Consider the following 115,343-nt stretch of genomic DNA (forward strand, 5'->3'; position numbering starts at 1 on the left):
CGTGCGCGACTTGCTCAAGCGGGCCAACGAGGAGGTCGGCTTCGGCAGCGCCTCCGTGGACCAGGCCGTCGAGCAGTTCTTCTCCGAGGCGGAAGGAGCCTTCGCCTGATGACGACTGCCTCACTCCGGCGTTCGCCGGCGCGAGGAGGCGGCAGGACTGACCCACCCAGGCCCGGTCGGAAGCGCCGCGGCAAGCCACAGCACGTGGCGCGGATGGCGCACGAGGGTCTGTGGGGATATGCCTTCCTCGCGCCCTGGTTCCTCGGGCTGCTCGGGCTCACGCTCGGGCCACTGATCGCCTCGCTGTACTTCTCCTTCACCGACTACAACCTCATCTCCTCGCCCGAGTGGACCGGCGTGGACAACTACGTGCGGATGTTCACCGAGGATCCCCGGTACTGGCAGTCGGCGAAGGTGACGCTCACCTACGTGCTCGTCGGGGTTCCACTGGAGCTCGCGATGGCGCTGCTGGTGGCCGTCGTGCTCAACCGCGGGCTGCGGGCGCTGAACCTGTACCGGGCCGTGTTCTATCTCCCCTCGTTGCTGGGCGGGAGCGTGGCGATCGCGATCCTGTGGCGGCAGTTGTTCGGCGCAGAAGGGCTGGTGAACCAGTTCCTCGGCATCTTCGGGATCGAGACGCAGAGCTGGGTGGCCTCACCGGACACGGCGCTGGGCACGCTGATCATCCTGAACGTGTGGCAGTTCGGTGCCCCGATGGTGATCTTCCTGGCTGGCCTGCGGCAGGTCCCGGGTGAGCTGTACGAGGCGGCCTCGGTGGACGGCGCCTCCGTGGTGCGCAAGTTCCTCGCGATCACCCTGCCGCTGCTGACGCCGATCATCTTCTTCAACCTGATCCTGCGGATCATCAACGCGTTCCAGGCGTTCACCCCGGCCTACATCGTCAGCGGCGGCACGGGTGGCCCGACCGACTCGACCCTGTTCTACACGCTGTACCTCTACCAGCAGGGCTTCGCGAACCTGGACATGGGCTATGCCGCTGCCATGGCGTGGGTGCTGCTGATCGTGATCGGCATCTTCACCGCGGCCAACTTCCTGTTCAGCCGGTTCTGGGTGTTCTACGGGGATGAGGGATGAGCGAGATGACCACTGACACCACAATGACTGCACCCCAGCGCGCCACGAAAGGTCCGCGCCCCCGCATCCTCGCCCACACCGGGCTGATCGCGATCGCCGTGCTGATGATGTACCCGCTGGTGTGGATGATCTCCAGCTCATTGAAGCCGGAGAGTGAGATCTTCAGCTCGCCGGGGCTGATCCCGCAGGAGTGGACGCTGAGCAACTACATCGAGGGGTGGAACGGGATCCAGCGCCCGTTCTCCCACTACATGCTGAACTCGATCCTCATCGCCGTGATCGCGGTGCTCGGGAACGTGATCGCGTGCTCGCTCGCGGCCTATGCCTTCGCACGGCTGCACTTCCCGCTGAAGCGGACCCTGTTCGCGATCATGCTCGGCACGATGATGCTGCCGATCCACGTGCAGATCATCCCGCAGTACATCATCTTCGACTCGCTCGCCTGGCTGGACACGTTCCTGCCGCTGGTGGTGCCGAAGTTCCTCGCCGTGGACGCGTTCTTCATCTTCCTGATCGTGCAGTTCATCCGCGGTATCCCGAAGGAGCTGGACTTCGCTGCCCGGGTGGACGGCTGTGGCCCGGTGAACATCTTCTTCCGGATCATCCTGCCGCTGCTCAAGCCGGCGCTGGTGACCACGGCGATCTTCACGTTCATCTGGTCCTACAACGACTTCTTCGCCCAGGTGATCTTCCTCTCCAGCAACGAGAACTTCACCGCACCGCTGGCGTTGAAGCTGTTCCTGGACCAGTCCACGGTCTCCTCGTGGGGTCCGATGTTCGCGATGAGCGTGGTCTCCCTGGTGCCCCTGTTCGCGTTCTTCCTGTTCTTCCAGCGTGGACTGATCGAAGGGATCGCCACCACGGGGTTCAAAGGATGAGTGGGAGGAGCAAGGGATGAGCGCGAGTACCGTCACCGGCGCCCGCCCCCGCGACGTCACCGCCGGCTCCCTGTACCGGTCGCTCGCGGCGGCCAGCGACATGGTGCTGCTGAACCTGGTCTGGTTGCTCGCCTCCCTTCCGGTGGTCACCTTCGTCCCGGCGACGGCGGCCCTGTTCTCGGTGCTGCGCGATCGACGTCTCGGCTCCGAGGTGACGCCGGTAGTCGCGTTCGCGCGTGCCCTGCGCACCGATCTACGACGGCGCACCCTCCTCGGTCTCGGATGGCTGGCCGTGGCCGGGGTGCTTGCCGTGGATGTCGTGATCGTCCAGCAGATGGGAGCCGGGGCCTCGATGGTGCTCGGCGTGATCACCGGGGCGCTCGCGCTGTTGTTCGCTGGCGCCTCCACCGTGCTGTTCCTCGTCATCGTCTCCTACGACCTGCCGTGGCGCGGGCTGCTGCGCACGACGGCGACCCTCACTCTGGCCATGCCGGTGCACGTGGCGGGCGCCCTGCTGACGCTCGTCACCGCCCTCGCCGTCACGGCGGTCTCGCCACTGGCCGGCGCGCTCGTGGCGGGCAGCGGCGCTGCCTGGGCGATCGACCGGATCGTGGCGAGAGGACTACGGGCTCGAGGGGCGCCGTCGTGATCCCCACGCCTACTGATAACCGAGAAGAAGGGATGTGTTCGTGACGCGGCGACCGAATGTGTTGGTGGTGCTGACTGATCAGTGGAGGGCTCAGGCGACCGGTTACGCCGGCGACCAGAATGTCGCGACGCCGGTGCTGGACGCCTTGGCGGCGGAGTCGGTGAACTTCACTCAGGCGGTCTCCGGGACCCCGGTGTGCTGCCCGGCGCGGGCGAGCATGCTCACCGGCCAGTACCCACTCCAGCACGGGGTCTACATCAACGACGTCGAACTGCGACCGAACGGGTCCACACTCGCGGAGGAACTGGCAGCCGCCGGCTACCGCACGGGGTACATCGGCAAGTGGCACCTGTACGGCAGCCCGGACGGCAACTACGGCCGCCGCAAGCTCCCGGTCCCACGGGCGAAGCGGTTCGGGTTCGAGTACTGGAAAGCGGCCGAGTGCACCCACGACTACAACAGCTCGCTCTACTTCGACGGTGACGACCCCGAGCCGAAGACCTGGCCCGGCTACGACGCCCACGCCCAGACCGAGGATGCGTGCGAGTTCATCACCGGCGCCGCAGCGGGTCAGGACCCGTACTTCCTGATGCTCTCCTACGGGCCGCCGCACTTCCCGCTGCACACCGCGCCCGAGGAGTACCGGCGCCGTTACGCCGACGCGGACGTTTCTCTGCGACCGAATGTACCGGAGGAGATGGCGGAGGAATCGGAGGAGGCGCTGCGCGGCTACTACGCCCACATCGCCGCCCTGGATGACTGCCTGGCCCAGTTGCTGGCAGCGGTGGAGGCCAGCGGTGCGGCCGAGGACACGATCGTGGTGTTCGCCTCCGACCACGGCGACATGATGGGCTCCCACGGCATCCGCCACGACGTCAAAGTCTGCCCCTGGGACGAAGCCGTCCGCGTGCCGATGCTGATCCGCTACCCCCGCCGATTCGGGCGCTCAGGCCGCAGGGATACCTCACCGTTCGACATGCCCGACCTGATGCCCACGTTGCTGGGCCTGTGCGACCTGCCGGTACCCGGCCACGTCACCGGCACCGACGTCTTCGGGCGGCGGCCCGCACACCGCGCCCATTCGTCGTTCCTGTCGTTACCGGTGCCGATCCTGTGGGCACGCTCCTACAACCTGGACGCCTACCGCGGCATCCGCACCACGACCCACACCTATGTCCGCACCCGCACGGGCCCCTGGCTGCTCTACGACAACGTGGCCGATCCGTACCAGCAGCAGAACCTCTGCGACCAGCCCGAGGCCGCGGGCGTGCAAAGGGACCTCGACGCCGAGTTGGACCGCTGGTTGGCCGACCTCGGAGACGACTTCGCACCACCGGAGACGTACCTACGCGCCGACAGCCTCGAGCACTACCTCGAAGTCAACACCCCGGTGGGTACGGTGCCCACGGACGACGGCGTCACACCGGTCGGTCGGTAGGGGCCAGCGGCTGTCGGAATCGTGCACGAGAGCGACATCGGTGCCACCTCGCTGCTTGACCCGGACAACGAGGGACACGTAAGGTCAAAATGAAACGTATAAATTTGTGGAACGGAGCCAGACGGTGACAGACGCCGAGGGACTCGAGGGCGTGTCTCGTCCACGACCAGGTGGCACAGTGCTCAGCGGCGACGCCGACTGGTGGCGCCAGGCCGTCGTCTACCAGATCTACCCCCGCTCCTTTGCCGACTCCAACGGCGACGGCATCGGCGACCTGCCCGGGATCACCAGCCGCGTGCCCTACCTGCGTGACCTCGGAGTTGACGCCGTCTGGTTGAGCCCGTTCTACCCCTCGGCGCTCGCCGACGGCGGCTACGACGTGGACGACTACCGGAACGTTGACCCCCGCTTCGGCACTCTCTACGACTTCGACACCATGCTCGCCGCGCTCACCGAGGCCGGAATCAAGCTCATCATCGACATCGTGCCCAACCACACCTCGAACCGGCACGAGTGGTTCCAGGCAGCTCTGGCGGCCCCGAAGGGGTCGCCAGAGCGCGACAAGTACCTCTTCCGGGACGGCACTGGTCCCGACGGCGAGGAGCCGCCGTCCGATTGGACCAGCGCCTTCGGCGGCTCCGCATGGGAGCGCGTGGAGGACGGTCAGTGGTATCTGCACCGCTTCGCGGTGGAGCAGCCCGATCTGAACTGGGACAACCGTGAGGTCCGGGAGGACTTCCTGCAGACGTTGCGATTCTGGTCCGACCGTGGGGTGGCGGGTTTCCGGGTGGACGTGGCGCACATGACCGCCAAGCGGTTGCCGGACGAGTTGCCCACGATGGAGCAGTTGCGAGCGATGCCCTTCGACGGCAACCACCCCACCCTGGACCGGGACGAGGTGCACGAGATCTACGCCGAGTGGCGTGAGGTATTCAACTCCTACGACCCACCGCGCACCGCCGTGGCCGAAGCCTGGGTGCCGGCACACCGGCGAGCTCGCTATGCCAGTGCTGAGGGTCTGGGCCAGGCATTCAACTTCGATCTGCTGCAGGCCCCGTTCGAGGCCGATGCGTTCCGTGACGTGATCGCCCGCAACCTCGACCTCGCCGTACAGAGCGGTTCCTCCACCACCTGGGTGCTCTCCAACCACGATCTGGTGCGGCATGCCACCCGCTACGGGCTGCCGCACGACCCGGAGGAGTTCAAGCAGGGCCGGACGTGGCTGCTCAGCCGTGGGACCGAGCCGGTGCTGGAGGCCGACCGGGGGCTGCGCCGCGCGCGCGCCGCGACGATGCTCGAGTTGGCCCTGCCCGGATCGGCCTACGTGTATCAGGGTGAGGAGCTCGGGCTGCATGAGGTGGCGGACATTCCCGACGACGCCCGGCAGGATCCAACGTTCGCTCGCAAGCCGGGCCGTGACGTCGGCCGTGACGGCGTCCGGGTGCCGCTGCCGTGGACCGCAACGGGGGAGTCCTATGGGTTTGGTCCCGGTGCTGCGCATCTGCCGCAACCGGAGTGGTTCGCCGAGGTGGCCGCCTCCGGCCAGTCCGACGATCCGACCTCGACCTTGTCCTTGTACCGCGAGGCCATTGCGACGCGGCACCGGTTGCAGTGCGAGGAGCAACTGGAGTGGGTGGACACCGGACACGAGGACGTCCTCGCCTTCTCCCGCCCGAACGGCTGGACCTGCGTGACCAACTTCAGCGCCAAGCCCGTAGATCTGCCTGCCGGGCACGTGCTGCTCGCCAGCGCTGAACTCGACGCCGAGGGACGCCTACCTGCGGAGACGACGGTGTGGTTGCAGCGATGAGTGCGGACCACCCCGACCTCGACCCGACCCGCCGACCGGAGCCCGCACCCGTGACGACACCGAATGTTCTGCTCCTGCACTGCCACGACCTCGGTCGCTACCTCGGTTCCTATGGGATCGACACGGTGCAGACCCCGCACCTGGATGCGTTGGCAGCTGACGGCGTCCGGTTCGATCAGGCCTTCTGCACGGCCCCGCAGTGCAGCCCCTCGAGGGCGTCGCTGTTCACCGGGCGCTACCCGCACGCGGCCGGCGTGAACGGGCTCACCCACGCTCAGTTCGCGTGGGACCTGAACGACGACGAACGCCACCTGGCCCTGGAGCTGCAGGAGGCGGGGTATGCCACCTCGTTGCTGGGCGTGCAGCACGAGTCCCGCGGCAACGGCTCCACCGAGGCGATGGCCGCACGGCTGGGTTTCGACCGGCTGGTGTTGGATCGGGAGATCGGCCACCCCTGCAAGGCCGAGGACGTGGCCACCCATGCGCGGGACGAGATCACGCGGTTCGCTGCGGGGGATCGGCCCTTCTACCTGCAGGTGGGCTTCGTCGAACCGCACCGGCTCCCCGGGTTCAGCCGCTCCGAGCCTGGGTATATGGGCTTCATCAGCGACTACATGGAGCCCGACGACGAGCGCGGCGTCACGATCCCGCCTTACATCGCCGACGAGGGTGAGAGCACCCGGGACGAGCTGGCCGAACTGCAGGGCGCGATCCGTTACCTCGATGCCCAGGTGGGCTGCGTCTTCGCGGCCCTCGAGGAGACGGGGCAGGCCGAGAACACGCTCGTCATCTTCACCACCGACCACGGAGTCGCACTGCCGCGGGCGAAGTGCGCACTCTACGATCCCGGGCTGGAGGTCGCCTGGGTCATGCGCTGCCCGGCCTTGGGCTGGACGGGCGGGATGCGCGTTGATGAGATGGTCTCCAACATCGACCTGTTCCCGACCGTGCTCGAGGTTGCAGGCGTCCGTCCGCGGAACGAGATCCACGGCCGCAGCCTCCGGCCCTTGCTGGACCGGACCGATGCTGCCTCAGGAGCCGATGCTGCTGGACCCGGCGGACGAGGCACGCTGGCGGTAGAGCGCCATCCTGGCCGCTCACACATCTTCGGTGAAATGACCTATCACGACTACTACGATCCCCGCCGGTGCGTGCGCAGCAGGAGCCACAAGCTGATCGCGAACTTCACCGCGGCGCCGGAGTTCATGGACTCCTCCCAGTCGTGGCGGCCACGGACGATGCCGACCACGCCGGTGCGCGCCTACCACCCGCCCATCGAGCTGTACGACCTGCGCACTGATCCGCATGAGACCCAGAACGTGGCCGACGAGGCTGGATACGCCGAGATTCGCGCTGAACTGCTCCGCGAGCTGTATACCTGGATGCGGGAGACTGGCGATCCGCTGCTCGGTGGGGCTGTGACGAGCCCGTTGCATGAGCTATCGGTGTCGCTGCTTGCCGCAGCCGGGGAACCGGTCGCCAGCTCTGGCTGAGAGCCCGGGAGCGGATCCGGTGCCGAACGCCCCATGCTGCGGGGACTGACGGAAGGGTATGAGTGTGCGCGCGATCGTGGTGATGTACGACAGTCTGAACCGGGAGTACCTGACTCCCTATGCGCCATGTGGGATCGAGACTCCCAACTTCGAACGGTTGGCCGCCCGGTCGGTGCGCTTCGACACGTGTTATGTGGGGTCGATGCCGTGCATGCCGGCCCGCCGGGAGATGCACACCGGGCGGTACAACTTCCTGCACCGTGGGTGGGGGCCGTTGGAGCCGTTCGACGATTCGGTGCCGCGGATGCTGGGGCAGGCCGGGGTCACCACACATCTGGCCACCGATCACATGCACTACTGGGAGGACGGTGGGGCCACGTATCACACCCGGTATGGCACGTCCTCGCTGATCCGTGGTCAGCAGGGGGATCCGTGGAAGGGGCGGGTGGCTGACCCGGACGTGGGTGCAGAGCTGCGGATCCACCGCAACGGCACGTGGCGCCAGGATCAGATCAACCGCTCCTACATCAACGGCCTGGCCGAGTATCCGCAGACCTTGACCTTCGACGCCGGGTTGGAGTTCATCTCCGACAACGCCGACGAGCAGGGCTGGTTCGTGCAGATCGAGACCTTCGACCCGCACGAGCCGTTCGACGCGGCGGAGGAGTTCCGCTCCCGGTACGGGGGTCGTTCACCGGAGATGGCGCACTACGACTGGCCCGAGTACCAGGCCGTGCTCGAGGACGATGACGTCGCTGAGCAGGTGCGCGGCCACTACTCGGCCCTGGTCTCCCAGTGCGATGCCTCGTTGGGGCGCGTGCTCGATGCCATGGACGCCCACAACCTGTGGGAGGACACGATGCTGATCGTGTGCACCGACCACGGGTTCCTCCTCGGCGAGCACGACCGGTGGGGCAAGGGGATGCCGTGGTTCGAGGAGACCGCGCACACCCCGTTGTTCGTCTGGGATCCGGTCGCCGGGGCGGCCGGAACCAGCACCGATGCGCTGGTACAGACCATCGATATCGGGCCCACACTGCTCGATCACTTCGGTGTGGCCCCGACGCCGCGGATGCAGGGCCGCTCATTGCGGGAGACCGTCCGCTCCTCGGCTCCCGTGCGCGAGTACGGACTGTTCGGCTCCTTCGGCGGGCACGTCAATATCACCGACGGCCGGTACGTCTATATGCGCGCCAGCACAGAACGTGCGAACGAGCCGCTGGTCGAGCACACGCTGATGCCCACTCGCATGCGCGGCTACTTCGCCGGCGACACCCTCGCCGAGGCCGAGCTCGTCGACCCGCTGCCGTTCACCCAGGGGATGCCCGTGCTGCGCACCCCCGGCGCCAAGGGGCATAACCCGGGGGCGTACGGCACACTCCTGTTCGATCTGGCCTCCGACCCAGCCCAGCGGCACCCGCTCGTGGACGACGAGATCGAGACCCGGATGACCCAGGCCCTGGTCGAAGCAATGACCGCCAACGATGCCCCGTCCAGCCAGTTCCAACGCCTCGGCCTGCCCGAGAACGGCTCGGTGAGTGCTGGGCACCTGCTGTGCCGTAGCCAGCATGCCCAGGCATTGGCCGCCCAGCGGGCCTATGACGACGTCCCCTCGCCAGAGTCCTTCCCCTCCGGTCGCGTCGGGGTCACCTCGACCCTGCGGGAGATCCTCGACCACCCGAAAGCAGCAGTCGTGCTGCGCCGCCACATCGGCGACGTCCCGATCGGCCCCTTCGCACCAGTCGCCGAAGCCACCACCCTCTACCGCGCCGCGCCCGTGCTCTTCGGACCGCTGCCGTGGGAGAAGTTGGGTGCGCTCGCGGGTGAACTGGCGCAGGTCAGCGCGAACGTTTCGACGTGAGTTCGTGGGCCGCCAGGTGCAATGTGCTACGGGTGCTACAATTGGCTGATGGAGTCGACCGTCAGTCATCGTGACCTCCGCAACAACAGCGGTGCAGTGCTGCACGCTGTGGAGACTGGGGAGTCCTACACGGTCACCAATCACGGTAAGCCGGTTGCGCGACTGGTGCCCGTGGAAGAGTCCGCTCCGGATCTTCCCCTGCACCGGCCTGCCGCGATCCGTGGCGGGTTCGGTTCGCTCCCCCGTCGCCGTGTGGCTATGTCCAGCGCGGAGGTGCTGGATGATCTGCGTGGCGACCGTTGAACCGGTACTACCTCGACACGTCCGCTGCCGCGAAGTTCCTGGTCGACGAAGCGGAGAGCGTCCGTCTCGCACAGTGGGCTGACTCTCCGGACGTTGCTCTGGTGGCGACTCATCTACTGGAGACCGAACTGCGCCGTTTCGCTGTTCGATTCGACCTCGCACAGGTCAATGTGACGGCGATCCTCGCACGTGTCGAGATCTACAACCTGGCTCCAAGCGTGTACCGCGAAGCCGGGTTGCTACCCGGAACCACGCTCCGTTCGCTCGATGCCCTTCACCTGGCGGCGTCTATCCGTCTCGACGTGGCTGCGCTCGTCACCTACGACGTGCGACTGAGTGAAGCTGCTGCGGATGTGGGGCTTCGTGTGCACGCTCCGTCAGCCTGACGGTGCCCAGCCCCTGCATCCCAGCAGTTCCTCGATCCGCGCCGCCACCTGCGGGATGTTCCGCACCAGGATGCTCCAGACGATCTCCGAGTCGACGACGTCGTAGCCGTGGGCGACCAGGTTGCGGGCATCCTTGGCGCGGCATAGCTCCAGCTCGGGGTGTGATTCGGCGAGGTCTGATCGGCCGTCACAGGGGGATCGCCTCGGCGAGGATGTCGATGTCACTGGCCGGTGTGGACAGTGCCCGCGCCATCAGAGGCTGAAGGGTGTCCGGAGGTGGTGGGTGCCGGGTCCGAGCGTCGTCGCCTCTGCTCCAGGTAGGTCCACGACGGCGCTCGTGCCCTGGGGGACGGTGGCCTCCAGGATCAGGTGGTCACCCTCGAGGCGCCAGGCGGAGCGCACCAGACCGTGCGGGGTGAGTAGGCTGGCCTCGGCCCAGGTCAGGTTGCCACCCGGCCGCGGGGCGATGCGGACGCGGGAGTAGCCGGGTTCAGCAGGGCTGATGCCGGCGACCACGGTGTGCAGCCAGTGGGCGACGGCCCCGAGGGCGTAATGGTTGAAGCTGGTCATGTTCCCCGGGTTGATGGACCCGTCGGGGAGCATGGAGTTCCAGCGCTCCCATATCGTGGTGGCGCCCATGGTCACCGGGTAGAGCCATGAGGGGCATTCGCGTTCGAGCAGCAGCCGGTAGGCGGCGTCGAGGTGGCCGGTGCTGGACAGTGCCGAGGTCACGTAGGGGGTGCCGGCGAAGCCGGTGGACACCCGGTAGCCGGACTCTGCCACCAGATCGGCGAGTCGTTCACCGGCGTGGTGGCGCTGCTGGTCGTCGAGGAGTCCGAACTCGATCGCGAGGGCGTAGACGGTGGCGCAGTCGCTGACGATCCGGCCGCCGGGGTGCACGTAGTGCGTGTGGAAGGCTGCGCGCAGGCGATCGGCGAGGGCGCGGAACCGGGTCTCGTCGGCGCCGTGGCCCAGGACCGCCGCAGACTGCGCCTGGAGGTCCGCGCTGCGGTAGGCGCACGCGGTGGCCACCACCCCCCGGTCGGCCTTGGCCCGGTCGGGTTGGTTCGGTGGGGCGTCAGGGTCGAGCCAGTCGGCGAACTGCCAGCCGGTGTCCCATAGGCCGGTGGGGGAGAGGCTGCGTTCGATGGCCTCCACATGGGCGGTCATCGAGGAGTACTGGGCCTGCAGGATCGCGGAGTCGCCGTGGGCCTGGTAGAGCGCCCAGGGCACCCAGACGGCGGCGTCGCTCCAGATGGCGGTGATCGCCCCGCCTTTGGACGGTTCCTTGAACTGGTGGTCGGGTCCGATCGCGATCACATCGGGCACCATGAACGGCACCCGCCCGCCCTGCGCCTGCTGCTCAGCGGCAAGATCGGCCAACCAGTCGGCGAGGAAGTCCTGGGTGTCGTAGAGGTAGGCGGCGGTGGGCGCGAAGACGGCGATGTCACCGGTCCAGCCGAGGCGTTCGTCGCGTTGCGGGCAGTCCAGGGGCACGTCGAGGAAGTTGCCGCGCAGGCTCCACAGCAGGTTCTCGTGCAGCCGATTGAGGTCCGGGTCGGAGCAGGAGAAGTGTCCGGTGCGCTTCAGGTCCGAGCCGACGACCACGGCACCGACGGCGTCCGCGATCTCCGCCAGTTCCCCGGGCCATCCGGTGATCTCGGCGTAGCGGAAGCCGTGGAAGGTGAAGGTCGGTTCGAAGACGTCCTGAGCGCCGGAGGTGATGTAGCGGTCGGTGGCTTCGGCGGTGCGCAGCGGGCGGGTGCCGAGCTCACCGTGCTCGAGGACTTCGGCGTGGCGCACGGTGATCTCGGTGCCGGCGGGTGCACTGACCTCGAGCCGGAGCCAGCCGACGAGGTTCTGCCCGAAGTCGAGCAGCGTCTTGCCGGTGGGGGAGGTCCAGATCTGCACTGGGCGGATGGTCTCGTGCCGGACCACGGGTGGTCCGATGGGGGCGGTGAGGGTGGTGGGGTCGAAGGCGACCTCGTGCACGCCTGCCCAGGTGGTGTCGTCGAAGCCGGTGGTGTTCCAGCCGGGTTGGTGGCGGCGGGCGTCGATCGTCTGCCCGTCGTAGAGGTCGTCGGCCAGGGTGGCCGACGGTGCAGCTCGCCAAGTCTCGTCGGTCACGATGGTCTGGACGTTCCCGTCGGCGAAGGTGACGTCGAGGCGGGCCATGAACGCCAGCTCGTCGCCGTAGAGCGCGCGCCCGCCGGCGAAGCCCAGCCGGCCACGGTGCCACCCGTTGCCCAGGGTCGCTCCGATGGCCACGCAAGGGCCGCCGTCGTCGTGGTCGTTGTTGTGCTGGTGGAGCAGGTGCGTGAGATCCCAGGTGCGCCAGCGTAGGCGCCACTGGTAGCTCGACCATCCCGGGGTCAGGACGTCCGGACCCACCGGGTGGCCGTTGACGAACGCCTCGAACACGCCCAGTCCGGTTGCGGTCAGGGTGGCCGAGGTGACCCGGCCATGGCCGGTATCCAGGGCTCGCTCGGTCCGCAGCAGCGGTGCGCCCTCGACATCCCGGGCGGGCCCGATCATCCGGGCGCCCTCGAGCGGCGGGTGAGGCGTCGCTGTCATGTCTGGTCCCTGTCGGTCGAGGCGATTCCGCGGCCCGGGCTGACCGGGTAGTGGCAGGCGGTGTGGTGGCCGGGAGCGAGGAGGTCGAGTACGGGCTGCTCGGTGTCGCAGCGCTGGTCGCGGCGGTGGGGGCAGCGGGTGTGGAAGCGGCAGCCGGCCGGTGGGTTCGTCGGGTCCGGGAGCTCGTCGTTGAGGGCGATCCTGCGCTGGTCGCGCCGGTGGGGGTCGGGCACTGGCACGGCGGAGAGGAGGGCCTCCGTGTAGGGGTGGCGGGGGCTGGTGAACAGTTCGCGTGTGGGGGCGTGCTCGACGACCTTGCCGAGGTACATGACGGCGACGCGGTCGCAGAGGTGCTCGACCACGGACAGGTCGTGGGAGATGAACAGGTAGGTGAGGTTGTACTCGTCCTGGAGGTCGGCGAGCAGGTTCAGGATCTGCGCCCGCACCGACACATCCAGGGCGGAGACGGCTTCGTCGGCCACGACCAGGCGGGGCCGGGTGATCAGGGCGCGGGCGATGTTGACGCGCTGGCGTTCCCCGCCGGAGAAGGCGTGGGGGTAGCGGCTCATGTGGTCCGGGCGTAGTCCGACGCGGCGCAGCATCTCGGCGACTTGGTCGCGGACGCTGTTCTCGGAGTTGTGGCCGAGCCGGGCGAGGGGTTCGCCGATGATCTGCAGCAGTGTTTTGCGGGGGTTGACCGAGGTGAAGGGGTCTTGGAAGATCATCCGGATGTCGCCGCGGTAGGGGCGCAGCGCCTTGTTGTCCAGGCTGGTCAGGTCCACGTCCCGGCTATCGCGGCCGCGGTAGGAGATGGTGCCGCCGGTAGGGTCGAGGGCGCGCACGATGGTGCGCCCGAGGGTGGTCTTGCCGCAGCCGGACTCCCCGACGAGGCCGAGGGTCTGGCCGGGGTGGATGGTCAGGTCGACGCCGTCGACGGCGTGCACGGTGCCGGTGGTGCGGCCGAAGAACCCGGACTTGATGGGGAAGTGCACCTGTAGATCGCGGATCGACATGATCGGCTCGAGGGTGCCGGGTTCGTCGGCGCCTTGCTGGATAGCGCTACGTTCGTCGTCACCGTAGTCTCGGGCGTCCGTCGTGGTGGACACCGATCGTGTCGCCACCCCGGCCACCCCGGCCACCCCGGCCACCCCGGCCACCCCGGCCACCCCGGCCACCCCGGCCACCCCGGCCACCCCGGCCACGCCGGTCGTCGCTGGCGTCTCAGCTGCTGCGTCGGCGATCTCGTCCTGCACCACCTGCGGGGGTAGGTCGTCGATGTCGGGGTCGCGCAGGTGGCAACGCACCAGCTGGCCGGTTTCGAGGGTGAGTGGGCGTGGTGCGGTGACATCGCACAGTCCGGGCATCGCGAACTGGCAGCGGGTGTGGAAGGGGCATCCGGAGGGCCGGTTGCTCGGTTGGGGCACGATGCCAGAGATCGCCGGCAGGCGGGTGTGCCGGTCGGCGGGCTGGTCGCCGATCGCGGGGATGGATTCCAGCAGCGCCTGGGTGTAGGGGTGCTGGGGGCGGTCGAAGATGTCGGTGACTGTGCCGCGTTCGGCGACGGTGCCCAGGTACATCACGGCGACGTCGTCGGCGATCTCGGCCACCACACCCAGGTCGTGGGTGATGAACAGCATCGACATCCCGGTCTCGGCTTGGAGGGAGGCGAGCAGGTCGAGGATGCGGGCCTGGGTGGTCACGTCCAGGGCGGTGGTGGGTTCATCGGCGATCAGCAGGGCCGGGTCGTTGGCCAGGGCGATCGCGATCATCGCCCGCTGGTTCATCCCGCCGGAGAGCTGGAAGGGGTAGGCATCGAACCTCGTGTGTGGGCTGGGGATCCCGACCCGGGCCAGGTGCTCGATCGCCTGCACTTTCGCCTCAGCCTTGCTGATGGGCTGGTGAAGGCGGATCGCGCGGGCGAGCTGGGCGCCGATGGTGTACATCGGGGACAGCGAGGCGCCCGGCTCCTGGAATACGAACCCGATGTCGCCGCCGCGGATCTTCCGGATCTGGGGACCGGTCGGGTCCATGGCTGCCAGGTCGACCGGGTCCCTACCGGGCTCGGGGGCGAACCAGACGTGCCCGCCCTCGATGCGCCCGGGGGGCTGGACCAGTCCGGCGATCGAGCGTGCGGTGATCGACTTGCCACACCCGGACTCCCCGACCACGCAGGTGGTGCGGCCGCGGGGGACGTCGAAGCTGACGCCGTCGGCGGCCTTGATGATCACGTCGTCGGTGTGGAAGTAGGTGCGCAGGTCCTCGACCGTCAGCACGGTGTCGTGCCCGGCCGCGGTCAGGAGAGCGTCGTCGTTGGTGGTGCTCATGGCATGGGAGGTCATGTCTGGTCCCGTCATGATCGGTAGGGGTCGGCGCTGTCGCGTAGGCCGTCGCCGAGGAAGTTCAGAGCGAGCACGGCTGAGATGACCGCTGCGCCGGGCAGGAGGAGCCAGGGTGCGGAGGCGATCACGCGCAGGTTCTGTGCTTCTTGGAGCAGCACTCCCCAGGAGACCGTGGGTGGTTGCAGTCCGAGCCCGAGGAAGGACAGGGCGGTCTCGGCGAGGATCATCGCCGGGATCGACAACGTCAGGGTGGCGATCAGGTGGGAGGTGAACGAGGGCAGCATGTGGGAGAAGATGATGGCTGGCTGCCGGGCGCCGTCGAGCTTGGCGGCGGTGACGAAGTCCTCCTCTCGCAGGGACAGGAAGCGCCCGCGCACCTCGCGGGCCAGACCCGTCCAGCCCACGAACGAGAGCACCACGGTGATCGCGAGGTAGCGGGTGACCGGCCCCCAGTCGCGGGGGATGGCGGCGGCCAGGCCGAGCCACAGAGGCAGCGTGGGGATGGACATGAACAGCTCGATGACGCGTTGGATGATCGTGTCGATGCGGCCGCCGAAGTAGCCGGAGGCACCGCCCAGGGAGATGCCGAGCACAAACGCCAGCGCCACCCCGACCAGGCCCACGCTCATGGAGATCCGGGTGCCGTGGATGATCAGTGAGAGTACGTCGTGCCCGAGCCGGTCCGCGCCCCACAAGTACATCGGGTGCTCAGTGCCCGGGTCAGCCGGGCCGAGCAGGTGGATGTTCGTGGAGAACAGGCCCCAGAACTCATACTCCGACCCCTGCGCGAACAGCTCGACCGGGACTTTCTGGGTCTCGTCCACCGTGTAGGTCAGGGCCAGGGTCTCCGGATCCTGCTCCACGGCGTACCCGTAGTAGTGCAACCCCCAGTCCCAGGAACCGCCACTGGTATCGACCAGGTGCAACGAGGTGGGCGGGGCATAGGTGTGCTCGGCCGAGAGGTCGGTGGTGGTGTACGGGGCGAGGAAGCCGGCGAGGACGGCGATCACGTACAGCAGGCCGGTCACGATCAGGCCGGCCATCGCCAGCTTGTGCTTGCGGAAGCGCCGCCAGATCAGCGACCACTGCGACGCGGTCGCTTGCCTGGGGTTCTTGCGGGCGCGGCCGACCCGTTGCCCGGTGGGTGTCCCGCCGGGCTCGCCCTGGGAATCGATCCCCGGCGTCACAGTCGTGGTGTGTTCACTCATGCGGCACCTCCCACGGTGCGTAGCCGGACTCTCGGGTCCGCCCAGGCCAGGGCCAGGTCCGAGATCAACGTGCCGATCACCGTCAGTACCGCGGTGATGAGAATGATCGAGCCGGCCAAGTACATGTCCTGACTACGCAGGGCGCCCAGCAGCAGTGGTCCGATCGTGTTCAGGTTCGCCACCTGCGCCACGATCACCTCACCACCGATGATCCCCGGCAGCAGCCACCCGATCGTGGAGATGAACGGGTTGAGGGCCACCCGCAGCGGATACCGCAACAGCAGCGGCCCCTCGGACATCCCCTGAGCCCGGGCAGCGATCACATACGGTTTACGTAGCTCGTCCAGCAGATTCGCCCGCAGGATCCGGATCAACCCCGCCGTCCCCGCGGTTCCCAGCACCACGATCGCGATCAAGAAGGTGGGCAGATTGTTCTTACCCACGCTCAACCCGAACGTGGAGAACGCGAACCACATCATGATCAGCGCCAGCAGGAAGTTCGGGGTGGCCAGACCCAGGAACCCGATCGTGGTCACCACATAGTCACCCGGGGAGTACTGCTTCAACGCCGAATACACCCCGATCGGCAACGCCACAGCCCACGTGAACAACAGCGTGGAGATGGACAGGATCGCCGTCAGCGGCAACCGGTCCGCCAGCAGCCCGGAGACGTTGGTCGCGTAGTCGAAGGAATACCCGAAGTCACCGTGGAGCAGGATCCCCGAGATCCATTTCCAGTACTGCACCCAGACCGGATCCCCGAGGCCGAACCGCTCCCGCAACGCCGCCAGTTGAGCGGTGTCCACCGCCTGTCCCTCAGCCTCCAGCCGCGCCACGTACGACGTCGCGTAGTCACCCGGCGGCAGCTGGATGATCACGAAGGACGCCACCGAGATCAACAGCAGCGTCGGCACCATGTACAGCAGCCGGCGCCCCAGAAACCTCAGCATGTTCCGCCCCGCCCCGCCCCGTCCCGTTCGCGCGCACCACACGGCTGCGATGACATCGACATTGATCCTCCCAGAGGGCAGCACCGCCAGATCGGCGGCCGTGATTGAATCGTATCAGTTACATCTTGACATGCCGAACAAGAACGAGCAACGATGGGTCGCGTGACCCAGGGTCCGCAGACCACGAGATCGCCGTGATCGGCTCCAGATCTGCGCAGTTCCTTCATCGAACTCGCCGCTGAGTCTGGTTGCCAGGTATTGAAACGTCTCATAGGCTGGGTGTCTACGGCACCGGACCTGACCGGTCCGGAAGTACCCGAGACGAACGCCGGAGCCGGCGTCGTCCCCGTCGAGAGCAAAGAGGCCAGGAACGATGGAACAGACCACAGTGGGCGGTTTCCCACGGCGCAGCTTTCTCGCGCTGGGAGGCGGTGCGTTGGCCACCACCTTCCTTGTGAGCGGGTGCGACATGCTGGAGGAAGAGGGCGGCACCGGTGGGGAGAGCCCCACCACGGCCAAGGGGCCCGAGGCTCCGGAGCTGGCGGCCAGGGTCGAGGCCGGTGAGCTGCCTCCGGTGGAGGAACGGCTCCCCAGTACGCCGCTGACGATCGAGCCGGTCGACCGCATCGGGAACTACGGTGGCGCCTGGCGCACCGCCTTTATCCGGGACGCGATCCCGACGGCGTGGGCCGAGTTCACGATCGGCTGCGAGTTCCTCGTCCGGTTCTCCCCGAACACCACGGACATGACGGCCGCCGGTGTCGAGGCGAACGTTGCCGAGTCCTTCGAGTTCAACGACGAAGGCACGGAGTTCACCTTCCACCTACGCGAGGGCCTCAAGTGGTCCGACGGTGAACCCTTCACTGCGGACGACATCATGTTCTGGTACGAGGATCTCTTCAGCAACGCCGAGCTCACCCCGGCCCCGTCCGCCTGGCTGACCGCAGGCGGTGAGCCCCTGGTGGTGGAGAAGACCGACGAGCTGACCGTGGTGTTCCGCTTCGTCGAGCCCAACGGACTGTTCCTGCCGAACATGGCACGGATCGGGGACATGATCACCCGCGCCCCCAAACATTACCTGCAGCAGTTCCACGCCGACCATGCCGAGGACATCGACGCTGCGGTCGCCGAGGCCGGTCTGAGCACCTGGGTGGAACTCTTCGAGTCCAAGGGAGGGGTCTTCGGGACCCGTTTCAACAACCCCGAGCTCCCGACGCTGTCGGCCTGGGTGCTCGACGCGGGAGTCAACGAGGACGTCACCGAGATCGTCGCCCATCGCAATCCCTACTATCACAAGGTCGACCCCGAGGGCAGTCAGCTGCCCTACCTGGACACGGTCCACTACGCCGTGGTGGCCGAGGCCGACACGCTCGTGCTGAACGCTATGAACGGCGAGGTCGACTTCCACTACCCGAACATCTCCGACCCGGCGAATAAGCCGGTCTTCGCCGAGAACCGGGAGTCGGGCGGGTACGACTTCATCAACACCACGCGCGCGCAGTCGACCTTCCCGACCATCCAGCTGAACCTCGCGCACAGCGATCCGGTGAAGCGGGAGATCTTCAACAACAAGGACTTCCGCATCGGCCTCTCCTACGCGATCAATCGCCAGGAGATCATCGGCGCGGTGTTCGCCCGCCAGGGGGAGCCGTACCAGGTGGCCCCCCGGCCGTCGTCGGAGTTCTACGACGAGGAGATGGCCACCCAGTACACGGAGTTCGATCTGGACCTTGCTAACCAGCACCTGGACAGCGCCGGGTACACCGAGCGCAACGGTGCCGGGCTGCGCCTCGGACCGGACGGCAACGCGATCTCCTTCGATGTCGAGGTCCCCACCACCAGCAGCCCGATGATCGACAGCCTGCAGTTCGTCAAGGAGAGCTGGGCCGAGGTCGGCATTGAGATGACGATCAAGAGCGAGGACCACTCGCTCTTCATCGAGCGGCAGGGCGGCAATCAGCACGATGCCGCGGTCTTCCAGTCCCAGGGCGGCCTGAACGCGATCATCGACCCGAGCGGGTACTTCCCGTTCAACCAGAACTCCCGCTGGGCGATCCCGTGGATGACCTGGTACAACTCGGGCGGCGCGAACGGCGAGGAGCCCCCGGAGGCGCCGAAGCGGCAGATGGAGCTCTACGACGAGCTGCTCGCCACCGCGGACCCGGAGGCCCAGAAGGACCGGATGCGTGAGATCCTCCAGATCGCCAAGGAGGAGTTCTACACGATCGGCATCAGCCTCTGGGCCGATGGCTACGGGATCGTCAAGAACGACTTCCACAACGTGCCGGACGGCATCGTGGTCGGCGCCTACCCGAACCCGGTCGGCACCAACCCCTGCCAGTACTTCAAGGACTGACACAAGCGTCCTGTTCCGCCCGGGTGACTGCCGTGCCGGCAGCCACCCGGCGGTAGGGCCCACCACCACTGGCCCCCTGACTGCCCTGCCCACCTGACTGCCCTGGGCGACGCCGCCCGAGGGTGCGCTCCGTCATGCCCACGCGGCGAGCCGCGGAGCGATGCACGGCCGCGTTCACGTGGCGAAGCACGGACCCGCGGGTCCGCCAACTGAGGAGAGAGATCAATGGAGATGGACTCGACCATGCTTGGACGCCGGAAGATGTTCGGCGTCGCCAGTGCGGCCGCCCTGGCGACGGCGGCGACCGTGGCGACGGCATCCGGAGCCTCGGCCAACCCGGGCAATCCCGTCGCAACCGGTGGCCATGTCGTCGACACCGCCGTGGACGACCGGGCCGGGATCAAGGCCCTCGACCACGGCACCACCACCGTGGTCTACCTGACCGAGCCCGGCAGGGAGGGCACCTTCGTATGGCGGGACGGCGACTACTCCGCTCACGTCGCCGCCGACCCGCGGGAGGGTGTCTACATCGCCTCCAGCTCGACCCCGTCCAGCACCGGCGCCTGGGTGCGCGTGCACGGTGACCGGTTGAACATCCGCTGGTTCGGGGCCGCGGGGGATGGGGTCGCCGATGATTCCCCAGCCGTCCAGGGCGCGTTCGACCTCGTGAAGCTCCTGGTGGGAGAGGGGGTCTTCACCGGTCTCGTGGTGTACGTCCCCACCGGGCTCTACCGGATGATGAGCCGGGCCGTGCTGGACTTCGACAACCGGCCGGTGGACGGTGTGCCCGGTATCAACCTCGTCGGTGACGGTCCGGTGGCCTCGTACCTGGTGGCCGACGAGTCCAACGCCGACGGCCTGATCCAGCTGTCGTCCAACTTCAACGCCGAGGTCTGGCAGGTCTCCAGCCTCAGCCTGCTCTCGGCTCTGCCTGCCGATGCCGCGACGAACAACGGCATCGCCCTCGAGGTCAGCTCCGCCCTGAGCCCGGGCGAACCGGGCTTCGGGTCCCACCGGCGTCGTTCGGTTCGCATCGAGAACCTCTACATCGGCGGCTACGCCGAGGGCCTGCGCGACCTCGCCTTCGACGGCAACTTCGAGAAGGGTATCTACCTCGCGAACAAGTGGTGGCCCTACGTCACAGACGTTTACATCAATGGCGACGGTACGAGGAACGTCTTCAACAACCTCTTCGGTGCCCAGCAGCCCGATCCCGGCGACATCCCGGAGAACCCGCTCAACTACGAGCTCACCGGCCGGTCCCATGCGATCCACTTCAAGGACTGCTATAGCCCCATCGTCACCGAGTCCTACATCAACGGTTTCTACCGGTTCGGGATCAAGATCGAGGGACATGACGAGAGCGTCGCCCCCAACGACTTCGAGGACTTCCGGGTGGCCGACTGCTTCATCGTCGGCGTGGACGTCGGTTGCGAAGTCTGGCACAGCGACGAGCAGGAGGTGCGCGGCCTCTACGAGCCCGGCGGTGCGATCACCACCTGCCACATCAACGCCCACACCTACGGTGTCCGGCTGCGCTTCCATCGTGAGGTGATCGTCAGCAACGTCTACTTCTACACCCCGCGCGGGCGTGGCCTGGCGAACTACAGCGGCAACCCCTCCGCGCTGTTCCTGGACGGGGCCGACGACATCACCGTCGTCGGGTGCCAGTTCCTCGAACCGGGCTTCTACTTCGACGACGACAACGCGACGTGCGGGATCCGGACGGCTGGGCGCGTCACGGCCAACGTGGTGGCGTGCACGTTCACTCATGGCGGTATCGGCATCCGCACCGACGGTGTCCCGGAGGGCTGCGTGACAGTCAGTTCCTCCCAGTTCGTCGGCGCCAACCCGGAAGAGGTGTGGGCACCGTTCACGCCGAGCGTGGACAACGCCGGGATCCTCGCCGAGGCCTACGTCGAGCGCAAGGGCGGCATCGTGGCCGGTGCCCAGCACGTGGTGCGCTCCTCCGCGACCGGGGCAGGGAGCCCGGTCCGCTCCATCCTGCGCAGCACCCGGCCCGACTTCGCCGAGACCACCAACGCCGTGCTGGGCGACTGGCAGGTGCAGGGCCCGAACTCCACCGGCAGCGAGGTGACGGCGTCGGTGATCCGCACCCGGATGCTCGACAACGCCGCGGGTGCCGAACGCAGTGGCGTGGACGTCTTCGCCCTCGTCGGCGGCGATCAGCCGGAGCGGGTCGGCGCCTTCACAGCGACGGCGGAGGATGCCCAGACGAGTCTCCTGCTCGGGATCCAGGTTGACGGCTCGCTGCGGGTGCAGCGGGTGCAGGTGGGGGAGCCCGACACCGCCGGCACCGGATACCGCTCGCTTCGCGTGCCGAACTGATCCGCCCGGATCAGTCCAGGCCCGGTCCGGGTGGGTGCAGCACACCCGCCCGGACCGCCGGCATCAGCCGTCGACCACCTCGACGGCGAACGCCGTGCTCGGGCTGGCATCGACCTCGAGCGGCCCACCGCTGGTGTGCCGCACGCTGACGGTGAGGACGTCACCCCCGGTCACCGGGATCACCGGGGTGGCCAGGCAGGTGACGTTCTGGACATCCACCGGTACTCCCGCGACGCCGTTGTACTCGCTGATCAGGCCGCCGATCACCGGGTCGCCGTTCTTGAACAGCTGCACCTGCCGCCAGCCCACACCACTCTTGGCCCACGCGATGCTCGCGTTGAGGCGCACGAACCGCACGCCGGCACCGGTCGGCACCACGAACTCGCCGGGCTCGGCGCCCTCGCGGAAGCCGCCGGTGTCGTATTCGGCAGAGTCCCAGGAGACGGAGGTCCACGTGGAGTTCTCGATCGTCTGCGCCGCCGACTTGCTCGCGAGAGCGCCGCGATGATGGTCCGAGGCGAAGGCCACCGAGCCGCTGTGATCGTCTATCATCGGCGAGATCAGATCGATCCCGGTGAACGGATCGCTACCGGTGTCGAACGAGTTGCCCTCGACCGCCACTCCGGTCACCCCCTCGGCCACCGAGATCCCCGTGCCTGGGAACGTGAAGAAGTTGTTCTTCACGAGCATGTTCGCCGTCGCTCCCGTGGCAGGGTTGTCACCCGCTTCGAAAACGATCGCCGTACGGTTCTTGTTGAACGGCTGATGGAACATATTGTGGGAGATCAGCCCCACCCAGCCATTCTCGATCAGAATATCGACATACTCCGGGGCGGTGTCTGGATTGTACGTATCGCCCGGATGCGAATTGTAGAAGAGGGAGTTCGTCACGCTGAACTGCATCCGGCGAATTCGAGCACCCACGTCGCGGGCATTGATGTGGCAGCGGTCGATGGCGAGGGCGGGTTCGAGGCCGGGCGCGGTGCGGACGTCGATACCGACCCGGACGCCGACGGCGAAGCAGTTGTAGAACGTGCCGTCCTCGGGCTTCATCCCCTCCCCCTCGGGGACGATCTGGAAGCCCGTTGCCGCGGACCAGGCGTAGCAGTTCTGCAGCATCGGCGAGTACGAGCCATCCATGTGAAAGGCGCATGTGGCCGCATATCGTGGCGAGTTGTCCGCGGTGCTGCGGTTCCCGATGCCGCGGAAGATCACGTCCGAGAAGAACGGGTAGCCCTGGTTGATCGACTGGATCCCGTAGTCGAAGTAGTCCTCGCGGCCTGTTCCCCGCATCTCGAAGTTGAGCGCGGTCAGCGTGCGCGTGGACAGGCCACCGCGCGGGCGTTCGACGTAGATGGCCGTGCCCGCACCGGGCAGGTCCGCCCAGAACGAGATGTTGGCGATGGTGATGTGGGAGGCCCGGCCGGTGATGAGTTGCAGGACGCCGTCGGTGTTGTCGGCGTGGAGGTTCGAGACCCCCTGCCCGTCACCCAGGATGGAGATCTGGATGTTCTTCTGCTCATTCGTGTTCCAGTCGTAGGTGACGCGGCTGGCGAGGCGGTAGTCGCCGGCCGGCACGTAGAGCGTGCCCGCCCCTGCCGCCACGATCTCGTCGAGAACCTGCTGGAAGGCGGCGCTGTCGTCTTCCAGGCCATCTCCAACTGCACCGTAGTTCCGCACATCGAAACGAGTGGTGCTTGCGGACGTCGTGGCCGTGTCCGCGTGCGCAGGTGTTGCCGCAGCGACAGTCATGGCCGCGACGGCTGCACTCCCCAGACCCAGTGTGGACAGGAATCGACCCCGGCTGACGTGCACGGTGTCATCGGCTGTTTCGCGGGTGGACGTCATCGTCTCCTCATCTCGATGTCGTTCCTTGGACACTGCGATCGTCCATCTTCAGTGAGCTATCGGTCCAACACGGAGTTCGGATGTTCCCCATCCACGATTGAGATAGATCACCGCCCCTTCATGGCTACTGTCGGGGCCCAACCATGAGGGTTGTGATGTCACGTGTCTGCCCATGAACAACTACAGCTCAGTTGGCTTCGAGCATTTCTGGCCGTACACAACAAGGGATCGTTCACGGCCGCTGCTGCCCACGTTCACCGGGCACAGTCACGGGTCAGCGGCCAGATCGCTCAGTTGGAACGCCACCTCGGTGCCCAGTTGTTCATCCGTGACACCCGCCCACCGGTTCGCCTGACAGAGGCAGGGCAGGACTTCCTCCCCTATGCCCAGGCGGTCCTGCAAGAGGTCGAAGCAGGCGTTTCGGCGGTCGCCTCCCGCGACGGCGTGGTTCGAGGGCGGGTCCGGGTGGCAAGCTTCCCTGGCGCCGCCCTCGTTCTCGCACCACTGATCAAACAATTCACTGCCCGCCACCCGAACGCGCGGGTCGAGCTGATCGACGCTCTTGGCCATAGCGCGGAGCACTTCGTCCTCCACAACGACGTTGACCTCGCCGTTCGTGCGACCGAACCGGTCCGGATTGCTCAGACCAACCTGCTAGGGATCGCGCCGCTCTTCCGGGAACCCATCACGTGCCTACTGCCGAACGACCACCCGTGTGCAAATGCTCCGCGCGTGCCACCATCGGTCTTCACAGGCGAGAGCGTCATCATGACCGGGCAGCCGGACCATGAGACGGGCCACTTCTCCGCACTGCTTACCGGGTGCGGCGTACGACCCGCGGAAGAGATAGTGGTCGGCCAGCCCACGACAGTTGCCGCCATGGCATGCGCCGGACTCGGGCTCGGCATCTTGCCCGCCCTCGCCGCCCGCCTTCTCGACACCCAGGGGCGAGTCAGGCTCGCATCGATTGACGGCTCCGAATGGGTACGCAGTATCGTCGTCGTTACTCACCGCGCTCGCCAGTATCCTCACGTGGTCGCTGCCTTCGTCGATGCACTGAAGGCCTGCCAACCGCATCCGGACCTACTGCAACCCGACGACGCAGGAATCTCCGATCGACCGGAACCATATGAAGGCAGCCTGCAACAGAGAGTCGGCTTAGAACAGTTGCCCGATCTCTAGGAGAGGCGCGTGGCGTAGAGCGTGATCGGAACTCATCCGCTGAATGGATGGCAGGTATCTAATGTGCGCATTGGACTGACCGTGGAGAGCATCCTAGGATCAAGAGAATATGGTTCGTCGAGGGGGCTCCTCCGCGAGACATGGTTGGGCAATAAAGCTGTCGACGAACGACAGTGAAGGCGCTTGACCCTAGGCAATGTCCGCCCGCTCGTGTGTTCTCGATGAACCGTCGACGGAAAGGATGCTTCATGACCAGTTCGATATCTCGACGCATGCTCCTCAGTGGTGCCGCAGCCGCGACAGCGACGGCTGTGGCAGGATCGTCGTCGTCCGCTTCGTCCCACCCGTCCGGCCGGCGCGGTCGATCCGTCGATGATGAGCGCCCGAACGTCGTTTTTATAGTCACAGACGACCAGCGCTATAGCGCCCCTCTTGACATGATGCCAAAGGCGGAACGCTGGTTCAGTGACCACACGACGTCCTTCTCTAACGCGTACATCACTACGCCTCTGTGCTGCCCGGCACGTGCTTCGTTGTTTACGGGTCAGTACGCCCATAATAATGGCGTCTACCGACTCGATGACTCAGGTCGGATGGATCAGAATTCAACCCTACAGCGCACACTAAAAGACGAGGGGTACACGACAGCCATCTTCGGAAAATACTTCAGCAGGTGGGATATAGCGAGTAACCCGCCCTACTTCGACGAATGGGCAATTACCAGCAACGGGCACACCGGCGTCACTGCCAACGTCCAGGGCGATCTTGTCGAGATCGACCAGTATCAGACCGACTTCGTTGCAAGTAGCGCCGTGCGCTTCATCCACCAGCAGAAGTCTTCCGATGATCCCTTCCTGCTCTATCTCGAACCCTTTGGTCCGCACGGACCGTTCGAGCCGCCAGCTCGCTACCGCAACACCAACGTCCCAGAGTTCGAGGGTAACCTGGCCACAGAAGAAGAAGACTTGTCCGATAAGCCATACTGGGTCCAAGGCCGCGCAGAGAACATTGACCAAGAGAAGATCTCGGAATGGATCCCTCGCCAACAGCGCCGCATGCTCATGGCAGTTGACGACATGGTCGAGAAGGTTGCCCACGCGCTCGAGACCTCAGGACTAGCAGAGAACACCGTCGTATTCTTCCTCTCGGATAACGGGTTCATGTGGGGCGAGCATGGCGTCACTCGCAAGTCCTACCCATACACGCCTTCGGTGCAGATCCCCTTCTACATGCGTTGGCCCGCCGGAGGTATGGGAGGGCAGGTCGACGATCGTCTCGTGGCAGCGAACATCGACGCGACAGCGACAGTGATGGACATTCTCGGGCTTTCCGATCACACCGAACTGGATGGTCGATCACTCCTCTCGTCAGGAGAGCGCGAGCGCCTCCTCCTCGAGTACTATGGCTTGAACAGGAGCCGGAACGAGGTGAAGACATGGGCCTCGACGCGAACTCGCGAGTTCCAATACACCGAATACTTTGCCGACGACGACCGTACAGAGCTGATACTCAATGAGTATTACGATCTCGTGGACGATCCATGGCAACTCAACAACCTGCTTGCAGAAACGGGGCAGAGCGATCACCTCGATGTCGCAGCCTTGAGTGAGCAGTTGCGGAACGACATGGACTGCGCGGGCCGAGCCTGCCCCTAGCATGGTTCGTTCACCGGTTGCTGGCTCGGCGCGTACCACCCTGACTCGGATCCGTCGAGCCCCGCACGATCAGCTCCGGCTGGAACATCACCTGCTGGTGGGAGTGCCCCACACCCGGATCGATCTCCTCCAGTAGCAGTTCGGCCGCCCGGCGGCCGAACTCGTGCTTGGGACGGCGGACCGAGGTGAGGGCTGGAGCCAGGACGGAGGCGAACTCCACGTCGTCGTACCCGATCAGCGCCACGTCCTCGGGAACGCGTAGGCCGCGGGCGTGCAAACCGCGCAGCGCACCCAGGGCGACCAGATCGTTCACGCACATGATTGCCGTCGGGGGCTGTTGCTCGCTCATCAGCAGGCCCACGGCATGCTCGCCCTCGCTGGCGACCAGCGCCGGGACGACCACCTCTTCCACGAGATCGCCGACGTCCAACCCTGCCCGAGCCACGGCCTGGTGCAGGCCGCGCCGCCGATCGGCTGCCTGTTGGATGTGCTCGGGGCCGTTGATGAGGGCGATGCGGCGGTGGCCCTGCTCCAACAGGTGGTGCGCCGCCATCGCCGCCCCTTTGACATCGTCCACCGCCACCGAGCAGCGACCCGCATCGGGGCTGGGCTGGTCCAGCAGGACGACGGGCGTACCGCGCGAGCGGACGCCGTCAACCTGAGCGAGATTTGTCGTCGACGGGGCGATCAGGATCCCGCTCACACCGTGCTCCTCCAGCTGGGCCAGCTGGCGTTCCTCCGTCTGCGGATCCCGGTCAGAACTGCACAGCATCAGCACGAACCCCGCCTCGGCCATCCGCTGCTCGACACCTTTGGCGACCGCAGTGAAGTACGGCCCGACGATGTCCAGCACCAGCAGCCCCACGGTCTGTGACCGTCCCATCCGGAGCTGCCGTGCGGAAGCGTTCCGCACGAAGCCCATCTCCCGCATCACAGCCTCGACCTTCTCGCGCGTGGCCGGTGCGACGAGGTCAGGGCGATTCAGGACGTTTGATACGGTGCCGACGGATACGCCTGCGCGGGCCGCGACGTGGCGGCTGTTCGGGCGTGCGTTGCCGTCCGGCCCGCGTGATCCCTGTCGTGGCATCGGTGGGTATCCCGTTCGTGGTCGTGGGGGATCCATCTTTGCACGTTTCAGATGGCGAGATCATCTGCATGCTACCTACCCGGCCAACAAGTGCCGTTCAGCGCTCGGCAACCACGGCAGACCCGTGAGCGGGCACGTGCAACTCGCCGTCTACCTTCGTGTCCGTGGTCAGCTCGGTGCCAGACGCCGGGACGGTCACGACGCTGTCGGTGTGGTTGAGGACGAACAGGAAGCTGGAGTTGCCGCCGGTACGTCGCACCACCTCGACACCCCGTGGCACCGCAGCGACGGGTTCCACCCCCGCCTCGGCGAGCACCTGCTCCACCAGTGCGGCAGTCCCTGCCTCGTCCTGCCGCGTCGCGACATACCAGGCCGCACCCTCGCCGACCACGTTGCGGGTCACGGCAGGGCCGCCGGGCAGTGGGCCGTCGGTGAAACGCCGGAGCACCTCCGCGGTGGTGACCTCCACCCGCTCGGCCCACACGTCCGCCGTCGTGCCATCGTCCAGGGTGAGGCGCTCGCCCTCGAGCAACGGGAAGAACTCATCCGAGCTCGCCCCGAGCAACTCTCGGAACGCGCCCGGGTAGCCGCCGAGGCGCACATGGTCGCGCTCGTCGACGATGCCGGAGAAGTAGGTGATCACCACGCTCGCGCCGCGTTCGGCGGCCGCCGCGATCGCCGCGGCGTGCTCGTCGGTCACCAGGTACAGCGAGGGGACCAGCACCACGTCGTGGCCGTCCAGGTCCGCACCCGGGTGCACCACGTCCACCGTCACGTTGCGGTACCAGAACTCGCGGTAGAGCGCCCGGATCCTGTCCCCGTAGGTGACGTCCACACTGGGGTGGGAGTCCAGCTCGATCGCCCACCATGCGTGGTAGTCGAAGAGCAACGCCACCCGTGCAGGTACACGAGTCCCGACGACGTCTCCCAGCGTCCCGAGCGCCTCACCCAGGCGCACGCTCTCCCGCCAGCCTGTCGACTCCCGGCCGGCGTGCGGGACGAGCGCGGAGTGGAACTTCTCCGCTCCGGCTTTGGACTGGCGGAACTGGAAGAACATCACCGAATCCGCTCCCCGCGCCACATGTGCCAGCGAGTTGCGGATCATCTCCCCGGGCCCCTTGGCGCGGTTGCGCGGCTGCCAGTTCACGGCGCCGGTGGAGTGTTCCATCAAGATCCACGGCTTGCCGGCGGCCACTCCGCGGGTCATGTCGGCGGCCAGGGCCAGATCGATCTCCCGCTCCGGGTCGTCGGCGATCGTGTAATGGTCGGTGGCCACCACGTCCACCTCGCGTGCCCACCGGTAGTAGTCCATCCACTTCGTGCTCAGGTTCACCATGAAGTTCGTGGTGGACGGCACGAGCGGGGTGATCGGGCGGACGGCGTCACGCAACTTCTTGTAGTACTCCAGCAGGGTGTCCGAGGAGAACCGCGCGAAGTCGAGCTGCTGGGTCGGGTTCGCGTAGGTCGGCGCTGCCAGCGGAGGCAGCACATCCTTGAACGCGCTGTAGCGCTGGGACCAGAACGCCGTGCCCCATGCCTCGTTGAGCCGGTCGATCGTGCGGTAGCGCCGCCGCAGCCAGGTACGGAAAGCCCGCTCAGCCGACTCGGAGAAGTCGTGCGGCACGTGGCAGCCGATCTCATTGTCGATGTGCCACAGGGCCAGGGCGGGATGCTCGGCATAGCGCTCCGCGATCGCCGTGGCCATCTTGACCGCGTAGTCCCGGTAGACGGGGGAGGAAGGGGCGTAGGACTGCCGGCCACCCTGATGCAGCACAACGCCCTCAGCGGTGCGCGGCAGGATCTCCGGGTGGTTCGCCGTCAACCACGGCGGCGGAGAGGCGGTGGCCGTCGCCAGTGCTACCTTCACCCCCGCCGCCTGCAGCCGATCCATGATGTTGTCCAGCCAGGTCCAGTCGTAGCGGCCCTCGCGCGGCTCGATCGTGGCCCACGAGAAGATCGCCAGGCTGACGATGTTGACCCCGGCCTCGCGCATCAGCTCGATGTCCTCGAGCCGCACCTCCATCGGCCACTGCTCGGGGTTGTAGTCGCCACCGAAACCGAGCGCGCGCAGCCCGATGGGCCAGTCGGGGGTCGTGGGGGCCGGTGGTGTGGCCGGCTTCGGTTCAGGTTCAGGCGCGGGTTGAGACTCGGGTTGAGTCTCCGGGGCGGTGACGTCGTCGGCCATGCCTCAGAGCGTATTGACCCCCCTGTAGGTCGGTCCAATCGCCGAGTTCGAGGAGCGACCGTGACCCAATCGTTGCCGGGTTGTGATCGCGATGCGATCTACCAGCGCCCCTGAAGGGCCACGATGGGCAGCAGGTCCGGGCGCCCGCCGCTCAGACCGGCGCAATGGGGCGTCACTGGGGTCGAGGTCGGCCTATCCCCTGTCGGACCTCGACCCCGCCTCGATTCTGAGGCAGCGGCGGGCGTACCTGGCCGGACCACGCGGCCTGAGCCTGCGATCCGGCCTCAGAGCCTGGCCTCACCCCATGCCGTGAATCCCGGCCGCGACCGCAGCGCCAGGTTCTCCTGCACCTCGACCGCGGTCTGCATCCCGAGCACCACCGAGGCCACGCACTCCTGCCGCAGCGGGTACTCGACCGCCAGCTGCGGCAGTGTTGCCCCGTACTGCGCAGCAACCGCCGCGAGCTCACGCGCCCGGTCGAGCAGGGCAGCCGGGGCCGGCTCGTAGTCGAAGGTGGCGGACTCCGGAACCTGCGGGCGCGCGAGGATCCCGGAGTTGAAGACCCCCGCGAGCACCACCCGGCGCTCACCCGCGGCGTCCCGCACCCGGTCGAAGCCGTCGTTGCGCAGCAGTGTGTACCGGCCGGCGAGCATCACGGTGTCGATGTCGTACCGCTCCAGCGCTACTGCCGCGGTCTCAGAGTCATTGGTACCGACGCCCACCGCCTTCACCACGCCCTGCTCACGCAGCTCCAGCAACGCCCGTACGCCCTGGTCGAGCGCATCCGGATCGCCGCTGACTTCCGGGTCGTGCACCAGCGCGATGTCGATGTACCCCAACCCGGTGCGCTCCAGGCTCGAATCCAGCGAGCGCCGCACCGCGTCACGATCGAACCCCCACTCACGGGTCAGATCTCCCGGGACCTCGAACATCTCATCGTCCTGCGGCAACGGCGGAACCCGGGGGACGAGCAATCGCCCGACCTTGGTCGAGACGACGAACTCCTCCCGGGGACGCCCCGCCAGCCCGGCCCCGAGGCGACGTTCGGACAGCCCCAGCCCGTAGTGCGGTGCGGTGTCGAAGTAGCGGATCCCCAGTTCCCACGCGGCGTCCACGCACCGCTGTGAGGTCTCGTCGTCGATCGCCTGGTACAGATTGCCGAGGCCGGCGGCACCGAAGCCGATCTCCGTGAGCGCGAGACCTCCGCCGAGCTCACGTGTGCGCATCACTGAGCCTGCCGTCGGGCCGGTCACTGGGGCCGCAGCCGCAACTCGTGCATGCCGCCGTCCACGGCCAGGCTCACCCCGACTGTTGAATGACTGTGCGGATTCGCCAGATACGCGACGGCGTCCGCCACCTCCACCGGGTCCACCAGCCGGCCGTGGGGTTGCCGCGCCCGCAGCGCCGCTCGCTCGGCCTCAGGATCATCGGCGGCGTCGAGCAGCCTGCCGATCCACGGGGTGTCCGCGGTGCCCGGACTCACGCAGTTGACACGGATGCCCTCACGCACATGATCGGCGGCCATCGCTCGCGTCAGGGCCAGCACCGCGCCCTTGGATGCGCTGTACAACGCTCGCTGCGGCAACCCGGCGGTGGCGGCGATGGAACTGGTGTTCACGATCGCGGCATGCTCGGAGGCGCGCAGGTGCGGCAGGCAGGCGCGGCTCACCCGCGCGATTCCGATCACGTTCACGTCCAGCACCCGTGCCCACTCGGCGTCGTCGTTGCCGGCCACGTCGCCCTGGGCACCGATTCCGGCGTTGTTGACGAGGATGTCGATCCCGCCGCAGGTGGCCACCACCTGCTCGACGGCGGAGCTCACCCCCGCACTGTCCGTCACGTCCGCGCGCACGCCCAGGACGCCGTCGGGCAGCCCCATGACGGGAGCCGGGGCGCCCTCGGGGAGATCCCGGTCCAGGACGACCACGCGGGCGCCATCGGAGTGCAAACGGGAGGCGACGGCGGCGCCGATGCCGGAGGCACCGCCGGTGACGACGGCCACCAAGCCGTCGAACGCGCCCATCAGGAAGCTCCCAACGGGGCTGACATGACGGTGCGCTGACGTCCCAGGCCCTCGATCTCCACCTCGACCACGTCCCCGGCGCCCAGGTACGGGAAGCGGCCCGAGAGCGCGACGCCCTGGGGGGTGCCGGTGAGGATGACGTCGCCCGGGTCGAGCGCCAGGTACTGGCTCAGGTGCCACACGATGTGGTCGACATCGAAGATCATGTCCGCCGTGGACGAATCCTGGCGTGGCTCACCGTTCACCCAGCTGCGCAGTGCCAGGTTCTTCGGGTCCACCTCGTCAGCGGTCACGAGCCACGGGCCGAGCGGGGAGAAGTCCGGCGCGCACTTGCCCTTGCTCCACTGGCCACCGGACTCGGCGAGCTGGAAGTCGCGCTCGGAGAGGTCGTCGGCGGTGACGAAGCCGGCGATGTGCTCACGCGCCTGTTCCGGGGAGTCGAGGTAGAGCGCGCGGGTGCCGATCACGATGCCCAGCTCCACCTCCCAGTCGGTCTTGGTGGCCCGCCGCGGGATCGCCACAGGATCGTTGGGACCGGTCAGTGTGTTCGCCGCCTTGAAGAACAGGATCGGCACCTCCGGCGGCTCCGCCCCGGACTCGGCCGCGTGCGCGGCGTAGTTCTGGCCGATGCACAGGATCGAACCCGCGCGAGCGATCGAGGAACCCACCCGCAGGTCAGCGGAACCCTCAAGCACGGGAAGGGTGCTGCCGCCTGCCGCCTGCCGGATCTTTGCCAGCGAGTCCGGCCCCAGGTGCTCTCCGGTGATGTCGGGCACGACTGAACGCAGGTCGAACGCGGTGCCGGACTCGTCGATCAGCACCGGGATTTCCTCGCCGGGTGCTCCGAGGCGTGCGAGCTTCATGGGTCCTCCACTAGTGACTGGCGCATTGACCAGGCAAACATCCGATGTCTAGGCTCACCACCGTATCCACGGGAGGCAGCCATGAGCAAGATCGTCGCCATCGACGTCACCGACATCCGATTCCCCACGTCCACCCAGCTGGACGGATCCGACGCGATGAACCCTGACCCTGACTACTCGGCCGCCTACCTGCGTGTCGACACGAGCGACACCGGCGACACCGGCGACACTGGCGAGTCCGGCTACGGCTTCGTGTTCACCATCGGGCGCGGCAACGACGTGCAGGCGGGTGCGGTGCGGGCGCTCGCCGATCGGCTGATCGGCCGTGACGTCGACGAGCTTCTCGCCGATCTCGGCGGCGTGTGGCGCGAGCTCGTCTACGACTCCCAGTGGCGCTGGCTCGGCCCGGAGAAGGGTGTCGCGCACATGGCGGTCGGGGCGGTCGTCAATGCCCTGTGGGACCTGCGCGCCAAGCGCGCCGGGATGCCGCTGTGGCAGCTCCTGGCGAGCCTGAGCCCGGAAGAGATCGTCGATCTTGTCGACTTCCGGTATCTCACCGACGCACTGACCCGTGCGGAGGCGCTGGAGATCCTCACTGTCGCCCAGGCAGGGCGCGCCGAGCGGGAGGCGACACTTCTCGCCGAGGGTTACCCCGCCTACACCACCACCCCCGGCTGGCTCGGCTACTCCGACGAGAAGCTCGAGCGGCTCAGCAAGGAGGCCGTGGCGGACGGGTTCGCCCAGATCAAGCTGAAGGTCGGAGGCGACCTCGCGGACGACCGGCGCCGCCTACGGATCGCACGGGACGCCGTCGGGCCGGACATCCGGATCGCCATCGACGCGAACCAGCGGTGGGATGTGGCCGAGGCGATCGACTGGGTGAACGCGCTCGCCGAGTTCGACATCGCCTGGATCGAGGAGCCCACCAGCCCCGACGATGTGCTCGCCCACGCGGCCATCTCGCGCGGGGTGGCGCCGATCCCGGTGGCGACCGGGGAGCACGCCGCGAACCGGGTGATGTTCAAGCAGCTGCTCCAAGCCGGGGGTGCGCAGGTGGTGCAGATCGACGCCACCCGCGTGGCCGGGGTGAACGAGAACATCGCGATTCTGCTGCTCGCTGCGAAGTTCGGGGTGCGGGTCTGCCCCCACGCCGGCGGGGTGGGGCTGTGCGAGGCTGTCCAGCACCTGTCGATGTTCGACTACGTGGCGGTCTCCGGCACACGCGAGGACCGGATGATCGAGTTCGTCGACCATCTCCACGAACACTTCGTCGATCCGGTGCGTGTGACAGGTGGGGCGTTCCAGGCGCCGCGGCTGCCGGGTGCGGGGATGCAGATGCACGAGGCGTCGGTGCGGGAGTACACCTGGGGCGGGTGAGGCCGATGGTCCACTCCGGTGCGAAAAGATAGGATGACTCGTGGCTGTCACCGATACTGCGATCGAGACCATCAAGGCGATGATCGTGTCCGGCGAACTCAAGCCGGGGCAGCGATTGCCCCCGGAGAAGGAGCTCAGTGAGAGGCTCGGCCTCTCCCGGAACTCGCTGCGCGAGGCAGTCAAGTCCTTGGAGTTGATCCGGGTACTGGATGTGCGCCGCGGTGACGGGACGTACGTGACGTCGCTCGAACCGGGGTTGCTGCTGGAAGCGATGAGCTTCGTGGTGGACCTGCACCAGGACGACTCGGTGCTGGAGATCTTCGAGGTGCGGCGGCTGCTGGAACCGCATGCCGCTGCGCTCGCAGCCGCAAGGATCGGGGCGGCGGAGCTGGACGCGCTCGCGGCGGAGCTGGACGCACTACCGGCCGAGCCCACGGTCGAGGAACTGGTGGACCATGATGTGCGCTTTCACGCCGCCATCACCGCAGCCGGTGGCAACACCTACCTCGCGAGCCTGCTCGACTCCCTCACCAGCGCCACGGTGCGGGCGCGGGTATGGCGCGGGATCACTCAGGACGGCGTGACTGACCGCACCCTCGCCGAGCACCGGGCGATCCTGGATGCGTTGCGGCGGCGGGATGCGGAGATGGTGCGGGCCGCCCTCACCGTGCACATCGGGGGAGTGGAGGCGTGGCTGCGGAGGGCGACCGAACCAGACCTGCCCTGAGAAAGGTGTCACTCGCATTCCGATGTGATCGCCCGCCCCTCCCGCCTGGGGTCGATGCGCTGAACGCCCCGGTTCACGAGGGCGCGCTCAGTGTCGCAGACCGGCAAGATTTCGACACTCAAGCCACCCTCGTCGGGCGCTTGGAGGGTGGAGAGCCTGCGGCGACCGACCGCAGGGTCATACCCGGCCACTCACGCTCCGAGGACCCGGTGCCCCGCGACGTCGACAGCGAGCACCCGGCTCCCCCCGCCGCTGATCTCGAGTTCCACCCGATCCCCTTCCGGTCCGGTGCGGTCCGCCAGCCCGAGGAGAGCCGCCGGGCGATCCGTGGCCGCTGCCACCAGGTCTTCCTCCTCGAACGGCAAGTGCTCGCGCGCCCAGTCGAGGCACGCACGCAGCGAGCGCCCGGACCCGGCGAGCAGGTCCGTTCCGGCGAGGGTGAGCCGGCCATCGCCGGAGACGGTCACCGACCCGCCGACCGGCGTGCGGTACTCACCCGGTTCGGCGCCGGCGAGAGCGACGGAGTCGGAGGTGAAGATGCACCGATCCGGTGCGGTCGCACGCAGGAACACGGTGAGCACATCGGCGGGCAGATGGTGTCCGTCCGGGATGACCATCGCCGTCAGCCGGTCCTCGGCGAGCTGCGCCCACAGGTGGTTCGGGTGCCGCGGCAATTGGGGGTAGGTGCCATTGCCGAGGTGGGTGGCGAGGCTGGCGCCCGCTGCCGCTGCCTCGTGCACCTGGTCCGGTGTTGGCGCGCAGTGCCCGATGGAGACCCGCACGCCCTGTGCCGTTGCCCCGCGGATGTACTCCAGTGCGCCGTCTCGCTCGGGCGCCAGGGTGACGATGCGGACGAGGCCATCGCTGGCCTCCTGCCATCGCTCGAGCTCAGCCAGGTCGGGGTCCCGTAGGTGGCGTGCGTCATGCGCACCGCGAGGGCCGTCGTCGGCATTCAGTGAAGGCCCCTCGACGTGCACGCCCGGGATCGAATGCGCCACGAGCGGATCCCGACGGCGTGCCTCGGCGATCGCACGCAGCGTCGCCAGGAGCTGGGGTTCCGGGGCGGTGACGAGGGTAGGCAGGTAGGTGGTGGTGCCTTCTGTCCACAGGGCCCTGGTCAGCGCGATGACGAGGTCGGTGTCCGCGTCGGGAGCGTTCAGGTCCAGACCGCCGTAGCCGTTCACCTGCAGATCAACCAAGCCGGGGTAGGTCATCTGCCGGATGCCTGACGTGGAGGAGGTCATGACGACGATGATGCCGTGACTGCTACTCCTTCGAGCTCGCTCGCGGCCTCCTGGTCCAGGAACCAACGGGCGCCTGGATGCTCCTGCAACCGGCTCGCCGGGCACGCAGTCTCCACCGGGCCTGTCAGCGCCCGTGCCACGGCGTGTGCCTTCTGCCGGCCCAGCACGGTGCACACCATCGTGGCAGCCGACGTGAGGGCCGGGACGGTCAGGGTGAGCGCGCGGGTGGGGACCTCGTCGACGGAGGCGAACAGTCCGTCGTCCACCTGCTGCTGGCGCGAGACTACATCCAGCGTGACCTCCCGCACCCAGGCGGGGTCCGCGAAGTCTGCGATCGCCGGCTCGTTGAATGCGATGTGCCCGTTGACGCCCACACCGAGGCACGTCACATCGATCGGTGCTTGCGTGACCAGGGTGCTGTAGCGGGCGATCTCCTCCTCGGCCTCGGCGTCTGCCCGGATGCGCGCGAAACCGGGCAGTGCCGCCGCTGGAAGGCGGTCGGCGAGCCACTGGCCGAAGGCCTGCGGCCGGTCCATGGCCAGGTCGAGGTACTCGTCCATGTGGAAGGAGGAGACCTTCGACCAGTCGATGCGTTCGTCTCTCGAGAGCTCGGCCAGCATCGCCTCCTGGGACGGGGCGCTGGCGAAGACCACGCGGGCCGATCCGCGATCCCGGATGGCCCCGAGCAGCGCTTCGGCGGCGTGCTGAGCCGCCGCGTGAGCGGTGTCCGCCTCGGTGGCCCCCAAGGTGACCCGTGGCTCCAGCTCGTCGGTGACGGGCATGTCGTTCCTTTCGGTGCAAGCGGTTGCATCAGTCTAGTGTGGCGGACTTGTGTGGTCAATTGGTGCCGGTGGCGCGCGAGTCCTACGCCAACCAGCGGTCGAGGTTCTCCGCGATGAACTTGTCGTCGCGCAGATCGGGGTAGGCCGTCCAGATGCGATCGATCTCCTCGGCCTGTCCGGGGGAGAGGCCTTCGCGCTCGTCGAGGAAGACCAGATTCTCCAGCAGGCCCTGCCGGCGCAGGATTTCGTGGATACCCGGGATGCAGCCGGCGAACCCGTTCGCGGCATCGAAGATCACCCCATTGGCATCGGTGAGTGCGGGGTTGATCCGCAGCAGGGCCTCGAGTGCCTCGCCGTCGCCCTGCTTGGCGCGGCGGGCGAGAGCCAGCGTCTCGACCGCGCCACCCACCCAGACCGCCCACTGCCCGAGGAGCCCACCGACGATCTCCATCTGCCTGGTCTCGCCGCCAGCGGTCTGAGCCGGGAACGAGGTGAGCAGATCCATCACGATGTGATCGTCGTTCCCCGTGTACAGGGCCACCTCGTCGGCGCGGTCGGAACGGGCTACTCCCTGGATCACATCGAGTGTGGCGTACCTGTCGAACGGGGCGATCTTGATGCCGACGACATTCGGCAGCGCGGCCAGCCGTTCCCAGAAGGAGCGCGAGAGCCGGGTTCCCCCGACGGCCGGCTGGAGGTAGAAGCCGATCACCGGCAGCACGGCGGCAACCGCTGCGGCGCGCTCGATCAGATCGTCCTCGCTCGCCTCACCGACGCCGTAGGGCGAGAGCAGCACCAGGTCGTATCCGAGGGACGCGGCGAGCTCAGCCTCACGCACCGCCTGCCGGATCGGGCCGGTGATACCGGCCACGAGCAGGGGATTCTCGGCCGGGTACTCCCGGGCGACGTCGGCCGTGAGCGTGAGGACGGGCTCGAGTAGGTACTGATGCGAATCGTGGATGGCGAACTGTGTCGAGTGCACGGCCACCGCCAGCCCGAGCGCACCGGACTCGACCTGGTAACGACCCAGTGCTCGCTGTCGGCGCTCATCGAGCCGGCGATCACTCGTCAGCGCGAGCGGGTGGGCGGGGATGACACCTCCGGCCCGGAATCGGGCGACGGCGGGGGAAGCGTCGAGAGCTGTTGCGGTGGTCATCAGAACTTCCCGTCTCGTTGCTGGAACTTGGTGGGCTTGCCGAGCGTCTCGCCACCGGAGGCAACCCAGTCGGCAGTGGCTGTGATGAGTTGATCGAGTGTGAGCGCGGGGTAGCCGAACAGGCCGTGGCACCGGGCGGCGTTGGCAAGCAGCGCAGTGGCTTGCTCGTCGCCCGTGAACTGGACGTCGCGTCCCATCCGCTCGGCGAGCTGACTCGCCACCTGGCGGATCGAAATCGTCTCCGGTCCGGTCAGGTTGAGCACGAACGGGGGCACATCGGCGTGCAGCAGCGAGCGCAGCACCACCTCGTTGGCGTAGCCCTGCCACACCACGTTGGCGAATCCGGTGGTCACGTCGATTGGCCGGCCGGCCATGATCTCGCGGGCGATATCCACCAGCACCCCGTACCGCATCTCGACGGCGTAGTTCAGCCTGATCAGGGAGGCGGGTGTCTGCGTCGTGCCGGCCAGGTGCGTGAGCACGCGCTCCCGGCCCAGACAGGACATCGCGTAATCTCCGACTGGACCCAGCTGGTCGCCTTCGCGGGAGCCGCCGCCGGCCACCGGCACGAGTGGATAGACGTTCCCGGTCGACAAGGCCGCGATCCGGGAACCGGCGTAGCGCTGCGCGACCCGTCCGGGCAGGTAGGCGTTGGTGGCCCAGGTGGCCGCCTCCGCTCCGGTGCTGCCGAACTTCGCGCCGACGAGGAAGACGACGTTCGCCGCATCGGGAAGATCATCGAGCGCGCTGTCGTCGCTGAGGTCAGCGGAGACGATCTGCGCGCCCGTCCGCTCGATCGTCTCTCGAGACGACGCGCTGCCGTAGCGCGAGACGGCGTAGACCGTCGCTCCGGTGCCGGCTCGCTCGATCGCGCGCACGGCCAGCGAGACCAGGCTGGGGCCGAGCTTGCCTCCTGCGCCGAGGACGACTAAGTCGCCATCGAGGGTGCGCATGTCACGAATGAGCCCGTCGCTTGGTGCCGCGAGGGCCTCCTCGAGCTCGTGCAGAGTCTTCATCACAGGGTCCAGTTCCTTGGGAGCGAGTGCCGCGCTGTGCCGCAGCCGTGGTCGCGGCTGCGCCCCGGCGTCGTGGGCGCTCGCGACCGCTGTGCAGCCATAGCGGATACGGTACGGATCTGCGCCACAAAATGCAACCGATTGCAGGAACGGTGTGAGAACCTGGGTGGAACCAGACGAATGGAGGACGTTGTGGGCGAGTCCCTGCGCGTAGGTGTCGTCGGAGCGGGAGCGAACACCCGGCGCCATCACCTACCCAAGCTGCAGGCCATCGACGGTGTCGAGGTGGTCGCCGTCGCCAACCGGAGCCAGGAATCGGGAAGCCGGGTGGCTGAGGAGTTCGGGATTCCCGTGGTCCATGAGCACTGGCAGGACCTCGTCGGCCATGCTGACGTGGACGCCGTCGTGATCGGGACCTGGCCGAACATGCACGAGCCGGTCACCGTGGCCGCCCTGCAGGCGGGGCACCATGTGCTGTGTGAAGCACGAATGGCGCGCGACCTGGCCGAGGCTCGCCGGATGCTCGCCACGGCTCGCACGCACCCGAAGCAGACGGCGCAGCTGGTGCCGGCGCCGTTCACGCTGCCGTATGACGACGCCGTCTCTTGTCTCATCGGCGAGGGGGCGATCGGGGAACTGGTCGGCGTGGACGTGACGATGCGGACCGGGTACGCGGACCGCCAGTCGCCGCGTAGCTGGCGCCAGGACATCGAGCTCAGTGGCCTCAACGTGATGACCCTGGGGATCTGGTACGAGCAGGTGATGCGCTGGGTCGGGGAAGCGACGCGGGTCTCAGCCCTGGCGCGCACGGTGGTGCCAGTGCGGTCGGACGGCGCCGGAGGGACCGTCGCCGTCGACGTGCCGGACCACATGGATCTGATCGCAGCGCTGGCCGGGGGTGGCCAACTGCGGATGACGATCAGTCAGGTAAGTCAGTCGAGTGCGAATGGGGTGCAGATTCTCGGGACCGACGGCACGCTGACCTTCGCCGACGGGGAGCTGACGATTCAGCGGCGGGACGCCGAACCGGAGACCGTTCCGCCTGACGCCGCGGGCGGATGGCGGGTCGAAGAGGAGTTCGTGGCAGCGATCCGCGGCACCGAGCAGGTGCGCCGGACGACCTTCGAGGACGGCGAACGCTACATGCGCTTCACCGAAGCCGTGCACCGGAGTGCACATGAGCACCGGCAGGTCTCATTGAGTGAGTTGTGACGCGGCAGGCTGTCGCCGTCACACCTTCCCCGTCGTCCCCCGCGGCGCGTACACCCCGGACAACTTCTGATTCCCGGGCGCACCACCGGCGCTGACCTCGCTGAGCATGGTGACCGCGCGGGCGCCCAGTTCTTCGAACGGAGCTGTCACGGTGCTCAGCTGCGGTGTCAGGGTGCGCGCGAGGAGCACATCGTCGCAGCCGATGATGCTGCGATCGTTCGGGACGGACAGGCCTTGCTCGTCGAGCCCGCCGACCACACCACAGGCCAGGTAGTCGTCGAAGGCCATGATTGCCGTCGCCCCGGTGGCGGCGATCGCCTCCGCGGCGTGCCAGCCGGCCTCGTACGTGGCTTCGACAGGGCCCAGCTCGACGAGCTCGACATCGGCGGAGGTGTGCTGCGCCCAGGAGCGGACGGCATTCGTGCGCTGGCTTGCGGCCCATGATCCTGCGGGTCCGCGCAGCAGCAGGATCTTGCGGTGGCCGAGCTCGACCAGGTGGTCGCCCGCCTCCCGCAGCGCCTCGGAGTTGTCACAGGTCACCGATGGGATGCCGCGGACCGCCCGGTTGACCAGCACCGTTGGCGTCGACCCGACGGCTGCCTGCAGGTCTTTGGTAGCCAAGCGCGGTGAAGCGACGATGAGGCCGTCGACCTGGGCGCTGAGCCGCTTGAGTTGCTCGGCCGCCTTCTGGCCGCCGGACTCGGCGTCGAGCAGCATCACCGACGTATCCGACGCACTCGCTGCGCGCTCGACCGCGCGGACCAGGGGCGGGAAGAAGGGGTTCGTGATGTCCAGTACCACCAGGCCGATCAGCCCGGTGCGCCCGGTGGCGAGCCCGCGGGCGGCCCGGTTGAGCTCGTATCCCTGAGCTTGCGCAGTCGCGAGGATGCGTTCGCGGACCTTCGCGTTCACCATGTCCGGCCGGGAGAAAGCACGCGAAACGGTCGATGCTGAGATGTCGAGCTCTCGCGCGATCGAGTAGATGGTCGCCTTCACGCGTGCGCCCCCTGTCCGTCGTCGGTTCATCGGCACGATACTCCCGCAAGGTTAGTTCAGGTGGTTGGTGAGCCAGGAAGCGCAGGCGGCGAAGACGTGGTCGGGAAGAGGGTGGCCCGTGTTGTGCATCAGCACATCGAAGCCCGAGTCGGGCCAGTTTTGCCGCGCACGCTGGGCGATCTCGGCGTTGTGCGAACCGTCCGCAGCCCCACCGCCGGCATACAGGACGGGGCGAGGGGCTATGAGTCCGGTGAGTTCGTCCAAGTCGCGCTCTCGTGGCACCTGATCGCCCAGATACCACGGGTCCTGCCAGTTCGAGTGCGCGAAGCCCACACCTGGTTCGTGCACCACGGCAGCGCGAATCCGTGGATCGAGGGCGGCGAGGAACAGCGCGTGCTTGCCGCCGAGGGAGTGGCCGAAGGTGCCGATTCGACCGGCGTCGAGCCCCGGGATCTCGGTGAGTGCATCGACGGCGAGCAGCAGATCGGCGACGCTGCGGCCCAGGCCGGTGACCCCGGGGTGGTGCGCGGCATGCGCCGCGGCCGGTGGGCCATATCGTGCGGACAGGCCGGTGGGGCCCTCGCGCTCGGCGAGCATCTCCGCCCACCACGGCACGGCAAGCACACCGAGGCCGCGCGCGGCCAGGCGCAGCGCATAGTCCCGACCCGGCCCCGGGCGGCCCACTGGGTAGAGGGGGCTGGGCCGTCCCAGCAGTGTGTCCGTGTCGTAGAACGGCACCACCACGACGGCGGAGGGCGGGTTGGCATCGGGCGTGAGCAGTACCGCCGTCAGGTCCGTTCCGTAACTGCGCAGGTGCAGCGGGTGCTGCATGCTGCCGTGAGGGCCTGGTTCCGCATCGCCGAGTCGCCAGGATGCGTCGACGGCGCGGTGGGCCCCGATCAGGTCGATCCAGTGGGTCCGGTCGATCCGGTCAGTGGGACCGGTGGCGTGAGCGGGCCCGTGGCCGGCGGTGCTCACCGGACGCGTTCCAGATCGAAGTCGACGGTGAACAGGTAGTTCCAGGGCCAGCGCACATTGCGCACCCGCCATCCGCTGAGCGCGTCGATGCCGGATGCCCACTCGTTGAGGTCGTCCTCGACGCGCCGCCCAAGATCGGCGATCTCCTCCAGTGGCGGATCTGTCAGCCCCCGCTGCTTGAACTCCTGCTGCAGTCGTGGGCGCAGCACCGGCAGGTAGTGGCCGTCCTTGATGATCTTGTTCGCCAGGAACTGCTCACGTTCACCGCACGCGTCGTCGGAATCGTCGATGATCGCGCTGACTGCGGCCGCGAGCGTGGTCCCCAGGGTGTTCCCTGCCGTGTTCCAGCCGCCGTAGGCGACCACGCGGTGCAGCAGACCCGCGTCGTCGAGGGCGTCGAGCAGCAGCGGGTCCGAACCGTTGGCGTAGCGCACGTCGGCGAGTGCGACGCGGCGACCCTCGGCGAGCTGAGCCTCGAGCTCGGCGACAAGCCGATCGCGCTGGGCTGCCGTGCTTGGTTCTGGCACGTCTCCTGTCCAGTCGCCAGGGGTCGTTGAGGGTGGATGAACGATGAGCACGACGTCCGCATCGGCTGGATCGTCCACGCGGACTGCTCCGAGTGCGCGAATCTGGTTGCCGATGCCGTCGTCGAGCGGGCGGTCCTCGTACGGTGCCGTACGGTCGAGGCCACCCGGTTCCGGGCACCGTACGCAGATTCGTGACGTCACGCCCTTTGCCTCGGCCGCCACCCGGGCCGTGAGCACGCTCGGCACCTCGTCGGCCCCGGGGTAGAACAGGGCGTGCGTGCCGAGGTGGCTGTTCCACCGGTCCAGGGCGCGGCGGTCCGATGCGGGAAGTCCCCGGGGTGCGGTGTCATCGGAGGTGATCGCGAGCGTGGCCACCGTGCCGTCGGCCAGCAGGGACAGGGCCGTGAGGTTGATCGTGTGGTTGCGCAGCCTGCGCCCGACCAGATCCTCCACCGCCTCGGCCGGCACGGCCTCCCGGGCAGCGCTCACCTGGTCGGCGTCGGCTTCGCCGTGTTCGATCTTGTCCCAGGCCTGCGATAGCTCGAACAGTCGACGCCCATGGGTCGCCCAGTACTCGGGCTCTTGCCGGCTGCGCGTGTTGTTGTCGTAGTGGGGCAGCCGGGTGACCACCTGGTAGGCCGTGACCGGGGAGGTGAGCGCCCGGAGCACCTCCAACCGCGGGAGTGCGTCGAGGATCCCGTCCGGCGTGTTCCGGGACGGGATGAGTCCGCCGTGCACCAAGAGGTCGAGTGAGAGGACGAAAGCATCGACCTCTTGGTCGACCTCACGGAGCCACACGGCAAGCCCGGCCGTATGGGCGCCCTCGCGGAAGCGCGGCATCAGGTGGCGCGGAGGTAGGAGAACGTCGACGCCGCAGCACCGGCCGATCCACTCGGCGTAGCCGGCCGTGTTCGGACGCTCGTCCGGCGGGAGGAGGGCGATGCGCATGGATCTCCTTGTCGTCTCGTCAGCCCCGCGACCGCGGCGTGGGCAGCAAACCAGGTCGGTTCACCCCTCAGATCTGGTACCGGCTGCTACTTCGCGCTGGGGGTTGTGCCCGACTGATGAACCACGGTAGCGTCACACCGCAATGCAATGCAACCGATTGCACCTGCCATGCGCGGCAACTCCGCGTCGTCCAATCTGCAGTGAAGGAGATTGAGATGGGACTACCCACGAATCCACGTCGCGCCGTGAGCACGGCTGCGCTGGTCGGGCTGGCAGCAACGATGCTGATGCCTGTGGCTGCTGTAGCCGCGCCGCTCACGAACGAATCCGGGATCGCACAGGAGACCAGCCGTGTCGAGGAAGACCTCGGCCCCACGATGACGGGCTATGGCTCCGCTTCGGTCGGCTACACGACCGATCCCGACGGCCGCAACATCGGACTGTTCGTCTCCACGGGGTCACCATCGGCGTTCAGCGCTGTCGATATCGAGACAGGCGAGCGCCTGCTGGAGTACGAGATCGACGGCTTCGGCGTGCAGATATGGGAGTTCGTCACGGCACCGGACGGCGACGTCTACTTCGGCGCCACCAAAACCGGTGAGGTCTTTCAGTACGACGTCGAGAACAACGAGCTGAACGTGATCGCCGTCGAGCCCTTCGGGCAAACCCACTTCTTCGGCGCTGCGGCAGGAAGCGATGGGCGCATCTACTTCGGCACCTACCGCGACGGGAAGGTGATCTCCTACGACCCGTCGACGGATGAGTGGCATGACTACGGCTCCGTGCTCGACGGGGCGATGTACGTGCGAAGCATCGACGTCGACGATGACTACATCTACGCAGGCACGGGCACGACCGTCGGCGTGGTGCAGATCGACATCGAGACCGGCGCGATGAGCGAGATCGAGTTGCCCACCGCGGCCCAGGATGAGCAGTTCGTCCAGGACCTCAGCGTGCGTGGGGACTATGTGTTCGCCCGGATGAGCGATGCGGTGCTGCACGTGTATTCGCTCGCACAGGAGGCATGGATCGAGGAGATCCCGCGGGCCGCTGGTCAGGACCTCTCACCCGTGGTGACGACGATCGACTCGGGTGTGGAGCGCCGCGAAGCGCTGATCCCGATGCAGCTCTCCGACGGCCTCGCCTTTGATATCGACACAGGTGAGACGCGTGAGATCTCGTTCGGCCACCGGGGGCAGAAGCGCAGCTTCGGTCTGCTGGAACTCTCGGCGGAGGGATTCCCCGGTGAGACCCTCGTCACCGCCACCGATGAGGGGACGTTCTACGCCTGGAACCCCGAGACAGGGGCGACGACAACCTTTGAACCGGACGTGGCGCCGTCGCGATACCTGATCCGTTCGCTCGGTGTGGGCCCGCAAGGTGACATCTGGACCGGCGGCTATGCGAGCCCTCCAGGTCTCGCGCGCACAGATGCTGACACGGGGGAGAGCATCGTGTACCCGACGCGCACTGGGCAGCCGGAGGAGATCGTCGCGCACGGCGACTATCTCGTCGCCGGGATGTACACGCAGGCGCGGCTTCACGCCTACGACACGACCCAGAGTTGGTCGTGGGGCTCGAACCCGAGAACCGATATCCGGCTCGGGGAGGAACAGGACCGGCCACTCGCGCTCGCATCGGCCGGAGACGTTGTCGCGGTCGGCACGATGCCCACGTACGGCACGTTGGGGGGTGCGCTGTCGCTCTTCGACCCCGAAACCGGTGACGTCGACGTCTTCCGAAACGTGGTGAACGACCAGACCGTGCTCTCGCTGGCCTACCGGGGCGGGCTGATCTACGGCGGCACCGGCATCTGGGGTGGCATCGGCGTCGAGCCGAGCACCACCGAAGGGCACCTCTTCGTCTTCGACCCGGCGACGTCAGAGGTCGTGTATTCCGGTGTCCCCGTCCCCGGTGCCGAGAATGTCTCGGCGCTCACCTTCGACGAGGACGGCAACCTCTGGGGCTTCACGGCCAACGAACTGTTCAAGTTCGACCCGGCCTCCCGCGAGGTGGTGTTGACCGAGCGCTACTTCGACGTCGATGACAGCTCGATCTATGCGACGGGTCGCGAACTGTTCTGGCACGAGGGAAAGCTCGTCGGTTCGTCCAACAACCGGTTGTTCGAGATCGACCCCGAGACGCTGGAGATGACTGTTCTGTTTACCGATGCCTACGGCCTGGCGATCGACCGCAACGGCTCCTACTACTACGCCCGCCAGGCGAACCTCTATCGCTGGGTGGAGCCCGAGCTGGTGTGCACCGAGACACTCACGGACACGGTCAATGGCGGACTCACGGTTGAGGCAGGTGAGGTGGCGTGCCTGGAGGGTGCGCGTGTGAACGGCGGGATCACGGTGGGGGCAGGCGGAGCGCTGCTGGCCGAATCATCGTCGATCCGCGGGGGAGTGGGAGCCACCGAAGCGCGGAGTGTGCAGATTCGGGACTCGGAGATTCGCGGTGCCGTCACGGTGACCGGCACTCGGGACGAGGCCGTTCTCGCTGGTAACACGGTGCGTGGATCGCTTGAGTGCTCCGAGAACTCCTCCCAGCCCCACCACGAGGGGAGCCTGAACACCGTCACCGGGTCGGCCGGCGGCCAGTGCGCAGTCCTGGTACCTGTCGAGGACGATTCGCCGAACCTCCTGGTCAATGCCGGCTTCGAGGAGGGCGGGGACGTGACTGATATCCGCGGCTGGTCGCTGCGTTGGCCCGCATCAGCTCACTACGTCTCGTTGACGGACGAACGCTCCAGCGGTGGCATTCGGAGCCTGCACGTCCGTGACACCTCGACCTCAGGCGGCGGAGGCCTGGTATCCGACTCGGTTCCGGTGGAGGTGGGTGCCTCCTATGAGTTCAGCTTCGACCAGTACCGGATCGACGGCCGGCTGGCTCCGACGATCTTCTTCGACGACGCGGACGGCAACGTGGTTGATCAGTCGTACGAGCTCGTCGAGTCCACTCTCGACACCTGGGAACGGATCGCCCTTCGGTTTGAAGCACCGGAAGGCGCGGTCGCGGCGCGAGTGATGATCTACAGCGCCAGCGGGATCGTCGGCGAATCCTTCGTCGACAACGTCTACTTCGGCGTCCCCGGCGGGTTGGGAGATGGGTGAGGTGATTCAGAGTTCACACGTCAGTTGGGAGATGCTCCGGACTTTCACTGGGTGGATCTATGCGCCGGGACAGGGCCGCACCCGTTCACCTGAGCAGATCGACCGATGAAACGCACGACGCTGACATCGTGCACAAGGGAGAGATGACCATGAGACAGTCCAGAACGCTGCTGACGCGAGCAGCTGGCGTCCTGCTGGCGGGAGTGATGCTCGCCGCAGCGGGGGTCAGTGCACATGCGGAGGGCGATCCGCCGTCTGAGGAGCCCAATCGGCTCACGAACACGAGCTTTGAAGAAGGCGAGGACGCGACCACTGCCCCGGGGTGGTCACCGCTGTGGGGGAGGAACGAGCTTGTCTCGTTCTCCGATGAGCGCGCCAGCGATGGTGTGCGGAGTTTGCACATCCTCCGCGAGGACGGGATGCGCACCGGTGGATTCGTTTCGGAACGCGTGCCTGCAGACGCCGGTGAGACGCATGAGCTGAGCTTCGACCAGTATCGGGTGGGCGGCGCGCTCAGCGTCACGTTCTACTTCGACGATGCTGACGGGAACGTGATCACGCAGCCGTACGAGATGGTCCGCTCGACGACTGATACGTGGGAGCGGACATCGGTTCGTTTCGAAGCTCCTGAGGGCACCGTCTCGGCTCGACTGCTCTTCTATGCCGTCTCCGGGGCGACGCTGAACACGTTCATCGATGATGTGTGGTTCGGGCTGGCGAGTGAGGAGCCTGAGGAGCCCGAACTGTCTCCCGTCGAGACGATTCTCGCCCAGGACGAGAATCTCGAGTACCTCGGTACTCCCGTGACTACTCAGATCCCGAGCCAAGCAGCGCATGGCATCGAGGATGGCAGGCATGTGTCGTACCAGGCGTTCAAGGGATCGCCGGACGCTGGGTACCCCGCGACCTTCGCGGTGACCGACGTGGCGACCGGCGAGCAGGTCCGCACCTGCGTCATCGACGGCGCCGAACACTCACGGAATCTGAACATCGCTGACGACGGCCGCGTCTACTGGGGGACGTACCACGACTCCAAGCTGTGGCGCTATGACCCCGCCACCGGTGAGTGTGAGGACCTGGGCCGGATGAGCGACCAGAAGGACTCGACCTTCGGCATGTCTCCCGGTCCTGACGCTTCGATGTACATCGGGGCCTATCCCGATGGTCGACTCCTGCATGTGGACCCGGTGACAGACGAGGTGGAACTGCTGCGCGAGATCGATCCGAATGCGGACTACATCCATTCGATCGCCTATCACGAGGAGACCGACACGGTCTATGTCGGCTCGGGCGGGCAGGTTCCTCAAATCTGGAAGATCACCGATGCCGGACGTGGTGAACAGACACTGATCGCCGACAACTCCACGGCGCCAGGCCTGAACGATGGCGCGACCTTCGTGGGCCGTATGGACATCGTCGGTGACCGGATCTTCGCTCAGGTCGGGCTGCGGATGCTGGTCCTGGACCTGGACGGGAACGTCATCCACTGGGACGCAGACCAGACGCGCTACTTCTTCGGGCACCACCTCATCGCTGGTGCTGACCCCGGTACCGCAATCTTCTCGACCGCTGGCGGGACGCTGGTGGAGTACGACATCGCCACCAACACCTTCGAGCCGACGAATATCAGCATCGGCGGGTACCTCTCGAACGGCGTCGTCGACGACTCGAGCGGCACGCCTCTGCTTTATGGAACGTCCGCATCCGGTGTGTTCGTCGCCGATCTCGAGAGCGAATCGCTGGTCTCGGAGAACGCGATCGACTTCGCGCAGCCCACGCTGATCCAGAAGCTCCATGCGGGTCCCGGCAACTCCGTGTGGGCCTCGGGTTACATGGTGGGTCTGGCGCAGGTCGACAAGAGTGGCGCCGATCACGGCCCCACCATGCAGCGCGGTCAGTATGAGTCGGCTGCGGTGCGCGATGGGAAGCTCTACCTCGGCGCGTACGGGCACGCCAAGCTCGAAGTCCTCGACCCCGCGACATACGACCCCACCGATGGGAGCACGGTACCGAGGCTTTTCGATGGCCTCGCCGAGGGGCAGGATCGACCGTTCGGCATGGCGTACAACCCCGATCGAGACGAGATCTACATGGGCGCAGTTGCCATCTACGGCCAGACCCAGGGAGGACTCGCGATCTGGGACGGAGCCACTGGCGAACACGAATGGCTGACTTCCGAGATCGGCCAGGACGAGAACATCGTCTCCGTCGCGTACAACCCGGTCGACGGTCTGGTGTACCTCGGCAGCACTGTTGATGGCGGGCTTGGATCGGACCCGAGCGGCAACACGGCGGGCAAGTTGATCGTCTTCGATCCTGAGACTCGTACCGTCGTCACGACGATTGACCCCGCTGGGGAAGAGCGTGAGGGCATCACCGGATTGATGGTCGACCCCGACGGCGTGGTGTGGGGCGTCGCTGAGGAGGCGCTGTTCGCCTACGACCCCGCCACCGGTGAGTCGGAGGTCAAGGGCACCGTGGGCGGTCGCTACGGCGCTGGCACCACGTACTGGGCCTACGGGACCGTCACGATGTCGGACGCTGATGGAAGGATCTACGTCACCGCCGGCTATCGCTTCAGCGTTCATGATCCAGCCACCGGAGAAACGACGCGGATCGCGAACGGCCTCCAATGGAGCGCTGCTGATGAGGACGGCGACATCTACCTCAGCGCCGGTGCTCACCTGTTCCGGTACAACGTAGCCGGATCCGCTGATGAGTGGACCTGTACCGAGACACACACGGACCGGGTGGATGGTGGACTCACTGTTCCGGAAGATGCCGTGGTGTGCCTTGACGGCGCCCGCGTCAACGGTGGTGTGTCGGTAGAGGCAGGGGGAGCGTTGCTCATCGAGAACTCGTCATCGATTCGGGGCGGTCTGATGTCGGCGGATGCGGCGACCCTGCGGGTGCGTGACAGTGAGATCCGCGGTGCGGTGTCGGTGACGGGCACGACGGGTGAGTTTGTGTTCATGGGGAACGAGGTGCGCGGTTCGCTGCACTGTTCTGGGAACCTTTCGGAGCCTGATGACGAGGGGTCAGCTAACGCAATCACCGGTGCGGTCGCAGGCCAGTGCACTGCTCTCGCACCCGTTGAGGGTGACTCACCGAACCTGTCCTAGGCGCGGCCGCGTCGGGCGGCGCCTAACCGGTGTCCGGCGCGGTTCCTATCCACCTGCCTGTGCCACCAGTCCTGCACTGAGTTTCGGGGGACTAGTGGCGCAGGCGGCCGAACCGAAACGAAGGTGAGCGAGCCACTATGGCCGAAACTGACATTCGAGTACTGAGCGTCGCGGTTGCCTTTCGCGACGTGAAGCTTCAAACACCGCTGACGATCAGCGGCGGCGCGATCACGCACTTCACGGTGGCCGAAGTCGATGTAGAGGTGGTGAATCGTTCGGGCGTTCGCGGAACGGGGCACGGTGAGAGTGTGCTGTCGGTGCCGTGGGCCTGGCCAGGAAGCGCCCTCTCCGTCGAGGAACGGGACGCGGTACTGCGCGAGCTGGTGCGTGGCTATGCGCAGCGGGCCACAGCGCTCGGCCACGCCGATCCGATCGCAATGTGGCATCACCTGGTCGCCGACATCGAGGACGTTCTCCGGGCCGCACTGCCTGCCTCGACGCGGGAACGCGTCCCGAAACTCGGCGGATACCTCGCACTGGGTGCCGTCGACAACGCGCTGCACGATGCGTGGGGCAGGGTGGCCGATCGGAACGTATTCGAGATGTACACGGCTGACCACCTTGCGGATGATCTGAGCGCGTTCGGCCTGCCCGGCCGTTACCCCGACGATGGCGTCGAGCCCTCGCCGCGGCAGTCGTTGCCTGTGCAGCACCTCGTCGGGATCTCCGATCAACTGACTCCGGCAGGTGATGGAGCGATCACGCTTGGCGACTGGATCGCGCGGGAGGGGATCAGCCGTCTCAAGGTCAAGGTGGCAGGAGCCGACCCTGCTGTCGATGCTCAGCGGATCTCTGAGGTCTATCGCGCAGCGAGGTCACAGGGTGTCCGTCCGCACCTCGCCGTCGATCCGAACGAAGGATACCCGGACGCGACCCACGCGGAGACCATGCTCGACGAGCTTTCGGCTTCCGATCCGGAAGCCGCCGCCGCAGTGCAGTACCTGGAGCAGCCGATCCCGCGCTCAGCGGTCGCCGACCCAGGCACGTTTCGCCGCCTCTCCGAACGGGTGCCCACCATCATGGACGAGGGCTTCACTGCTCTAGCCCACATGCCACAGCTGCGAACTGAGGGATGGTCGGGTGTGGTCATCAAAGCCGGAAAGGGGCAGACTCCCGCGGTGATCGCAGCCGCTGTTGCGCGACACCTCGGGCTGTTCGTTGCCGTGCAGGACCTCACCGCTACTGGACTTGCATTCGTGCACTCCGCACGGATTGCGAGTTCGTTGCGGGTAAGTGTTTCGCAGCTTGAGTACAACAGCCGACAGTACGCCCCGGCAGGCAACGATGCAATCCGGCGGACTGCGCCGCGGCTTTGCACCGTCGTAGCCGGCGAGGTCTGGCTTGACGGTCTCAATGGGCCAGGTTTGTACGGCCGATCGGTCGCCGCGCGCCTAGAGGAGGTGACTGATGGCAATTGACTACCAGCGCGGCGTAGAGGCTGTAAATAGATCGTAAGTTCGGGCTGTGCTGGTGATCGTCGGGGTCGACATGACGACTCCAGAAGAAGCTACCTGAGGAGGAAATGCGAGATGCAACGAAGCATGAAGTTCCTTGCCTGGCTGGCGTGTGCGCTAGTTGGCTTGGTGGCCATTCCGGTTGCTGCGCAACCTGGGCACGCGGCACCTGAAGCCGACAACCAGACGGTGTGGGAGGAGCAAGATCTCGGACGTCCAATTAGTGGTGTTGCCACGGGATCGTCTGGCTATACGACCGACGGTTCTGGTCGGGAGATTGCGGTCGTGACCGCCGGTGGCCAACCGTCGGTGTTCAGCGCGGTCGACGTGGAGACGGGTGAGCAGCTGATGCGGGCGGAGATCCCTGCCAACGGAGCTCAAGTGTGGCAGTACGTGACCATGCCCGATCGCAGCATCTACTTCGGGACGACGAAGATCGGAGGCGTATTTCGATTCGACCCGGACAGTATGGAATTGACGCAGATCGATGAGACGCCGTTCGGTCAGCCCACAATCTTCGCCGCGGCCGCTGATGATGACGGTACGATCTTTTTCGGGACCTACCCCGACAGCAAGGTCCTCTCGTACAATACGGTGACGGGCGAGTGGCGGGACTACGGTCCAGTTCTCGCTGGCGAGGATTATGTGCGTAGCATGGACGTCGACGGTGACTACGTCTACGTCGGCACAGGAACCAGTTCGCGCCTGGCGCGAATCGAGATAGTGACTGGTGACGTCACCGAAATCCCACTGCCGAGCGAGTATGCGAATGGAACTTTCGTGTACGGGGTGAGTGTACGTGAAGGGCTACTGTTCGCGGTAACCAGGCCAGCTAATGTCATGTTGGTCTACTCCTTGGACGACGAAGAATGGGTCGACGAAATTCCTAACTCAGTTAGCCACGGTGTCTCACCCGCCTTCTCGTCCCAAGAATCAGCCGGCCCGCTGGAAGGTGTCGATACGGCGTCTTCTGGCTACACTGAGAATGCGTCTGGCGATTCGATGGCAATCATCGCCGATCGCGGGGATCCGACAGTTGTTCGCGTTGTCGACGTCGAGTCGGGTACGCAGCTCATTTCTGAAACGATTCCTCGGCGAGGTTCGCAAGTGTGGGGGTATGCGACGGCCCCGGACCGCAGGGTGTACTTCGGGGCGACAGGATCAGGCGAAGTGTATCGATTCGACCCAGATTCTCTGGAACTCGAAACGATTGCCGAGATGCCTTTTGAGCAAACCCATTTCTTTGCTGCGGCTGCCGACTCTGATGGTCGCATTACTTTCGGCACCTATCCCGATGGGAAGGTCATATCTTATGACCCGTCGAATGATCAGTGGCGCGACTATGGCACGGTTGTCGCTGGTGCCGACTATGTGCGCAGTCTGGACGTGGCTGACGGTTACGTATATGCAGGCACGATGGGTGACGCGCGACTGATGAAACTCGATCTTTCGAGTGGCGACAAGGTCGAGATTCCCTTGCCGGTTGAGTATAAGGACGGCACGAGCGTGAATGCCGTCAGCGTTCGCGGGGAGTACGTGTTTGTCCGCTCCAGCCCTGCGAATGTGGTTCTGGTGTACTCGCTAACCGAGGAACGATGGGTTGACGAAGTTCCCAATATGATTGGATATGACATCTCGCCAATCGTCACGACTGTGGACACTGGCGAGGAGCGTGAGGAAGTGGTGCTTTCGTCGGAAGGAGGGGAATTCGTCGCATACGACCTGCAGTCGCAGGATCGGCGGGTGATCTCGTTGTCTGCTCCGGGTGCCGCACGCGGATGGGGAACCTACGACCTGTCCCTCGCGGGCTTTCCTGGTTCGTCCATCGTCACGGCTGATGGAGATGGGACCTTTCGTGCCTGGAGCCCGCAGACAGGCGCCACCGAGACCTTTGAGGTGAGGTCCGGGTCTGGGCAGGTGCGGACTGAAGTGCTGCTGTCACTTCTCGGGCCGGAAGTAGTTGCCTACGATCTGAATACTCGCGAGCGGCGCGTGATATCTATGTCGGTGTCTGGCGCCGCACGGGGTTGGGGCTTGCAGGAGTTCTCCCGTGAGGACCTCCCTGGCGAGTCGCTTGTGATGGCGCGTGTGAACGGTACGTTCCTAGTGTGGAACCCGCAGACTGATGTAAGTGAGACGTTCCGGCCCGATGTCGCTCGTGGCGAGTACTTCATCCGGTCCATGGCTGCAGGACCTGACGGAAACGCTTGGGTCGGTGGGTACATTCAAGGCATCGGTCTCGCCGATGCCGACACTGGCGATACCCGGATGTTCACGGCTTCAGGACAGCCGGAGTCGATGACTGCGCACGGTGACTACATGGTGTACGGGACATACGGCGGTGGGCAATTGTGGTCCTATGACTCAACTCAGAGTTGGGCTTACGGGACCAATCCAGGCTCGGGAGTCACGATCGGTCACGAACAGGACCGCCCGGTGACGATGACCTCCGCGGGTGACGTCGTCGCCGTCGGCAGCGTGCCCTACTACGGTGAGCTCGGTGGTGCGCTGTCCTTGTACGACCCGACGACGGGCGATCTGGAGGTCTTCCGCAACGTCGTTCAGGACCAGTCAGTCCTCTCATTGGCTTATAGGGATGGCCTGATCTACGGCGGCACCGGCATCTGGGGAGGCTTAGGAGTAGAGCCGACGACCGATGATGGACATCTCTTCATCTTCGACCCCGAGACGGATGAGGTCATCTATTCAGGTGTACCCGTACCCGGTGCAGGTAATGTGTCGGCACTGACTTTCGACGATGACGGCAATCTCTGGGGTCTCACTTACGGGGAGTTGTTCAAGTTCGATCCGGACTCCCGCGAAGTCGTCCATATCGAGACATACATGGAGGGCGATTCCGACAACCCCTACTGGACTGGTCGCGAGCTCTTTTGGAATGACGGCAAGCTGGTCGGGTCCACGATGTTGGGCTGGGGATCGGGCGAGCGAATCTTTGAGATTGAGCCGGAGTCGCTGGAGATGACAGTCCTGGTCTCTGACGCGATCAACTTGGCGATCGACCGAAACGGTTCCTACTATTACAGCAGGGGCGCGAATCTGTACCGGCTCGTCGAGTCAGATGTCGACCCGGTGGACGGCCCGCAGGTGAGCGTGACGCCAGCGGAGTTGAGCGAGTCCAGGGTCGCAGATGCCGGGGTGACGATTGTTGGGACCGGGTTTGGCCCAGACTCGCCGGTGGACCTGTCAGTAGACGGTGAAGATCTGGGTTCGGCCGTCGCGGATGGTGATGGTGCGGTCGAGTTCACGTACGCGGCGGAGCTAACAGCGGGTGAGTATGTGGTGGCGTTGACAGCCGGAGTGGGCGGCGCACAGACGGTCCTCACCGTGACGGCCGATGCCGATCCCGATCCGGATCTTCAGATCCCGGCCGAGGCACCGGAAGAGGATGCACTGACGCCAAGTTCTGAGGGCGGGATCTCTGTTCCTCCGATCGTCGATCAGGGCGCGACCATCCCCGTACAGATCGGTTCTGAGCGCGCCGGGGAGCGCGTGGGTGTCTGGATCTTCTCCGACTCGGTCTATCTGGGCGCGCAGACTGTCGGTACTGACGGTTCGGTGGTGGTGACACTGCCAGAGACCTTCGTCGGCGATCATCGGATCGCCGTCTTTGCCGAGGATGAGACTGTCATCGGTTGGGCCGAGATCGAGATCCTCGCCACCGGCGGCGGCGATCCCAGCAGTTCGGAGGCCGACGGCGGAGGTACTGAGGAGCCGCTGCCGGAGACTGGGCTCGATGCTGGTTGGCCGGTGCTGATGGCACTCACAGCGTGCGCCCTCGGTGGGGTGCTGCTGCTGTTGCGGCGCCGGGCTCTCGTCCATCGGACGAGCCGGACGCCGAACTAGTCGCTAGTGACCTGGCTGTCCTCGACTGATGAGTCGGTGGGACAAAGGGACGTGCGAAGCAGGGGTCGGCGACGTCAGTAGATGCGACGCGGACCTGCACGCTGGTGCGACTGATGAGACGCGTGTTTGTTGCGCGGCGGCGTGAGGCCCGTCGTGTCGATGGAGATCTTCGCACTTCGTCGACATGACGGGCCTCACGCCCGCCATGTCATCTTGCCCGACGACTGCTTGGCACACCCACCACTGGTCGAGGTGATCGCGCACATGCCGGATTCGTGCGATCCTCGCGGGCCCCCCTTGTCCATTGTCTTGATGCTGGTTCAGGCCGACGTTGTCGCTGGAGCCAAGAGCATTGGCGATCGGCTAGTGGCCACCGACGTCGACCAAGAGGCTCTGGCTCACAGGGAGTGCGCACAGATGACCTGCTGCCCACGCTGACCCACGACACCGGTGTGGTCACTGTTCGACTGGTCGCCGACGCTACGACCAACGAGATCCCTGTCCCTATGTCCGGTTGTGCTGGATCAGTTCGATCCGGCCAATCTCCCCATCGCCGCCGACGCTTGCAGTGTCAGCGCGCGACCGCCGGGGACATCACCAGCCACGGCTACCACTTCGCCCTGACTGTCAGGGAAACGAGCCGCTCCTGAACAAGCAGCTCAAGGCGCTGCCATGCTCGAACTTGCCCGCCGCCGCCAGCATGGACGCAGCCAATTCCCTGCACTGGGTCTGCGACGTCACTTTCGATGAGGACTTGGCCCAACTACCCACCAGGCACGGGCCCAGGTCGTAGCTGCTGTCCGAACACGACGGTGCAGCCTGCTGCGCCGCTCAGGCTGTGGAGAAATATCGCTGCCGGCCTTGAGGACATCACGCCAGAGAACGCAACCGACCCATCGACCTCGTCTTGAGCGCATGAAATCGACTGTGAGTGTGGTGTTCGCAGCCTGGTGGTGATGGGCTGTGGGTGGTGGCTTGGAGTGTGACTCGCTAATCGACTGGCCGTGTGTGCCTTTCGCACGACTTGTCCGCTCCGGGTCGCCGCCTCCGGCCCGGTCGGAGCGACTGGCCTGATCAGGAGCTTGACCGGCGGGCGTAGTAGCGCCCGTCGTGTCCCATCTACAGTCCTGCCGATTCTCCTACCGGACCGGAAAGCAACAACGTCCCGTCCCGTTCCGAAGTGGAGGAAACGTCATGACTAGTCTGAGTGATCTCGTCGAGGTTGTCATCGGGGTCGACACCCATGTCGATACCCATACCGCGGCGATCATCGATGCTGGCACCGGTGGGGTGCTCGGCCAGGTACAGGTCGCGGCCACCCCGGCGGGGTATGCCGAGCTGGTCGAGTTCGTCGATACCCACCTACGCGGTGAGGATGAGGCTGATATCGAGACCGATCCGTGCGCCGCCACTGGTGGACGGGCGTGGGCGATCGAGGGCACCCGCTCCCACGGGGCGGGTCTGACCCGACATCTACAGGCTCGTGGTGAGCTGGTCATCGAGATCGACCGCCCGCAACGGGCCAAGCGCCGCCGTGGAGCCAAGTCCGACCCGATCGACGCAGTCCGCGCCGCACGGGAAGCGTTAACCCGCGAGCACCTAGCCACCCCACGCTCAGGCGGGAACCGGCACGCCCTCGCGATCCTGCTGAGCACCCGAGACTCCCTCGTGACCGAAGCAGGCCGCGCCGCACGGCAAGTGTTCCACCTCATCATCACCGCCCCCGAACCCCTGCGAGCGAAGTTCGCCGGCAAGAAACTGCCCGCGATGATCACCACCGCCGCCCGGCTACGCACCCGGCCCGGTCAAGACATCGAGACCACCACCACGATCACCATCCTGCGCGACCTGGCCCGCCGCGCCCAAGACCTGACCACACAAGCGGCCCAGTACAAGAAACAGATCCACCACATCGTGACCAGCATGCGCGCCGACCTGCTCGATCAGCCCGGCATCGGCCCCATCGTGGCCGCACGAATCCTGTGCGCCTGGTCCCACCCCGGACGCATCCACTCCGAAGCCGCATTCGCCATGCTCGCCGGCGTCGCCCCCATCCCAGCCACCAGCGGCAGAACCACCAACCGACACCGCCTCAACCGCCACGGCGACCGCCAACTCAACCGAGCACTCCACGTCATCGTCCTGACCCGACTACGCCACGACCCACACACCCGCGCCTACGCCCAACGCCGCACCACCCAAGGCCGCACCCACCGCGAAATCACCCGCTGCCTCAAACGCTACATAGCCCGCGACATCTACCGACAACTCGAACACCACAACCCCACAAACACCCCTTGACAGAACATAGGAGCGTCGTTGCCGCCTACCTCAATAATCACCGCAGGTCACAGGACCGCGCCCTCGAGAGCGCCCTCGTGAGCCAACTCAGGCCGTGATCTCCGCGGACCAGTACTGAATGTCGCTCTCGACTGTGGGCGCGCAACCCGAGAGCGACGGTCGCTCAGCGGAAGTGCTCAAGGGGCGGTCTCCGAAAGAGGCAGCGGTGCGATCGGGCGCCCGTAGTCATCGATGTCGGCAGGGAATCGTGCAGCCGGAGTGGCATTCCACGCGTTGATGGCGGTGCCCGTCAGCCGGTCGAGCAGCAGTTGGGCATGGCGTCGCACCAGGTGGTCGTTCGCAGGATCGCCGGCCAGGTTGACCAACTCGCCAGGGTCCTCCTGGAGGTCGTAGAGCTCCGGAGCGCGACCGCCGTCGTGAAAGATGTACTTGTACCGCTGCGTGCGCACGCATTTGCTGCGGTGTCGACGGTCGTTGGTGGTGAACTCGCACAGCGCCGACGAGCGTGGTTCAGGATCGTCGAGGCGTTCGTGGCAGTAGCCGCGCAGGCTCTGGCCCGGAAGCTCCGGAGGTGGCGCGATCCCGGCCAGGTCCAGCACCGTGGACGCCACATCGACGTGCTCGACGAGGTCGCCGACCTCGCGACCAGGTGTGCCGTGGGCACCAGAGAGCGAGGTGACCGTCAGCGGTACGCGGATGACGGACTCGATGAAGTTCGCTTTGCCGAGGGTTCCGTAGTCGCCCAGCATCTCACCGTGGTCGGTGGTCATGATGATGACAGTGTCGCGGCCGTCGTTGCGTTGCTCGGCCGCTGCGACGATGGTGGCCACCATGTCATCGATCAGAGTCATCATCCCCCAGTAGTAGGCAACGATCCGGCGAATGTTCTCGTCGCGCTCGGGTCCATCGAACTGCGGACGACGGTCTCCCACCAAGGCCGACCCGCTGACAGCATCGAACAGATCAGGCACCGGCATGGATCTGGGGTCGTACATACTCGCGTAGGGCTCGGGTGGGTCGAACGGCGTGTGTGGACCGCAGAAGCCCACGGCGGCGAAGAACGGCCCGTCGCGCTCTCTGCTGACGTAGTCGGCCGCGTTGGCCCCGATCCAGGAGTCGATGTACTCCTCGGCCGGGATCGGGACCGGGACGGCCGTGTCGAAGTCCGTGTACTCGGACGTGCGACGCGATTCGTAGATGCGCTCGTAGGCGCCCGGGTTGCGCTCCTCGAGCCAGTTCTCATAGACCGGGCCGAGCTGCGCCGGACCCAGTGGAGACCCCGAGGAGACCGTCCAGCGCGCTCCCTTGCCCTGCGTGAGTCGTAGCTCGTCGAATCCGCGGGGTGGGAGCAGATGGATCTTCCCGAAGGCCGCCGTGTGATAGCCATGCTGCTGGAGCCGCTCAGCGAGTGTCGTCTCGTCGGGTGGCAGACCAGGCGTGGCCTCGATGTCGCTGCGCATGTACTCCACGCCGTGCTGATGCACGTACCGCCCAGTGTTCAAGCAGGCCCGGCTCGGCATGCACACCGGGTTCTGGATATAGGTATGGGTGAACAGCGTCCCGCGCGCGGCGAGCGCGTCGATGGCGGGCGTGCGCACATGCTCGTTGCCGGTCACGCCGAGAGTGTCGTAGCGCTGCTGGTCCGTGGTGATCAGAATCATGTTGGGTGCGTTCTCGGCGGAACGGCTGGAGTTCTGAGGTTGCTGGTCCGCTGGCATCGGTAGCCCTTCCGTCGCTGAGCTCACAGTGGCGCCTACTTGAGGCCCGACATCATGACCCCGCGCACGAAGTAGCGCTGCAGCAATATGAACACGAGGAACGTGGGAATGAAGCTAATCACCGCTGCCGCCATGACCGTCGCCAGCGGCGATTGCTCCTCTTGCAGCGTGTTGAGTCCCACGGTGAGCACGTAGTTCTCGGACGACTGCTGAGAGATCATTGGCCAGAGGAAGTCGTTCCAGTGCCAGAGGAAGACGAATGTCGCCAGGGTGGCCATGATCGGTTTCGTCTGGGGAAGGATGATGGAGGCGTAGATCCGGAACTCGCCGGCGCCGTCGATCTTGGCGGCATCGAGGATTTCGTCCGGAATCCCGTGGATGAACTGCCGCATCAGGAACATCGCCTGAGCGTTGGCGAGGGTCGGTATGAGCATTCCCCACATGGTGTCGAGGCCACCAAGATCCCCGACGAGGATGTATTGCGGGATTATCGTCAGGTGGTAAGGGATCATCAACATCGCGATGAAGACCCAGAAAATCAGTTCGCGCCCGGCAAATTTCTTCTTGGCGAACGCGTAACCCGCCATCGAGGCGAATAGCAGGACGAGTACGGTCGACACCACAGAATAGATGGTGGAGTTGAATGCCCAGCGTGGGATGTCGCGACTGCCCAATGCCTCATAGAAGGCATCGAGGGAGAATGCGTCCGGGAATAGCGATTCCGGCATCACGATGGCTTGGCCGGGCTGGAGGGAGATGATCACCATTGAGTAGAACGGGAATGCTGTGATCAATGCGGTGACGATGAGCACCACATGCCGAGGGGCGAGTGTTCGTGCCTGGCGGACGAAGCGGGAACGCCGATGTTGCGAAGTGTGCGATCTGGTGGGCGTCCCACTGGTCATGGTCTCGGTCATCAGTCGTTCTTTCCCACGAGTTTGCGCTGGATCAGCGAGAGGACGAGTGTGATCAGGAGGAGGACGACGCCAGCGGCGCTGGCATAGCCGAAGTCGAAGTAGCCAAAGCCCTGATCAAAGATCATAAACGTGAGGGTGTAGCTGCCACGCGCGGGACCACCGCCGGTCATGACGAAGATCGTGTCGAAGGTCTGTAGTGACTTGATTGTCTCGATCACCAGGACGAAGAATATTGCGGGCTTCAGATTGGGGAGCGTGATCTGTGTGAAACGCTGCCAGGAGTTCGCGCCGTCGATCTGGGCGGCCTCGTAGTACTCCTGCGGGATCGCCAGCATCCCGGCCAGCAGGATCAGCATGTTGTACCCGAAGCTACTCCAGACGCTCAAGATGGCGAGCGTCGGCAGCACCCAGAATCTCTCCGTAAGCCATCCGACAGGTTCGACGCCGACAACGTCCAGCAGCGCGTTCACCGGGCCCGCCCCGGAGAAGATCCACATGAAAACCAGTGCGATCAGCACGCTGGACGTGACCGTGGGAAGGAAGAAGATCGAGCGGTAGACAGCCATCCCCCGCATCACGCGATTGCAGAGTTGGGCCATCGCGAGCGAGACGATCATCGCGAGCGGCATCTGAATCGCGGCGAAGGTGAACGTCACTCGCAGGGAGTCCCAGAAGATCGGATCCTGGAAGAGACGGACATAGTGATCGACGCCGACGAACGAGAAGGTGCGACGCAGCGTGTAGTCGCCGAAGCTCAGCACGATGCCGTAGACGGCGGGCCAGACGCGGAACAGCCCGAACAACACCACCATCGGACCGATGAAGATGTAGGCCGCGATGGCTTCCGACGATCGCCACCAGGGCTTGCGACGGTTTGGTTCGCGTGGGGGAGGGGCCGTCGATCGTTCCTGATCCGAACGGGTGAGCGTTGTCATGAGCGCCTCACGGAGTCTGCGCCCCGGGACCGGACCGGTGCTCCGATCCGGTCCCCAGAGACGACTAGGAGTCTGGTCAGAGGATGCGGTTCACTTCTTCGGCTGCCGCGTCAAGCGCTTCTTGGGGGTCAGTACCCTCCAAGAGCACGCTCTGGATATGCGGCATGACGATGTCGATGATCTCCCGAGCCGCAGGATGCTGGACAGCGGCGCGCATGTCCGGAACGTACTCGGCGCCGACCGCTAGGGCCGGGTTATCGGTGTAGAGCTGGGCGGTGTCCATGCGTGGGGAGTAGAAGCGGTTGCTTGCGGGCAGGAACTCGTCGAGGAACTCCACGTCTGTCAGGTAGCGCACCCAGGCCTGGCTGGCCTCCGGTGCGTCGGTGGTGTTGAAGATCGACCAGCCACCCACGGTGCCCCCGATCACAGACTCGACATCCTGCATGGGTGGTGCGGTCTCAATGGCATCCTCGCCGAGGATGTCCTGAACGCTGCTCACGCTCCCGCCGCCGTTGTACGCGACGTTGCCCTGTCCGCCCTCGGACTGCTCGAATGGCGGAATCGTGGCGAGCTCCTCGTTCGGGATCCACCCGTTGTCGGCCATCTCCTTGATGAACTCCAGAGCTCTGAGGCCTTCGGGACTGTTGAAGGTCGCCTCGGTCATGTCCTCGTTGAGAACTTCGCCACCGGCCTGCCACAAGTACTGGTAGAAGCTGGCATTCAGGTTCACCGTGCCGTAGTAGTTGGTGACGTAGTACCCGGCGTCCTGTACGGCGGGTGCGATCTCGCGCAGTTCGTCCCAGGTTGTCGGGCATTCGACGCCGACTTCGTCCATGATGGCAACGTTGCAGAAGTTCGTGGAGACGCTGACCAGTTGTGGCGCACCGTAGAGAGTCCCGTCGTAGCTCATCGCGTTCAATGCCGAGTCGTGGAACTGGTCCCAGTCGTCGCGCGTATCGTCGAGGGGCAACAACAGGTCCTCGACCGCGTACTTGGGGATGAAATCCGGATTGAAGTAGACGACGTCCGGCTCGGTGCCGCCGGAGAGGGAGGTCACAAGCGACTCCTCCCGTCCGCTGTAGGCCTGCATCTGCAGGTCGATCTCAACGTCTGGGTACTCCTCGTTGAACGCTTCGATGTGGGGCTCCCACCAGCTGGCCTCGTTGACCCCGCCGAATGGGTACGGCCAGAAGGTGACGGTGCCTGAGACCTCTTCCGGGTCGGTGGCGCCTCCGCCTGCTGGTTCGTCGCTTCCGCCGCCGCATGCGGCGACCAGTAGCAGTGCGCTTGTCGCAAGGGTGCCGGTGGCAACCGTGGCTGTGTGCCTCATGGTCCCTCCATTGGGTTCGATCGTGCTAGTCGGAACTGCAATCGGTTGCAAGCAACGTAACGAGTGACGACGAGACGTGTCAAGACGCCCGAGGGACGTATCTCAATCGTGACCTTTGCCAGCCTGGTCGGCGGGAAGGGTCTGTGGTGTGGTCACGACATCTCCGGCGCGCGTCCACACGTGCAGATCCCGCACCCGCATCCGCGTCTGGTACATGAGCCGCAAGGCGATCCGCCCTGTACGCAGGATCGGGCCATAGTTCTGGTAGGAATCGTCGTGGCCTTCCACGACCCACTCGCCGTCGATGGCGCCACGCAGTCGAGCGCCCTCCTGAACGAACAGCAGGCGATGCCACTGCCCGACTTCGACCACGGGAGACGCGCTCAGCGCAAGGTTCCGCGTCCACGGATTCTTGACCAGGGTGTGAGAAGCGACGTGCTTGGGCGTCGTCGGAGTGCGCCGGAAGAAGCCCCAGTAGTAGTTGCGGAGCCGGTTCCTGTTGATCACCTGCATGGCGCCGCGTGCCAGGTCACCCGGATCGGCGAGCACATCCTCGCCCTGCATCCCGCTCGCGTGCGTCACGAGCATCCCGAACCCGCTGTCCTGCTCCATCCGGAAGTCGAACTGGACCGCCAGATCGCCCTCGAACATCTGCGGGCTCCACAGGTACATGCGCGATTCGTCCGCGACCTCGTCCGGTGTGTGCAGCAAGAGCCCCTCGCTGGTGGTGCGCAGCTCCCTCATCTGATGCGGAGGTTGCTGGCAGCCGTGCAAGGTCCACCCGTCGATGTCGCTCGGATGGTTGAAGGAGGTCTGTAGGTCCAGACTCCAGTCGGAGTCGGGCTCCCAGTCCACACGAGGGCGAGGCTGGGGTTCGAACAATGGCCGGATCCGCTCGGCTGCCGCACGACTACGGGATGAGGCAGACGAGGCGAACTCCTCCCGTATGTCGGCTGCGGTGAGCTCACGATCGACTGCCTCGATCGAGGCGAACACCATGGCGGGATTGCCGAGGTGGAGCCGGGTGCCCGGGACGTCTGCGGTGAAGTCGAACTCGCTGATCCCGGCCAGCACCCCGTTCACCCACAGGCACATCCGCTTCTCCCGGTCGGAGAACGTCAACACCAGGTGGTACCAGGTGGCCGCAGTCAACGGCAGACTCTCCACCTGGGTGGAGGCCGGTAGCCGCCCAGGCTCCGGTGTGCCGTGGACCAGCTTGGCCCGCATAGCCGGCCTGATCTGTGATGTCCACAGCCAGCTGAAGACCCCGCCGGCCTCGCCCGCGGGAGTGTCGCTGACCAGTCGGTATCGCAGTGCCTCGGGGTCGTGCTCGAGGATCCAGGACAGCGGCGCCGCCACGTCCAGATCCTCCAGCGGGCACACCCACAACGAGAGCGACCACTCGGCTCCGCGCAGCAGGTCGGTCTCGAACGCGAGTTCGCTCCTGCGAGTCGTGCCGTGGAAGCCGCTACGCCCATCGATGGTGACGAAGCGGTGCGTGCCGTAGGGGCGGACATCCTCTGTGAGGTTCGCGGGACTGCTCAGGTCCACCATGGGAAGGGTTCCTTTCTCACCAGTGGCGAGGGTCGCCGTCGTGATCGGCACTGTCCTGAGCCAGCAGGGCCACCCGCGTGGCCAGCAGGCTCTGCGCCGTCGTGATCTCCGGCTCGTGGCCGGCTGCCACCGCATCGAAGAAGTAGGCCGCCGGGCGCCTGCCCGGCGGGAGGTCCACCTGACGGCGGGGCTCGTCGTGCGTGGTGACCGTCACGGAGTCGTAGGCCCAGTCCAGCTCGGCGGTGCCGTTCGTTCCGGCCAGGCGCATCCGGTAGTGGCCGTGCACATCGGCTGCCTGCGGAGCGAGCCAGTTGGCCTCGATGGTGGCCGTGAGATCACCGGCGCGCAGCAGGACCGCGACATGGTCATCGAATCGCGGATGGTCGTCCGCCCCGGCGTTGCCCGTGATGGCCGAGACTGTCCCCGAGGTCGCACCACTGAGCTTCAGGGCGAGGTCGATGTCATGCACCGGAAGGTCCCCGGCGATCCCGCCATAGGTGCTGCGGTCCAGGAACCAGGCTGGGCGGCTGGGGAGGTTGAGTTTGTGCGGACCGGTGCTGGCCATCAGGGCCGGTCGCCCGAGCGTTCCATCCTCGAGCAGGTCTTGCAGGGCAAGCGTGGCCGGGTAGAACCGCTTCTCGAACACCACTGAGACGTGCCGGCGATGGGTAGCCGCGAGCTGCTCGATCTCGTCCAGCTCGTCCAGGGAGGTGCACAGCGGCTTGTCTGCCACCACATGTGCCCCCGCCTCCAGGGCCGCGATCACCGCCGCGCCGCGGCGGGAATAGACGCCCGCAACCAGTGCGACGTCGACCTGGTGGGCTGCCAGTAGCTCAGCGGGGGAGTCGTAGCGCGGTGTGTCGCCGACATCGGACAGGTGTGCCGCCTGCATCTCGGGGTCAGGTTCAGCGACGGCGACCAGTGTGTAGTTCTCCCGCGCAGCCACCTCCTCGAGCGCGTACGAGACGTGCGGATGTGCCGCTCCCAGGATGGCGACCCGGATCATGACGACACCTCCACCTGGGTACCGGTTTCGGCAGCCTGGTAGATCGCATCCAGCAGGTGGACAGTGCGGGCTGCCTCCGGTGCATCGATGGCGCATGGGCGCCCCTCGCGGAGTGCGGCCATCACCTCCTGCCACATGGTGACATGCCCGGCGATGCCGATGGCAGCCGGATCGGCGGATCCGCTGGTGACCGACGCCGATGAGGCGGGACGTGGGACTCCCGGAATCTCCCAGCGCAGAATCTCCCCCTGTCCGAGTTCGACGGTGCCGCGCGAGGTGTGCAGGGTCAGGGTCGCGGCCGAGCCCGGAGGGGTGGCCGTCGAGGTGCTGATGAGGCCCAGACCGCCGGATGCGAGACGCAGGGTGGCCACGGTGGTGTCCTCGGCCGCCATGTCGTGGCCCAGGGTGGCCTGCTGCGCGGTCACGGCGTCGACCGGGCCGCACAGCCAGCGGAGCAGGTCGACGTTATGGACGCCCTGATTCATCAGGGATCCGCCGGCGGGCATCGTGGTCCGCCAGGGGGCTGCTTGGTAGTAGTCGTCGTCGCGGCTCCAGTGGACCTGAGTGACGGCGAGCCGGATCCCACCCAGCTCGCCGGAATCGAGCAGCTGCTTGACGGCGGCGACCTCGGGCTCGAATCGCCGCTGGGCGACCATCGCGACGAGGACGTCGTGCTTGCGTGCCGCGGCCACGATGCGGTCCGCATCGGCAGCCGTGGTGGCGAGCGGCTTCTCGACCACGGCGTGCTTGCCTGCCGCGGTGGCCGCGAGCGTGAGCGAGGCGTGGGTCTGTGATGGCGTGCAGATCGCGACGACATCGACCTCCGGATGGTCGATCACCTCGTCGGCACTGCACTGGCGGGCTGACGGCCATCCGCAGTCGGACATCGTCTCCGGGTTGCCCCCGCTGTAGGTGACCAGGGTGGTGCCCGCCACGTGATGCAACGCCCGCGCGTGGGTGGTGCCGATACTGCCGGCGCCGACGATTCCGACACCGATCGCTTCTGCTGTCGTGTGTTGCCGCATGGGCTCACCCTACGAGAGGCCGCCCTTGAACTGCAACCGATTGCATGTCAGGATGGATCTGTTCCCTGCAACGAGAGGACCAACGCGTGACCGGCATCGGCTTCATCGGGACCGAGAATTCCCACACCCGGCATTTCATCCGATTTCTCAACGAGGAGGGTAGGCATCCGGGCGTACGCGCGGTGGCGTTGGCCGACGGCCACACCGAACGGAACGCGGAGCTGGCCGAGGTGGGTGGGATCGAGACGATCGTGACCGAGCCGGCCGAGCTGATCGGTGTGGCCGATGCGGCGATCATCTCGACGCGGGACGGTGCCCGGCACCGCGAACAGGCCGAGCCACTGCTTGCCGCCGGCATGCCGGTGCTCGTGGACAAGCCGCTGGCGACCACGCCGGCGGACGCGGCCGCGATCCTGGACGCCGCCGCTGACGCCGGAGCGGTGGTGTACTCCTCGTCCGCGTTGCGGGCAGTTCCCGAGATCGCCGAGCTGATTCGCGACGGTGCGGACTCCGGCCCGCTGCGGAGCCTGCATATCGTCGGCCCCGGCGATCCGGACAGTCCCTACTCGGGCCTGTTCTTCTATGGGATCCATCATGTGGAGGCCGCGCTCGAGCTGCTCGGCAACCCTGCCGTTGCTCCCGGCGAGATAGCCGTGACCGCCCAGCGCCACGGCGACACCACGACGGCGTTACTCCGGATCGCCGACGTCGATATCACCTTGACCTTCGTCACCCCCACCGACACCGAGCGCGTACCGTTCCACCTCACGGCGGTCCACACCAATGGGGTGGTCACCCGGCCGATCACGCTCCACCCTGACTACAACGCCCCGGCCTTGGCCACGTTCGTGGAGGCGATCTCCTCCGGGCGCTCGCCCGTGTCGCGGGAGACGATGATGGCACCGGTCATCGTGCTCAGGGCGATCGTCGATGCGCTTGAGGCGAAGCGGGAGGTGCGGTCATGACTGCCGCGCGCCTTCGGTTCGGCGTGATCGGGGTCGGGATCATCGGCCGTCAGCATGTGGATCGGATTCGTCAGGACGACATTGCGACAGAGCTGGTCGCCGTCGCAGACTCTTCGGCCGAGGCGGCGCGGGCCATCGCATCCGACTACGGAGTTGAGGCAGAGACCGTCGACGGACTGCTGGTGCGTGAGGACGTCGACGCGGTCGTGATCGCCATCCCGTCCGGCTTGCACGCCGATGTGGCCGTTGCCGCTCTGGATGCCGGCAAGCACGTGCTGCTGGAGAAGCCCATCGACGTGACCGTCGACGCGGCCGACCGCATCATCGCTGCCGAGCGGCGCTCGGGCAAGGTGCTCAGCGTGGTCAGCCAGCGACGGTTCCTGCCCGAGTCGGGCTACCTGCGCGAGTCGATCCGGTCCGGTGCCCTTGGTTCGATCACCTCGGCCACCGTCGAGATTGCCCTATGGCGGACACAGGAGTACTACGACTCCGGAGCGTGGCGCGGCACCTGGGCGCTGGACGGCGGCGGTGCGCTGATGAACCAGGGCGTGCATCTGGTCGACCTGGCGCTGTGGCTCCTCGGCGACGTCGAGGAGGTGCATGCCTACGGCGGTTTGCTTGCACACGAGAACATCGAGGTGGAGGACACCATCTCGATCACCGCACGGTTCGCCGGCGGTGGCGTACTCACCTTCCTCGCGAGCACCACGGCGTATGGCGACCTGCCGATCCGGATGGCCATCATGGGCGACGGCGGCAGCGCCGTCACAGTCGCCGGGAAGATCGAACACTTCGTGACGGCGGAACAACTCGACCTTCCTGCGTTCGAGCCGAACGACATGCAATGTGCGCAGCTCCTCGACTTCCTCGGGGCAATCGAGAACGCTCGTGATCCCCTGGTCACCTCGACCCAGGCGCGAGCCGCAGTCGCCTTCATCGAGGCGGCGTATGAGTCGATGCGCAGCGGGAAGCCGGTGCAGCCACGATGACCCAGGCAGCGGTGACCCCAGCGCTGCGTGAGGTTCTCGACTCGCCTGACCCGCGGGTGTGGACCTTCCTGGGTGACAGTGTGACGGCGGCCAGCTGGCACACCTGGGGAAGTCGAGGGTTCTCGGAACTGGTCGAAGAACGGTTGCGGGAGCAGGGGCGTTCGCGGGACGCGGTGATCAATACGGCCGTCTCGGGGTGGCAGATCTCCGACCTGGAGCCAGAGCTGGAGGCGCTGTGCCTACGGTTCGCACCGGACGCCGTCGTGATCGGTTTCGGCCTCAATGACACGAGGGGAGGTGCCGACGGGGTCCAGACGTTCGGCCGGGTCTACCGGGAGGTCATCCGGCGTATCCGCGAGGCGAGCGGCGCCGTCGTGGTGGTGATGACACCGAACGGGACGTTGCCGACGGCACCGGCGCATGTGGTGGAACACCTGCCCGCCTACGTCGAGGAGGTGCGGGCCGTGGCAGCCGACACGTCGGCCCTGCTCGTCGACCACTATGCCGAGTGGCAGCAGGCCGAGGAAGGGTCCTGGTTCCACTGGCTCGGGCACGGGTGTCACCCGAACATCTACGGGCATCGCGTCATGGCTCGTACGTTGATGCGTGCGCTGGGGATCTGGGACCCGGAATCCAGGAGTGGGCGGCTCTTGATCCCGTGAGGGCGCTTATGCGCCCCGGCCCTTCCGTCCTCATCCCCAGCGAGGCGAGGCAGACGCTCCCGCTAGCACTCTCGATGAATTGTGCTCAGCCGAGCCGATCGTAGTTCTCGGATGTCACCTCAGCGCGGAGGGTGCCCTCCCGCAGGAAACTCTCAACCTCGCTGACGACGGTCGCGCCTTGGGCGAACCGGGCCTGCACGGTGCCGCCGGCGACGTGCGGGGTCAGGATCGCATTGTCCAAGCCGAAGAACGGGCTGTCCGAGGGGAGCGGTTCGGTGGTGAACACGTCGAGGCCCACCTTGAGGCGACCAGCCTTCACTTCGGCGAGTAGCGCCTCCTCGTCGGTCACCTGGGCCCGCGCGGTGTTGATGACGATCGCACCGTCCGGGAGTAGGGCGAGCTGTTCGGCGCCGAGCATTCCGGCCGTCTTGGCCGTGACGGGAGCATGGATCGAGAGAACTTCGCTCGTTGCGCACAGCTCTTCCAGGTCGCACAGCTCGACGCCGAGCTGGCGTGCGTCGTCGGTCGAGCAGTACGGGTCGTAGGCGCGCACGGAGGTGGCGCCGAGCCCCTGGACCATCGAGGCGTAGTGCCGGCCGACGCGGCTGAGGGAAACGATGCCGATGTGCTGTGCGGCGATGCTCTGGCCCAGCGTGCCCTGGCCACCCTCGTGCCAGTCGCGGGTGCGCTGAAACGCCCGGTCATGCCACACGAGATTGCGCAGATGGGCCAGGGTCATGGTGAGCGCCATCTCGGCCACCGGCAGCGCCATCGCATCGGCACCGCCCTGCGCCAGGCGAAGCTGGCCGCCCAGGCACTCCGCGGGGAACAGGTTGCGCACCGATCCGGCGCTGTGCACCGCCAGGCGCAGTCGTGAACCCGCCAGGACGGCCGGGTCGAAGGGCTCGGTGCTCCACGAGGTGAGCAGCACATCGAACGAGTCGCCGATGTCCGCGGGGACGGCTACCTTCCCGTCGGCTTCCATGCCGAAGACGACCTCCCCGAGGCGGTGGAGCTTCGCCTGGGTCTGCTCGTCGTAGAGGCGGGCGAACTGGTCCGTGGTGATCGCGACGAAGATGCGGGCGGTCATGATGCTCCTGTTCTCGAAGTCGGTCAACATGACTATCGCACATGTCTGCAATCGGTTGCAATTTTCGAAGCGAATCGCTTACGATCGTGCAGTATGACGACCCTCGAGAGCGCCGCCGCCGACGCACGTGACCAGCTGGAGCGGGTGGTGCTGCCGTTCTGGCTGACGCACGGGATCGACCACGAGCACGGGGGCTTCCACACGTGTTTCGACAACCGTGGCCGCTCGCAGGTCTCAGATGAGAAGTTCACGTGGTCGCAGGGTCGATTCGTCTGGATGCTGGCGCGGGCTGCTTCCCTGACCGGCGCTGGACTGCTGCGTCCAGTTGAGGGCTTCGACGCTGACGCGTTGATGGTGTGCGCCAACCGTGGCGCCGACTTCCTCGAGGAGTACGCCCTTCGCCCCGACGGCACCTGCTCGTTCGCGCTGGTGCGCGACGGATCCGCAGAAGCGGCGGGCCACCCCGCGAGAAGCGTCTATGCCGATCTGTTCGTCGCCATGGGATTCGCGGAGATCGCGCGGCAGGGCGGGCCGCAGCGGTGGCTGGAACCGGCGCGCCTCATCATCGACCGGGCCCGGGCGGACATCCACCAGCGGGTCGCGCCCACACCGCCGTACACGATTCCGGAGGGGCACCGAGCCTTCGGGCCCCACCTGATCCTCCTGAATGCACTCCTCGTCCTGAGTCAGGCTGAGCGGAGTCTGGAAATCCCGATCTCGCGCCAGGAGGCGCTCGCCTCCGAACTGGATGCAGTGATGTCATTTCACGACGGCGGACATGGCTTCCGGGAGATGCCTCCGTTGGGGAGGGCTCACTCTGGCGACCCCGGCGAGGGTTCGGCTGGCCCGTCCGGTTCGGGCCTGGTCGCTACGCATCGCGTACCGGGCCACGCGCTGGAAGCGATGTGGATCGCCCTCGAGGCGATGGATCTGCTCGGCGATGTGACACATCGGGAGACCGCCCTGGCGAGCATCGCCCCACTGTGCGAACTCGGATGGGATGGCGAGTGTGGCGGGCTGTTCCGGTACGTCGACGAGGCCGGCGGCCCGCCCACCGGTGCGGCCGGGACGAGCGATTACGAACGTCTGGTGCAGGCCACCTGGGACACCAGGTTGTGGTGGGTGCACACCGAAGCGGCCGCCGTCGCCGCCACGGCGGCCTGGCGGTACGACCGCCCGGAGGTCGCGGCGTGGTTCGACCGGATCTGGCACTACACCCTGAACACGTTCCCCGGCGGGGATGAGGGTGAGGAGTGGGTGCAGATCCGCAACCGGGACGGGTCGCCGCGCGATGCGGTGGTCGCACTGCCGGTGAAGGATCCGTTCCACATCACGCGCAACCTGATGCAACTGGTCGAGCTCGCAGCCGCGCGCGCCGGCCGCTGAGGACTAAGGCCAGGGCATCGCCCACATCGACGAGGGATTCTCTGGATGGCGTGGGGTCTGGGGTGAGACGTGGCCCCGATGACCGGGTGTCCACAACCCCTGGGGTGACGCCGGCAGGGTGGGGGTGGTCGCTTCTACGGTGCACGGATGGCGAGCAGAAATGAGCACCTGAACCCGCATGACGCGATGTTCCGCGCGGTGGTGGGTGTGCCGGCGAATGCGGCGTCGGTGCTGGCCTCGGTGCTTCCCGCGGAGGTCGCGGGCGGGTTTGACCTGGGAGGTCTACGTCCCGAGCCGGGAAGTTTTGTCGATGCGGAGATGCGCCAGCGGCACACAGACCTCCTGTTCAGTACCCACCTGAACGGGAAGCCGGCGCTGGTGTATGTGCTCGTGGAGCACCAGGCCAGCTCAGATCGGTGGATGGCGTTGCGCGTGCTGGAGTACGTCACGCGGATCTGTGACCGGTACCGCGCCCAGCATTCCCGTGAGCGAACCTTGCCGGCGGTGCTGCCGGTGGTCGTCTATCAGGGACGGCGCCGATGGAATGCGCCCACCAGGCTGGAGGCACTGTACGACGTTGACGCCAAGCAGGCGCTGGGCGAGTTTCTGCCCCGGCATCAGTTCGTGTTGCAGGACTTGACGGGAGTGGAGGTGGAGGCGTTGCTGGCAGCACCGTTGACTCCGGCGGCCCGGTTGGCGTTGGCGATGCTGCGGTTCGCACCTGATCAGCAGCACCTGGCACAGGTGCTGGATCAGTTCATCGATGACCTGCTGATCCTGATCGGCAAGCACCCAGCGGATCGGATGTTCGCGACTATCATGGAGTACGCCTACCAGGTCAGCGATACGAACCCGGAAGAGTTGCAGACGTTCTTCCACGATCTCGGACCCCAGGCACAGGAGGCCTATATGTCCAACACACTTGAACGAGGCGTCGCACAGGGCGTCGCCAAGGGGCGCGCGGAGGGCGCAGCAGCCATGCTCACCCGTGTGCTGGCTGCTCAGTTCGGTGCCCTCACCCCCGAGCAGTCCGCCCGCATCCAGGCGGCGACACCCGACCAACTCGACGCCTGGGTCGACCGCTTCACCGACGCCACCAGCATCGACGACGTCCTCCGCTGACCTGCACGTTGGCGCCTGCGTGGGCGCCAGCCACCCGCTACACGTCTCACGTGTGCGTCCCTCACGCTTCGACGATCCAGGAAATTGCTCGTCGATCTGGCGGCCAAACTCGCACGTTGGAACCGCCAGATCGACGTGCAATTTCGGGTAACTCGAATCGGACGACGCTCCTATGTTCTGTCAAGGGGTGTTTGTGGGGTTGTGGTGTTCGAGTTGTCGGTAGATGTCGCGGGCTATGTAGCGTTTGAGGCAGCGGGTGATTTCGCGGTGGGTGCGGCCTTGGGTGGTGCGGCGTTGGGCGTAGGCGCGGGTGTGTGGGTCGTGGCGTAGTCGGGTCAGGACGATGACGTGGAGTGCTCGGTTGAGTTGGCGGTCGCCGTGGCGGTTGAGGCGGTGTCGGTTGGTGGTTCTGCCGCTGGTGGCTGGGATGGGGGCGACGCCGGCGAGCATGGCGAATGCGGCTTCGGAGTGGATGCGTCCGGGGTGGGACCAGGCGCACAGGATTCGTGCGGCCACGATGGGGCCGATGCCGGGCTGATCGAGCAGGTCGGCGCGCATGCTGGTCACGATGTGGTGGATCTGTTTCTTGTACTGGGCCGCTTGTGTGGTCAGGTCTTGGGCGCGGCGGGCCAGGTCGCGCAGGATGGTGATCGTGGTGGTGGTCTCGATGTCTTGACCGGGCCGGGTGCGTAGCCGGGCGGCGGTGGTGATCATCGCGGGCAGTTTCTTGCCGGCGAACTTCGCTCGCAGGGGTTCGGGGGCGGTGATGATGAGGTGGAACACTTGCCGTGCGGCGCGGCCTGCTTCGGTCACGAGGGAGTCTCGGGTGCTCAGCAGGATCGCGAGGGCGTGCCGGTTCCCGCCTGAGCGTGGGGTGGCGAGGTGCTCGCGGGTTAACGCTTCCCGTGCGGCGCGGACTGCGTCGATCGGGTCGGACTTGGCTCCACGGCGGCGCTTGGCCCGTTGCGGGCGGTCGATCTCGATGACCAGCTCACCACGAGCCTGTAGATGTCGGGTCAGACCCGCCCCGTGGGAGCGGGTGCCCTCGATCGCCCACGCCCGTCCACCAGTGGCGGCGCACGGATCGGTCTCGATATCAGCCTCATCCTCACCGCGTAGGTGGGTATCGACGAACTCGACCAGCTCGGCATACCCCGCCGGGGTGGCCGCGACCTGTACCTGGCCGAGCACCCCACCGGTGCCAGCATCGATGATCGCCGCGGTATGGGTATCGACATGGGTGTCGACCCCGATGACAACCTCGACGAGATCACTCAGACTAGTCATGACGTTTCCTCCACTTCGGAACGGGACGGGACGTTGTTGCTTTCCGGTCCGGTAGGAGAATCGGCAGGACTGTAGATGGGACACGACGGGCGCTACTACGCCCGCCGGTCAAGCTCCTGATCAGGCCAGTCGCTCCGACCGGGCCGGAGGCGGCGACCCGGAGCGGACAAGTCGTGCGAAAGGCACACACGGCCAGTCGATTAGCGAGTCACACTCCAAGCCACCACCCACAGCCCATCACCACCAGGCTGCGAACACCACACTCACAGTCGATCTGGTTGTTCAGCACCTCTGCGCAGGCGCCAGATCGACGTGCGATATCAGCTTTCGAGGTTGGCGAGCGGCACCAGGTCAGCCACGGCAAGCCTGGCCGCCTCGGCCTCGGCGTCGGTCATCGTGCCCAGCGCAGCCTCCTCGGCGGCGGCCATCTCGGCGTAGGCGCTCACCTCGCGGCGCACGGTCTGCTCGTCCCACCCGAGCCGGGGACCGACGATCTGCGCCAGCTCCTCCAACGCGCTCACGCCCCGGTCGCGCTGCTCGAAGAACAGCCGGATGCGACGCATCAGGATGTCCTCCAGGTGCAGTGCACCCTCGTACTCGACCGCCATCACAGCCTCAGCTCGCAGGTACGCTGGGGCGGAATCGAGCGGCTTGCCGAGTTCGGGATCCTCGTCCACCAGTGCCAGCAATGTCTGCAGGTCGGATCCGTATCGGCTCAGTAGATGCTCCATCCGGGCCTTGTCCCAGCCGTACTTGGCTGCGATCTGCGGTGCTTGTCGCGTGATCGCTTCCAGGCGGGGCGCACCGATGAGCGGGGTATCCGGGGTGACCGACGGCCGCTTGTGCGCATCCGCCTCGCCCAGCGCGTGGTCGACAGCGTGTTCGGCCATCAGCCGGTAGGAGGTCAGCTTGCCACCGGAGATCACGGTCAGGCCCGGTGCCGACTCGACCACCGTGTGGTCGCGGGAGACCTTCGTGGAGGCAGTTCCGCCGTCCTTGGTACCGGGCTGTACTAGCGGCCGCAGGCCCGCATACACCCCGATCACGTCGTCGAAGGTGAGGTTCGAGGAGAGCACCGCGTTGGCGTGGTCGAGGATGTAGTCGATATCCGCCCGGGTGGCTACCGGGTGCAGGCGTTCCTCATCCCACGGGGTGTCGGTCGTGCCGATGATCCAGTACCGCTGCCACGGGATGATGAACAGCACGGACTTCTCGGTGCGCAAGAACAGCCCGACGTCGCCCTTGATGCGCTCCTTCGGGATCACCACGTGCGCGCCCTTGGAGGCGAGCACCTGCAGGCCGCCCTCGTTGCCGCCCAGTGCCTCGGTGTCCTCGGTCCATACGCCGGTGGCGTTGATGACCCGCTTGGCACGGATCGTGCGGCGGGTGCCGGTTTCCAGGTCCACCACCTCGGCACCGACCACGCGGCCGTCCTCCTTGAGGTAGTCGACGACCTGTGTGCGGGAGGCGGCGTGGGCCCCGAAGGATTGCGCAGTGCGCACGAGCGTCATCACGAGCCGGGCGTCGTCCACCCGCGCGTCGTAGAAGCGGATACCGCCGACGAGCTGGTCGCTGCGTACGTCGGGGAAGAGCTGCTCCACCCCGGCGCGGGAGTAATGCTTCTGTACTGGCACGGCCATGCCGCGGTGCCCGATCACGGCCATCGCGTCATACAGGCCGATGCCCAGAGCGCTGTAGGCGCGCTCGATCACCGGCGTCTTCAACGGCCACAGGAACGGTTGCGCCTTCACCAGGTGCGGGGCGGTCTTGGTCAGCAGCAGCCCCCGCTCGCGCAGCCCTTCGGCCACCAGCTTGAAGTCGAGGTTGTAGAGGTAGCGCACCCCGCCGTGCACGAGCTTGGAGGACCATGACGACGTCCCCCCGGCCCAGTCCTGCATCTCCACAATGCCTGTGCTCAGGCCGCGCGTGACGGCGTCGAGCACGATGCCCGCTCCGGTGATGCCACCCCCGACGACCAGGACGTCCAGCGGCTCACCGCTGGTCATGGCGTCGAGTGCGGCAGCGCGGCTGTGCTTCGTCAACGCTGAACGTGTCACAACATCTCCTGTGAGGTCCGAGGTCTTGCCTGGCTGTTCGATCCTCCCGTGTGCACGCACTGACGTGCAAACACTTCACACGAACGTGCACCCCGTTCGAGGTCGGGCGCACGATCGAATGATCTGAGCCTACGACCGAACGGAAGCACGCGACCCTGCGTGCTCAGTGCGTGTCTGATCTGCAGTCCGGGCCGTAGGCTCAGGTGGGCAGATGTTGCCGATATCGAGGAGTCGCCGTGGCAGGTGCCAGCCGCAGCACCGGGGCGCGCAAGGGTCGCGCACCCGCGGAGGTGACCGCCCGCCGCCGGAACCGGATCGTCGATCTCGTCCAGCGCGACGGGTCGGTGAGCATCGAGGAGCTCGGTGCCACCTTCGGGGTCTCGACGGTGACGATCTACCGCGACCTGGCCGATCTGGAGTCCCTCGGCATGATCGTGCGCCAGCGCGGGGTGGTCACGGCCGCCGGATCGAACCTCCAGGAGGCCCCGGCCCGGTTCAGGCTCGGTCAGAACGAGCCCGCCAAGCGCGCCATCGCCCGCCACGCCGCTGCCATGGTTCCGCGGGGGAGTGCCGTGATGCTCGACGACTCCACCACCGGTGTGCTCACCGCCCGCGAGCTGCGCGAGCAGACGCCGCTGACCGTCGTCACCAACTCCCTCCTGGTCGCCGAGGAGGTGCGAGCGAGTGCAGGAATGCGCCTCGTGCTCACCGGTGGCGAGTACGAGGCCTGGGCCGAGGCGCTCCTCGGCCCGATCGCGGCCGGGACTGTGGCCTCCCTTGCCGCTGACGTGTGCCTGGTCTCCGTCTCTGGGATTACCGACGGCGTCACCTACCACCCGTACGCCGAGGTCGCCGCCGTGAAGAAGGCGATGATGCGCGCTTCCGCGCGCAGTGTGGCCCTGATCGATCACACCAAGTTCCGCCGTCGTGCCTTGCACGAGGTGGCCCCGTTGACGGCGTTCGACACCGTGGTCACAGACAGCGGCACCAGCCCTGAGGTGCTGGAGCGCTTGCGCGAGGGCGGCGTCAGCGTCGAGGTGGCGCCGGACGTCGGGTAGTTTTTCTCACAAACAGTGGAGTTTTCTGCATCTAGATTGATAATCTGGGGACAGTCGACGGCGCGTAGGAGCGCCGGGAAGCAGGGAGATCATGGGACTTCGGATCATCGTCGGTGCCGACAGCGCCGGATACGACTACAAGGAAGCCATCAAGGCCGACTTCGAGGCGGACGAGCGGGTCGACTCCGTGGTTGATGTGGGCGTCGGGTCCGGGGAGGACGTCGACTACCCGCACGTGGCCGTCGACGCCGCCCGGAAGGTGGCGGCCGGTGAGGCCGACCGGGCCCTGCTGATCTGCGGCACCGGGATGGGTGTGGCGATCGCCGCCAACAAGGTGCCTGGGATCCGCGCCTCCGTCGCGCACGACAGCTTCTCCGTCGAGCGCCTCATCAAGTCCAACAACGCCCAGATCCTCACCTTCGGCCAGCGCGTGATCGGCCTCGAGCTGGCCCGCAAGCTGGCCGGGGAGTGGCTGGAGCACGCGTTCGACCCGACGTCGCCGTCGAAGCAGAAGGTGGACGCCATCTGCTCCTACGAGCCCGAGGGCTGAGCGTGCCAGGTCCAGTCCTTTCCTCGGAGCCCGGCGATTCCGTCGAGCCCGACCAGCTCTACGACGCCTACGTCTTCGACCTCGACGGCACCATCTACCTCGGCGAGGAGTTCCTGCCGGGCGCCGAACGCCTCGTACGTGAGCTACGCCGTCGGGACATCCCGGTGCGGTTCCTGTCCAACAACCCCACCAAGGATCCGGCCCAGTACGCCGAGAAACTGGACCGCCTCGGCCTGCCCACCCCGGTGGCCGAGATCGCCAACACCGTGGTGGTGATGGTGCGCTGGCTGCTCGAGCACCACCCGGGGAAGACGGTCTACCCGATCGCCGAGGAACCGCTGGTGCGCGCGCTCGCCGAGGCCGGTGTCGCGATGAGCGAGGACCCGGCCGAGATCGACATCGTCATCGCCAGCTACGACCGTGCCTTCGAGTACCGCAAGCTGCAGATCGCCTTCGACGCCATCTGGTTCCACCAGCGCGCCATCCTCGTCACCACCAACCCCGATCGTTACTGCCCCTTCCCGGGCGGGCGTGGTGAGCCCGACGCCGCCGCCATCGTCGCTGCGATCGAGGCCTGCACGGGCGCCACGCTGGCCAAGAACGTGGGCAAACCCGACCCGGACATGCTCACCGCGGCGCTCGCCGGCGTGGACGTCGACCCCCGCCGGGCCATGATGATCGGCGACCGGCTCGGCACCGACATCCAGATGGCCGTCAACACGCAGATGGCCTCCACCCTCGTGCTCACCGGCGACTCCACCCGGGCCGAGGCCGAGGCGCTGCCGGAGGCCAACCAGCCCACATACATTCTCGAGCGCGTCGACCACCTGATCCCGGCGCCCCTGCGCGCCGAGCTCGGCTGGACAGACTGAGCGGGCCGACTGACTGAGCCGGATCGACTGACTGGGCTGGATGAACTGATCATGACGGACCACCTGCTGGGCATCGACTTCGGCACCGAGAGCTGTCGCGTGGCCGTCATCGATGCCGGGGGCCGGATCGTCGGGGTCGCCAGTTCCGGGTACGCCACCACCTACCCACACCCCGGCTGGGCCACCCAGAGCCCGGATGCGTGGTGGTCGGCACTGCGCGCCGCCTCCGCCGAGGTGCTCGAGCGCACCGGTGTGCCCGCCGAGAAGATCGCCGGCATCGGCTACGACGCCACCACGATGACCGTGGTGCCGATGACTGCCGCCGGCGACCACCTCGCCGACGCCATTCTGTGGATGGACGTACGTGCGGTGGAGCAGGCGGCCCGTGCCACCGGTTCGCGATCGGTTGCCCTGCGATATATCGGCGACGGCGCAGCACCGGCCAGCGCCGAATGGTTCCCCTTCAAGGCGGCCTGGCTGGCGGAGAATGAACCGGAGCTGTTCGCCCGCGCGGACTACCTGGTGGACGCTGCCGACTGGCTCACCCACCGCCTCACCGGCGAATGGACGCAGAACATCAACACCGCCGCCCTGCGCATGTTCCACAACCGGGACGCCGGCGGCTGGCCCACCGACTTCTATGACGATGTCGGCGCCGGGGATGCGCTGGCGAAAGTGCCCGAGCAGGTGGTCGACCTGGGCACCCAGGTGGGAGCGCTCACCGCGGAGGCAGCCGCCGATCTCGGCCTGCGAGCCGGTACCCCGGTCGCCCAGGGCTGCGGAGATGCCTGGGCCGGGCAGATCGGACTGAACGTGCTCGCGCCCGGGCGGATGGCGCTCATCACCGGCTCCTCGCATGTGCTCACCGGCCAGACGGATGCCCCGATCAGCGGCGCCGGATTCTTCGGTGCGTACACCGACGCGGTCGTGCCCGGCCAGTGCACACTCGAGGCCGGGCAGGTCTCCACCGGCTCGGTGCTGAAGTGGTTCGTGGAGAACTTCGCGCGGGACGTGATCGCTGAAGCTGAGACCCGAACGGCCGGGAATGCGGGCAGCGCCTGCAGTGCCTTTGATCTCCTGAACGAGCGCTCCGCCCACCTGCCACCCGGCGCGGACGGGCTGGTGATGAACGAATATTTCCAAGGCAACCGCACCCCCTACACCGACGGCCATGCCCGCGGCATCCTGTGGGGCCTGAGCCTGGGGCACACCCGTGAGCACGTGTACCGGGCAATCCAGGAGGCCGTCTGCTACGGCACCGCCCACAACCTGCGCACGATGGCTGGAGCCGGCTCACAGGTCGAACGGATCGTCGCCTGCGGCGGGGCCACCCGCAGCCGGGAGTGGATCCAGATGCACGCCGACGTGACCGGGATCCCGATCGAACTGACCGAGGTGCCGGACGCCGTCGTGCTCGGCGCGGGAGTGCTCGCGGCCACCGGAGCGGGCCTGTACCCCAGCGTGAGCGAGGCGGCCGCCGCCATGGTGCGTACCGCCGTCGTGCTCGAGCCTGATCCTGAGCGGCACGCGGCCTACCGCCCCTTCGTCGACGCCTATACCCGGACCTACCCACTGTTGCGCGAGGAGATCCACGCGCTCGCTGACCAAGGAGAACGATGAGCCTCATCGACCAAGCCCTCGCCGACGCCACCGACACCCGGGCGATCGTGGTGGGCACCGACGTGCTGGACCGCACCGGCGCTGTGTTCACCGAGTTGTTCGGCACGCGCACGGCGATCGTGGTGGCCGACGAGAACACGTGGGCGGTGGCCGGTGCGGCGGTGACCTCGTCGCTGGAGTCGGCCGGAGTTCCGTTGGCCGAGCCGTTCATCTTCCCCGGGGTGCCGACGCTGTACGCCAGCTACGAGAATGTGGAGACGCTGCGCGAGCACCTGCGCCCGCTGGACGTGATCGCCGTCTCCATCGCCTCCGGAACCCTCAACGACCTCACCAAGCTCGCCTCCGGCGAGCTCGAGCGTGAGTACATGAACGTGGCGACTGCGGCCTCGATGGACGGCTACACCGCGTACGGCTCGTCCATCACCAAGGACGGCTTCAAGCAGACCATCTTCTGCCCAGCACCCGCCGGACTCGTGGCCGACCGGCGTGTGCTCGCCGCCGCGCCTGCCCGGCTCACGGCCACCGGTGTGGGAGACCTGATCGAGAAGGTGCCCGCCGGCGCCGACTGGATCATCGCCGATGAGCTCGGGATCGAACCGATCGAGTCCGGTGTCTGGGATCTCGTGCAGGGGCCGCTGCGGGAGTCGTTGAGTAACCCGGAGGGGCTACGTGACGGCGATATCGGCGCGATCTCCGGCCTCACCGAGGGGTTGATCATGTCCGGGTTGAGCATGCAGGCCTACCAGTCCTCCCGGCCCGCATCGGGTGCGGGACACCAGTTCTCCCACCTGTGGGAGATGGAGAAGCTCGGCATGCACGATGAGCCGCCGCTCTCGCACGGGATGAAGGTGGGGCTCGGGACGATCTCGCTGTGCGCCCTGTATGAGGTGGTGCTCCGGCGTGACCTGGGCGCTGTGGACGTCGAGGCTGCCGTGGCCGCGTGGCCCAGCTGGCCCGAGCGGGAGGCGCAGATCCGCTCTACCTTCCCCGACGACCTGGTCGAGGCGACGGTGGCCCAGAGCAAGGCCAAGCATCTCGAGCCCGCGCAGTTGCGGGAACGGTTGGAGCTGATCGCGCAGCAATGGCCGCGGATCGCTGCGCGTGTGCGTGAGCAGTTGCTGCCTGCCGCCGAGATCGAGCGGATCCTCGGCGTGGTCGGTGCGGTGACCCACCCGGCGCAGATCGGGGTGGATCGGGCGCGGTTCCGTGAGACGTATTTCCGCGCGCAGGCCATCCGCAGCCGGTACACGCTGCTCGACCTGCTGTTCGAGACGAACCTGCTGACCGAGTGCGTGGATGAGCTGTTCGCCGATGGAGGCTTCTGGGCCACCCGCCCCTGGTCCTGAAATCCAACGACGCTCCTATGTTCTGTCAAGGGGTGTTTGTGGGGTTGTGGTGTTCGAGTTGTCGGTAGATGTCGCGGGCTATGTAGCGTTTGAGGCAGCGGGTGATTTCGCGGTGGGTGCGGCCTTGGGTGGTGCGGCGTTGGGCGTAGGCGCGGGTGTGTGGGTCGTGGCGTAGTCGGGTCAGGACGATGACGTGGAGTGCTCGGTTGAGTTGGCGGTCGCCGTGGCGGTTGAGGCGGTGTCGGTTGGTGGTTCTGCCGCTGGTGGCTGGGATGGGGGCGACGCCGGCGAGCATGGCGAATGCGGCTTCGGAGTGGATGCGTCCGGGGTGGGACCAGGCGCACAGGATTCGTGCGGCCACGATGGGGCCGATGCCGGGCTGATCGAGCAGGTCGGCGCGCATGCTGGTCACGATGTGGTGGATCTGTTTCTTGTACTGGGCCGCTTGTGTGGTCAGGTCTTGGGCGCGGCGGGCCAGGTCGCGCAGGATGGTGATCGTGGTGGTGGTCTCGATGTCTTGACCGGGCCGGGTGCGTAGCCGGGCGGCGGTGGTGATCATCGCGGGCAGTTTCTTGCCGGCGAACTTCGCTCGCAGGGGTTCGGGGGCGGTGATGATGAGGTGGAACACTTGCCGTGCGGCGCGGCCTGCTTCGGTCACGAGGGAGTCTCGGGTGCTCAGCAGGATCGCGAGGGCGTGCCGGTTCCCGCCTGAGCGTGGGGTGGCTAGGTGCTCGCGGGTTAACGCTTCCCGTGCGGCGCGGACTGCGTCGATCGGGTCGGACTTGGCTCCACGGCGGCGCTTGGCCCGTTGCGGGCGGTCGATCTCGATGACCAGCTCACCACGAGCCTGTAGATGTCGGGTCAGACCCGCCCCGTGGGAGCGGGTGCCCTCGATCGCCCACGCCCGTCCACCAGTGGCGGCGCACGGATCGGTCTCGATATCAGCCTCATCCTCACCGCGTAGGTGGGTATCGACGAACTCGACCAGCTCGGCATACCCCGCCGGGGTGGCCGCGACCTGTACCTGGCCGAGCACCCCACCGGTGCCAGCATCGATGATCGCCGCGGTATGGGTATCGACATGGGTGTCGACCCCGATGACAACCTCGACGAGATCACTCAGACTAGTCATGACGTTTCCTCCACTTCGGAACGGGACGGGACGTTGTTGCTTTCCGGTCCGGTAGGAGAATCGGCAGGACTGTAGATGGGACACGACGGGCGCTACTACGCCCGCCGGTCAAGCTCCTGATCAGGCCAGTCGCTCCGACCGGGCCGGAGGCGGCGACCCGGAGCGGACAAGTCGTGCGAAAGGCACACACGGCCAGTCGATTAGCGAGTCACACTCCAAGCCACCACCCACAGCCCATCACCACCAGGCTGCGAACACCACACTCACAGTCGATCTGGCGGTCGGCCGAGCGGGGCGAGTGACCATATCGACGTGCGATTTCCGGGAATGAACGCCGGACGGCGCGGGGTTACTCCCACGGGCGATCAGCCCATCACCCGTCTGTCACGAAAGGGGCACCCATGCCGCCGATTCTCTCCCTGCTGGATCTCGCCGTCGTCGGACGGGAGCAGACCACCCGGGAGAGCCTGGAGGGCACGGTGGCCCTGGCGAGAGCGGCCGAGCAGGCCGGGTACGAGCGCGTCTGGTATGCCGAGCACCACAACAACCCGGCGATCGCCTCCTCCGCCACGAGCGTGCTGATCGCGCACGTGGCAGCGCACACGCGCTCGATCCGACTCGGAGCCGGTGGCGTGATGCTGCCGAACCACGCACCGCTGGTGATCGCCGAGCAGTTCGGCACCCTGGCCACGCTGCACCCGGGCCGGATCGACCTGGGCTTGGGCCGGGCACCCGGTACCGACCAGAACACGCTGCTCGCGCTGCGACGGGACGCGCGTGCGGCCGACACGTTCCCCGCCGATGTGGCTGAGCTGGATGGGTACTTGCGTGGGCGCACCACGATCGAGGGTGTGAACGCCTACCCGGGGATCGGGACGAACGTGCCCCTGTACATCCTCGGCTCCTCGTTGTTCGGTGCCCAGCTCGCGGCGAAGCTCGGGCTTCCGTATGCCTTCGCCTCGCACTTCGCACCGGCCGCACTCGAGCAAGCGGTGGCGACCTACCGAGCCGAATTCACGCCATCGGACCAGCTCGCCGAGCCCTACGTGATCGCGGCCGTGGGTGTGGTGGCGGCGGACAGCGCGGCCGAGGCGGCCGATCAACTGCTGACGGCGCAGCGCCGCCGCGTGGGTCTACTGCTGCCTCCCGGTCGCACGGTCACAGACGAGGAAGCTGACATGGTGCTCGGCACCGCCCAGGGCCGGCAGTTGCTGGAGATGATGAGATACACCGCAGTTGGGACGAAGGACGAGGTGGGGGAGTACCTGCGCTCCTTCGCCGGCCATGCCGACGCCGATGAGCTGATGATCGCACTGCACGCCGACGGGGTGACCGAGCGCGTACGAGCAGCGGAGATCGTCGCCGACGCGATGGCCTGACTGATAACCGGGTCAGGAGGCCTCACGCCTGCTCGAGCACAAGGCTGAACTCCACCTGCCCGTCCTCCTCGACCGTGACGAACCCGAGGTCGGGAGCCGTCACGTCGAAGTCGGCGAACGTGATCGGAATGATCCCGACCACCTGGATCTCGGCCCCGGAGGCCGCGATCTCGGCATCGACGGTCACCTCCCGGGTGACGCCGTGGATGGTCATGTCACCGACCAGCTCGACCTCGGTCGTCTCAGTCAGCAGGACCGGGCTGGTGAGCTCGAACGTCGCCGTCGGAAAGGTGTCCGTCTCCAGCGCGCTGCTGCGGAAGTAAGCGTCGCGCTGGGACTCGTCGGTGGAGACGGAGGCCATGTCCACCTCCAGGCTCGCATCCGTCAGGGTGTCCTCGTCGATGGTGATCTCGCCGGTGACGGACTCGGTGCGGCCGGTCACCGTGATGTCCTCACCACTGAGCACCTCCTCCACCCGGTAACCGGCGTAGGAACCGTCGCTGATCGACCACTCTCCGGTCAGGGCCGAGCCGGGATTTGTCGTGCTCGGAGTGTCCGTGGACTCGGTGGAGTCTGCCGGATCGCTTTCAGTGGACTCCGCCGAACGGTCGAGCGCCGGTTCCTCAGCAGCGGAGGCGTTGACCCAGTCGGCGTACATTCCCGGACCGAGTAACGCGCCGGCCCCTCCGAGAACCACGAGTCCAGCGACGGTGCCGGTCAGGACCTTCGTACGTGTCTTCATGGGTGCTCCGTTGGTGAGAGGGTGCTGAGCCGGTCTGGGTGAAGCCGTGACAGTGTTGCGCCCGCCGCTGAGGGTTCGTGGGGAAGTTCCTGGGAAACTCCTGAGAACCGCTCACGGCCGTGTACCGCATCAGTGGATTCGCCGACGCACTGCCGCATTGGGCATTCGTAGCCACGGCCACGACGGATGGTGATGGCATGCTGGACCCGTGACTGCCGTGCCACCCGCAGCCCAGACGGACGTGAAGAACTCGGTACCGTCCCTGAGTACTGTGCTCCCCGCCGTCGGGGTGTCCCTCTCGGCGTTCTTGCTGTTCGGTCTGATGCTCCCCGGATGGGGGCACGGCCTGCTCGTGGTCAGTTTGGCCGCGGCGTGGTGGGTCTCGCGCGAGCTGGGTAAGGACCTCAGCCTGATCGGGATCGGCATCGCGATCGTCTCGATCACCTCGGTCGAGGCGGACGTGCACTGGGACCGGTTCTTCACCATCGGCATCGTGCTCATCCTGGCGGTCCTGACCCCCTCGCTCATCGACCGCCTCGTGTACAAGCGCCACGCCATCCGCTTCCCGTGGCGCACCGGGCAGAAGTGGGCGCCGATCGAGAAGGGCTACATCGTGGCCGTGCCCGTGCTGGGCTGGCTGATCCTTCCGTTCTACTTCATCACCTCCGGTGCCTACCTGAACTGGCCACACATCACCGACGGCAGCGAGCTGGCGCGCTTCTTTGTCGGCGTGAACTTCGTGGGCACCTGGGATGAGCTGTTCTTCATCTGCACGTGTTTCGCGCTGCTGCGCCGGCACTTCCCGGTGTGGCTGGCCAACCTGCTGCAGGCCACGATCTTCGTTTCGTTCCTGTGGGAGCTGGGCTATCGGGAGTGGGGTCCGTTCCTGACCGCCCCGTTCGCGCTGCTGCAGGGGTGGATCTTCACCAAGACCGGGTCGCTGACCTACGTGCTGATCGTGCACCTGCTGTTCGATGTGGTGGTGTTCCTCGCCATCGTGCATGCGCACAACCCCGGGGTGATGGGCTTCTTCTTGGTGGGGTGAGGTCGACCGTCGCTCACGCTTGGGGTCGCTCCATCACCACCGGGGGTGAAGTTGACGTCGGTTATGGGCCGATCATCGACGTCAAGTTCACCCCCGGTGGTGCGAGCGTCGGTGGTTCAGAGTGACGGCGCTACTGGCGGTGGGTCGCCCCGCCGTCGACGTGCAGCACTTGGCCGGTGAGGTGGCCGGCCTGAGGCGATGCCAGGAACGCCACCGTGGCTGCGATGTCCTCCGGACGGCCTGCGCGCTTGGTCATGGTGGCGGCAACGAGCCGGTCGCGACGTTCGTCCGTCATCGAGTCGCCGAAGAACTCGGTCTCGGTCACCAGCCCCGGCGCCACGACATTGGCGGTGATGCCGCGCGGGCCAAGCTGGCGCGCGAGCCCAACGATCCAGGACTCCAGTGCCGCCTTCGCCGCTCCGTAGGCGCCGCTTCCCTGAGCACCGGCGATCGACCCGATCGCCACCACGCGGCCGCCCTCGCCCAGGCGGTCGGCCAGCACGGTCACCGGCACGACGGCGGTCAGCACGTTGCGCACGAACGTCGCCGTCCAGGTGGTGGCCGTCCGGCGGGCAGCTGCCTCGACCGGGTGATCGGCCGCGTCGCTGGCTGGCGTGGGAGGGTTCCCGCCGGCATTGGCGACAAGGACGTCGATGCGTTCAGGGAGGGAGTCGGCGAGGCGGGCGATATCGGCTGGGTCCTCAAGGTCTGCCGCCACGGCACGAACGCCGAGCTTGGCGGCCGTGTGCTCGAGCACCTCGATGCGGCGTCCCACGATCGTCACGTCGTGGCCTGAAGCGACCAGATCGGCAGCGATCGCACGCCCGATCCCAGTTCCTCCACCCGTCACAACGGCGGTACGTCCAGAGTCGGTCATCTCTCCTCCTTTAGGGCTAAAGTAGTTCCATGGTGGCATACGAGGACGACCTGCGCGACGCCGTCGATGAGATTGCTGATGCCTGGCGGCGTGAGCTCCCCGGTGCACCGGTGGACTCGATCGGGGTGATCACGCGGGTCTGGCGAATCGCCCACCTGCTCGACGCCGATCGCCGCGACACCATGCAACGCCTCGGTATGGAGATATCCACACGGAACCTGCTCGCCACCCTGCGCCGCGCGGGGGCTCCCTACGAGCTGGCGCCCTCGGAGATCGCACGACGGGCCGGTGTCAGCGCCGGGGCAGTGTCGCAGTGGGTGGCCCGTGCCGAGCGGGACGGCTGGGTCGCGCGCCGCCGCGGGGAGGGTGACGGTCGTGCCGTCACCGTGACTCTCACCGACCAGGGCCGGGAACGGATCGACGCCGTGGTCGGGGAGTTGCTCGCGCACGAGGCAACGCTGGTAGCCGGGCTGGAGGAGGGTGAAGTGAACCAGCTCGCGGGGCTGCTGCGGCGGTTGATGGCGGGACTGGAGGGGCGATCTGAGGGTTCGCCGTAGGACGGGCTATGCCCGCCGGATCCCGCTCAGGTCGCGCGCCCCCCTCGAGTGTTCACATCGTGAGATCCAGGTCGTGTATCTCAAATGTGATGACCCGATGAGGTGACCCGGCCAGGCCGTTGTCAGCACACTCGCAGCTGATTGCGCCGCCCGTGTGATGCACCCGGCGCAAGGTGCGCTGTGGCCTCCCGCACCCGGGTAACCCGCCACTGCGCGGGCTCCGGCGAACGACAACCGCCATGACAGCGAAGCGGACACCGGACGTGACCGCGACAAGCCCGTCAGGACAAGGCGAGACACGACTGGACAAGTGCTCCAGCGATCTCCTGGACAACGTCGAACCGGCACGGTGGAGCCGGTTGACTGGCGTGATCCGACAGGCCTCTACTAGCCGTCGACTCGATGCCCAGGAAGGGATGAAGCGATGACGCTTCGACGCACACTCTGTTTCGGCTCCGCTGCTGTAGCCGCCTCGTTGCTGGCGGCCTGCGCCGGTGGAGCCACCGAATCACCGGACGACGGAGCTGGCGGCACCACCGGATCTGGTGATGCAGGCTCGGCCACCGTCTCGTTCCGATCATGGAGCCCGATCGAACAGACCACCGCACAGATGGTGGCCACGTTCGAGGAAGCGAATCCGGGGACACAGATCGACACGACGATCTTCAACTATCCCGAGTACATCGTCGACCTGCAGACCCGTGCCTCCTCCGGCACGATGCCGGACATCGTCGGGCTGCAACCCGGTGCCCTCACCCAGCAGTACCGCGACCATCTGATGCCACTGCAGCAGTGCGCCGAAGACGCCTGGGGACCGGACTGGCAGGACATGTTCTACCCGATCGGGTTGGACCAGGCCCGGATGGGCAACCCTGAAGGCGACGAGAACTTCTACGCACTGCCGATCCTCGTGCAGACCGTCAACCTCTGGGCGAACACGCAGATCCTGGAGGACCACGGCGTCGAGCCACCACGGACGTGGGACGAGCTCGTAGCCGCGGTCGACACCATGTCGGGGAACGAATTCGCACCGTTCCTACTGCCCGCCAAAGACTCCTGGCTGCGCAACGTGGTCTTCCTGCAGATCGCCAACAATGTCGCACCTGGCCTCGTCTACGAGGCGGAGGAGGGTGCCGCGTCCTGGACCGACGACGGCATCGTGACGGCCTTCGAATACTGGGGCCGCCTGTTCTCCGACGGGATCGCCCAGGATGGTGCCCTCGCTCTCGACGCCTACCCGAACGGTGCCAACCAGTTCGAGTCAGGAACCGCCGCGATGATCCCGCTGGGCGCGTGGTGGATCCAGCAGTCCGACCCCTCGCGCAGCGAGGTCCCGCCCCTCTCGGAGGGAATGGCAGGCTTCGAGCCCTTCCTGTTCCCGACGATCCCCGGCGGTGCGCAGGAATCTCAGTTTGTCGGGGGTATCGACGTCGCCCTCGGGATCGCCGCCGACTCCGAGAACCCGGAACTGGCTTGCCAGGTCCTGACCGACTGGATCGCCGGCGATGGCGCACAGGATCTCATCAACACCTTCAACGATCTTCCGGCCGTGACCGGGCTGAACCCGGAGGAGTTCACCTCTGACCGCCAGCAGCGGATCTGGTCCACCTTCACCGAGGACTGGATGCCGCAGGTGCAGTACTCGCGCTACCTGCAGAGCCCGGAGATGGACTCCGCTCTCGCCGATGCGCTCGCAGCCGTCGCGGCGGGCGACTCCACACCGGCGGAGGCTGCTGCGGCCGTCCAGGAAGTCCAGGACAGCGTCAACTCATGAGCCAGGCCGTCAGTGCAGCCGGGGCTGTGACCGCTGGATCCAGCACGCAGCCCCGGCGGCGGCCGTCCCGCCCTCGGGAGCGAGCGTCCGCCATCGCCTTCATCGCTCCCACAGCGCTGCTCTTCGCGATCTTCGTGGTGTACCCGATCGTGTACAACCTGCAGGCATCCACGCTCGACTGGGATGGCATCAACGCCGGTACCTGGGTCGGCCTGGGCAACTACGAGCGGCTCCTGAGTGACCCGGTCTTCGGCCTCACGATGCGCAACTCGGCCTGGTGGATCCTGCTGACGGTCTTCCCGCAGGCGGTGATCGGGTTCGCCCTCGCGTGGCTGCTGAACACCAAGCTTCGCGGCCGCACCGTCTACCGCGCGATCTTCTTCGTGCCGGCCATCCTCTCCCCAGTTGTGGTCGGGATCGTCTGGCAGCGCCTGCTCGACCCGTTCAACGGCGTGCTGGCGCAGGTCGGCCGGGCGGTCGGCATCGAAGCGCTGACCCGTCCCTATCTGGCCGAGCCGAGCACGGCCATCTTCGCGGTGATTGCCGTCAACGTCTGGATGTGGAGCGGCTTCTCGATGCTCTTCTATCTCGCTGGCCTGCAGTTGCTCGACCGGGCGGTGCTGGAAGCGGCTCGCATCGACGGCGCCACCGGGTTCCAGCTCATCAGTCGCGTAGTCCTGCCCTTGCTGAAGCCCACCCACCTCTCGCTGGTGCTGCTCGGCATCATCGGCTCGCTGAAGACGTTCGAACTGGTCTACATGCTGACCGAGGGTGGTCCCAACCACGCCTCGGAGATGCTCCCCACCTACACGTTCAAGCAAGCCTTCCAGCTGCAGAGCGTGGGATACGGGTCCACCATCTCGGTCGTCTTGCTCGTCGTGGCGATCGGATCATCGCTGACGATGTTGCGCGTGTTCGGCGCCGGCTTCATCACCGGGGAGCAAAAATGACCCGGCCGCACACCAAGCGCCGCAGCGGCAATGTCGACGCCCCACCGCGCTGGGCCCATCCGGTGTTGATCCCGCTCGCCGCTGTGTGGCTGGTGCCGGTGGTGATGGTGGTGGGTCTCTCCCTGCTCCCGACCGCACGGCCCGGAACGACCGCCTTCGGCCTGTTCCCCGCGCACCCGTCGCTGCGCAACTACCTCACGATCTGGCAGGACAACCCGATTCTGGGCCACCTGGGCAACAGCGTCCTCATCTCGGCTCCCTCGATCATCCTGGTCCTCGCCTTCGGATCCATGACGGCGTTCGCTCTGGCACGCCTGCGGGTTCCGTTCAAAGCGGTGGTCTTCAGCGGGCTGCTCCTCGCCCTGGTGCTCCCGATGGCCTCCATCGTGGTGGCGACCTTCAAGATCCTGCAGACCATCGGGCTCTACAACAGTCTGCTCGGGCTGGTGCTGGCGTACACGGCGCTCGGGCTCCCCTTCGCTGTCATCATGATCCGCACCACCTATCTGGCGATTCCGGACGAGACCTACGAGGCAGCGCTGGTCGACGGGGCCGGGCCGTGGCGCATCTTCTGGCGGATCTACTTCCCACTCGGGAAGGCCGCCGCGGCGGTGGTGGTGATCTGGCAGCTCATGATGACCTGGAACGACTTCCTGCTTCCGCTGGTGTCGTTGAGCGACAACGCCCTCAAGCCACTCACCTTGGTGCCGCTCGCCTACCGCGGGATATACCTCAGCCAGCCCGGCGCCTTGTTCGCCGTCCTGGTGCTGATCTCTGTTCCGATCGTCGTGGTCTACATCGCGGTCCAGCGGTACCTGGTCAACGGACTCGCGGGGTCGGTGAAGTGAGCCTGCTCGGGATCGACCTAGGCACCTCCGGGGTGCGCGTGGCCGCCTACGATCTGGCAGGAGGCGAGATCGCGGCTGCCAGCGCTGGCACCACACTGCATCGACCTGCGCCAGGCCTGGCCGAGCTGGATGCCGAGGAGGTGATGGCGGCCGTCATCCGGTTGTGCGCCGAGGTCACGGCCAGTGCACCCGTGCGGGCCGACCCGGTGGAGTCACTCTCGTTCGCCGTCCTCGGCGAGGCAGTGCTCCCGGTCGATGGCGCAGGTAAGGCGCTCGCACCAGCGCCGGTGAGCATGGACCGGCGTGGAGAGACCACGGCGGCATGCCTCGCAGACGTGCTCGGGAATCGGGTCGTGCAGGAGATCACGGGCCAGCCGCTGCACCCGATGTTCGCCGTGCATAAGATCAGCGCCTCCGCGCAATGGCCAGTGGCAGCCCAGTACCAGTCTCTCGGGGAGTATGTGGCCGGGCAGCTCGGTGCCCGGCCCGCAGTTGATCTGACCATGGCTGCCCGCACTGGCGCGTTCGACGTCCAGCGCCGGCAGTGGAGTCCGGACATCCTCGATGCGCTCGGCGTGAACGCGACCACGCTGGCGGAGGTGGTCTCAGCCGGCACGGTCGTCGGCGCCGTCAGCACTGAGGCAGCAGCATGGACCGGAGTGCGGGCGGGGACGCCGATCATCGCCGGTTTGCACGACCAAGCTGCGTCCTTCGTGGGCGGAGGCGGTCGAGCGGCCACCTCGTGCGTGGTCTCCTTCGGATCCAGCGACTGCCTGACCGTGGGCACCGCCAGTCGTCCGATCGGCTTGGACGGAACCGGTTTTGCCAGCTATCCCGTGCGCGAGAACCTCTGGGTGACTCTCGCGGGCACCGCCGCCGGAGGGTGGGCGCTCACGTGGTTGGCCGACCTCGTCCGGGCCACCGGCCAGGAGTGGGAGGCGCTGTACGACGTCAGCGCCCAGGCGCCTCCTGGGCTGCTGGTGATGCCCTACTTCGCCGGATCCGGCACGCTCGACAATGACCCGGACGCCCGCGCCGCGGTGCTGGGGCTCACCCTGGAGACGAGCCGTTCGGATCTGGCCAGGGCCTTCCTGGAGGCCTCCGGCTTCGAAATCGCGAAGATCGCTGACGCACTGGCCAGGTCGGGTGTCCCTCCCACCCAGGCCTACGCCGTCGGGGGTGGCGCCCGTTCCGTGAGCGCACTTCAGGTGCGTGCGGACGCTGCGGGAATCCCGCTGACGGGCGTCGCCGCCAACGCCTCGACGAGAGGCGCTGCCATGGTGGCCGGGCTCGGCATCGGTGCCTTCGGCACTGTGACGGATGTCCCCCTCCCGCCGGTCGGCTTCCGCGCGGAACCACGTCACGAACACACCTCCTGGTACGCCGCCCAACGGGCGACCTTCGCCGCCACCTACCAGACCTTGCGCCCGGTGAACCAGGCGCTCGCCGCCCTCTGACCCCGACCACCTCTGAGGAGAACGATGACCACCTTCGACCTGCAGTCCGCCAAGCGGGACGTGCTCGACTACTGCCTCGAATCCGTCAAGCACGGGCTGAATTTCAACACCCAGGGCAACATCAGCATCCGCATTCCGGGTACTGAGACCTTCCTGATCACCCCCACCGACCTTGAGTATGACCGTATGACGGTCGATGACCTGGTGGTCGTCGATGCGGATGCGAATGTCGTCGAGGGTCATCTTCAGCCCTCATCCGAGGTCACCGTGCATCTCGCGGTCTACGCGCACCGGCCCGACGTCCAGGCCATCGTGCACACCGAACCGGTGTTCGCGAACGTCTTCGGCGTGCTCGGGGAGCCGATCCGCGGCGCCCTGGTGAACATGGTGATCTACACCAAGGGCGACGTGCCGATCATGCCGTTCGCGCTCAGCAACTCCACCCGGTTCGGCGAGGACATGGTGGCCTACCTGGGTGAGAAGAACGCCGTCGTGTGGGCCAATCACGGTTTGCTGACTGTGGGGGAGAACCTGCGGGATGCGTTCAAGACCTCCATCGCCGTGGAGAGCGCCGCGCAGGTGCTGCTGCACGCACGGTCGGTCACCGAAGCCCCCATCGTGCTGGACTACGAGTCCCTCGGGATCACGCGGGCGCTGTGATGCTCCGATGGCCGACGGCGCCGGTCACCGTGGTCTCGGGCGCCCGGCCGGGATCGTGGTCCGGTAGGTACGCCTGCTCAGCCGAGGACGTTGCGCTCCGGGTCGATGGGGATGCATCCGCAGCTGGTGCCGTAGGTGATGTCGTAGTCGATCTCCACCATCCGGGGTGGAAGCCGCGGGTTGTGGGTGCGCTCGGTGAGCAGCTGCACCGTGCGGGCGGCGAGCGTCGTGGCGGGGGCTACGGCGTTCGTGGGGATGAGGCCGGTGTTCCCGATCCCCGGGATCGCGTCGAAGGTCGTCAGCACGACGTCGGTGGGGATTCGCAACCCCAGGCGCGCCACCGCGGAGACGGTGCCCCAGAACATCAGCGCGTTGGTCGCGAGCACGCCGAACGGCGGTTCCACCTCCCTGAACAGGGCGTACGCGGCCGACTCGGCATCGTCGATGCTGGTCATCCCGGCGGCGACGTGGTTGGTGGTGCCGGTGCGCGCGACCACACGCTGGAAGGCGAGATGGCGGTTGTGCAGGGTGGAGATGTTGAGGTTCCCGGCTATCAGGCACACCCGGTCCAGCTGATGCTGGTCAATCATGTGCAGTGTCAGCGCCTCGGCGGCACGTCGGCTGTCGGGCAGTACATGGTCCACCTTGCCGCGGATTGCCGGTACGGTCCGGTCGACCACGACCGTAGGGGTGGTGCGGGCGAAGTCCGGCAGGCTCGGTGCTCCGGTCGGGAAGATGACCAGCCCGTCGAGCTCCTGCCGTCGCATCGCCTGCAGCAGCCGCTCTTCGGTGTGGACGTCGTCGTCGGAGTCGCCCGAGAGCAGGACCGGGGCGAACGTCGACAGGCGCGCCTGCAAGGCGCGGCTGCAGGCGGCGAAGTAGTCGTTGCGCACGTCCGGGAAGATCAGTCCGACGGTGCCCGAGCGGCGGGTGCTGGCCGACCGGGCGGGTGCGGGATTGTTCTGCCCCATCTCCACGATGGTGCGCTGAATCAGTTCCCGGGTGGTGTCGGCCACGTGGGGTTCGCCGTTGACGACCCGCGACACCGTCTTGATGGACACACCGGCCCTGCGCGCGATATCGACGAGCCGTATGCCCGGTGGCAGCGCGTGTCCATCCACACGACCAGAGTAATCGATTCGTCTCTGACTCAGAGTTCCATCCGAGAGGACCCCCGTGCCCCTGCTGACTACACGCCACCTTCTCGACGCCGCTGCAGCCGGTAGCTATGGAGTGGGCGCCTTCAATGTGGCGGACCTCGTGCAGACCCAGGCGGTGCTCGACGCGGCCCGGGCCACGCGCTCGCCGGTGATCATCGAGACCCTTGCCGGCGGTCACCCCTACTCCAGCGACGAGTTCTTCTGGACGATGCTGCTGCGGGCGATCGACACCTACGACGACATTCCGGTGGCGTTGCACCTGGATCATGGACCGGACTTCGACACCTGTGCGCGCGCGGTGGATGCCGGGTTCACCAGCGTCATGATCGACGGATCGCTCGATTCGGCCGGCCGGCCCGCAGCGTTTGAGGACAACGTGGCTGTCACGGCCCGGGTGGTCGCCTATGCGCGCGAGCGGGGTGTCTCCGTGGAGGGAGAGCTAGGCACCATCGGTGGGTCGAAGGACGGTGCCAGCCACGCTCAGATCGTGCTCGCCGACCCGGACCAGGCGGCCGAGTTCGTGGCGGCCACCGGGGTTGACGCACTGGCGGTGGCGATCGGCACATCGCATGGCGCGTACAAGTTCACGTCTCCGCCCGACGGCTCGGTGCTGCACATGGACCTGATCGAGCGCATCGCCGCGAAGGTTCCGGGCGTGCACCTGGTGATGCACGGGTCGTCCGGGTTGCCGGCTGACCTGCGCGAGACGATCAATGCGCATGGTGGGCGACTGCCCGAGTCCTGGGGTGTGCCCGACGAGGAGAAAGGGCGCGCCGCCGGCTTGGGCATCCGCAAGATCAACCAGGGTATGGATCACTACATGGCCTTCACAGCCGGCCTTCGGGTTGCGCTGGCCGAGGATCCGATGAGCGTCGACCCGGCGGTCTACCTGGGTGAGGCTCGCGAGTGGAGCCAGCGACTGCTGGAGGAGCGGATGGCTCTGTTCGGGCAGGCCGGCAGGGCCGAGGATGTGCTCACCCACGTTCCGAGGGTCTGACCGACGTGCCAGTTCCGGCCCGTCCGGTGAACCCGGCGGGCCGGAACTGACCCCTCAGATCAGTCCAGGGCCTCACGCAGCCCGTCTACCAGGGGCGTGCTCGGACGTCCGATCAGGCGCGTCAGGTCGCTGGTGACCTCGGCGAGCAGGCCCGCCTTGATGTTCTGATCGAGCGCGACGACGAAGCCGGCGGTCCCTTCGTCGAGTCCGGCCTCGCGCAGTGTCGCCTCGTGCTCGGCGGGGCTCAGGTCCCGGTAGGTCACCTCCCGGCCCACGACGGCGGAGGCCGCCTCGGCGAGATCGGCGTGCGTCCACGCCACATTGCCAGTGAGTTCATAGATGGCGTCGTCGTGTCCGTCAGTGGTCAGCGCCGCTGCTGCCGCCTCGGCGAAGTCCTTGCGGGAGGCGCTCGCGACCCGTCCCTCACCCACCGATCCCACCAGCTCACCAGTCTCGCGAGCTCGGGCGACGGCGTCGGTGTAGTTCTCGGTGTACCAGTTGTTCCGCAGGATCGTGGTGGTCACGGGTGCGGCGGACAACATCTCCTCGGTGGCCTTGTGCTCGGGTGCGAGCACGAGAGCGGAGGTGTCCGCGTGCGGGGCCGAGGTGTAGACGATCCGCTGCACGCCGGCGGCGACGGCAGCGTCGATGACGTTGCGGTGCTGACGGGCTCGCTCGCCCACGGCATCGCTGGAGACCAGCAGTAGCGTCTCGACCCCGGCGAACGCGGTGCTCAGCGTGGACGGGGCGTCGTAGTCGGCCACGCGGGTCTGCACACCGGCGCCGGCGAGATCAGCGACCGCCTCGAGCCTGCGGGAGGTGGCGATGATCTGATCGGCGGGGACGCCGCGATCGATCAAGGCGAGGACGGTGAGGCGGCCGAGGTGGCCGGATGCTCCGGTGACGGCGAGGGACATGGACTTCTCCTTGGGTTGGTGGATGTCGTAGCCGTCAACGTCGACGCCATGCGGCTGCTTCCCAGACGAAGGTACCCACTTTCTAGTAAGGTACTGTCATGCAGGTAAGTTCCCAGGTCATACCGGACATTCTGGATCTCAGTCCCGGAACCTATACCGAGAACTGCCCGACCCGGGTGGTGCTGGATCACGTCACCAGCAAGTGGGGTGTGCTGGTGCTTGTCGCTCTGACCGGCGGACGGCTGCGCTGGGGTGAGCTGCGCCGCGCGGTCGACGGGATCAGCGAGAAGATGCTCGCCCAGACCTTGCGCACCCTCGAGCGCGACGGACTGGTCCACCGGGAGGCTCAGCCCACGATCCCGCCCCGGGTCGACTACGAGCTCACCCTGCTGGGACATGAACTGGCTGAGCACCTCACGCCGTTGCTGCGGTGGATAGCCGGCCACGCCGAGGAGATGCTCGCTGACGGGTGAGCGCCGTGCCACGAGGGTGGCATAGGTGTCGAGAATCGCCGAGATCTCGACATTCACCGCACCGTCGTGAACCGGGCCCGGCGAGTCGGGTGTCGTCTCAGCCGCCACTCACAGCGAACTCAGTACCTCAGGGTCGGCACACCCCGCCGCGAACCCATCGATCCGGCGGCGTAGGTCTCGCCCGAGTGCCCAGGTGCCGATCTGCTCGGCGAGCGGAGCGAGCCAGCGTGGCCGGCACCGGAAGTTGTACTTCCACACGGCTCGCGTTCCGCCGTCGACGGCTTCGAACCGCCAGCCAGCAGCGAGCATCTCGAAGAACCACGGCCCGTCCACCATCCGCATTCCCGCATTCCGCGGCGGGGCGTAGGAGACGTACTCGCTGACCATTCGCAGCCCGCTACGGTGCACGGTCAGCGTGCGCACGCCCTTGGCGGGCGCCGTGGCGCCGTCGAGGAACCGCTGACGGCGGATGAACGGGTCCCAGCGCAGTCGTACCTCTCCCGTGGTCTGGGAGACGGCGAACGCTGTCGCAGGGTCGACCTCGACGGTCACCTCCGCCTCCACCATGGGCATGGGGGCAGTCTGCCAGCCGCCGCCCCGACGTGCGCGAGGGCAGTGGGTACCTGCCCCGATTCAACCGCCAAATCAACGAGGGATTTCTGGTTTAGGGTCGCCGGGTGAGTGAACCGCCTCCGCTGTTGCTCCGGCGCGTGCGCCGCCCGGGCAGCGACGACTTGCTGGACGTGCTGATCGCCGATGGGCGGGTTGCCCGGATCGCCCCGACCGGCACCGTGGATTGCAGCATCGCCGGCACGCCCGCCGAGCCGACTGCAGCCGCACTGCCCACCGCCGAGCAGGTCGACGCTGACGGCGCTGTGCTCCTGCCCGGGCTGTGGGACTCGCACGTGCACTTCCGGCAGTGGGCACTACGGCGTGAGCGCCTCGACCTCACCCGCGCCGCCTCCGCAGCCGACGTACTACAGATCGTGCGCGCGGCCACTGACGATTCGACAACCTCGGACCCGCTCGTCGGCTACGGATTCCGCGATGCGACCTGGCCGCAGCCACCGACCCAGGAGTCGCTCGACCGGGCCGCCGGGGGCCGGCCCGTGGTGTTGATCGCCTGGGATCTGCACTGTGCCTGGCTGTCCACCCCGGCCGCCCGGTGGCTCGGCGTGCACCCCGACCCCGACGGCGTGGTCCGCGAGGCCGAGTGGTTCGCCACCTCCCGCAGTCTCGACTCACAGACTGAGAACCTGGAGCGAACCGATGCCGGCCCACTGCGCCGCGCCGCCGACGCTGCCGCAGCGCGAGGCGTCGTCGGCATCGTCGATCTGGAGATGGCCGACAACCTCGCCACCTGGCCGGGCCGGATCGCGGCCGGCGTGCGCTCGCTCCGGGTCCGCGCCGGCTTCTACCCTGACCGTCTCGACGATGTCATCGACGCCGGCCTGCGCACGGGTGAGATTCTCCCCGGCACCGACGGCCTGGTCACCGTCGGACCGCTGAAGATCATCGCCGACGGCTCGCTCAACACCAGGACGGCGTACTGCCGGCACCCGTACGCCGGTCACCTGGCCGAACCGCACCTCGCCGGGGACGTTCCGGGCGAGCACGGCCACCTCGAGTACGACGTCGACGCCCTGGTCGGTCTCATCTCCCGCGCCCGCCGGGCAGGTCTGGGTACTGCCGTGCACGCCATCGGCGACGCAGCCGTGACGGCAGCCCTGGACGCCTACGCGAACGCACGCTCCGCCGTCGGGAATCCCGGCCTGCCGGCCACGATCGAGCACGCCCAGCTCGTGCACCCCACAGACCTACCCCGGTTCGCCCAGCTGGGGGTCGCCGCCAGTGTGCAGCCCGAGCATGCGATGGACGATCGCGACATCGCCGAGGAGTACTGGCCCGACCAGACCGGGCGAGCATTCGCGCTGCGCTCGCTGCTGGACGCCGGGGCCGGGCTGCGACTGGGTTCCGACGCGCCGGTGGCGCCGCTGGACCCGTGGGCTGCGATCGCCGCCGCAGTCACACGCGGCCGGGACGGTCGCGCCCCGTGGCACCCGGAGCAGCGGATCAGCGCCCGGGAGGCGCTGAGCGCGTCAACGGGGCGCTCCGGACTCGACCTGCGGGCGGGCGATCCCGCAGACCTGGTGCTCGTGGCCGAGGATCCGCTGCGTACCGACCCGGACGCGCTGCGCGGTACGGACGTCCTCGCCACCCTGCTTGGCGGGCGGTGGACGCACCGCGCACTGTGAGTCGCTCCTCGCTACTGTCGACGGCGAGCCGAACCGCGCGAGAAAGGGCACCATGGACGAGCTGCTGCTGATCACACCGACCGAAGCGCTGGCCGTCGTGGCGGGGACGGTGGGGATGTACGTCGCGATGGTCGTCCTGGTCAAGGTGCTCGGACAGCGCATGCTCGCCACGATGTCCAGCTATGACCTTGCTGCCGTGGTCGCCTTCGGTGCGATCATCGGCCGGGCCAGTCTGGGTGAGGTGCCCCGGCTGGCAGCGGGTGTGCTCGCGCTGGCCACCCTGATCCTGCTGCAGGCGATCGCAGGCATGATCCGGGTGACCCGCTCGGGCAACCACGCCGTCGCCGTTCCACCGGTGGTCCTGATGGCCGGCTCGACGGTGATCGAGGAGAACATGAAGCGCTGCCACGTGGTCCAGCACGAGCTGGCCTCCCGGCTGCGCCAGGCGGGTATCCGGCACCGCGGTGAGGTGGCGGCGGTCGTCTTCGAGCCGTCTGGTGCGATCAGCGTGCTGCGCCGTGGGGACGGGATCGAGCCCCAGCTGCTGGAGGGGGTACGAGGGGCCGATCTGGTGCCGCGGGAGCTGCTGCGCTGACCGGCCCTGACAGGGGTCGTGCCAGTCGTCAACACGATTTTGTTTCTCGGCGGCACAGAATTCTTCGGTAGGTCATGTGGCGTTCACGATCGGCTGGTCGGATGTACAACGTCCCGTTTCGACCCTGGGGCCGACGCGCGCCTGAAGCGGTGCAGGCGTCGGCTGGTTGGAGAGCAACGCCTTCATGTCCTCAGTTTCCCTGCGCACGCCTCGTCGTGGCGCTCGTGCCCTCGCTTCCGCGGTAGCAGCCGCGTTGCTTGCGGGTCTCGGCTCGGGCGCCGTCGCAGCCCCGGCCTCGGCTGCCGGTCTTGCGCCCTTCGACGCGGTCGACCCGTTCATCGGCACCCAGCTCGACCTCAGCGAGAACAAGAGCAACGACGCCTACGGCAACACCTTCCCCAGCGGCGCACTCCCGTTCGGGATGGTCCAGCCCAGCCCGACGACGTACAACACCGACCCCGACGCTCACCACCTGGTGCGTGAGAAGGGCGGGTACGAGTACACCGCGGACCAGATCCGTGGCTTCGGGATGACCCGGTACTCCGGCACCGGCTGCCACGAACGCTTCGGCGGGTACGAGTTCCCGACCACGCCGTACGTGGGCGGGCTGGAGGAGGGTGTGCTCCCGGTGAGCCCGGCAGTCGACCACCGCAGCTACTACCTTGACTTCAGCCACGAGAACGAGGTGGCTGAGCCCGGTTACTACTCGGTCGAGACCGACAATGGTGTGCAGACTGAACTGACCGCCACGACGCGCACCGCCGTCAGCCGGTTCGCCTTTCCCGAAGGCAGTGACAGTGCCACCGTGCTCGTGGACGCCTCGGGTGCGAACAACCGGATCCACGACGTCGCACTGGAGATCGACCCGGAGAACCAGACCGTCAGCGGATGGACCTACGGTGCCGACGTCTGCGACGACGGCACCCACTACCGCGCGTACTTTTCCACCACCTACGACCAGCCGTTCGAGTCCTGGGGTACCTGGGACGGTGCGACGATGACGGCGGAGGGCACCGGGGCAGAACGCGTCACCGGGGACGAGGGGATGGACCTGCGGCACCAGGTCGGCGGCTGGATCACCTTCGCTGACGGCGCCGATGTCACCGCCCGTACTGGCTTCAGCTACGTGAGCGTCGAGAACGCCGCACTGAACCGGCAGACCGAGGCGGCCGACCTCTCCTTCGACCAGGCGAGGGCTCAGGCGCAGGACGCTTGGGAGAGCGCGCTCGGTGTGGTCGACGTCGACGGCGGCAGTGACGAGCAGCGGATCCAGCTGTACACGGCGCTCTACCATTCACTCCTGCACCCGAACGTGCACCAGGACGTCAACGGCGAGTATCGCGGCAAGGACGGCGAGATCCACACTGTCGAGGCAGGGCAGAACCACTACAAGATCTTCGCCGGTGGCGGCTGGGACATGGTGCGAAGTCACGCCCAGCTGCTCGCGATGCTCTTCCCCGAGGTCGCTGACGACATCACCCAGACGATCGTCGAGCAGGTCCAGCAGCGCGGTGCGTGGGACGCGTTCCGCGGCGTGGACAGTTACCAGAACCTCATCGCCACCTTGGATGCGTTCGGTGCCACCGACTACGACCGCCAGTGGGTGCTCGACTCCATCGCATCCTCGCAGGGCTTGCCCTCGAACGATTCCGGCCGGTTCCAGGCCTTCCAGTACTTCGCCACCGGCATGATCGAGAACGGCAAGGGTGGCGACGCTACCTCGCGCATCCTGGACCACGCAGTCACCGACTTCTCCGTGGCCCAGTTGGCGGCCCGGTTGGGCGAGGAGGACGTTCACGACACGTTCATGGCGCGGGCGCAGAACTGGCGGATGGTGTTCGACCCCGAGACGCAGGAGATCCGCCCGCGCTCACGCAACAGCTTCGACCGCGGCTTTAACCTGGCCGAACGCGGCAACCAGTTCCACCAGTCCACCGGCTACCAATGGAACTGGCACGTGCAGCACAACCTCGGGTCTCTGATCGAGATGCGCGGCGGCGCACAGGCATCCGAAGCCGTGCTCGACCGTTTGATGGCCGATCTCGACGCCGGCGCCTATGACCAGACCGGCAACTACCTGTCGAACCAGCCCGCGCTGAGCACGCCGTGGGTCTACCACTGGCTCGGTAAGCCCCACGAGACCACTGACGTGCTGTACCGGGCCATCGACGAGATGTACGGCACTGACCCGGCCGGTCTGCCCGGCAACGACGACCAGGGATCGCTCAGCTCCTGGGTGGTGTTCGCTCACCTCGGCCTCTACCCGGCCATCTACGGCACGGCGAATCTCTTGGTGAGCGCGCCCATGTTCGATGCCATCACGATCTCCAGCGCCGGTTCGGAGCGCGTGTACCAGATCGAGGCGCCCGGCGTCTCCGACGGTGCCCGCTACACCACTGGCCTGAGCGTCAACGGCACACCTCAGACTGCCTCGTGGGTGGGGGAGGGCGTTGCACGTGACGGCGGAACGCTGACCTTCGAGATGTCCGCCACCCCGGGGGCTTGGGGTACTGGCGAGAACGACGTGCCGCCGTCGTACACGGACGGGATGAACGCACGCAACAACGTCGGCACGGTGCCGCACGGCACGGCCAACATGGGCTCGATGGACCTCAGCGACTGGGCGTTCTCGCGTGAGGGCTTGGCGGCCGTGGGCGCCGAACAGGGCGCCCAGCTGCCGCACCCCGACCACGAGAGCCTCGTCTTCACCTGGCCCGCCACTGAACCCGGTGAGCCTGACAACTGGATTCCGCACGGCCAGAGGATCGAGGTCGAACCGCAGCAGGCGGCGACGATCTCCTTCCTGGGCCTGGCCACCAACGGTCCGTCCGAGGCAGCCGCGACCGTCATCTATACCGACGGATCCACTCAGGACGTGCCGGTCTTCCTCACCGACTGGGCGCAGAGCCCTGGCGGGGGCAACAGTGTCGTCGTCGAAGTGGGCAACCGGGTCAATCGCAACGGTGGTCAGGGCGGTGGTACGTTCCGCGTGTTCGGAACGCGGCCGGCCGCGCTGGATCCGGACAAGACCGTCGAGGCTGTCACGCTTCCGGGCGCCGACCACGGCGGCTTGATGCACGTCTTCGATGTGGCTCTCTCACCCGAGAGCTGGACGGACCCGAACGCTCCTCTCGGGGACCCGGAACGGATCGTGCTCAACCCCAGCGAGGACCCCTCGAGTTCGCAGTACGTCACCTGGCGCTCACGCAGCCAGGGCCCGCTCACGGGGTCGGTCGAGGTGCGACCGGCTGCGGGTGGCGAAACTGTGACCGTCGCCGCTGAGCAGAAGCCCGAGCGGTCCGTGGGCGGTTACCCGTCCCGCAGTCACAGTGCCCTGCTCAACGGTCTGGAGCCAGGGACGACGTACGAGTACCGGGTGGCCTCCGGCGACCGCTGGAGCGAGTGGTTCAGCTTCACCACCGCGGCCGACTCGTTCGAGCCCTACACGTTCCTCTACTTCGGAGACGCGCAGAACGGGATCCCAACGATCTTCCCGCGTGCCATCGACGCGGCCGTGGCCGACCACCCCGACGCGGAGCTCGGGCTCTACGCCGGCGATCTGATCGACCATGCGCCGAACGACCAGCAGTGGACCGACTGGTTTGACGCCACTGAGCCGCTGCGCACGGACCGGCAGGTGCTGACCACACTCGGCAACCACGAGATCGGTGGCCAGCCGTTCATCGAGGCGTTCACCGACAGCTTCGAGTTCGCCTCGAACGGTCCGGTCCCGGCTGATGCGCGTGAGTACGCCGCCACCCACGGCGAGCACCTCGCACAGGTACTGCAGGACACGGCGTACGTCACGGACTATCAGGGTGTCCGCTTCGTGACCCTCAACGCCAACCACGACGACATCTGCCCTATCTCTCGCCCCCCGGGCCAGCCGGACGACTGTGAGGTGAACCGCCATGCCTGGTTCACGGCGCAGGCGCACTGGCTCGAGCGCGTGCTGCAGGAGAACCCGCACCAGTGGTCGGTGGTTCTGGCCCATCAGCCGGTCTTCTCGGTCGGAGTCTCCAGCGGTGGTCTGCGCAACGAGGTCATGTACCGCGAGCACATCCTCCCCGTGCTCGAGCGCAACGACGTGGACCTGGTGCTGCAGGGCCATGACCACACCTACGGGCGGGGCGTGCACAACTCCTCGACCACCGATATCGACGGTGTCAACGCCGGGCCGGTCTACGTGGTCGCGAATGCCGGGGAGAAGATGTACGACCTCCCCTCGGATGAGGACAACCGCTGGACGCAGAACCATGCGGACCTGCAGGTGCGGGTGCAGGACGTAGCGACCTACCAGTCGATCCGGGTGGAGGAGAACACACTCACGTTCGAGTCGATCGCGACCTGGGTGGCGCCGCGCGGCGCCGGTGGGCCGGTCGCTGCCGGAGACGTCGTGGACGCCTTCACGGTGACCCGCTATGACGACGGCACCAAGTGGGTGACCGACGCCGGAGTTGATGCCCCGGGCGAGGACGAGCCGGCGCAGAACTTGCCGTTGCCCACGCCCGAGGAATTCGATGCCGACACCTACGGAGAGGTCTCCTGGGAGGACGACTTCTCCGAGGACCGGATCGAGGAGTACACGGTCTACGCTGCCGGCTCGGAGCCGGCAGCCGAGGTCGCGGTCGACAGCGAGTCGGGTCTGCTTACCATGTCTGCGGACGACCGCGCATGGACGCAGCTCGCTCTGCCGGTGGATGCCGCCGAGCAGTTCGCCCTCGTGGTCGAGCCGGAGGCATTCCTCGACTCCGATGTGGCCGAGGACAGCCTCTTCCTGGGCATGACTGCCGGCCCGGACGAGCGCGTGCACTCCTGGTACAACCACAGCCGGGGCGAGCACGGGATCGATGTGCGGCTCGGTGGCGGTAACGATGGGCTCGCGGCCGGACCCGGCCGTCCCTATCCACTCACGTGGGCGCCCGGTGACCGGTTCGCCATCCGGGTTGATCACGGCGAGCTGACGGTCTGGCTGGAGCAGGAGGGTGAGTGGGAGCTGATCCGGCGCGGTCTGCTGGACCTCACGATCGACGCCGAGGCCTATGCCGACTGGGCTCCGTCCGTGGCGGTCCGCCAGGATGGTGGCGAGTTGAGTCTGGATCGGATCACGCTGCTGCTGCCATCGGACGACCCGGATCCAACTGACCCGGATCCGACTGACCCGGATCCGACTGACCCGACGGACCCGGACCCCACTGACCCCACTGACCCGGATCCGACTGACCCGACGGACCCGGACCCCACTGACCCCACTGACCCGGGCGAGCAGCCGGGCACTGAGCCGTCCGAGTCCGATCTGGTGGACGAGCTCCGCGACACCATCGAGGTGCCCGCCACGATCGTCCGCGGTGGCGATGTGACAGTCGGTCTCGCGCAGGGGGTCGCCGGCGACGTGACCGGCTACCTCTTCTCCGACCCGGTAGCGCTGGGGACGCGGACCGTCGAGGACGCCTCGGTCAGCTTCGCGGTGCCCTCCGACGCCACGCTGGGCGAGCACCGTCTGGCCGTTTACGACGCGGACGGCGCTCTCATCGGCTGGTCGCAGACCAGGGTGATCGACGCCGTCGGAGATCAGGGTCCGGGACAGGACGAGGGCCCCGGACTTGACCTTCCCTCCACCGGCGCCAGCATCGTGGGCGCTCTGGGACTGGCGCTGCTGCTGCTGATGATCGGAGCGCTGCTGGTGCTCCGCCGTCGACGGCTCCTGACGACCTCGCAGGGTTGAGCGACGCGGCCGGCTGCCGCATGCGGAACTCACCGCGCGCGGCAGCCGGACTGTCCTAGGCTCTCCGGTATGCACCAGGGGTTCAGGCTCGTGGCCGCCGGAGCTGCGATAGCGATGGGGACGGCGATGGTCGTCGCGTGCTCGGTGATCGGGATCGAGCAGCAGGAACCGATCACGTGTGAGGGGGAGTCGCCTCCCGCGACGGCACCTGGCGAGTCGTTCCCGTTGCTCACCATCGCGCAGGGGGAAAGCCCCTGGGCCCTGGTGACGGTCGTCTACGCCGACGGAGTGGTAGTCCAGGCCGAGAACGGTTCCAGTGCGGTGGAGCCGGTGACTGAGAGTGCCGGCGAGAGGACAGACGACAGTGCCGATAGCCCTGGCCGGGTCAGACCGGATGATGCGGCTGGGCCCTGGCGGACCGGCTACCTGCTCCCGTGCGCGGTCTCCGAACTGCGGGAGGTGGCCGAGCGGGCGCTCTACGGCGGCCCCGAGTTCGGCCGCATCGATCGCCCGGACCTGGACTGGACCTACCTGCGCTACGACAACGGGGTCTCCACCGCTTCGGCCGAGGTGCACGGGCACGGGACCGGCTTCTCCGACGGTCTGAGCTGGTCCGAGCGTCGCGCCCGCGACGCGCTGCGGGAGGTCAGCGACCTGCTTCGCGTCAACATCGTCTCCACCGGCGAAGCCGTGCCTATCGCTGCCGTCCAGCTGGACGGTGAACTTCCCGACGGCGCAGCCCTCCCCTCCACGTGGCCTGGGCCACCTGCTGCCGAGGTGCTCGGGGAGGCCGGGTGCGGGGTGCTGCCCGAGGACGTCGCCGAGGAGGCGATCCGGTACGGGGTCGAGCAGGGCCTGGGCGACGCGGGAGCCGCACTGAACCTGCGGGCGCTGCCCCCTGGTGTGGCCGGCTGCGAGTGATCGTCCGCGGACGACGTCCGGGCAACTGAGGGTACGTGAGCAGGCACACACGGGCACCGCTGCCCATTCCCGCCGTACCGCGCCGCGCCTAGCGTCGACGATGTGAGCCGGGGAGGTCCCGGTACGAGGGAGAACACCGTTGAAGAACGTCACCACGATCCGGGTCCGTCACGCTGCTGTCGCAGCCGGAATGGGGCTGCTGCTGGCACTGACCGCGTGCAGCGAGCCGGCGAACGAGGACGCTGCGGCCACCGGTTCCGAGGAGAGCGGTGCCGAAGCAGCCGCCGACGACGGCGAGGACACGGCGACCGAGGAGAGCGGCGAAGCAGAGGACGAAGGGGCTGAAGACGAGGGCGCTGAGGACAGCGACGAGCAGGAGCAGCCCAGTGGCGATGTCGTGGCCCCCGCCGCGGACTTCGACCCGTGCACTGTGGTCTCCGCCGAGCAGGCCGGCGATGCTGTCGGGTTCGCCGTCGGGGACGGGGAGTCGGACGAGCTGATGGGATCGCAGACCTGCACGTTCACCTCCAGCGAGGGCCTCGCCGCGAGCGTGCTCGTGCAGTGGATCCCTGTCGAGGATGACTTCGACACCACGGTCGCCTCGGCGACGAGCGCCTACGACGACGTCAGCGAACCGGAAGACGTGGTGGTGGCCGGAACTGCCCGCACGGTCGCACTGACCGGGGAGACCATGGGCATGCCCGCAGCCGTGGTCCTCTCGCAGGTCGAGGGCGGCTTCTTCCAGGTGGTGGTGATCGGTGAGGACGGCCAGACCGATCAGGCCGTGGCCCTCACCGAACTCACCGTGAGCCAGGTCTGAGACATCGTGACGGCGCCGGTGGGGGAGGTGCTCGCGTCAGCGGACGCCAGCATCTCCCCCCACCGCGCTCATGACCGCTTCACCAGCTCGTAGGCATCGAGTGCAGTGCGCCGGCTCTCGGCCAGATCTACGATGGGCTCGGGATAGTCGTCCGACTCTGCCTCCGGCACCCAACGCCGCACGTACTGCCCGCCCGGGTCGAACTTCTGCGCTTGGGTGAGCGGGTTGAAGATGCGGAAGTACGGTGCGGCATCCGCCCCGGAACCTGCGACCCACTGCCAGTTGCCCGGATTGTTCGCCTCGTCGGCGTCGACGAGCGTGTCCCAGAACCACTGTTCCCCGACACGCCAATCCACCAGCAGGTTCTTCACCAGGAACGATGCGGTCACCATCCGCACGCGGTTGTGCATGGAACCGGTGTGCCACAGTTCGCGCATACCCGCGTCGACCAGCGGGATCCCCGTCTGGCCGTAGCGCCACCGGTCCAGCTCCTCCTCGGGTGCCTCGCCCCAGGGGAAGGCGTCGAACTGGCGCCGGATGTTGACCTGGGCCAGGTCCTCGGCGTGGAAGGCGACGTGATGGTGGAACTCGCGCCAGCCCACCTCGCTGAGGAACTTTCCCTGATTCTGCCGTGCGCCGTCGGGAAGGTCCTGGTGCAGACGGTGCCAGATCTGGAACGGGCTGATCTCCCCGAACGCCAGCGAGGGTGAGAGCCGGGAAGTGCCCTCAACTGCTGGTTCATCGCGTCGGTGGTACTCGGCCAGCGCGCCGGTGGCGAACTCCTCCAGCCGGCGGGCGGCGTCCACCTCGCCCGGCTCCCAGGTCTCGCGGAGCCCTCCCGCCCAGTCCGGCCGCGTCGGCAGGAGGCCCCAGTCCGCGAGTTGGTCCGTGGCGGGCCGGATGGACGGTGCGGGAATATCCGCTGGTTCCGGCAGGGGAACCCGCGGCTCGGGTCCTGCCAGGAACGCCTTCCAGAATGGGGTGAATACCTGGTACGGCCTTCCCTCGCCGGTACGGATCGTCCACGGTTCGCTGAGCAGATTGGCGGCGAAGCTCTCGACCTCCACGCCGCCGGCGCGCAGCCCCTCCTTCAGCTCGGCGTCGGCGTGGCGCCCGTGGCCGTACCGCCGGTTCCAGAACACCCGGGTGGCTCCGGCCGCGCCGACGACGTCTCGCACCTGCTCAGGTCCGTTCCCCCGCCGTAGCACCAGCGTCCCGCCACGGTCCGCCAGCCGGGCCGCGAGCTGGGTCAGGCTGTGGTGCAACCACCAACGGGAGGCTCCGCCCAGTGGCCGGACCCCCGGCGTATCGTCCTCCAGCACGTAGACCGCGATCACAGGTGCTTCGCGCTCGGCGGCGGCGAGAAGCGCCGGGTTGTCGGCCAGTCGGAGGTCGCGGCGCAGCCAGACCACGGTGGAGGAGTCCATGCGGAACCTTCCGCTCGGGGCGCGCCGATCTGCGGGTGGCGCGGATACGGAATCACCCTAAACACATATGCGTTGTGGCGAGCATGAGACTTCACGGAGAGTACGAGCCCAGCACCACCGCGTGGGTGCGCGAGCAGGTCGAGGCCTACGAGACCAGCGGAGGGCAGGAGGCGAATACCCTGAGAGGGCGAGCGGAGTGGCCGATCGTGGTGGTCACCTCTCGTGGGGCCAGATCCGGGAAACTCCGCAAGAACCCTGTGATGCGGGTGGAGTCCGGCGGCGTCTATGCCGCGGTCGCCTCCAAGGGCGGTGCTCCCGAGCACCCGGTCTGGTACTACAACTTCCTCGCCGACCCGGTGGTCGAGGTTCAGGACGGTGCCGAGCCGCGGTTGTACCGCGCACGGCTCGCCGAAGGCGCCGAGCGCGAGGAGTGGTGGGAGCGGTCGGTGGCTCTCTACGCCCCGTACGCGGAGTACCAGGAGAAGACGGACCGGCTGATCCCGGTGTTCCTGCTGGAGCCGGTCGACGAGCAGGAGCGCTGAGGCGGGAGCGACACGGCTACGTCGGTCTGCCGCAGTGGAGTGCCGCAGACCGACGTGTCCGTGTCGCTCCGGTCAGCGAGCGGCGGTGCGCATCACCAGGGCGAGGGAGATCGCTCCGGGGTCGGGGTGCCCGATGCTCCGCTCGGCCAGCGGCCGGGCGCGCCCGATGCGCGGGGTGAGGTCCGCCGTCGCGTCCGCTTCCGTGGTGGCGACCTGGGCGGCGGCAGCCCACGCCTGCGCCAGCTCGCTCTCGTCCTGCTCGAGCGCCTCGGTGAACGGGATCAGCGCGTCGAGGAGGGTCTTGTCGCCTCGCTCTGCCTTGCCGTAGGAGAGGATGTGCTCCAGCGCCGCCCGAACCGCTGTGCGCACCTGGGCTCCGGTGACGGCGGAGTCGTCCGCGAGTGCGCCTGCTGCGGCCCGTAGCCCCGCACCCCACAGGGCGCCGGAGGTGCCGCCGGCGCGATCCCCCCAGGCATCCCCGGCGGCCGCCAGGGCGGATGCGGCCCCAGCCCCGGCCTCGACGGCTTCGGTGAGGGCTTTCAGGGCTGCGTCGGCGCCGTTCGTCATGCCGCGCCCGTGGTCGCCGTCGCCGGCGATTGAGTCCAGCTTGCCCAGTTCGGTCTCGTGCTCGTGCAGGGCAGCCGCCACGCGCTGGCCGATCGCGAGCAGTGCCCGCGCGCTCGCCTGGGACTCGGTAGTGGCCTCCGGGTAGGTGACGGCGGTGGCATCCTCGATCGCGGCAGGGTCGCGGCGGGTGGTGGTGATGGCGCTGCCACGCCGGAATGCGGGCGTCTGGGCGGGAGCCACCCAGAGCCTCTCCAGCTCCTCGTCCAGCCAGAACAGGGTGAGCGAGACCCCGGCCATGTCCAGGCTGGTGATGAGCTCACCGACCTCGGGTGCCACGATCTCCACGCCCGCGTCCTCCAGGAGCGGGGCGATGTCGTTCCACAGCACGAACATCTCTTCGTACTTGGTCCCCCCGAGGCCGTTCACGAGCACGGCAGCCCGGCGTGCGCCGTCGGGACGTTCGGTCAGGACCTTCTCCACGAGCATGCGGGCCAGGTCCGCTGCAGGCAGCACGTCCTCCTCGGCGATACCCGGCTCGCCGTGGACACCCATGCCGACGCCCATCCGTCCCTTCGGCACCGTGAACAACGGGTCCGGATCGCCCGGAAGAGTGCAGCCCGCGAAGGCGACCGCGAACGAGTAGGTGGCATCGTTCGCGCGCTGAGCCACCTCCACCACGCCGTCCAGGTCGTAGCCGGCCTCGGCAGCGGCTCCGGCGATCTTGAAGACCACCAGATCTCCGGTGGTACCGCGGCGCTTGTGCCGCTCCTCGGCGCTCGCGGACGTGATGTCGTCAGCCACCACTACGGTGCGGGTGGGGATGCCCTCGGCGTTCAGGCGCTCCTGGGCGAGGTTGAAGTTCAGCACGTCCCCGGCGTAGTTGCCGTAGGAGAGGAACACCCCGCCTCCGCGCTGGGCGGCCTTGGCCACAGCGTGCACCTGCTGAGCGGACGGGGAGGCGAAGACGTTGCCCACGACGGCGCCGTCGGCCATGCCAGGACCCACCCAGCCGGCGAAGGCCGGGTAGTGGCCGCTGCCGCCGCCGATGACGACGGCGACCTTGCCCTCGGGTGTCTCGGTCGCGCGCACGCACCCACCGGTGACGGGTTGCACGGTGTCGGCGTGCAACCGGCAGAAGCCGGAGAGCATCTCCTGGGCGAACTGGGTGGGATCGTTGAACACCGTTGTCATCGCAGACTCCTCGAGGTCGCGCCAGCTTCGATCGGGCGACGTCTGGGGTCGGGCGACGGCGCCACGTTCAGTCGTTCGTGTGAACGCTCTCAATCCTGCCGTGTTCGTGCTCGTGTTGTCATCGGTGTGCTCATCGTGAGACGCCGGCCAGCGCGCACCCGCTGGCTGACGCGCCACCCGCCGAGCGACTGCGTCGTCGGTGTGGCCCCTACCGCTGCGGGACGCGCCGGGTCGGTGCGCGGCGGGCCGGGTGCGTCACCGGCAGCACACCCGTGGGGGCGGGGATCGCGAGGCGGACTGGCTCCTCTCCGGCCAGTTCGACTGGCGTGCCGTGGTGCGAGGTGCTGAGCGACTCTCCTTCGACCAGCCGGTAGGTCGCGGTGTCGGTGCCGTCCTCGCGGCGAACGTCCACCTCGACCACCGCACCGTTCCACCGGATGCGGAAACGCAGGCGGGTCAGCTCCTTCGGCAGCCGGGGCGCGAAGGTCACCTGCCCGCCGTGATCGCGCATACCGCCGAACCCGGAGACAGCGACCTGCCACGATCCACCCATGGAGGCAATGTGCAGGCCGTCGTCGACGTTGCCGTGCAGATCGCCTAGGTCCACCAGCGCCACTTCGGCCCAGTAGTCGTAGGCGAGTTCCAGGTGGCCGGTCTCGGCTGCCAGCACTGCTTGTGTGGCTGCAGACAGCGAGGAGTCCCGGACGGTCCGGGCCTCGTAGTAGGCAAAGTTCCGTGCCTTCTGCTCGGGAGTGAACAGGTCCCCCCGCAGTTGCATCGCCAGCACGAGGTCGGCCTGCTTGATCACCTGCTTGCGGTAGATCTGGAAGTAGGGGAAGTTCAGCAGCAGCGGGTAGAAGTCATCCGATGTGCCCTCGAAGTCCCACTCGTCCCTTCGGGTGAATCCCTCCGACTGGGCGTGAACCTGCAACTCCTCGTCGTAGGGGATCGCCATGGCAGCAGCAGCCCGGCGCCACCCGGCCACTTCCTCCTCCGTCACCCCGAGCGCGGCGGCGCTCTCCGGGTTGCGCTCGCACGCGGCAGCGGCAGCGGTGAAGTTCGCCTGGGCCATGACATTCGTGTACAGGTTGTCGTCCACGATCGCCGTGTACTCGTCCGGCCCGGTGACCCCATCGATGTGGAACGACCCGTCGGTGTTGAAGTGCCCCAAGGACATCCACAACCGGGCGGTCTCGGTGAGCAGCTCCGTCCCAGGCCCGCGGTCGAACTCGCCGTCGCCCGTCGCGGCCACGTACCGGGCGGTCGCGTCCGCCACCGCGGAGTTGACGTGGAAGGCCGCCGTTCCCGCCGGCCAGTAGCCCGAGCACTCCTTCCCGGTGATCGTGCGCCACGGGAATGCCGCCCCGTGTAGCCCCAGTTCGGTCGCCCGCTCGCGTGCTTGTGGCAGGGTGTCGCGCCGCCACGTGAGGTGGTCGCGGGCCGCCTGCGGCTTGGTGTAGGTCAGCATCGGGAGCGCGAAGAGGTCGGCGTCCCAGAAGGTGTGCCCGTCGTACCCGATGCCGCTGAGTCCCTTGGCGCCCAGACCCTGACCCTCGGCACGGGCCGAGCACTGCAGCACGTGGAACATCGAGATCCGTACTGCCTGCTGCAGCCCGGGATCGCCGTCGATCTCCACGTCGGCGTGCTCCCAGAAGTCGTCGAGGTACGCGCGCTGCTTCGCGGCGAGCTCGTCCCAGCCGATGAGCTTTCCGACGGCCAGCGCTGCCTCCACCTGGTCACGCAGGGCGGGACCGGACCGGCGGTGTGACCAGCCGTACGCCAGATACTTGACCATCCGCAGCTTCGACCCCTTGGGCAGCTGCGCCGTCACCGTGTATCGGGCGAGGTCCTTGTCCGCCTCGATCGTGGTCCGCGCGCCCTGGGGCACTTCCAGCACGTGGTCCATCCCGACCGCCATCCGCAACTTGCTGCGCCGGGTCCGGTGCACCAGCACCGCCTGCTGGTCGCGTGCCGCGGATGCCTCTGATTTGAGCGGACGCTCGAGTACGGCCGCGTCCCGCGGGTCCGAGGAAGGGGCCGCGTTCTGCTCGTTGGCGAGCAGGTCGGAGTACAGAGCGACGTAGACGTTGTCGTCCAGTGCTTCGACCTCATAGTGGATCGCGGCGAGTGACCGGTGGGCGAAGGAGACCAGCCGGCGGGAGGTGACCCGCACCGACTGCCCGTTCGGTGATGTCCACTCGGTTGAGCGGTCGAGGGTGCCGGTGCGCAGATCCAGGGCGCGTTCGTGGGAATGGGTGGTCCCATACCGCAGATCGAAGGGGGAGTCGCCGACGAACAACCGGATGAGCTTGCCGTCGGTGACGTTCACGACCGTCTCACCGGACTCGGGGAACCCGTAGCCGGACTCGGCGTGCGGCAGAGGACGCTCTTCGTAGAAGCCGTTGATGTATGTCCCGGGCACTGCCCGCGGTTCGCCTTCTTCCAGGGTGCCGCGCATGCCGAAGTGCCCGTTCGAGAGGGTGAAGAGCGTTTCGCTCGCCGCGATCTCGTCCGGCATGAGACCGGAGCGTGTCAGCTTCCAAGGGTGGATGGCGTAGCCGTGCCGGGTAGTGGCGTAGGTGGTCGAGTCGCCGCTCTCACTGGTGGTGTGCTGACCGTGTCCGTTGGTCATCAGGACTCCTCGTTGGTCGATGTCTGGGGATGGCTGGGTGTCTGCTCGAGCGAGGAGCCGTTCGGGAGGAGCTCGCCGAGGTCGGCCACCACGACGTCGGCGCCAGCCTCGGCCAGTGCGTGGGCGTGACCGAGGCGATCCACGCCGATCACGTAGCCGAAGTCGCCGGCGCGCCCGGCCTGGACCCCGGCGATCGCATCCTCGATCACGACCGCCTCACTCGGGGCCACCCCGAGTGCTTCGGCTCCGGCGAGGAAGGTGTCGGGCGCAGGCTTGCCCGGCAGGGAGCGATCCGCGGCGATCACGCCGTCGATGCGCGCGTCGAAGAGGTCGATCAGCCCGGCGGCCGTGAGCACGGCTACTGCGTTGGCGGACGCGGTCACCACTGCCGCGGGAATCCCCGCCTCGCGAACGGATTCCAGGTAGGACACCGAGCCGGGGAAAGTCTCCACGCCGCGCTCGTCGAGGATGCGGCGCACATCGGCGTCCTTGCGGTTGCCGATCCCGCAGACCGTCTCAGCTTCCGGCGGGTCCTGCGGCGTTCCCTCCTCGGGGTGGATGTCACGCGAGGCGAGGAAGGTGCGCACGCCGTCGTACCGCCGTCGGCCATCGACGTGGGCGGCGTAGTCCGCCTCGGTGAACTCCGGCAGGCCACGCTCGGCCAGGATGGCGTCGAACGTCTCCTTCCAGGCAGCGAAGTGCAGCGTCGCGGTGCGCGTTAGCACGCCGTCGAGGTCGAACAGGCACGCACGCACGTGGGCAGGCAGACCGAGAGCGGCGAGAGTCTGGGGGGAGGGCATGACGAGCACGCTAGTGCCGACGGGTGGGTGCATGTCGAGCCCTGGGCCGGGTTTCGTCGATCGTTGCTCTCCTGCAACATCGCCGCCACGCAGCCCGCGGCCGCCGAGGAGCCCGGCTGCGACGATTTGCCACCACGTCGCCGAGCCCGCACGCCCCGCTCCACGGGCCGAAAGATTGACCCTTTGACCGCTCACGGGTCGATTTTTCGGCCCGCGGAGCGGGTCGACCCTGAATGTCGGGCCCGTGGGCCAACGGCCCAGGGCAGATTCAACCCACGACGGCGGAAGGTGCCCTGCGATGTGAGCGCACCTTCCGCCGTCGGGGCTCTACATGCCGCCGGTCACCCGGGCGAGGGCTTCCTCCTGCGCTTTGACGCGCCGATCCTGCTGGATGCCCCGGGCGAGGGCAAACAGCATCGCGAACACCATGATGAAGATCGGCAGGCCCACCACGGTGATCACCTGCTGCAGAGCGAACAGCCCCGCATCGCCGGCCAGCACGATCAGCGAGGCCGCGAGCACACCTTCGGCAATACCCCAGAACATCCGCTGCCCGACCGGGCCGGAGCCGGCGTCACCTGTGCAGAGCATGTCCACCACCAGGGAGGCGGAGTCGGAGGAGGTCGCGAAGAAGATCGCCACGATGAGCACTGCTAGACCCTGGATGAGTGTGATCACTCCGTCGGGTACAGCGAACTGATCGAAGAAGGTGAACATGGCTAGCGGTATGTTCTCCTCGGTGACGACCTTCTGAGTGATCTCGCCGCCGCTGCCACCGATGCCATCGAAGTCAAGTGCGGACCAGCCGAAGATCGAGAACCAGATGATCGTGAAGAGAGTCGGAGCCACGAGCACGCCGATGATGTACTCGCGGATGGTGCGTCCCTTGGAGATGCGGGCGAGGAAGATGCCCATGAACGGCGACCAGGTGACCGTCCAGGCCCAGTAGAAGACGGTCCAGCCCGCCTGCCAGCCCCAGCCCTCAGGATCGGTGTACGGCGCCATCGCGTCGTTCCAGAACGACAACGGGATCAGTTGCTGCCCGTAGATCCCGATGGTCTCGATGATCTGCCGGGCGAGGAAGACTGTGGACCCGAAGATGAACACGAACACCATCAGGCCCACGGCCATGCCGATGTTGATGTTGGAGAGGGTCTTCACGCCCTTGTCCAGGCCCCGCACGATCGAGGTCACGGCGACCGCTGTCAGGGTGACGATGATCAGTACCTTCACCCAGACCGCGTCTGGCAGCGCGGTCAGCTCGGACAGGCCGGCGTTGATCTGGGAGGTGCCCAGGCCGATCGAGACCGCCACGCCGAACAAGGTGCCGAGGATGGCGAAGATGTCGATGGTCTTGCCGATCGGGCCGTAGATCTTCTTCTTCAGGAAGGGATAGAACACCGAGCTGACGCGCATGGGCAGCTTGTACCGGTAGACGAAGAAGCCGAACGCCAGCCCGGGCAGGGTGAAGATCGTCCAGGTGTGCAGCCCGAAGTGGTAGAGCGCGAACGCCATCGCATCCTCGGCAGCCTGCACCGAGTGCGGCTCCACCCCGGCCCGCGGCGGTTGCGCGGAGTGGTAGATGGGCTCAGCCACACCCCAGAACATGAGGATCGTCCCGATACCACCGGCGAAGAGCATCGTGAACCACGAGACATTGCTGTATTCGGGCCGGGCATCGTCGGAGCCGAGCCGGATCCTCCCGTACTTGCTGAGCGCCAGGATCACCAGGAACAACAACCACAGGCTCACCCCCATGATGAAGAACCATCCGAGGTTGGTCACGATCCAGGTGCGGGCTGCCGTGAACGCCTCAGCGGTCTGCGACGGCAGGAGCAGCAGCACGATCAGGAAGAAGACCATGCAGGCCGCCGCGACGAAGAAGATGGTCGGGTCCGTCTTCAGCCGCAGGGCAGCGGCCCAGCGTTCCAGTGTTCCGGTCGGTGTGGAGGATCCTTCGGACATGGTGCGCCTTTCGGTCGGCCGACAGCAGCAGTGA

87 protein-coding genes (1 of these 87 cut by a window edge) are annotated in these 115,343 nt (G+C 67.1%); 48 read left to right on the forward strand and 39 right to left on the reverse strand.

What is annotated here, in order from left to right; genetic code table 11:
* The 10 genes from IM660_RS01955 to IM660_RS02000 all read left to right on the forward strand — a co-directional run.
* Positions 1-109, forward strand: partial view of an ABC transporter substrate-binding protein gene (locus tag IM660_RS01955; protein ID WP_193497769.1) — the end only. The gene continues 1,187 nt to the left of window position 1, outside the view; 109 of the gene's 1,296 nt are visible here — the last part of the coding sequence; its start codon lies beyond the left edge, outside the window; it ends in the stop codon at positions 107-109.
* Between the two features lie 104 nt (positions 110-213).
* A complete protein-coding gene (locus IM660_RS01960) occupies positions 214-1,095 on the forward strand; it encodes a carbohydrate ABC transporter permease (RefSeq protein WP_246465093.1) in 882 nt (293 codons plus the stop codon).
* Between the two features lie 5 nt (positions 1,096-1,100).
* Positions 1,101-1,973 carry a carbohydrate ABC transporter permease gene (locus tag IM660_RS01965; protein ID WP_193497771.1) on the forward strand — a complete coding sequence of 291 codons (873 nt, stop codon included), beginning with the start codon at positions 1,101-1,103 and terminating at the stop codon, positions 1,971-1,973.
* Between the two features lie 16 nt (positions 1,974-1,989).
* On the forward strand, positions 1,990-2,622 hold the full coding sequence (locus IM660_RS01970; protein ID WP_193497772.1) for a YesL family protein: 633 nt from the start codon (positions 1,990-1,992) through the stop codon (positions 2,620-2,622).
* Between the two features lie 40 nt (positions 2,623-2,662).
* The gene (locus IM660_RS01975) at positions 2,663-4,060 is read left to right on the forward strand and encodes a sulfatase family protein (protein WP_193497773.1); all 1,398 of its coding nucleotides are present in this window, start codon (positions 2,663-2,665) and stop codon (positions 4,058-4,060) included.
* A gap of 151 nt (positions 4,061-4,211) precedes the next feature.
* Positions 4,212-5,870 carry a glycoside hydrolase family 13 protein gene (locus tag IM660_RS01980; RefSeq protein WP_193499175.1) on the forward strand — a complete coding sequence of 553 codons (1,659 nt, stop codon included), beginning with the start codon at positions 4,212-4,214 and terminating at the stop codon, positions 5,868-5,870.
* A complete protein-coding gene (locus IM660_RS01985) occupies positions 5,867-7,363 on the forward strand; it encodes a sulfatase family protein (RefSeq protein ID WP_193497774.1) in 1,497 nt (498 codons plus the stop codon). The genes IM660_RS01980 and IM660_RS01985 overlap by 4 nt, the downstream gene beginning before the upstream one ends.
* Positions 7,364-7,421: 58 nt before the next feature.
* A complete protein-coding gene (locus IM660_RS01990) occupies positions 7,422-9,224 on the forward strand; it encodes a sulfatase (RefSeq protein ID WP_210769057.1) in 1,803 nt (600 codons plus the stop codon).
* A gap of 48 nt (positions 9,225-9,272) precedes the next feature.
* Positions 9,273-9,527, forward strand: coding sequence for a type II toxin-antitoxin system Phd/YefM family antitoxin (locus IM660_RS01995; protein WP_193497775.1), 255 nt, complete (start codon positions 9,273-9,275; stop codon positions 9,525-9,527).
* Entirely contained in the window at positions 9,524-9,913 is a 390-nt protein-coding gene (locus IM660_RS02000) for a type II toxin-antitoxin system VapC family toxin (protein WP_193497776.1), read from the forward strand. The genes IM660_RS01995 and IM660_RS02000 overlap by 4 nt, the downstream gene beginning before the upstream one ends.
* Here IM660_RS02000 and IM660_RS02005 read toward each other — a convergent pair.
* Genes IM660_RS02005 through IM660_RS02025 form a run of 5 tightly spaced genes read right to left on the reverse strand, consistent with a single transcriptional unit; the run spans position 9,905 to position 16,984 of the window.
* A complete protein-coding gene (locus tag IM660_RS02005) occupies positions 9,905-10,138 on the reverse strand; it encodes a HepT-like ribonuclease domain-containing protein (RefSeq protein WP_193497777.1) in 234 nt (77 codons plus the stop codon). The two genes, IM660_RS02000 and IM660_RS02005, sit on opposite strands and share 9 nt — an antisense overlap.
* Before the next feature lie 27 nt (positions 10,139-10,165).
* Positions 10,166-12,487 (reverse strand): glycoside hydrolase family 78 protein, encoded by a 2,322-nt coding sequence (locus IM660_RS02010; protein ID WP_193497778.1) that lies wholly within the window; start codon positions 12,485-12,487, stop codon positions 10,166-10,168.
* A complete protein-coding gene (locus IM660_RS02015; protein ID WP_210769058.1) occupies positions 12,484-14,826 on the reverse strand; it encodes an ABC transporter ATP-binding protein in 2,343 nt (780 codons plus the stop codon). The genes IM660_RS02010 and IM660_RS02015 overlap by 4 nt, the downstream gene beginning before the upstream one ends.
* Before the next feature lie 11 nt (positions 14,827-14,837).
* Positions 14,838-16,034, reverse strand: coding sequence for an ABC transporter permease (locus IM660_RS02020; protein WP_193497780.1), 1,197 nt, complete (start codon positions 16,032-16,034; stop codon positions 14,838-14,840).
* On the reverse strand, positions 16,031-16,984 hold the full coding sequence (locus IM660_RS02025; RefSeq protein WP_193497781.1) for an ABC transporter permease: 954 nt from the start codon (positions 16,982-16,984) through the stop codon (positions 16,031-16,033). The genes IM660_RS02020 and IM660_RS02025 overlap by 4 nt, the downstream gene beginning before the upstream one ends.
* A gap of 373 nt (positions 16,985-17,357) precedes the next feature.
* Here IM660_RS02025 and IM660_RS02030 point away from each other — a divergent pair, with 373 nt between their 5' ends.
* Both IM660_RS02030 and IM660_RS02035 read left to right on the forward strand, forming a co-directional pair.
* Positions 17,358-19,340 carry an ABC transporter substrate-binding protein gene (locus tag IM660_RS02030; protein WP_193497782.1) on the forward strand — a complete coding sequence of 661 codons (1,983 nt, stop codon included), beginning with the start codon at positions 17,358-17,360 and terminating at the stop codon, positions 19,338-19,340.
* Positions 19,341-19,565: 225 nt separating this feature from the next.
* Positions 19,566-21,689, forward strand: a complete 2,124-nt coding sequence (locus tag IM660_RS02035) for a glycosyl hydrolase family 28-related protein (protein WP_193497783.1) — start codon at positions 19,566-19,568, stop codon at positions 21,687-21,689.
* Positions 21,690-21,752: 63 nt separating this feature from the next.
* On the opposite strand, the gene IM660_RS19720 is transcribed toward IM660_RS02035, so the two are convergent.
* Complete coding sequence (locus IM660_RS19720) at positions 21,753-23,537, reverse strand: glycosyl hydrolase family 28-related protein (protein WP_210769059.1); 1,785 nt, start codon at positions 23,535-23,537, stop codon at positions 21,753-21,755.
* Between the two features lie 162 nt (positions 23,538-23,699).
* Between IM660_RS19720 and IM660_RS02045 the strand changes: the two genes are divergently transcribed.
* Both IM660_RS02045 and IM660_RS02050 read left to right on the forward strand, forming a co-directional pair.
* Positions 23,700-24,719 carry a LysR family transcriptional regulator gene (locus tag IM660_RS02045; protein WP_193497784.1) on the forward strand — a complete coding sequence of 340 codons (1,020 nt, stop codon included), beginning with the start codon at positions 23,700-23,702 and terminating at the stop codon, positions 24,717-24,719.
* Positions 24,720-24,967: 248 nt separating this feature from the next.
* On the forward strand, positions 24,968-26,374 hold the full coding sequence (locus tag IM660_RS02050) for a sulfatase family protein (RefSeq protein ID WP_193497785.1): 1,407 nt from the start codon (positions 24,968-24,970) through the stop codon (positions 26,372-26,374).
* Between the two features lie 10 nt (positions 26,375-26,384).
* On the opposite strand, the gene IM660_RS02055 is transcribed toward IM660_RS02050, so the two are convergent.
* The 5 genes from IM660_RS02055 to IM660_RS02075 form a co-directional block, all read right to left on the reverse strand.
* Positions 26,385-27,497, reverse strand: coding sequence for a LacI family DNA-binding transcriptional regulator (locus IM660_RS02055; protein WP_425503853.1), 1,113 nt, complete (start codon positions 27,495-27,497; stop codon positions 26,385-26,387).
* 61 nt (positions 27,498-27,558) lie between these two features.
* Positions 27,559-29,646: a beta-galactosidase gene (locus tag IM660_RS02060; protein ID WP_193497787.1), complete on the reverse strand. Its 2,088-nt coding sequence runs from the start codon at positions 29,644-29,646 to the stop codon at positions 27,559-27,561.
* A gap of 284 nt (positions 29,647-29,930) precedes the next feature.
* The gene (locus IM660_RS02065) at positions 29,931-30,872 is read right to left on the reverse strand and encodes an aldo/keto reductase (RefSeq protein ID WP_193497788.1); all 942 of its coding nucleotides are present in this window, start codon (positions 30,870-30,872) and stop codon (positions 29,931-29,933) included.
* Positions 30,873-30,895: 23 nt separating this feature from the next.
* Positions 30,896-31,669, reverse strand: a complete 774-nt coding sequence (locus IM660_RS02070; RefSeq protein ID WP_193497789.1) for an SDR family NAD(P)-dependent oxidoreductase — start codon at positions 31,667-31,669, stop codon at positions 30,896-30,898.
* Entirely contained in the window at positions 31,669-32,532 is an 864-nt protein-coding gene (locus IM660_RS02075) for a fumarylacetoacetate hydrolase family protein (protein WP_193497790.1), read from the reverse strand. The genes IM660_RS02070 and IM660_RS02075 overlap by 1 nt, the downstream gene beginning before the upstream one ends.
* A gap of 81 nt (positions 32,533-32,613) precedes the next feature.
* Here IM660_RS02075 and IM660_RS02080 point away from each other — a divergent pair, with 81 nt between their 5' ends.
* Together IM660_RS02080 and IM660_RS02085 are read left to right on the forward strand one after the other, a co-directional pair.
* Entirely contained in the window at positions 32,614-33,909 is a 1,296-nt protein-coding gene (locus IM660_RS02080) for an enolase C-terminal domain-like protein (protein ID WP_193497791.1), read from the forward strand.
* A gap of 40 nt (positions 33,910-33,949) precedes the next feature.
* Complete coding sequence (locus IM660_RS02085) at positions 33,950-34,636, forward strand: FadR/GntR family transcriptional regulator (protein WP_193497792.1); 687 nt, start codon at positions 33,950-33,952, stop codon at positions 34,634-34,636.
* A 191-nt stretch (positions 34,637-34,827) separates the two neighbouring features.
* Here the strand turns inward: IM660_RS02085 and IM660_RS02090 are convergent, their stop codons facing one another.
* The 4 genes from IM660_RS02090 to IM660_RS02105 form a co-directional block, all read right to left on the reverse strand.
* The gene (locus tag IM660_RS02090) at positions 34,828-35,880 is read right to left on the reverse strand and encodes an N-acetylglucosamine-6-phosphate deacetylase (protein ID WP_193497793.1); all 1,053 of its coding nucleotides are present in this window, start codon (positions 35,878-35,880) and stop codon (positions 34,828-34,830) included.
* Complete coding sequence (locus tag IM660_RS02095; protein ID WP_193497794.1) at positions 35,877-36,662, reverse strand: 6-phosphogluconolactonase; 786 nt, start codon at positions 36,660-36,662, stop codon at positions 35,877-35,879. The genes IM660_RS02090 and IM660_RS02095 overlap by 4 nt, the downstream gene beginning before the upstream one ends.
* Before the next feature lie 82 nt (positions 36,663-36,744).
* Positions 36,745-37,818: a dihydrodipicolinate synthase family protein gene (locus tag IM660_RS02100; RefSeq protein ID WP_193497795.1), complete on the reverse strand. Its 1,074-nt coding sequence runs from the start codon at positions 37,816-37,818 to the stop codon at positions 36,745-36,747.
* A complete protein-coding gene (locus tag IM660_RS02105) occupies positions 37,818-38,834 on the reverse strand; it encodes an NAD-dependent epimerase/dehydratase family protein (protein ID WP_193497796.1) in 1,017 nt (338 codons plus the stop codon). The genes IM660_RS02100 and IM660_RS02105 overlap by 1 nt, the downstream gene beginning before the upstream one ends.
* Before the next feature lie 192 nt (positions 38,835-39,026).
* Here IM660_RS02105 and IM660_RS02110 point away from each other — a divergent pair, with 192 nt between their 5' ends.
* Entirely contained in the window at positions 39,027-40,046 is a 1,020-nt protein-coding gene (locus IM660_RS02110; protein WP_193497797.1) for a Gfo/Idh/MocA family protein, read from the forward strand.
* An 18-nt stretch (positions 40,047-40,064) separates the two neighbouring features.
* Here IM660_RS02110 and IM660_RS02115 read toward each other — a convergent pair whose 3' ends face one another.
* Genes IM660_RS02115 through IM660_RS02125 form a run of 3 tightly spaced genes read right to left on the reverse strand, consistent with a single transcriptional unit; the run spans position 40,065 to position 43,495 of the window.
* Positions 40,065-41,042, reverse strand: a complete 978-nt coding sequence (locus tag IM660_RS02115) for a LacI family DNA-binding transcriptional regulator (protein WP_193497798.1) — start codon at positions 41,040-41,042, stop codon at positions 40,065-40,067.
* A 51-nt stretch (positions 41,043-41,093) separates the two neighbouring features.
* Complete coding sequence (locus IM660_RS02120; protein ID WP_193497799.1) at positions 41,094-42,020, reverse strand: dienelactone hydrolase family protein; 927 nt, start codon at positions 42,018-42,020, stop codon at positions 41,094-41,096.
* Positions 42,017-43,495: a DUF4127 family protein gene (locus IM660_RS02125; protein WP_193497800.1), complete on the reverse strand. Its 1,479-nt coding sequence runs from the start codon at positions 43,493-43,495 to the stop codon at positions 42,017-42,019. Before IM660_RS02125 ends, IM660_RS02120 begins: the two co-directional genes overlap by 4 nt.
* Before the next feature lie 215 nt (positions 43,496-43,710).
* Between IM660_RS02125 and IM660_RS02130 the strand changes: the two genes are divergently transcribed.
* The 5 genes from IM660_RS02130 to IM660_RS02150 all read left to right on the forward strand — a co-directional run bounded on the left by IM660_RS02130 (position 43,711) and on the right by IM660_RS02150 (position 57,412).
* On the forward strand, positions 43,711-46,611 hold the full coding sequence (locus IM660_RS02130; RefSeq protein WP_193497801.1) for a carbohydrate binding domain-containing protein: 2,901 nt from the start codon (positions 43,711-43,713) through the stop codon (positions 46,609-46,611).
* Between the two features lie 149 nt (positions 46,612-46,760).
* Positions 46,761-49,733: a ligand-binding sensor domain-containing protein gene (locus tag IM660_RS02135; protein ID WP_193497802.1), complete on the forward strand. Its 2,973-nt coding sequence runs from the start codon at positions 46,761-46,763 to the stop codon at positions 49,731-49,733.
* 188 nt (positions 49,734-49,921) lie between these two features.
* Positions 49,922-51,211, forward strand: a complete 1,290-nt coding sequence (locus tag IM660_RS02140) for a mandelate racemase/muconate lactonizing enzyme family protein (RefSeq protein WP_193497803.1) — start codon at positions 49,922-49,924, stop codon at positions 51,209-51,211.
* Positions 51,212-51,322: 111 nt separating this feature from the next.
* Positions 51,323-55,111: an LPXTG cell wall anchor domain-containing protein gene (locus IM660_RS02145; protein ID WP_193497804.1), complete on the forward strand. Its 3,789-nt coding sequence runs from the start codon at positions 51,323-51,325 to the stop codon at positions 55,109-55,111.
* 1,194 nt (positions 55,112-56,305) lie between these two features.
* A complete protein-coding gene (locus IM660_RS02150) occupies positions 56,306-57,412 on the forward strand; it encodes an IS110 family RNA-guided transposase (protein ID WP_193496828.1) in 1,107 nt (368 codons plus the stop codon).
* Between the two features lie 176 nt (positions 57,413-57,588).
* On the opposite strand, the gene IM660_RS02155 is transcribed toward IM660_RS02150, so the two are convergent.
* The 7 genes from IM660_RS02155 to IM660_RS02185 all read right to left on the reverse strand — a co-directional run bounded on the left by IM660_RS02155 (position 57,589) and on the right by IM660_RS02185 (position 65,897).
* Complete coding sequence (locus tag IM660_RS02155) at positions 57,589-59,073, reverse strand: sulfatase family protein (RefSeq protein WP_193497805.1); 1,485 nt, start codon at positions 59,071-59,073, stop codon at positions 57,589-57,591.
* A gap of 92 nt (positions 59,074-59,165) precedes the next feature.
* Positions 59,166-60,047: a carbohydrate ABC transporter permease gene (locus IM660_RS02160; RefSeq protein ID WP_246465094.1), complete on the reverse strand. Its 882-nt coding sequence runs from the start codon at positions 60,045-60,047 to the stop codon at positions 59,166-59,168.
* Entirely contained in the window at positions 60,047-60,982 is a 936-nt protein-coding gene (locus IM660_RS02165) for a carbohydrate ABC transporter permease (RefSeq protein ID WP_193497806.1), read from the reverse strand. The genes IM660_RS02160 and IM660_RS02165 overlap by 1 nt, the downstream gene beginning before the upstream one ends.
* Before the next feature lie 76 nt (positions 60,983-61,058).
* Positions 61,059-62,312, reverse strand: a complete 1,254-nt coding sequence (locus IM660_RS02170; protein WP_193497807.1) for an ABC transporter substrate-binding protein — start codon at positions 62,310-62,312, stop codon at positions 61,059-61,061.
* Between the two features lie 102 nt (positions 62,313-62,414).
* Entirely contained in the window at positions 62,415-63,866 is a 1,452-nt protein-coding gene (locus IM660_RS02175; protein WP_193497808.1) for a DUF1961 family protein, read from the reverse strand.
* Positions 63,867-63,882: 16 nt separating this feature from the next.
* Positions 63,883-64,872, reverse strand: a complete 990-nt coding sequence (locus IM660_RS02180) for a Gfo/Idh/MocA family protein (RefSeq protein WP_193497809.1) — start codon at positions 64,870-64,872, stop codon at positions 63,883-63,885.
* On the reverse strand, positions 64,869-65,897 hold the full coding sequence (locus tag IM660_RS02185) for a Gfo/Idh/MocA family protein (protein ID WP_193497810.1): 1,029 nt from the start codon (positions 65,895-65,897) through the stop codon (positions 64,869-64,871). The genes IM660_RS02180 and IM660_RS02185 overlap by 4 nt, the downstream gene beginning before the upstream one ends.
* Positions 65,898-65,983: 86 nt before the next feature.
* On the opposite strand from IM660_RS02185, the gene IM660_RS02190 reads away from it, so the two are divergent.
* From IM660_RS02190 to IM660_RS02200, 3 genes are read left to right on the forward strand one after another with little or no spacing between them, the layout of a single operon-like run.
* Positions 65,984-66,862: a Gfo/Idh/MocA family protein gene (locus IM660_RS02190; RefSeq protein WP_193497811.1), complete on the forward strand. Its 879-nt coding sequence runs from the start codon at positions 65,984-65,986 to the stop codon at positions 66,860-66,862.
* Positions 66,859-67,851, forward strand: a complete 993-nt coding sequence (locus tag IM660_RS02195) for a Gfo/Idh/MocA family protein (RefSeq protein ID WP_193497812.1) — start codon at positions 66,859-66,861, stop codon at positions 67,849-67,851. Before IM660_RS02190 ends, IM660_RS02195 begins: the two co-directional genes overlap by 4 nt.
* Positions 67,848-68,513, forward strand: coding sequence for an SGNH/GDSL hydrolase family protein (locus tag IM660_RS02200; protein WP_193497813.1), 666 nt, complete (start codon positions 67,848-67,850; stop codon positions 68,511-68,513). Before IM660_RS02195 ends, IM660_RS02200 begins: the two co-directional genes overlap by 4 nt.
* An 85-nt stretch (positions 68,514-68,598) precedes the next feature.
* Here IM660_RS02200 and IM660_RS02205 read toward each other — a convergent pair whose 3' ends face one another.
* Entirely contained in the window at positions 68,599-69,603 is a 1,005-nt protein-coding gene (locus IM660_RS02205; RefSeq protein WP_193497814.1) for a hydroxyacid dehydrogenase, read from the reverse strand.
* Positions 69,604-69,696: 93 nt separating this feature from the next.
* On the opposite strand from IM660_RS02205, the gene IM660_RS02210 reads away from it, so the two are divergent.
* Both IM660_RS02210 and IM660_RS02215 read left to right on the forward strand, forming a co-directional pair.
* A complete protein-coding gene (locus IM660_RS02210; RefSeq protein ID WP_193497815.1) occupies positions 69,697-70,989 on the forward strand; it encodes an AGE family epimerase/isomerase in 1,293 nt (430 codons plus the stop codon).
* Between the two features lie 147 nt (positions 70,990-71,136).
* Positions 71,137-72,111 (forward strand): Rpn family recombination-promoting nuclease/putative transposase, encoded by a 975-nt coding sequence (locus IM660_RS02215; protein ID WP_193497816.1) that lies wholly within the window; start codon positions 71,137-71,139, stop codon positions 72,109-72,111.
* 180 nt (positions 72,112-72,291) lie between these two features.
* Here IM660_RS02215 and IM660_RS02220 read toward each other — a convergent pair whose 3' ends face one another.
* The gene (locus IM660_RS02220) at positions 72,292-73,398 is read right to left on the reverse strand and encodes an IS110 family RNA-guided transposase (protein WP_193496828.1); all 1,107 of its coding nucleotides are present in this window, start codon (positions 73,396-73,398) and stop codon (positions 72,292-72,294) included.
* A gap of 320 nt (positions 73,399-73,718) precedes the next feature.
* On the reverse strand, positions 73,719-75,404 hold the full coding sequence (locus IM660_RS02225) for a glycerol-3-phosphate dehydrogenase/oxidase (protein ID WP_193499179.1): 1,686 nt from the start codon (positions 75,402-75,404) through the stop codon (positions 73,719-73,721).
* 287 nt (positions 75,405-75,691) lie between these two features.
* Between IM660_RS02225 and IM660_RS02230 the strand changes: the two genes are divergently transcribed.
* From IM660_RS02230 to IM660_RS02250, 5 genes are all read left to right on the forward strand, one after another.
* Positions 75,692-76,513 carry a DeoR/GlpR family DNA-binding transcription regulator gene (locus IM660_RS02230; RefSeq protein ID WP_210769060.1) on the forward strand — a complete coding sequence of 274 codons (822 nt, stop codon included), beginning with the start codon at positions 75,692-75,694 and terminating at the stop codon, positions 76,511-76,513.
* A 91-nt stretch (positions 76,514-76,604) separates the two neighbouring features.
* On the forward strand, positions 76,605-77,063 hold the full coding sequence (locus tag IM660_RS02235; RefSeq protein WP_193497817.1) for a ribose-5-phosphate isomerase: 459 nt from the start codon (positions 76,605-76,607) through the stop codon (positions 77,061-77,063).
* A gap of 2 nt (positions 77,064-77,065) precedes the next feature.
* On the forward strand, positions 77,066-77,935 hold the full coding sequence (locus IM660_RS02240; protein WP_193497818.1) for an HAD-IIA family hydrolase: 870 nt from the start codon (positions 77,066-77,068) through the stop codon (positions 77,933-77,935).
* A 51-nt stretch (positions 77,936-77,986) separates the two neighbouring features.
* Positions 77,987-79,555: an FGGY-family carbohydrate kinase gene (locus IM660_RS02245; RefSeq protein WP_193497819.1), complete on the forward strand. Its 1,569-nt coding sequence runs from the start codon at positions 77,987-77,989 to the stop codon at positions 79,553-79,555.
* Entirely contained in the window at positions 79,552-80,901 is a 1,350-nt protein-coding gene (locus IM660_RS02250) for a sn-glycerol-1-phosphate dehydrogenase (protein ID WP_193497820.1), read from the forward strand. The genes IM660_RS02245 and IM660_RS02250 overlap by 4 nt, the downstream gene beginning before the upstream one ends.
* A gap of 25 nt (positions 80,902-80,926) precedes the next feature.
* Here IM660_RS02250 and IM660_RS02255 read toward each other — a convergent pair whose 3' ends face one another.
* Positions 80,927-82,033, reverse strand: coding sequence for an IS110 family RNA-guided transposase (locus IM660_RS02255; RefSeq protein ID WP_193496828.1), 1,107 nt, complete (start codon positions 82,031-82,033; stop codon positions 80,927-80,929).
* 401 nt (positions 82,034-82,434) lie between these two features.
* On the opposite strand from IM660_RS02255, the gene IM660_RS02260 reads away from it, so the two are divergent.
* Entirely contained in the window at positions 82,435-83,412 is a 978-nt protein-coding gene (locus tag IM660_RS02260) for an LLM class flavin-dependent oxidoreductase (protein ID WP_193497821.1), read from the forward strand.
* A 22-nt stretch (positions 83,413-83,434) separates the two neighbouring features.
* On the opposite strand, the gene IM660_RS02265 is transcribed toward IM660_RS02260, so the two are convergent.
* Positions 83,435-84,154, reverse strand: coding sequence for a YceI family protein (locus IM660_RS02265; protein ID WP_193497822.1), 720 nt, complete (start codon positions 84,152-84,154; stop codon positions 83,435-83,437).
* 208 nt (positions 84,155-84,362) lie between these two features.
* Here IM660_RS02265 and IM660_RS02270 point away from each other — a divergent pair, with 208 nt between their 5' ends.
* A complete protein-coding gene (locus IM660_RS02270; RefSeq protein ID WP_343072060.1) occupies positions 84,363-85,199 on the forward strand; it encodes a CPBP family intramembrane glutamic endopeptidase in 837 nt (278 codons plus the stop codon).
* Positions 85,200-85,329: 130 nt separating this feature from the next.
* Here the strand turns inward: IM660_RS02270 and IM660_RS02275 are convergent, their stop codons facing one another.
* The gene (locus IM660_RS02275; protein ID WP_193497823.1) at positions 85,330-86,076 is read right to left on the reverse strand and encodes an SDR family NAD(P)-dependent oxidoreductase; all 747 of its coding nucleotides are present in this window, start codon (positions 86,074-86,076) and stop codon (positions 85,330-85,332) included.
* A gap of 29 nt (positions 86,077-86,105) precedes the next feature.
* Here IM660_RS02275 and IM660_RS02280 point away from each other — a divergent pair, with 29 nt between their 5' ends.
* The 6 genes from IM660_RS02280 (at position 86,106) to IM660_RS02305 (ending at position 92,322) form a co-directional block, all read left to right on the forward strand.
* Positions 86,106-86,633 carry a MarR family winged helix-turn-helix transcriptional regulator gene (locus tag IM660_RS02280; RefSeq protein ID WP_193497824.1) on the forward strand — a complete coding sequence of 176 codons (528 nt, stop codon included), beginning with the start codon at positions 86,106-86,108 and terminating at the stop codon, positions 86,631-86,633.
* A gap of 424 nt (positions 86,634-87,057) precedes the next feature.
* On the forward strand, positions 87,058-88,407 hold the full coding sequence (locus IM660_RS02285; protein WP_193497825.1) for an ABC transporter substrate-binding protein: 1,350 nt from the start codon (positions 87,058-87,060) through the stop codon (positions 88,405-88,407).
* Positions 88,404-89,357: a carbohydrate ABC transporter permease gene (locus tag IM660_RS02290; protein WP_193497826.1), complete on the forward strand. Its 954-nt coding sequence runs from the start codon at positions 88,404-88,406 to the stop codon at positions 89,355-89,357. The genes IM660_RS02285 and IM660_RS02290 overlap by 4 nt, the downstream gene beginning before the upstream one ends.
* Positions 89,354-90,205, forward strand: a complete 852-nt coding sequence (locus tag IM660_RS02295) for a carbohydrate ABC transporter permease (RefSeq protein ID WP_193497827.1) — start codon at positions 89,354-89,356, stop codon at positions 90,203-90,205. Before IM660_RS02290 ends, IM660_RS02295 begins: the two co-directional genes overlap by 4 nt.
* A complete protein-coding gene (locus IM660_RS02300) occupies positions 90,202-91,662 on the forward strand; it encodes an FGGY-family carbohydrate kinase (RefSeq protein ID WP_193497828.1) in 1,461 nt (486 codons plus the stop codon). The genes IM660_RS02295 and IM660_RS02300 overlap by 4 nt, the downstream gene beginning before the upstream one ends.
* Before the next feature lie 24 nt (positions 91,663-91,686).
* A complete protein-coding gene (locus IM660_RS02305; RefSeq protein ID WP_193497829.1) occupies positions 91,687-92,322 on the forward strand; it encodes a class II aldolase/adducin family protein in 636 nt (211 codons plus the stop codon).
* 77 nt (positions 92,323-92,399) lie between these two features.
* Here IM660_RS02305 and IM660_RS02310 read toward each other — a convergent pair whose 3' ends face one another.
* The gene (locus IM660_RS02310) at positions 92,400-93,443 is read right to left on the reverse strand and encodes a LacI family DNA-binding transcriptional regulator (protein ID WP_193497830.1); all 1,044 of its coding nucleotides are present in this window, start codon (positions 93,441-93,443) and stop codon (positions 92,400-92,402) included.
* A 55-nt stretch (positions 93,444-93,498) separates the two neighbouring features.
* Between IM660_RS02310 and IM660_RS02315 the strand changes: the two genes are divergently transcribed.
* A complete protein-coding gene (locus IM660_RS02315; protein WP_193497831.1) occupies positions 93,499-94,479 on the forward strand; it encodes a ketose-bisphosphate aldolase in 981 nt (326 codons plus the stop codon).
* A 59-nt stretch (positions 94,480-94,538) separates the two neighbouring features.
* Here the strand turns inward: IM660_RS02315 and IM660_RS02320 are convergent, their stop codons facing one another.
* Positions 94,539-95,396 carry an SDR family oxidoreductase gene (locus tag IM660_RS02320; RefSeq protein ID WP_193497832.1) on the reverse strand — a complete coding sequence of 286 codons (858 nt, stop codon included), beginning with the start codon at positions 95,394-95,396 and terminating at the stop codon, positions 94,539-94,541.
* Positions 95,397-95,494: 98 nt separating this feature from the next.
* On the opposite strand from IM660_RS02320, the gene IM660_RS02325 reads away from it, so the two are divergent.
* On the forward strand, positions 95,495-95,869 hold the full coding sequence (locus tag IM660_RS02325; protein ID WP_193497833.1) for a winged helix-turn-helix transcriptional regulator: 375 nt from the start codon (positions 95,495-95,497) through the stop codon (positions 95,867-95,869).
* A 108-nt stretch (positions 95,870-95,977) separates the two neighbouring features.
* Here IM660_RS02325 and IM660_RS02330 read toward each other — a convergent pair whose 3' ends face one another.
* A complete protein-coding gene (locus IM660_RS02330) occupies positions 95,978-96,442 on the reverse strand; it encodes an SRPBCC family protein (protein ID WP_193497834.1) in 465 nt (154 codons plus the stop codon).
* A 104-nt stretch (positions 96,443-96,546) separates the two neighbouring features.
* Between IM660_RS02330 and IM660_RS02335 the strand changes: the two genes are divergently transcribed.
* From IM660_RS02335 to IM660_RS02355, 5 genes are all read left to right on the forward strand, one after another.
* Positions 96,547-98,124: an amidohydrolase gene (locus IM660_RS02335; RefSeq protein WP_193497835.1), complete on the forward strand. Its 1,578-nt coding sequence runs from the start codon at positions 96,547-96,549 to the stop codon at positions 98,122-98,124.
* Between the two features lie 52 nt (positions 98,125-98,176).
* A complete protein-coding gene (locus IM660_RS02340; protein WP_193497836.1) occupies positions 98,177-98,719 on the forward strand; it encodes a DUF421 domain-containing protein in 543 nt (180 codons plus the stop codon).
* Between the two features lie 184 nt (positions 98,720-98,903).
* A complete protein-coding gene (locus IM660_RS02345; RefSeq protein ID WP_210769061.1) occupies positions 98,904-104,444 on the forward strand; it encodes a GH92 family glycosyl hydrolase in 5,541 nt (1,846 codons plus the stop codon).
* A 69-nt stretch (positions 104,445-104,513) separates the two neighbouring features.
* On the forward strand, positions 104,514-105,365 hold the full coding sequence (locus tag IM660_RS02350; protein WP_193497837.1) for a hypothetical protein: 852 nt from the start codon (positions 104,514-104,516) through the stop codon (positions 105,363-105,365).
* A 139-nt stretch (positions 105,366-105,504) separates the two neighbouring features.
* A complete protein-coding gene (locus IM660_RS02355) occupies positions 105,505-106,185 on the forward strand; it encodes a hypothetical protein (protein ID WP_193497838.1) in 681 nt (226 codons plus the stop codon).
* A gap of 68 nt (positions 106,186-106,253) precedes the next feature.
* On the opposite strand, the gene IM660_RS02360 is transcribed toward IM660_RS02355, so the two are convergent.
* A complete protein-coding gene (locus IM660_RS02360; protein ID WP_193497839.1) occupies positions 106,254-107,612 on the reverse strand; it encodes a cryptochrome/photolyase family protein in 1,359 nt (452 codons plus the stop codon).
* A gap of 83 nt (positions 107,613-107,695) precedes the next feature.
* On the opposite strand from IM660_RS02360, the gene IM660_RS02365 reads away from it, so the two are divergent.
* The gene (locus IM660_RS02365; protein ID WP_193497840.1) at positions 107,696-108,154 is read left to right on the forward strand and encodes a nitroreductase family deazaflavin-dependent oxidoreductase; all 459 of its coding nucleotides are present in this window, start codon (positions 107,696-107,698) and stop codon (positions 108,152-108,154) included.
* 72 nt (positions 108,155-108,226) lie between these two features.
* Here IM660_RS02365 and IM660_RS02370 read toward each other — a convergent pair whose 3' ends face one another.
* The 4 genes from IM660_RS02370 to IM660_RS02385 form a co-directional block, all read right to left on the reverse strand.
* On the reverse strand, positions 108,227-109,912 hold the full coding sequence (locus tag IM660_RS02370) for a dihydroxyacetone kinase family protein (protein WP_193497841.1): 1,686 nt from the start codon (positions 109,910-109,912) through the stop codon (positions 108,227-108,229).
* Between the two features lie 208 nt (positions 109,913-110,120).
* Positions 110,121-112,544, reverse strand: coding sequence for a glycoside hydrolase family 65 protein (locus tag IM660_RS02375; RefSeq protein WP_193497842.1), 2,424 nt, complete (start codon positions 112,542-112,544; stop codon positions 110,121-110,123).
* Positions 112,544-113,344 (reverse strand): HAD family hydrolase, encoded by an 801-nt coding sequence (locus IM660_RS02380; protein WP_193497843.1) that lies wholly within the window; start codon positions 113,342-113,344, stop codon positions 112,544-112,546. The genes IM660_RS02375 and IM660_RS02380 overlap by 1 nt, the downstream gene beginning before the upstream one ends.
* Positions 113,345-113,671: 327 nt before the next feature.
* Entirely contained in the window at positions 113,672-115,309 is a 1,638-nt protein-coding gene (locus IM660_RS02385; RefSeq protein WP_193497844.1) for a BCCT family transporter, read from the reverse strand.
* Positions 115,310-115,343 lie beyond the last annotated feature (34 nt).

The organism is Ruania alkalisoli (assembly GCF_014960965.1).
Classification (GTDB): domain Bacteria; phylum Actinomycetota; class Actinomycetes; order Actinomycetales; family Beutenbergiaceae; genus Ruania; species Ruania alkalisoli.

Bases quoted from the DNA above. Each gene is read 5' to 3' on its own strand.
- IM660_RS01995 (WP_193497775.1), top strand. From the start codon at position 9,273: ATGGAGTCGACCGTCAGTCATCGTGACCTCCGCAACAACAGCGGTGCA.
- IM660_RS02320 (WP_193497832.1), bottom strand. From the start codon at position 95,396: ATGTCCCTCGCCGTCACCGGAGCATCCGGCCACCTCGGCCGCCTCACC.
- IM660_RS02210 (WP_193497815.1), top strand. From the start codon at position 69,697: ATGACGACCCTCGAGAGCGCCGCCGCCGACGCACGTGACCAGCTGGAG.
- IM660_RS02205 (WP_193497814.1), bottom strand. From the start codon at position 69,603: ATGACCGCCCGCATCTTCGTCGCGATCACCACGGACCAGTTCGCCCGC.
- IM660_RS02010 (WP_193497778.1), bottom strand. From the start codon at position 12,487: ATGACAGCGACGCCTCACCCGCCGCTCGAGGGCGCCCGGATGATCGGG.
- IM660_RS02035 (WP_193497783.1), top strand. From the start codon at position 19,566: ATGGAGATGGACTCGACCATGCTTGGACGCCGGAAGATGTTCGGCGTC.
- IM660_RS02295 (WP_193497827.1), top strand. From the start codon at position 89,354: ATGACCCGGCCGCACACCAAGCGCCGCAGCGGCAATGTCGACGCCCCA.
- IM660_RS02325 (WP_193497833.1), top strand. From the start codon at position 95,495: ATGCAGGTAAGTTCCCAGGTCATACCGGACATTCTGGATCTCAGTCCC.
- IM660_RS02225 (WP_193499179.1), bottom strand. From the start codon at position 75,404: ATGACCAGCGGTGAGCCGCTGGACGTCCTGGTCGTCGGGGGTGGCATC.
- IM660_RS02200 (WP_193497813.1), top strand. From the start codon at position 67,848: ATGACCCAGGCAGCGGTGACCCCAGCGCTGCGTGAGGTTCTCGACTCG.
- IM660_RS02175 (WP_193497808.1), bottom strand. From the start codon at position 63,866: ATGGTGGACCTGAGCAGTCCCGCGAACCTCACAGAGGATGTCCGCCCC.
- IM660_RS02080 (WP_193497791.1), top strand. From the start codon at position 32,614: ATGAGCAAGATCGTCGCCATCGACGTCACCGACATCCGATTCCCCACG.
- IM660_RS02345 (WP_210769061.1), top strand. From the start codon at position 98,904: ATGTCCTCAGTTTCCCTGCGCACGCCTCGTCGTGGCGCTCGTGCCCTC.
- IM660_RS02290 (WP_193497826.1), top strand. From the start codon at position 88,404: ATGAGCCAGGCCGTCAGTGCAGCCGGGGCTGTGACCGCTGGATCCAGC.
- IM660_RS02090 (WP_193497793.1), bottom strand. From the start codon at position 35,880: ATGACCTCCTCCACGTCAGGCATCCGGCAGATGACCTACCCCGGCTTG.
- IM660_RS02340 (WP_193497836.1), top strand. From the start codon at position 98,177: ATGGACGAGCTGCTGCTGATCACACCGACCGAAGCGCTGGCCGTCGTG.
- IM660_RS02365 (WP_193497840.1), top strand. From the start codon at position 107,696: ATGAGACTTCACGGAGAGTACGAGCCCAGCACCACCGCGTGGGTGCGC.
- IM660_RS02165 (WP_193497806.1), bottom strand. From the start codon at position 60,982: ATGACAACGCTCACCCGTTCGGATCAGGAACGATCGACGGCCCCTCCC.
- IM660_RS02360 (WP_193497839.1), bottom strand. From the start codon at position 107,612: ATGGACTCCTCCACCGTGGTCTGGCTGCGCCGCGACCTCCGACTGGCC.
- IM660_RS02380 (WP_193497843.1), bottom strand. From the start codon at position 113,344: ATGCCCTCCCCCCAGACTCTCGCCGCTCTCGGTCTGCCTGCCCACGTG.
- IM660_RS02215 (WP_193497816.1), top strand. From the start codon at position 71,137: ATGGCGAGCAGAAATGAGCACCTGAACCCGCATGACGCGATGTTCCGC.
- IM660_RS02070 (WP_193497789.1), bottom strand. From the start codon at position 31,669: ATGGGCGCGTTCGACGGCTTGGTGGCCGTCGTCACCGGCGGTGCCTCC.
- IM660_RS02265 (WP_193497822.1), bottom strand. From the start codon at position 84,154: ATGAAGACACGTACGAAGGTCCTGACCGGCACCGTCGCTGGACTCGTG.
- IM660_RS02030 (WP_193497782.1), top strand. From the start codon at position 17,358: ATGGAACAGACCACAGTGGGCGGTTTCCCACGGCGCAGCTTTCTCGCG.
- IM660_RS02255 (WP_193496828.1), bottom strand. From the start codon at position 82,033: ATGACTAGTCTGAGTGATCTCGTCGAGGTTGTCATCGGGGTCGACACC.
- IM660_RS02025 (WP_193497781.1), bottom strand. From the start codon at position 16,984: ATGCTGAGGTTTCTGGGGCGCCGGCTGCTGTACATGGTGCCGACGCTG.
- IM660_RS19720 (WP_210769059.1), bottom strand. From the start codon at position 23,537: ATGACGTCCACCCGCGAAACAGCCGATGACACCGTGCACGTCAGCCGG.
- IM660_RS02060 (WP_193497787.1), bottom strand. From the start codon at position 29,646: ATGGCCGACGACGTCACCGCCCCGGAGACTCAACCCGAGTCTCAACCC.
- IM660_RS02100 (WP_193497795.1), bottom strand. From the start codon at position 37,818: ATGACCACCGCAACAGCTCTCGACGCTTCCCCCGCCGTCGCCCGATTC.
- IM660_RS02330 (WP_193497834.1), bottom strand. From the start codon at position 96,442: ATGCCCATGGTGGAGGCGGAGGTGACCGTCGAGGTCGACCCTGCGACA.
- IM660_RS01970 (WP_193497772.1), top strand. From the start codon at position 1,990: ATGAGCGCGAGTACCGTCACCGGCGCCCGCCCCCGCGACGTCACCGCC.
- IM660_RS02260 (WP_193497821.1), top strand. From the start codon at position 82,435: ATGCCGCCGATTCTCTCCCTGCTGGATCTCGCCGTCGTCGGACGGGAG.
- IM660_RS02350 (WP_193497837.1), top strand. From the start codon at position 104,514: ATGCACCAGGGGTTCAGGCTCGTGGCCGCCGGAGCTGCGATAGCGATG.
- IM660_RS02055 (WP_425503853.1), bottom strand. From the start codon at position 27,497: ATGGATCCCCCACGACCACGAACGGGATACCCACCGATGCCACGACAG.
- IM660_RS01985 (WP_193497774.1), top strand. From the start codon at position 5,867: ATGAGTGCGGACCACCCCGACCTCGACCCGACCCGCCGACCGGAGCCC.
- IM660_RS01965 (WP_193497771.1), top strand. From the start codon at position 1,101: ATGACCACTGACACCACAATGACTGCACCCCAGCGCGCCACGAAAGGT.
- IM660_RS02185 (WP_193497810.1), bottom strand. From the start codon at position 65,897: ATGCGGCAACACACGACAGCAGAAGCGATCGGTGTCGGAATCGTCGGC.
- IM660_RS02370 (WP_193497841.1), bottom strand. From the start codon at position 109,912: ATGACAACGGTGTTCAACGATCCCACCCAGTTCGCCCAGGAGATGCTC.
- IM660_RS01990 (WP_210769057.1), top strand. From the start codon at position 7,422: ATGAGTGTGCGCGCGATCGTGGTGATGTACGACAGTCTGAACCGGGAG.
- IM660_RS02075 (WP_193497790.1), bottom strand. From the start codon at position 32,532: ATGAAGCTCGCACGCCTCGGAGCACCCGGCGAGGAAATCCCGGTGCTG.
- IM660_RS02245 (WP_193497819.1), top strand. From the start codon at position 77,987: ATGACGGACCACCTGCTGGGCATCGACTTCGGCACCGAGAGCTGTCGC.
- IM660_RS02385 (WP_193497844.1), bottom strand. From the start codon at position 115,309: ATGTCCGAAGGATCCTCCACACCGACCGGAACACTGGAACGCTGGGCC.
- IM660_RS02375 (WP_193497842.1), bottom strand. From the start codon at position 112,544: ATGACCAACGGACACGGTCAGCACACCACCAGTGAGAGCGGCGACTCG.
- IM660_RS02015 (WP_210769058.1), bottom strand. From the start codon at position 14,826: ATGACCTCCCATGCCATGAGCACCACCAACGACGACGCTCTCCTGACC.
- IM660_RS02145 (WP_193497804.1), top strand. From the start codon at position 51,323: ATGCAACGAAGCATGAAGTTCCTTGCCTGGCTGGCGTGTGCGCTAGTT.
- IM660_RS02150 (WP_193496828.1), top strand. From the start codon at position 56,306: ATGACTAGTCTGAGTGATCTCGTCGAGGTTGTCATCGGGGTCGACACC.
- IM660_RS02285 (WP_193497825.1), top strand. From the start codon at position 87,058: ATGACGCTTCGACGCACACTCTGTTTCGGCTCCGCTGCTGTAGCCGCC.
- IM660_RS02170 (WP_193497807.1), bottom strand. From the start codon at position 62,312: ATGAGGCACACAGCCACGGTTGCCACCGGCACCCTTGCGACAAGCGCA.
- IM660_RS02235 (WP_193497817.1), top strand. From the start codon at position 76,605: ATGGGACTTCGGATCATCGTCGGTGCCGACAGCGCCGGATACGACTAC.
- IM660_RS02250 (WP_193497820.1), top strand. From the start codon at position 79,552: ATGAGCCTCATCGACCAAGCCCTCGCCGACGCCACCGACACCCGGGCG.
- IM660_RS02280 (WP_193497824.1), top strand. From the start codon at position 86,106: ATGGTGGCATACGAGGACGACCTGCGCGACGCCGTCGATGAGATTGCT.
- IM660_RS02130 (WP_193497801.1), top strand. From the start codon at position 43,711: ATGGGACTACCCACGAATCCACGTCGCGCCGTGAGCACGGCTGCGCTG.
- IM660_RS02220 (WP_193496828.1), bottom strand. From the start codon at position 73,398: ATGACTAGTCTGAGTGATCTCGTCGAGGTTGTCATCGGGGTCGACACC.
- IM660_RS02125 (WP_193497800.1), bottom strand. From the start codon at position 43,495: ATGCGCATCGCCCTCCTCCCGCCGGACGAGCGTCCGAACACGGCCGGC.
- IM660_RS01960 (WP_246465093.1), top strand. From the start codon at position 214: ATGGCGCACGAGGGTCTGTGGGGATATGCCTTCCTCGCGCCCTGGTTC.
- IM660_RS02095 (WP_193497794.1), bottom strand. From the start codon at position 36,662: ATGCCCGTCACCGACGAGCTGGAGCCACGGGTCACCTTGGGGGCCACC.
- IM660_RS02065 (WP_193497788.1), bottom strand. From the start codon at position 30,872: ATGCGCACACGTGAGCTCGGCGGAGGTCTCGCGCTCACGGAGATCGGC.
- IM660_RS02195 (WP_193497812.1), top strand. From the start codon at position 66,859: ATGACTGCCGCGCGCCTTCGGTTCGGCGTGATCGGGGTCGGGATCATC.
- IM660_RS02160 (WP_246465094.1), bottom strand. From the start codon at position 60,047: ATGACCGAGACCATGACCAGTGGGACGCCCACCAGATCGCACACTTCG.
- IM660_RS02020 (WP_193497780.1), bottom strand. From the start codon at position 16,034: ATGAGTGAACACACCACGACTGTGACGCCGGGGATCGATTCCCAGGGC.
- IM660_RS02305 (WP_193497829.1), top strand. From the start codon at position 91,687: ATGACCACCTTCGACCTGCAGTCCGCCAAGCGGGACGTGCTCGACTAC.
- IM660_RS02275 (WP_193497823.1), bottom strand. From the start codon at position 86,076: ATGACCGACTCTGGACGTACCGCCGTTGTGACGGGTGGAGGAACTGGG.
- IM660_RS02050 (WP_193497785.1), top strand. From the start codon at position 24,968: ATGACCAGTTCGATATCTCGACGCATGCTCCTCAGTGGTGCCGCAGCC.
- IM660_RS02155 (WP_193497805.1), bottom strand. From the start codon at position 59,073: ATGATTCTGATCACCACGGACCAGCAGCGCTACGACACTCTCGGCGTG.
- IM660_RS02180 (WP_193497809.1), bottom strand. From the start codon at position 64,872: ATGATCCGGGTCGCCATCCTGGGAGCGGCACATCCGCACGTCTCGTAC.
- IM660_RS02105 (WP_193497796.1), bottom strand. From the start codon at position 38,834: ATGAAGACTCTGCACGAGCTCGAGGAGGCCCTCGCGGCACCAAGCGAC.
- IM660_RS02135 (WP_193497802.1), top strand. From the start codon at position 46,761: ATGAGACAGTCCAGAACGCTGCTGACGCGAGCAGCTGGCGTCCTGCTG.